The 85,617-nt window shown below is 64.6% G+C and carries 79 protein-coding genes, 3 tRNA genes, 1 pseudogene and 1 riboswitch (1 of these 84 cut by a window edge); of the genes and pseudogenes, 27 read left to right on the top strand and 56 right to left on the bottom strand.

Annotated features, from left to right (window positions below; all coding sequences use genetic code 11):
- Window positions 1-69: 69 nt before the first annotated feature.
- Window positions 70-162, bottom strand: a pseudogene (locus J8G26_RS19350) (Arm DNA-binding domain-containing protein); the annotation flags it as partial.
- A 7-nt stretch (window positions 163-169) separates the two neighbouring features.
- Between J8G26_RS19350 and J8G26_RS09650 the strand changes: the two are divergent.
- Entirely contained in the window at window positions 170-2,221 is a 2,052-nt protein-coding gene (locus J8G26_RS09650; RefSeq protein WP_210568775.1) for a type I restriction-modification enzyme R subunit C-terminal domain-containing protein, read from the top strand.
- A 976-nt stretch (window positions 2,222-3,197) separates the two neighbouring features.
- On the opposite strand, the gene J8G26_RS09645 is transcribed toward J8G26_RS09650, so the two are convergent.
- The 10 genes from J8G26_RS09645 to J8G26_RS09600 all read right to left on the bottom strand — a co-directional run bounded on the left by J8G26_RS09645 (window position 3,198) and on the right by J8G26_RS09600 (window position 13,104).
- A tRNA-His gene (locus J8G26_RS09645) sits at window positions 3,198-3,273 on the bottom strand.
- A 62-nt stretch (window positions 3,274-3,335) separates the two neighbouring features.
- The gene (locus tag J8G26_RS09640; protein ID WP_210568774.1) at window positions 3,336-5,249 is read right to left on the bottom strand and encodes a SurA N-terminal domain-containing protein; all 1,914 of its coding nucleotides are present in this window, start codon (window positions 5,247-5,249) and stop codon (window positions 3,336-3,338) included.
- Window positions 5,250-5,311: 62 nt separating this feature from the next.
- Window positions 5,312-5,387: transfer RNA gene (locus tag J8G26_RS09635), tRNA-Val, on the bottom strand.
- A gap of 15 nt (window positions 5,388-5,402) precedes the next feature.
- Window positions 5,403-5,675 (bottom strand): HU family DNA-binding protein, encoded by a 273-nt coding sequence (locus tag J8G26_RS09630; protein WP_024815362.1) that lies wholly within the window; start codon window positions 5,673-5,675, stop codon window positions 5,403-5,405.
- Window positions 5,676-5,978: 303 nt separating this feature from the next.
- Window positions 5,979-7,064 (bottom strand): tartrate dehydrogenase, encoded by a 1,086-nt coding sequence (locus tag J8G26_RS09625; RefSeq protein WP_210568773.1) that lies wholly within the window; start codon window positions 7,062-7,064, stop codon window positions 5,979-5,981.
- 70 nt (window positions 7,065-7,134) lie between these two features.
- A complete protein-coding gene (gene pgsA / locus J8G26_RS09620; protein WP_087746240.1) occupies window positions 7,135-7,701 on the bottom strand; it encodes a CDP-diacylglycerol--glycerol-3-phosphate 3-phosphatidyltransferase in 567 nt (188 codons plus the stop codon).
- A gap of 33 nt (window positions 7,702-7,734) precedes the next feature.
- Window positions 7,735-9,768 (bottom strand): excinuclease ABC subunit UvrC, encoded by a 2,034-nt coding sequence (gene uvrC, locus J8G26_RS09615; RefSeq protein WP_087746242.1) that lies wholly within the window; start codon window positions 9,766-9,768, stop codon window positions 7,735-7,737.
- 110 nt (window positions 9,769-9,878) lie between these two features.
- Window positions 9,879-10,859, bottom strand: a complete 981-nt coding sequence (locus J8G26_RS09610; protein WP_210568772.1) for a tripartite tricarboxylate transporter substrate binding protein — start codon at window positions 10,857-10,859, stop codon at window positions 9,879-9,881.
- Window positions 10,860-10,906: 47 nt separating this feature from the next.
- Window positions 10,907-11,893, bottom strand: a complete 987-nt coding sequence (locus J8G26_RS09605) for a hydroxymethylglutaryl-CoA lyase (protein WP_210568771.1) — start codon at window positions 11,891-11,893, stop codon at window positions 10,907-10,909.
- Window positions 11,890-13,104: a CoA transferase gene (locus J8G26_RS09600; RefSeq protein WP_210568770.1), complete on the bottom strand. Its 1,215-nt coding sequence runs from the start codon at window positions 13,102-13,104 to the stop codon at window positions 11,890-11,892. Before J8G26_RS09600 ends, J8G26_RS09605 begins: the two co-directional genes overlap by 4 nt.
- Before the next feature lie 133 nt (window positions 13,105-13,237).
- Between J8G26_RS09600 and J8G26_RS09595 the strand changes: the two genes are divergently transcribed.
- From J8G26_RS09595 to efp, 3 genes are all read left to right on the top strand, one after another.
- Entirely contained in the window at window positions 13,238-14,143 is a 906-nt protein-coding gene (locus tag J8G26_RS09595; RefSeq protein WP_210568769.1) for a LysR family transcriptional regulator, read from the top strand.
- The gene (earP, locus tag J8G26_RS09590; RefSeq protein ID WP_210568768.1) at window positions 14,140-15,282 is read left to right on the top strand and encodes an elongation factor P maturation arginine rhamnosyltransferase EarP; all 1,143 of its coding nucleotides are present in this window, start codon (window positions 14,140-14,142) and stop codon (window positions 15,280-15,282) included. Before J8G26_RS09595 ends, earP begins: the two co-directional genes overlap by 4 nt.
- Window positions 15,283-15,431: 149 nt before the next feature.
- A complete protein-coding gene (gene efp, locus J8G26_RS09585) occupies window positions 15,432-15,986 on the top strand; it encodes an elongation factor P (protein WP_087746252.1) in 555 nt (184 codons plus the stop codon).
- 116 nt (window positions 15,987-16,102) lie between these two features.
- On the opposite strand, the gene rimO is transcribed toward efp, so the two are convergent.
- The 6 genes from rimO to J8G26_RS09555 all read right to left on the bottom strand — a co-directional run bounded on the left by rimO (window position 16,103) and on the right by J8G26_RS09555 (window position 22,404).
- Window positions 16,103-17,494, bottom strand: coding sequence for a 30S ribosomal protein S12 methylthiotransferase RimO (gene rimO / locus J8G26_RS09580; protein ID WP_210568767.1), 1,392 nt, complete (start codon window positions 17,492-17,494; stop codon window positions 16,103-16,105).
- A gap of 60 nt (window positions 17,495-17,554) precedes the next feature.
- Window positions 17,555-18,118 (bottom strand): polyhydroxyalkanoate synthesis repressor PhaR, encoded by a 564-nt coding sequence (gene phaR / locus J8G26_RS09575; protein WP_198314703.1) that lies wholly within the window; start codon window positions 18,116-18,118, stop codon window positions 17,555-17,557.
- Between the two features lie 184 nt (window positions 18,119-18,302).
- Window positions 18,303-18,683, bottom strand: coding sequence for a hypothetical protein (locus J8G26_RS09570; protein ID WP_210568766.1), 381 nt, complete (start codon window positions 18,681-18,683; stop codon window positions 18,303-18,305).
- Window positions 18,684-18,983: 300 nt separating this feature from the next.
- Window positions 18,984-19,060: transfer RNA gene (locus tag J8G26_RS09565), tRNA-Val, on the bottom strand.
- 99 nt (window positions 19,061-19,159) lie between these two features.
- On the bottom strand, window positions 19,160-21,373 hold the full coding sequence (locus J8G26_RS09560) for a bifunctional (p)ppGpp synthetase/guanosine-3',5'-bis(diphosphate) 3'-pyrophosphohydrolase (protein ID WP_210568765.1): 2,214 nt from the start codon (window positions 21,371-21,373) through the stop codon (window positions 19,160-19,162).
- Window positions 21,370-22,404: an alpha/beta hydrolase gene (locus tag J8G26_RS09555; RefSeq protein ID WP_210568764.1), complete on the bottom strand. Its 1,035-nt coding sequence runs from the start codon at window positions 22,402-22,404 to the stop codon at window positions 21,370-21,372. Before J8G26_RS09555 ends, J8G26_RS09560 begins: the two co-directional genes overlap by 4 nt.
- Window positions 22,405-22,473: 69 nt before the next feature.
- On the opposite strand from J8G26_RS09555, the gene J8G26_RS09550 reads away from it, so the two are divergent.
- Window positions 22,474-23,256, top strand: a complete 783-nt coding sequence (locus J8G26_RS09550; protein WP_210568763.1) for a 3-hydroxybutyrate dehydrogenase — start codon at window positions 22,474-22,476, stop codon at window positions 23,254-23,256.
- Window positions 23,257-23,415: 159 nt separating this feature from the next.
- On the opposite strand, the gene J8G26_RS09545 is transcribed toward J8G26_RS09550, so the two are convergent.
- Entirely contained in the window at window positions 23,416-24,129 is a 714-nt protein-coding gene (locus J8G26_RS09545) for an SIMPL domain-containing protein (RefSeq protein WP_210568762.1), read from the bottom strand.
- Between the two features lie 217 nt (window positions 24,130-24,346).
- Between J8G26_RS09545 and ompR the strand changes: the two genes are divergently transcribed.
- Together ompR and J8G26_RS09535 are read left to right on the top strand one after the other, a co-directional pair.
- Window positions 24,347-25,078 carry a two-component system response regulator OmpR gene (gene ompR / locus J8G26_RS09540; protein WP_087746405.1) on the top strand — a complete coding sequence of 244 codons (732 nt, stop codon included), beginning with the start codon at window positions 24,347-24,349 and terminating at the stop codon, window positions 25,076-25,078.
- A 7-nt stretch (window positions 25,079-25,085) separates the two neighbouring features.
- On the top strand, window positions 25,086-26,615 hold the full coding sequence (locus J8G26_RS09535; RefSeq protein WP_210568761.1) for an ATP-binding protein: 1,530 nt from the start codon (window positions 25,086-25,088) through the stop codon (window positions 26,613-26,615).
- Window positions 26,616-26,673: 58 nt separating this feature from the next.
- On the opposite strand, the gene ispF is transcribed toward J8G26_RS09535, so the two are convergent.
- Window positions 26,674-27,153, bottom strand: coding sequence for a 2-C-methyl-D-erythritol 2,4-cyclodiphosphate synthase (gene ispF, locus J8G26_RS09530; protein ID WP_087746414.1), 480 nt, complete (start codon window positions 27,151-27,153; stop codon window positions 26,674-26,676).
- Between the two features lie 38 nt (window positions 27,154-27,191).
- The gene (locus J8G26_RS09525; protein WP_087746419.1) at window positions 27,192-28,037 is read right to left on the bottom strand and encodes a 2-C-methyl-D-erythritol 4-phosphate cytidylyltransferase; all 846 of its coding nucleotides are present in this window, start codon (window positions 28,035-28,037) and stop codon (window positions 27,192-27,194) included.
- A gap of 96 nt (window positions 28,038-28,133) precedes the next feature.
- Between J8G26_RS09525 and mfd the strand changes: the two genes are divergently transcribed.
- The 7 genes from mfd (at window position 28,134) to serB (ending at window position 39,006) form a co-directional block, all read left to right on the top strand.
- Window positions 28,134-31,598, top strand: a complete 3,465-nt coding sequence (mfd, locus tag J8G26_RS09520) for a transcription-repair coupling factor (RefSeq protein ID WP_210568760.1) — start codon at window positions 28,134-28,136, stop codon at window positions 31,596-31,598.
- Between the two features lie 80 nt (window positions 31,599-31,678).
- Window positions 31,679-32,335, top strand: a complete 657-nt coding sequence (locus J8G26_RS09515) for a hypothetical protein (protein ID WP_210568759.1) — start codon at window positions 31,679-31,681, stop codon at window positions 32,333-32,335.
- A gap of 188 nt (window positions 32,336-32,523) precedes the next feature.
- Entirely contained in the window at window positions 32,524-32,778 is a 255-nt protein-coding gene (locus tag J8G26_RS09510) for a hypothetical protein (RefSeq protein ID WP_210568758.1), read from the top strand.
- 8 nt (window positions 32,779-32,786) lie between these two features.
- A complete protein-coding gene (locus J8G26_RS09505) occupies window positions 32,787-33,200 on the top strand; it encodes a type II toxin-antitoxin system VapC family toxin (protein ID WP_210568757.1) in 414 nt (137 codons plus the stop codon).
- A 149-nt stretch (window positions 33,201-33,349) separates the two neighbouring features.
- Complete coding sequence (locus J8G26_RS09500) at window positions 33,350-35,254, top strand: site-specific DNA-methyltransferase (protein ID WP_210568756.1); 1,905 nt, start codon at window positions 33,350-33,352, stop codon at window positions 35,252-35,254.
- Window positions 35,255-35,259: 5 nt separating this feature from the next.
- Window positions 35,260-38,232, top strand: coding sequence for a DEAD/DEAH box helicase family protein (locus J8G26_RS09495; RefSeq protein ID WP_210568755.1), 2,973 nt, complete (start codon window positions 35,260-35,262; stop codon window positions 38,230-38,232).
- A gap of 60 nt (window positions 38,233-38,292) precedes the next feature.
- Window positions 38,293-39,006 (top strand): phosphoserine phosphatase SerB, encoded by a 714-nt coding sequence (gene serB, locus J8G26_RS09490; RefSeq protein ID WP_210568754.1) that lies wholly within the window; start codon window positions 38,293-38,295, stop codon window positions 39,004-39,006.
- 71 nt (window positions 39,007-39,077) lie between these two features.
- Here serB and J8G26_RS09485 read toward each other — a convergent pair whose 3' ends face one another.
- Window positions 39,078-39,566 (bottom strand): Rrf2 family transcriptional regulator, encoded by a 489-nt coding sequence (locus tag J8G26_RS09485; RefSeq protein ID WP_087746428.1) that lies wholly within the window; start codon window positions 39,564-39,566, stop codon window positions 39,078-39,080.
- Between the two features lie 91 nt (window positions 39,567-39,657).
- On the opposite strand from J8G26_RS09485, the gene ytfE reads away from it, so the two are divergent.
- Window positions 39,658-40,395, top strand: coding sequence for an iron-sulfur cluster repair protein YtfE (ytfE, locus tag J8G26_RS09480; protein ID WP_087746430.1), 738 nt, complete (start codon window positions 39,658-39,660; stop codon window positions 40,393-40,395).
- A 200-nt stretch (window positions 40,396-40,595) separates the two neighbouring features.
- Here the strand turns inward: ytfE and J8G26_RS09475 are convergent, their stop codons facing one another.
- Together J8G26_RS09475 and J8G26_RS09470 are read right to left on the bottom strand one after the other, a co-directional pair.
- Entirely contained in the window at window positions 40,596-41,225 is a 630-nt protein-coding gene (locus tag J8G26_RS09475; protein ID WP_210568753.1) for a DUF1566 domain-containing protein, read from the bottom strand.
- A 161-nt stretch (window positions 41,226-41,386) separates the two neighbouring features.
- On the bottom strand, window positions 41,387-42,022 hold the full coding sequence (locus tag J8G26_RS09470) for a LysE family transporter (protein ID WP_210568752.1): 636 nt from the start codon (window positions 42,020-42,022) through the stop codon (window positions 41,387-41,389).
- Between the two features lie 70 nt (window positions 42,023-42,092).
- Between J8G26_RS09470 and J8G26_RS09465 the strand changes: the two genes are divergently transcribed.
- A complete protein-coding gene (locus J8G26_RS09465) occupies window positions 42,093-43,004 on the top strand; it encodes an HTH-type transcriptional regulator ArgP (protein WP_210568751.1) in 912 nt (303 codons plus the stop codon).
- 130 nt (window positions 43,005-43,134) lie between these two features.
- Here the strand turns inward: J8G26_RS09465 and J8G26_RS09460 are convergent, their stop codons facing one another.
- Genes J8G26_RS09460 through J8G26_RS09450 form a run of 3 tightly spaced genes read right to left on the bottom strand, consistent with a single transcriptional unit; the run spans window position 43,135 to window position 44,262 of the window.
- Window positions 43,135-43,377, bottom strand: a complete 243-nt coding sequence (locus J8G26_RS09460) for a DUF3820 family protein (protein WP_210568750.1) — start codon at window positions 43,375-43,377, stop codon at window positions 43,135-43,137.
- A 2-nt stretch (window positions 43,378-43,379) separates the two neighbouring features.
- On the bottom strand, window positions 43,380-43,748 hold the full coding sequence (locus J8G26_RS09455; protein ID WP_210568749.1) for a translation initiation factor Sui1: 369 nt from the start codon (window positions 43,746-43,748) through the stop codon (window positions 43,380-43,382).
- A 10-nt stretch (window positions 43,749-43,758) separates the two neighbouring features.
- Window positions 43,759-44,262, bottom strand: coding sequence for a DUF2721 domain-containing protein (locus tag J8G26_RS09450; RefSeq protein WP_210568748.1), 504 nt, complete (start codon window positions 44,260-44,262; stop codon window positions 43,759-43,761).
- A 272-nt stretch (window positions 44,263-44,534) separates the two neighbouring features.
- On the opposite strand from J8G26_RS09450, the gene J8G26_RS09445 reads away from it, so the two are divergent.
- A complete protein-coding gene (locus J8G26_RS09445; protein WP_210568747.1) occupies window positions 44,535-45,782 on the top strand; it encodes a DEAD/DEAH box helicase in 1,248 nt (415 codons plus the stop codon).
- 10 nt (window positions 45,783-45,792) lie between these two features.
- Here the strand turns inward: J8G26_RS09445 and J8G26_RS09440 are convergent, their stop codons facing one another.
- The 4 genes from J8G26_RS09440 to J8G26_RS09425 form a co-directional block, all read right to left on the bottom strand.
- Window positions 45,793-46,155, bottom strand: coding sequence for a DUF6172 family protein (locus J8G26_RS09440; RefSeq protein WP_210568746.1), 363 nt, complete (start codon window positions 46,153-46,155; stop codon window positions 45,793-45,795).
- Between the two features lie 172 nt (window positions 46,156-46,327).
- Entirely contained in the window at window positions 46,328-47,323 is a 996-nt protein-coding gene (locus J8G26_RS09435) for an aldo/keto reductase (protein WP_210568745.1), read from the bottom strand.
- Window positions 47,324-47,338: 15 nt separating this feature from the next.
- The gene (locus tag J8G26_RS09430) at window positions 47,339-47,572 is read right to left on the bottom strand and encodes a SlyX family protein (RefSeq protein ID WP_087746446.1); all 234 of its coding nucleotides are present in this window, start codon (window positions 47,570-47,572) and stop codon (window positions 47,339-47,341) included.
- A 7-nt stretch (window positions 47,573-47,579) separates the two neighbouring features.
- Complete coding sequence (locus J8G26_RS09425; RefSeq protein WP_210568744.1) at window positions 47,580-48,770, bottom strand: PLP-dependent aminotransferase family protein; 1,191 nt, start codon at window positions 48,768-48,770, stop codon at window positions 47,580-47,582.
- Between the two features lie 101 nt (window positions 48,771-48,871).
- Here J8G26_RS09425 and nth point away from each other — a divergent pair, with 101 nt between their 5' ends.
- Window positions 48,872-49,510 carry an endonuclease III gene (nth, locus tag J8G26_RS09420; RefSeq protein WP_210568743.1) on the top strand — a complete coding sequence of 213 codons (639 nt, stop codon included), beginning with the start codon at window positions 48,872-48,874 and terminating at the stop codon, window positions 49,508-49,510.
- 129 nt (window positions 49,511-49,639) lie between these two features.
- Here nth and cynR read toward each other — a convergent pair whose 3' ends face one another.
- Entirely contained in the window at window positions 49,640-50,539 is a 900-nt protein-coding gene (cynR, locus tag J8G26_RS09415) for a transcriptional regulator CynR (RefSeq protein WP_210568742.1), read from the bottom strand.
- Between the two features lie 143 nt (window positions 50,540-50,682).
- Between cynR and J8G26_RS09410 the strand changes: the two genes are divergently transcribed.
- The 5 genes from J8G26_RS09410 (at window position 50,683) to J8G26_RS09390 (ending at window position 55,467) form a co-directional block, all read left to right on the top strand.
- Window positions 50,683-51,867 (top strand): muconate cycloisomerase family protein, encoded by a 1,185-nt coding sequence (locus J8G26_RS09410; protein WP_087746454.1) that lies wholly within the window; start codon window positions 50,683-50,685, stop codon window positions 51,865-51,867.
- An 11-nt stretch (window positions 51,868-51,878) separates the two neighbouring features.
- Window positions 51,879-52,154: a muconolactone Delta-isomerase gene (catC, locus tag J8G26_RS09405; protein WP_005799879.1), complete on the top strand. Its 276-nt coding sequence runs from the start codon at window positions 51,879-51,881 to the stop codon at window positions 52,152-52,154.
- A gap of 34 nt (window positions 52,155-52,188) precedes the next feature.
- Window positions 52,189-53,169 (top strand): tripartite tricarboxylate transporter substrate binding protein, encoded by a 981-nt coding sequence (locus J8G26_RS09400; protein ID WP_087746456.1) that lies wholly within the window; start codon window positions 52,189-52,191, stop codon window positions 53,167-53,169.
- A 44-nt stretch (window positions 53,170-53,213) separates the two neighbouring features.
- Window positions 53,214-54,134, top strand: a complete 921-nt coding sequence (locus tag J8G26_RS09395; RefSeq protein WP_210568741.1) for a dioxygenase — start codon at window positions 53,214-53,216, stop codon at window positions 54,132-54,134.
- A 202-nt stretch (window positions 54,135-54,336) separates the two neighbouring features.
- A complete protein-coding gene (locus J8G26_RS09390) occupies window positions 54,337-55,467 on the top strand; it encodes a GGDEF domain-containing protein (RefSeq protein ID WP_210568740.1) in 1,131 nt (376 codons plus the stop codon).
- Window positions 55,468-55,617: 150 nt separating this feature from the next.
- On the opposite strand, the gene J8G26_RS09385 is transcribed toward J8G26_RS09390, so the two are convergent.
- The 17 genes from J8G26_RS09385 to J8G26_RS09305 form a co-directional block, all read right to left on the bottom strand.
- Window positions 55,618-56,016 (bottom strand): type II toxin-antitoxin system death-on-curing family toxin, encoded by a 399-nt coding sequence (locus tag J8G26_RS09385; protein ID WP_087746462.1) that lies wholly within the window; start codon window positions 56,014-56,016, stop codon window positions 55,618-55,620.
- Entirely contained in the window at window positions 56,013-56,237 is a 225-nt protein-coding gene (locus J8G26_RS09380) for an AbrB/MazE/SpoVT family DNA-binding domain-containing protein (protein ID WP_210568739.1), read from the bottom strand. The genes J8G26_RS09385 and J8G26_RS09380 overlap by 4 nt, the downstream gene beginning before the upstream one ends.
- A gap of 98 nt (window positions 56,238-56,335) precedes the next feature.
- Window positions 56,336-57,412 carry a nicotinate-nucleotide--dimethylbenzimidazole phosphoribosyltransferase gene (gene cobT / locus J8G26_RS09375; protein WP_087746466.1) on the bottom strand — a complete coding sequence of 359 codons (1,077 nt, stop codon included), beginning with the start codon at window positions 57,410-57,412 and terminating at the stop codon, window positions 56,336-56,338.
- Between the two features lie 11 nt (window positions 57,413-57,423).
- Window positions 57,424-58,884, bottom strand: coding sequence for a cobyric acid synthase (locus tag J8G26_RS09370; RefSeq protein ID WP_210568782.1), 1,461 nt, complete (start codon window positions 58,882-58,884; stop codon window positions 57,424-57,426).
- Between the two features lie 38 nt (window positions 58,885-58,922).
- Window positions 58,923-59,987, bottom strand: coding sequence for an aminotransferase class I/II-fold pyridoxal phosphate-dependent enzyme (locus tag J8G26_RS09365; RefSeq protein ID WP_246881320.1), 1,065 nt, complete (start codon window positions 59,985-59,987; stop codon window positions 58,923-58,925).
- On the bottom strand, window positions 59,984-60,973 hold the full coding sequence (gene cbiB, locus J8G26_RS09360; RefSeq protein WP_210568738.1) for an adenosylcobinamide-phosphate synthase CbiB: 990 nt from the start codon (window positions 60,971-60,973) through the stop codon (window positions 59,984-59,986). The genes J8G26_RS09365 and cbiB overlap by 4 nt, the downstream gene beginning before the upstream one ends.
- The gene (gene bluB / locus J8G26_RS09355) at window positions 60,970-61,683 is read right to left on the bottom strand and encodes a 5,6-dimethylbenzimidazole synthase (protein ID WP_210568737.1); all 714 of its coding nucleotides are present in this window, start codon (window positions 61,681-61,683) and stop codon (window positions 60,970-60,972) included. The genes cbiB and bluB overlap by 4 nt, the downstream gene beginning before the upstream one ends.
- Entirely contained in the window at window positions 61,683-62,252 is a 570-nt protein-coding gene (gene cobO, locus J8G26_RS09350; RefSeq protein WP_210568736.1) for a cob(I)yrinic acid a,c-diamide adenosyltransferase, read from the bottom strand. The genes bluB and cobO overlap by 1 nt, the downstream gene beginning before the upstream one ends.
- A gap of 29 nt (window positions 62,253-62,281) precedes the next feature.
- Window positions 62,282-66,448: a cobaltochelatase subunit CobN gene (gene cobN / locus J8G26_RS09345; RefSeq protein ID WP_210568735.1), complete on the bottom strand. Its 4,167-nt coding sequence runs from the start codon at window positions 66,446-66,448 to the stop codon at window positions 62,282-62,284.
- A complete protein-coding gene (locus J8G26_RS09340) occupies window positions 66,445-66,807 on the bottom strand; it encodes a DUF2149 domain-containing protein (RefSeq protein WP_210568734.1) in 363 nt (120 codons plus the stop codon). Before J8G26_RS09340 ends, cobN begins: the two co-directional genes overlap by 4 nt.
- Window positions 66,804-67,271: a hypothetical protein gene (locus tag J8G26_RS09335; protein WP_210568733.1), complete on the bottom strand. Its 468-nt coding sequence runs from the start codon at window positions 67,269-67,271 to the stop codon at window positions 66,804-66,806. The genes J8G26_RS09340 and J8G26_RS09335 overlap by 4 nt, the downstream gene beginning before the upstream one ends.
- A complete protein-coding gene (locus J8G26_RS09330; protein ID WP_210568732.1) occupies window positions 67,268-68,086 on the bottom strand; it encodes an ABC transporter ATP-binding protein in 819 nt (272 codons plus the stop codon). Before J8G26_RS09330 ends, J8G26_RS09335 begins: the two co-directional genes overlap by 4 nt.
- Entirely contained in the window at window positions 68,083-69,111 is a 1,029-nt protein-coding gene (locus J8G26_RS09325) for an iron ABC transporter permease (protein ID WP_210568731.1), read from the bottom strand. The genes J8G26_RS09330 and J8G26_RS09325 overlap by 4 nt, the downstream gene beginning before the upstream one ends.
- On the bottom strand, window positions 69,108-70,145 hold the full coding sequence (locus J8G26_RS09320) for an ABC transporter substrate-binding protein (protein WP_246881319.1): 1,038 nt from the start codon (window positions 70,143-70,145) through the stop codon (window positions 69,108-69,110). The genes J8G26_RS09325 and J8G26_RS09320 overlap by 4 nt, the downstream gene beginning before the upstream one ends.
- The gene (locus J8G26_RS09315; protein ID WP_246881318.1) at window positions 70,142-70,747 is read right to left on the bottom strand and encodes a bifunctional adenosylcobinamide kinase/adenosylcobinamide-phosphate guanylyltransferase; all 606 of its coding nucleotides are present in this window, start codon (window positions 70,745-70,747) and stop codon (window positions 70,142-70,144) included. Before J8G26_RS09315 ends, J8G26_RS09320 begins: the two co-directional genes overlap by 4 nt.
- The gene (locus J8G26_RS09310; RefSeq protein ID WP_349238313.1) at window positions 70,744-72,135 is read right to left on the bottom strand and encodes a cobyrinate a,c-diamide synthase; all 1,392 of its coding nucleotides are present in this window, start codon (window positions 72,133-72,135) and stop codon (window positions 70,744-70,746) included. The genes J8G26_RS09315 and J8G26_RS09310 overlap by 4 nt, the downstream gene beginning before the upstream one ends.
- Window positions 72,132-74,039, bottom strand: coding sequence for a TonB-dependent receptor (locus tag J8G26_RS09305; RefSeq protein WP_210568729.1), 1,908 nt, complete (start codon window positions 74,037-74,039; stop codon window positions 72,132-72,134). The genes J8G26_RS09310 and J8G26_RS09305 overlap by 4 nt, the downstream gene beginning before the upstream one ends.
- Window positions 74,040-74,119: 80 nt before the next feature.
- A riboswitch (cobalamin riboswitch) is annotated at window positions 74,120-74,357 on the bottom strand.
- 36 nt (window positions 74,358-74,393) lie between these two features.
- Here J8G26_RS09305 and J8G26_RS09300 point away from each other — a divergent pair.
- The 3 genes from J8G26_RS09300 (at window position 74,394) to J8G26_RS09290 (ending at window position 76,124) form a co-directional block, all read left to right on the top strand.
- Window positions 74,394-74,615, top strand: a complete 222-nt coding sequence (locus tag J8G26_RS09300; RefSeq protein ID WP_087746481.1) for a DUF904 domain-containing protein — start codon at window positions 74,394-74,396, stop codon at window positions 74,613-74,615.
- Window positions 74,612-74,971, top strand: coding sequence for a cell division protein ZapA (locus J8G26_RS09295; protein WP_086912035.1), 360 nt, complete (start codon window positions 74,612-74,614; stop codon window positions 74,969-74,971). The genes J8G26_RS09300 and J8G26_RS09295 overlap by 4 nt, the downstream gene beginning before the upstream one ends.
- A gap of 337 nt (window positions 74,972-75,308) precedes the next feature.
- Window positions 75,309-76,124, top strand: a complete 816-nt coding sequence (locus J8G26_RS09290) for a sulfite exporter TauE/SafE family protein (protein WP_210568728.1) — start codon at window positions 75,309-75,311, stop codon at window positions 76,122-76,124.
- A 79-nt stretch (window positions 76,125-76,203) separates the two neighbouring features.
- Here J8G26_RS09290 and J8G26_RS09285 read toward each other — a convergent pair whose 3' ends face one another.
- The 4 genes from J8G26_RS09285 to hemN all read right to left on the bottom strand — a co-directional run bounded on the left by J8G26_RS09285 (window position 76,204) and on the right by hemN (window position 82,273).
- Window positions 76,204-78,645, bottom strand: a complete 2,442-nt coding sequence (locus J8G26_RS09285; protein ID WP_210568727.1) for a bifunctional diguanylate cyclase/phosphodiesterase — start codon at window positions 78,643-78,645, stop codon at window positions 76,204-76,206.
- On the bottom strand, window positions 78,642-79,922 hold the full coding sequence (locus J8G26_RS09280; protein ID WP_210568726.1) for an HD-GYP domain-containing protein: 1,281 nt from the start codon (window positions 79,920-79,922) through the stop codon (window positions 78,642-78,644). Before J8G26_RS09280 ends, J8G26_RS09285 begins: the two co-directional genes overlap by 4 nt.
- A gap of 190 nt (window positions 79,923-80,112) precedes the next feature.
- Window positions 80,113-80,859, bottom strand: a complete 747-nt coding sequence (locus J8G26_RS09275) for a sulfite exporter TauE/SafE family protein (protein WP_210568725.1) — start codon at window positions 80,857-80,859, stop codon at window positions 80,113-80,115.
- Window positions 80,860-80,890: 31 nt separating this feature from the next.
- A complete protein-coding gene (hemN, locus tag J8G26_RS09270; RefSeq protein WP_210568724.1) occupies window positions 80,891-82,273 on the bottom strand; it encodes an oxygen-independent coproporphyrinogen III oxidase in 1,383 nt (460 codons plus the stop codon).
- Window positions 82,274-82,462: 189 nt separating this feature from the next.
- Here hemN and fnr point away from each other — a divergent pair, with 189 nt between their 5' ends.
- Window positions 82,463-83,185 (top strand): fumarate/nitrate reduction transcriptional regulator Fnr, encoded by a 723-nt coding sequence (gene fnr / locus J8G26_RS09265; protein WP_210568779.1) that lies wholly within the window; start codon window positions 82,463-82,465, stop codon window positions 83,183-83,185.
- 21 nt (window positions 83,186-83,206) lie between these two features.
- Here fnr and J8G26_RS09260 read toward each other — a convergent pair whose 3' ends face one another.
- From J8G26_RS09260 to ccoP, 4 genes are all read right to left on the bottom strand, one after another.
- A complete protein-coding gene (locus tag J8G26_RS09260) occupies window positions 83,207-83,500 on the bottom strand; it encodes a hypothetical protein (RefSeq protein WP_210568723.1) in 294 nt (97 codons plus the stop codon).
- Window positions 83,501-83,559: 59 nt separating this feature from the next.
- Window positions 83,560-83,832 (bottom strand): FixH family protein, encoded by a 273-nt coding sequence (locus J8G26_RS09255; RefSeq protein ID WP_087746491.1) that lies wholly within the window; start codon window positions 83,830-83,832, stop codon window positions 83,560-83,562.
- Window positions 83,833-83,907: 75 nt separating this feature from the next.
- The gene (gene ccoG / locus J8G26_RS09250) at window positions 83,908-85,353 is read right to left on the bottom strand and encodes a cytochrome c oxidase accessory protein CcoG (protein ID WP_210568722.1); all 1,446 of its coding nucleotides are present in this window, start codon (window positions 85,351-85,353) and stop codon (window positions 83,908-83,910) included.
- 65 nt (window positions 85,354-85,418) lie between these two features.
- A protein-coding gene (gene ccoP / locus J8G26_RS09245) for a cytochrome-c oxidase, cbb3-type subunit III (protein WP_087746494.1) crosses the window boundary here: on the bottom strand, window positions 85,419-85,617 show its 3' portion. 716 nt of this gene lie beyond the right edge of the window; the window shows 199 of its 915 coding nt (coding positions 717-915); its start codon lies beyond the right edge, outside the window; it ends in the stop codon at window positions 85,419-85,421.

The raw sequence follows: 85,617 nt of genomic DNA, 5'->3' as shown, positions 1-85,617 counted from the left end.
CTTGCGGCATAAAACCAGTCCAAGTTTTTATCCGCATCCCCGGTGGGTCAATATTCAAGCGGCGCCGACAGGATAGCTGCCCAGCGCCATGCGGCCCTCTTTTCCATCGGCATAGGTTTTCCAGAACCAGCGCTTCGACTCGGCCGGGCTCACCTCCAGGTACCCGACGATGATGGGGCTGATTGACGATGCCTTTGACGGACAGCGTCGGTTTGGGGTCGGTCATTTTGACCTCATCATCGACGAGGCGCACCGCTCGGTGTATCAGAAGTACCGGGCCATCTTCGAGTATTTCGATGCGCTGCTGGTGGGCCTGACCGCGACGTCCAAAGATGAGATTGACCACAACACCTACGGCCTGTTCGACCTGGAGAGCGGCGTGCCGACCGACGCCTACGGGCTGGACGAGGCGGTTTCTGACGGGTATCTGGTGCCGCCGAAGGCCGTTTCTGTGCCCCTGAAATTCCAGCGGGAGGGCATCAAGTACGACGACCTCTCCGAGGCAGAGCAGGAGCAGTGGGATGCGCTGGAGTGGAACGAGGACGGCACCACGCCCGATGCGGTAGACGCTGCCGCCCTGAACAAGTGGCTGTTCAACACCGACACCGTGGACAAAGTGCTGGCTCACCTGATGACCAAGGGCCAGAAGGTGGCCGGCGGCGACCGCCTGGGCAAGACCATCGTGTTTGCCAAGAACAATGACCATGCGGAGTTCATTGCCGACCGCTTTAACGTCAATTACCCGCACTACAAGGGCCATTTCGCGAGGGTGGTGACGTACAAGACAGAGTACGCCCAGAGCCTGATTGACGACTTTTCCGCGAAGGAGAAGATGCCGCACATTGCGCTGTCGGTGGACATGCTGGACACCGGCATTGACGTGCCGGAGGTGGTGAACCTGGTGTTCTTCAAGGTAGTGCGCTCCAAGACCAAGTTCTGGCAGATGCTGGGACGCGGGACCCGATTGTGCCGGGACCTGTTCGCGCCGGGCGAGGACAAGCAGTTTTTCTATCTCTTCGACTACTGCCAGAACCTGGAGTTTTTCAGCCAGAACCCGGACCACGTTGATGGCGCGGCCGGCGAGGCGCTGGGCACGCGGCTGTTCAAGGCGCGGTTGCAGCTGGTTGCCGAACTGAACAACCGAATCGCTGCCGGCACTGTACTGGCGGAACCGCGACCGCCCTTTGGCGAACCGTATGACGAGACCCAGTTGCGCACGGACGTGGCCGGCTTTCTGCATCAGCAGGTGGCAGCCATGAACATGGACAACTTCGTGGTGCGGCCGCAGCGCCGACTGGTCGAGAAATACGCGAAGCCACAGGCGTGGCAGGCGCTTGGACCGGATGATTTCAACGACCTTGCGAAGGGCGTGGCCGACCTGCCGACCGAATTCGTCGATGACGACGAGGAAGCCAAGCGGTTCGACCTGCTGGTGCTGCGCACGCAACTGGCTATCCTGCAGGCCCTGCCTGGGTTCGCTGGCCTGAAAGAGAAGATTCAAAACATCGCCAGCGCGCTGGAAGAGCAAGACGCCATTCCCGCCATCAAGGCGCAGATGGTGCTGATTCAGTCCCTGGTCGGTGAAGAATGGTGGGAAGGCGTGACCGTGGCCATGCTGGAAACGGCGCGCAAGCGGCTCATGGCGCTGGTCAAGTTGATTGAGAAAGGCAAGAGGACGGTTGTCTATACCGAATTCGTGGATGAACTGGGCGATGGCGCCGATATTGACCTGCCCCAGGTCGGCACGGGCATGAACCTGGCGAAGTTCAAGGACAAGGCGCGGCTGTTTCTCAAGGCCCATGAAAGCCATGTATCGCTGCAACGCTTGCGCCGCAATCAGCCGCTGACGCCAACGGACCTGACTGAACTGGAGCGGATGCTGGAGCAGGCCGGAGGCTCACCAGAGGTCATCGAGCAGACCAAGGAACAAAGCCAAGGCCTGGGCATCTTCATCCGGTCGCTGGTGGGACTGGACAGCGAAACTGCCCGGCAGGCGTTCAGCCAGTTCGTTTCCGGCACCACCGCAACGGCCAGTCAGATTGAATTCATCGACCTCGTCGTGCAGTACCTTACGGAAAACGGCCTGATGGAGCCTGCGCGGCTTTATGAGTCACCGTTCACAGACATCAATGACAAGGGGCCAGAGGCGATATTCCTGCCAGCTAAGGTGACAGAGATGGTGCGCGTACTGGATGAGATTCGGGAGCGGGCTGTGGCTTGATGAGCACGCACAGCATTGCGTGACTCTGCGCATAAAGACCATGTGCGTCTGACCTGAGCTGAGTGAACCTGAGCTGCCGACTAGCCTTCACGGCGTTGCACCCGTGGCTGTGTATTCCACCGGTCTTTAGGCCGGTCAGCGCGCTGGGTTTTGCTGTGCAGCAGGACGTGGTGCATGTGCACGGCGAGGACCGGGGTCCCTGGTGCGGACATACAGCACACGGGGACGGAGAGGCGCCGCAATCGGCAGTTTTTCAGCATCGCCCAACTTGTTGGCGACCGCGGACAGCAAGGTATCCATGCTGGTATCCACGCAATCGGGCATTTGCTGGATGTTTACCAGCGCATGGTTAACAAGCAGGTAAACGTGAAAGCGCAATTTTTCTGAAGAGCGCGTAACAGGCGCGGTAACAGCGGACAGCGCATTTCTGGAGCCTGAGAAAACCTCAATTTCCAGCCGCAGGTTTCCAAGGTGTTTCCACGAAAACCAATGTTTTCAGCATGTACGCATCATCTGGTGCGCAGGCCGGTACGCAAGGAATCCGGGGGTTGTGCTGGGCCGGTTAGCGCCGTGGTTAGCGCGCTTTCAGGGGCTGGACCGCGCCGCCTGAACTACGAAATTTTCGTAGTACCCCGAAAACGGCTATTTGACGCCCACCAAAGACGCGAGTGAGAGTCCAGCCCGCGCGCTCGGGCAGAACCACAGCGCTGCCAATCTCTTGTCCACTTTTGGCGCCAGGCCCGCGCAGCCGACCAGCACCAGCGTGCTGACCGCATGCCGCGCCGCCGCCTACCGGGTTTTCTGCCGCTGGCACCGTCCCAACCAGACCGAAGCCCCCGCTGCGGGATTTTTCTTTGCCTGGTGCTGGGTGGCTACATGCTGGCTACACGGTGCAAAACCCTGTACCGCTGGCTACATGGCCAGGAAAACAAAAAACCCCGCTATCTTTTGAATAGCAGGGTTTCTTTACTGTACTTGGGGTGGCTGATGGGGCTCGAACCCACGACAACAGGAATCACAATCCTGGACTCTACCAACTGAGCTACAGCCACCGTAGCTTTGAATTATAGCCCGAGAAAACCGGGATTCACGCCAATATTTGTCAAATTTCCGATCAGCCCGGTGTGGACTGGGGGCGCGAAGCCTTGATCTGCACCTTGAAACGATCTTTCAGCAGTTCATAATAGGCCAACCCCTCGGCATTGCTCAACCACTGAAGGTATTGCTGACGTTCTTGGCGGGCGGTTTGTTCGTTGGGTGCCTCGCGTGGAACCAGTCGATTGATCTTGGCTACCGAATATCCCTGCGCTCCCAGGTCCACACCAACCCAGGCTGGCAAGGTGGCCGCACTGGCGCCCAACACAGCGTCCACCACAGGCCGCGGCTGATTCTGGGGTTGGTCACGCGAGATAACCATGGCCGGCTGGAGGTCAGCAACATTGTTCGGCGCAGCTTTCCATGCCGCCAGCTTGGTCTCGCCCTCCTTGCGCGCCAGTTCGGCCGATTTCTCGGCGACGTAAAGACTACGTACACGTGGTCGCACCTCATCCAGCGGCAGGGTGCGTGCAGCGGTGTAGGTGCTTATGCGGGCGGCTGCCATCTGGCTGGGTCCGATCTCTACTGCTTCGGTATTGCGCTTGTTCGCGATGGAGTCCGACGAAAACAGCGCTTCCAGCAGCTTGCCATTTGCCAAGGGGCCTGTGGCTCCCGGAGCCGGCGTACGGGCGACACCCGATGCCGTGAGTACCTTGAGCTTGAGCTTTTCGGCCACGGGCTTGAGGCTGTCCGACTGTTCATAGACCCCATTGGCAAACGATTCCGCCACTTCGGCAAACTTGCGCTGCGCTTGCTGCTGCTTAAGCTCGGCTTCCATGGATGGGCGCAGCTCTTCAAAGCTCGGCTGAGGCGGTATCTTGATATCCGTCAGCAAGATGATGTGGTAGCCAAAATCGGTTTCCACCACATCGCTGATATCCCCTTTTTTCATCGCGAAAGCCGCTTCTTCGAACGGCTTGACCATGGCCCCCAGCCCAAAGAAATTCAGATCTCCGCCGGCACCAGCAGACCCAGCATCTTCGGAAGACTTCCGGGCAACTTCCGCAAAAGTGGCTGGCGCCTTGCGCACCTGATCCAGCAATTGCGTTGCACGGGCCTTGGCTTTATCGCGGTCTGCTGCCGGAGCATCCTTGGGCGCATTGATCAGGATATGGCTGGCGCGGCGTTCTTCCTTGCCGGCAAGACGGGCCAGGTTTTCCTTGTAATAGGTGCGCAGGTCGTCTTCGTTCAAGGTGATGCCCGCACGCACGCTGTCAAGATCCAGCACCACATATTCCACGGCAGCCTGTTCGGCCTGCTGGAAATCGGACGTATGGGATTTGTAATAGTCCTCCAGATCAGCGTCGGTTGGCGTCACTTTGCCGGAAAACTCCGCAGGGTTGAAGCGTGCAATCTGCACCTCACGGCGTTGATACAAGGCATCCAGCGACAGCTTGACCTGTGCATCGGTGCTGAAGGCGGAGCCCATGACCCCGCCGACGACCTGGTTCACTGAAATTTCCCGGCGCACGTTGGCTTCGAAGCCTTCCGGCGTCAGTCCTTGGGCGCCAACCAGGGCGCGGTAGGCCTCGGCATCGAGCGATCCATCGGGGCGCTTGAGGGCGGCAATGGCCGGTATTTCCTGCAGACTGCGGGCCAGGCGACTGTCACTGGTGACGAGGTGCATTTTCTGTGCTGCTGCCAGAAATACCCGGTCTCGCACCATACGCTCCAAGGTTGCATAACGTGCCTCGGGAGAGTCGAGCAGTTGGGCATCCACCGTGGGCGACTGGGCCCGGATTCTGTCGGTCTCCACCCTGTGGGCATTGTCCCAGTCGGTCTGCTTAATGTCGTGGCCATCAACGCGCGCAACAACAGCGCTCTTTTCGGAGAAATAGTTGCTGTCGATGCCCACCAGCACAAACGATGGAATGATCAACAAGAACAACAAGAGCATCACGATCTTGGAGTGCTTGCGGATGGATTCAAACATGGTCGATCTTTCAGAGACAAAAAACAAAAGGCGAACTCTCGTTCGCCTTTGTTCGGTGGTTGTGGTGGGTCCTGACGGTCTCGAACCGCCGACCTACTCCGTGTAAAGGAGCCGCTCTACCAACTGAGCTAAGGACCCCAACCTAACTGGACATCAATTCAAGGCGTCTTTCAAAGCCTTGCCTGGACGAAACTTTGGAACTTTAGCAGCTTTAATTTTAATCGCAGCGCCAGTACGGGGATTGCGGCCCGTGCGCGCAGCACGCTTGCCAACGGCGAAGGTGCCAAAACCGACGAGCGAAACGGTGCCGCCCTTTTTCAGGGTCTTCTTGACGGCCTCAATCGTGGATTCCAGGGCGCGCGCTGCAGCGGCCTTGGAGATGTCGGCGTTGGTAGCGATGTGCTCAATCAGTTCGGTTTTGTTCACAAGAAGCCTCTCGGAAAAGAGTAGATGGATAGTCTCGCGGATATCTGGTCTTCACACGTCCGAAAGCACAACCCTTTGGGCTGGTGGGCATCAGACGGGGGAATGACTGGCATATGCAGCAGGCGCTGCTGCATCAGATTAAAGCCATCGAGTTTCCGGGTGTCAATACAACACGCTGGTTCGAAGCAGCGTTGACTGGAATTCTAGTCGCATTTCAAGGCGTGACGGGGCTTGCAAGGCGTTTTTGTCTCAAAGCCGCCGCATGGGCAACATTCCTGATTGACACCGCACGGGTGTTGCTGGCTACAGCGCTGCAGCGATGGCGCGCCCCACGTCCTGCGTGCAGGCTTTTCCACCGAGATCAGGCGTGCGCGGGCCGCCGCCCTGGGGATCGAGCACAGCCTCGATGGCAGCCAGCACGGCATCGTGCGCAGCGCGGTAGCCGAGAAAGTCGAGCATCATCGCGCCGCACCAGATCTGGCCGATGGGGTTGGCAATGCCCTGCCCTGCAATGTCGGGCGCCGAGCCATGCACGGGCTCGAACAGCGAAGGCATGGCGCGCGTGGGGTTGAGGTTGGCGCTGGGCGCGATGCCGATGGTGCCGGTGCAGGCCGGCCCTAGGTCGCTCAGAATGTCGCCAAACAAGTTGCTGGCCACTACCACGTCAAAAAAATCTGGGCGCTGCACAAAGTGCGCGGTAAGGATGTCGATGTGGAACTTGTCCACCTTCACATCGGGGTAGGACTTGGCCATCTCGGCCACGCGCTCGTCCCAATAGGGCATGGTGATGGCGATGCCGTTGGACTTGGTGGCGCTGGTCAGGTGCTTTTTAGGGCGCGACTGGGCCAGCTCGAACGCGAATTTCAGTACGCGGTCCACGCCGTGGCGGGACATCACCGTCTCCTGCATCACGATCTCGCGCGGCGTGCCTTCGTACATGCGCCCGCCGATGCTGGAGTATTCACCCTCGGTGTTCTCGCGCACGATGAGCATGTCGATCTCACCGGGCAGGCGCGGGCTGCCATCGCGCCGCACCACGGGGGCGATCACGCCGGGCATGAGGCGTGCGGGCCGCAGGTTGATGTACTGGTCGAACTCGCGACGGAACAGCAGCAGCGAGCCCCACAGCGACACATGGTCGGCAATTTTCTCGGGCCAGCCCACGGCGCCAAAATAGATGGCTTCGTGGCCGCCGATCTGGTCCTTCCAGTTGTCGGGCAGCATCTTGCCGTGCTTCTCGTAGTAGTCCCAGCTCGAAAAGTCGAAATGGTCGAATTGCAGGTCGATGCCGAATTGGCGGGCCGCCGCGTCCATCACGCGCAGGCCTTCGGGCATGACCTCTTTGCCAATGCCGTCACCGGCCACCACTGCGATGCGATGCTTCGCCATTCACTCGCTCCTGAAAATATAGCTATCAGCGCTTACCCATCAAGCGCTAGCGGCCAAAAATACTTAAAAACTACTTCACTCGGGCCCGAATCTCAGGCAGTGCCTTTTGCAGGTAATACACCATGGACCACACCGTGAGCACGGCCGATACCCAGATGAGCCAGGTGCCCCACACCCCGGTATCGATCACGCCAAACAGGTGCCCGTCGTACAGCAGGAACGGGATAGCCGTCATCTGCACCGCGGTCTTGACCTTGCCGATCATGTGCACGGCCACGCTCTTGCTGGCACCGATCTGCGCCATCCATTCGCGCAGGGCCGAGATCGCGATCTCGCGGCCAATGATGATGAGCGCCACAAACACATCGGCGCGCTGCAGATACACCAGCACCAGGAGCGATGCGCAGACCAAAAACTTGTCGGCCACCGGGTCGAGAAAAGCGCCGAACGAAGACGTCTGGTTGAGCTTGCGCGCCAGAAAGCCATCGAGCCAGTCGGTGGCGGCAAACACCACGAACATCACGGTGGCGATGAGATTGCGCGTGGCCGGGTCGAGCGGCGCGTAGAACACCCCCACGATCAAAGGTATCGCGACGATGCGCGTCCAGGTCATGATGGTGGGAATGGTGAAAAACATGGGCGTGATTGTGTCACGCTGGCCCGGCCGATTTCAGCGCAGTGCGCGATAGATTTCTTCGGCCAGCTCGCGCGAAATGCCGTCCACCGTCACCAGGTCTTCCACACTGGCCGCCGCCACGCCGCGCACACCGCCAAAGCGCTGCAGCAGCCGGGCGCGCTTCTTGGGGCCCACACCGGCAATTTCTTCGAGCTGCCCGCCGCCCACGCGCACCTTGGCGCGCGCGGCGCGCATGCCGGTGATGGCAAAGCGGTGGGCCTCGTCGCGGATCTGGGCGACCAGCATCAGCGCGGCCGAATCCTTGCCCAGATAGACCTTTTCGCGCCCGTCGGCAAACACCAGTTCTTCCAGCCCGACCTTGCGGCCCTCGCCTTTTTCCACACCCACGATGCGCGTGAGGTCCAGCCCGAGCGCCGTGAACACCTCGCGCGCCACGCCCACCTGGCCCTTGCCGCCGTCGATCAGCACCAGGTCAGGCAGGCGCGCCACGCCCTTGGGCCTGGCGGCCTCCTCGACCCCAGGCGCAGGGTTGGCCGCAAAGTCGATGCCCCCGGCCTCGCGCGCGGCCTCGGCCACCTTGCTGTAGCGGCGTGTGAGCACCTGGCGCATGGCGGCGTAGTCGTCGCCGCCCGTGATGCCTTCGATCTTGTAGCGGCGGTATTCGCTGCTCTGCATCTTGTGGTGGTGGAACACCACGCACGAGGCCTGGGTGGATTCGCCCGCCGTGTGCGAGATGTCAAAGCACTCGATGGTGAGCTGGTCCAGGTCTTCGGGTGGCAAGTCCAGTGCCTCGGCCAGCGCGCGGGTGCGCGCCTGCTGCGATCCTTCTTCGGCCAGCAGCCGGGCCAGTTGCAGGTCAGCGTTCTTTTGCGCCATGTCCAGCCAGGCGCGGCGCTGCTCGCGCGGCTGGTGGATGGCATGCACGCGCACACCGCTTTGCTCGGTCAGCGCCGCCAGCAGGGCCTTGTCCACCGGCACGCTGGTCACCAGCAAAGGCGGCACGGGCACACCGATGTAGTGCTGGGCGATGAAGGCTTCCAGCACCAGCGCCTCCACCGGGCGCGCAGCGGCGGCCGAGACAAGGGCCGCGCCCTCGTCACACCCCGAACCATCAGCCGCTGGCCCTGCATCCTCGGGGCTTTCCGCGTTGTAGACGGCGGCAGCATCCTCCACATGCACCGGAAAGTAAGGCCTATCGCCCAGGTGCCGCCCGCCGCGCACCATGGCCAGGTTCACGCAGGCGCGGCCGCCCTGCACGCGCACGGCCAGAATGTCCACATCCTTGTCGTCGATGGTCTCGATGGATTGCTGGTGCAGCACGCGCGACAGCGCCTGGATCTGGTTGCGCACCTCCGCGGCCTGTTCAAACTCCAGCTTGTCCGAGTGCGCCATCATCCGCGCTTCCAGTGCCTGCAGCAGCTCCTGGGTTTCGCCGCGCAGCAGGGCCTCGGCGTTCTGCACGTCGGCGGCATAGGCCTCGGGCGAGATCAGGTTGACGCAGGGTCCCGTGCAGCGCTTGATCTGGTAGAGCAGGCAGGGCCGCGTGCGGTTGGCAAACACCGTGTCTTCGCAGGTGCGCAGCCGGAACACCTTTTGCAGCAGCTGGATGGTTTCCTTCACCGCCCAGGCGCTGGGGTAGGGGCCGAAATAGCGGTGCTTTTTATCGACCGCGCCGCGGTAATAGGCCATGCGCGGAAACACCTGGCCTGGCGCATCGCCCGTGCCATTGGCGGTGCCCGTGATCTTGAGGTAGGGATAACTCTTGTCGTCGCGGAACAGGATGTTGAACTTGGGGTTCAGCGACTTGATGAGGTTGTTTTCCAGCAGCAGCGCCTCGGCCTCCGAGCGCACCACCGTGGTCTCCATGCGCACGATCTTGCCGACCATGTGGCCGATGCGCGTGCCGCCATGGTTCTTTTGAAAATAGCTCGAGACGCGGCGCTTGAGGTTGAGCGCCTTGCCCACATAAAGCAGCGCACCTTGCGCATCAAAATAGCGGTAAACACCGGGCAGCGCGGGCAGCGCAGCCACCTGCGCCAGCAGTTCTTCGGAATGCACATCAGACATGGCACGTATTGTGGCCGCACGCTGGGCAGCGCCCAGCGGCCACCCCAAAACGCTACACAATCAATAGCTGTTAGCGCTTATCTATCAAGCGCTAGCGGCCCATTTGACCATTATTCTGCTTCGATCTTCGAGCTTTTCACCACCGAGGCCCAGTTGGCCAGATCGGCCTTCACCTTATCCCCCAGCTGCGCGGGTGCCTGGTAATCGGCCGTGGCGCCCTGCTCCTGCGCCTTTTGCTGGAAGGCGGCGTTCTGCACCACAGTGCGGATGTCAGCCGTCAGCTTGTCCACCACCGCCTTGGGCACGGCGGCCGGGGCAAACACGGCAAACCACGAGGTGGCGTCGACCTTGGGATAGCCCGCCTCGGCGGTGGTGGGCACATCGGGCAGGCTGGGCAGGCGCTGCTTGCCGGTCACGGCCAGCACGCGCAGCTTGCCTGCGGCGATGTGCGGCATGAAGGGCGGCGCGGTGCCAAAGGTCAGGTCCACCTGGCCACCCAGCAAATCCTGCAGCGCAGGGCCCGTGCCCTTATAAGGCACATGCACCATCCTGATGCCGCCCTGCTGCTCCAGCATGGCACCGGTCACATGCTGCAGCGAGCCGTTGCCCGACGAGGCATAGTTCAGCTTGCCGGGGTTGGCCTTGGCGTAGGCGATGAGATCGGGCAGCGTCTTCACCGGCAGGTCGGCCCGCACCACGATGATCTGCGGCGCCGATATCACATTGGCCACCGGTTGAAAGTCGCTTTGCGCCCACTGCGCCACCTTGGTGAGGTGGGGCGAGATGACGTGGTAGCCCGAATACTGCATGAGCAACGTGTAGCCATCGGCCTCGGCGCGCTTGACGATGCTGGCGGCAATGTTGCCGTTGCCACCGCCCTTGTTGTCCACCACCACCGACTGGCCCAGCACCGGCGCCAGCGCCTGGGCCAGCATGCGGGCCGACAGGTCGGTGGTACCGCCCGCTGCAGTGGGCACCACCATGGTCACGGTTTTGGTGGGGTAGGCGCCTTGCGCCCCCGCGCTGCCGATCGTGCCCAGAGCCAGGGCCGCGAGGGCCAGGGTGGTGAATTGTTTGCGATTGAGGTTCATGTTTCTGTCTCCTTGTTGTTTCTGAAATAGAAATCGTCCAGCGCGCGTCAAGACCGCGACAACGCCCGTTCGCGGATCGCCTCGAAGTCCGCAGGCACCGGGTGCAGCGCCAGGCGCGGCCCCGCCTTGGCGATCTGGCTCGGGATGTCATGGCCGATGAGGGCCGGCAGGCGCTGCGCAGCGGCAACCAGCGCGCCCAGGTCCACCCCCGTGTCGTAGCCCATGGGCTGCAGCGCGTGCACGATTTCCTCGCTGCACACATTGCCGCTGGCGCCCGGTGCATACGGGCAGCCGCCCAAACCGCCCAGCGAGGCATCGAACCGGTCTGCACCCGCATCAATGGCCGCCAGCACGTTGGCCAGGCCCATGCCGCGTGTGTTGTGAAAGTGCAGGGTGAACTCCACACCCGGCCAGCGCGCGCGGGCCGACGCCGTGATCTGGTGCACCTGCGTGGGGTAGGCCATGCCCGTGGTGTCGCACAGCGTGATGCCGCGCACGCCCAGGTCCACAAAGCGCTGCACCCAGCCGAACACATCGGCCTGGGGCACGTCACCTTCCATGGGGCAGCCAAATACGCAGGAGAGTGACACGTTGACGGCCACCTGAGCCGCCTGCGCCAGGACCACCACCTGCGCCAGCGCCGCGAACGACTGTTCCTGCGCCATGCGCAGGTTGGCCAGGTTGTGGGTGGCGCTGACCGACATGACGAGGTTCAGCTCGTCCGTGCACGACTCGATGGCGCGCTCGGCGCCGCGCAGGTTGGGCACCAGCGCGGTGTAAACAGTGCCAGGGCGGCGCGTGATCTCGCGCATCACGATCTCGGCGTCTTTCAGCGCCGGGATGGCCGTGGGCGAGGTGAACGAGGTCACCTCGATCTTGGACAGGCCCGCCGCCGACAGCGCATTGCACAGCGCGATCTTGTCCTCGGTGGGCACAAAGGCCTGCTCCATCTGCAGGCCGTCGCGCAGGCCGACTTCCTGCAGGTGGATGCAGCGGCCCGCGCCTTGCCATACGGTGTTGCGCTGCTCGCTCATTGAATGACTCCTTTGCTGCGCAGCAGCGCAATCTGTTCCGCCGTCAGCCCCGCCTCGGCCAGCACGGCATCCGTGTCATCGCCCAGGTGCGGCGCACTGCTGCGAATGGTGCCGGGCGTGGCCGAGAGCTTGGGCACGATGCCGGGCACCTGCACCGTGTAGCCGTCGCGCGTGGTCTGCGAGAGCAGCATGTCGCGGGCGCGGTAGTGCGGGTCTTCGGCGATGTCCTTGGCGGTGTAGACCTTGCCGGCGGGCACGCGCGCAGCGGCAAGCGCATCCAGCACCTGCTGCACGCTGCGTTGCGCGCTCCAGGCGCCAATGGCGGCGTCGAGTTCCTGCACCCGCGCCACGCGGCCCGCGTTGTCGGCCAGATCCGGCGCAGCGCCCAGGTCGGGGCGGCCAATGGTGTCCATCAGCCGCTTGAAGATGCTGTCGCCATTGCCGGCAATCAGCACCCAGCCGTCCTGGCAGGGGTAGGCGTTGGACGGCGCAATGCCCGGCAGCGCGCTGCCGGCGGCCTCGCGCACCACGCCAAACGCGCTGTATTCGGGAATCAGGCTTTCCATCACGTTGAACACCGCCTCGTGCAGCGCCACGTCGATCACCTGGCCTTGGCCGCCGTTGACCTTGCGGTGGTACAGCGCCGTGAGCACGCCGATGGTGCCGTGCAGCGCGGCCAGCGTGTCGCCAATCGACACGCCCACGCGCACCGGCACGCGGCCGGGCTCGCCCGTCAGGTGGCGCAGGCCGCCCATGGCCTCGCCAATCGCGCCAAAGCCCGGCAGGTCGCGGTACGGCCCCGTCTGGCCATAGCCCGAAATGCGCAGCATCACGAGGCCGGGGTTGAGCGCGTGCAGTTCTTCGGGCGACATGCCCCAGGCTTCGAGCGTGCCGGGGCGGAAGTTCTCGACCAGCACATCGGCCTCGGCAATCAGCTGGCGGGCGATGGCCTGGCCCTCTTTTTGGCGCAGGTCCAGCGCCACCGAGCGCTTGTTGCGCGACTGCACCTGCCACCACACCGAGGTGCCTTCCTTGATCAGGCGCCAGTTGCGCAGCGGGTCGCCCGTCTGCGGTGCCTCGATCTTGATGACGTCAGCACCAAACTCGCCCAGCGTCTTGCCGCAAAACGGGCCGGCAATGAGCTGGCCCATTTCGACCACGCGCACGCCAGCGAGCGCGGCGGGGGAAGGAAGTGATTGCGAGGAATCCATGCAGTGCTGTCTCCGCAGGCGTGCCGCCTGAGTTGTTTCGGCCCGCATCATGCGCATGCCCGCCCCGGCCGTAAAACGCTGATGCGCGAAGCTGCCATCGCAAAGCGGCATGGCGGGGTACGATCACCTCCCCATGAAGCTCGACCCCGTCTCCCTGCGCCTGTTTGTTGCCGTGATGGAAGAAAGCACCATCACCGCCGCCGCCGCGCGCGAACACCTGGCCGCATCGGCCGTGAGCCGCCGCCTGGCCGACCTGGAGGCCGCGCTGCAGGTGGCGCTGTTCACCCGCAACAACCGGGGCACCGAGCCCACCGCGGCAGCGTTTGCACTGCTGAACCTGGCGCGCGGCGTACTCAACGACCTCGACGGCATTGCCAGCCAGATGCGCGAATACGGCACCGGCGTGCGCGGCCATGTGCGCGTGGTGGCCAACATTTCGGCCATCACGCAGTTTTTGCCTGGCGAGCTGCAAAGCTTTCTGGCGCTGCACCCGCAGGTCGATGTGCGCCTGCAGGAACAGATCAGCACATCAATAGCCCAGTCGGTGGCCGAAAACGCGGCCGATGTGGGCATCCTCAACAACGGCAACTATGGCGACCGCATCACGCTGCTGCCTTACCGCAGCGACGAACTGGTGCTGATCGTGCCCACCGGCCATGCGCTGGCCCGGCGTAAGGCGGTGCGCCTGGCCGAAGCCCTGGCCTTTGACTTTGTCGGCATGCACCCGGGCAGCGCCGTCAACAACCAGCTCATGCGCGCCGCCGCCGAGGCGGATTTGCCGCTCAAGCTACGCATCCAGGTCACGAGCTACGACGCCCTGTGCCTGATGGTGGCCGCCGGCCTGGGCATTGGCGTGATGCCGCGCGGCAGCGCCGCGCTCTACCGCGGCACGCTGGCCATCCGGGCCATCACGCTGAACGAGCCCTGGGCGCAGCGGCGGCTGGTGCTGTGCGTGCGCACCGACGAATCCCTGTCCAGCGTCGCGCGGCTGCTGGTGGACCACCTGCGCAACCCGCCAAGCACTACCGCCACCCCATGACCCAGCCCTTCGCCGCCCTGCAATGGGATGTTTTCTGCCGCGTGATCGACAACTTTGGCGACATCGGCGTGTGCTGGCGCCTGGCCACGCAACTGGCCGCTCAAGGCCAGCAGGTGCGCCTGTGGACGGACGACGCCTCGGCCCTGCAGTGGATGGCGCCGCAGGGCTGCCCGGGTGTGGAGCTGCGCGCCTGGGGCGCGCCACCGCCCGGCCCCGAGGAACCTGCACCCGACGTGATGCTGGAGGCGTTCGGTTGTGATATCGCTCCTGAATTCATAGCTTATAGCGCTTACCAGTCAATCGTTAGAGGCCAAAATCACCCAAAACCCATCTGGATCAACCTGGAATACCTGTCGGCTGAAAGCTATGTGGAGCGCAACCACCGGCTGCCGTCGCCCATCCTGTCCGGCCCCGCTGCAGGCTGGACGCGCTGGTTCTTCTACCCGGGCTTCACCCCCGCCACCGGCGGGCTGCTGCGCGAGAACGAACTGATGGCGCGCCGCGAAGCGTTTGACCGCACCGCCTGGCGGGCCGCACACGCGGCGGCTTTCGGCCTGGGCGATGGTGCCCCAGGGCAGCGCTGGGTGTCGCTGTTCTGCTACGAGCCCACCGCCCTGCCCCAGCTCCTGCAGCGAATGCAGGAGCAACCCACGCACTTGCTGGTCACCCCCGGCCGCCCGATGGCGGCGGTGTTGGCGGCCTTGGCAGAAGATATTGGTCCAATCACCCCCAAGCGCTTATCCGATCAGCGCGAGCAGCTATCCATTTCATACCTCCCCCACCGCCCGCAGCCTGCGTTTGACGAAATGCTGTGGGCCTGCGACTTCAACGCCGTGCGCGGCGAAGACTCGCTGGTGCGGGCGCTGTGGGCCGGGCAGGCGCTGGTCTGGCAGATCTATCCGCAGCACGACAACGCGCACCACGACAAGCTCTGGGCCTTTCTGGACTGGCTGCAGGCCCCGGCTTCGCTGCGACGGTTTCACGCCACCTGGAACGGGCTGGACACCGCGCCGCTGCAATGGCCCGACGACGACACCCTGGCCGAATGGACTGCGTGCGTTGAAGCCGCGCGTGCACGCCTGCTGGCGCAAGACAACCTCGTCGCACAACTTTTGGGCTTTGTCGCCGAAAAACGGTAAAATCTCAGGCTTTGCGCAAAACAGGTGCGGCGCGTCAGTGCCCCCACCCCGCGCATTCCCGCCGCGGAACATGCATCGGCACGGCGCGCCTTCTGCCCCTGAAGGCCACCAGCCCCTGCGTTGAGCGGCCCCAACCCAAGCAACCTGCTATGAAAATCGCTCAAGAAATCCGCGCCGGCAACGTCATCATGCACGGCAAGGACCCCATGGTCGTCCTCAAGACCGAATACGCCCGCGGCGGCCGCGGCGCTGCCACCGTGCGCATGAAGCTCAAGAGCCTGATCGGCAACTTCGGCACCGAAAACGTGTTCAAGGCCGACGACAAGATCGACAACGTGATCCTGGACAAGAAGGAGTGCACCTACTCCTACTTCGCCGACCCCATGTATGTCTGCATGGACACCGAATTCAACCAGTACGAAGTCGAAGCCGAAAACATGGGCGACGCACTGAACTACCTGGAAGACGGCATGACCGTGGAAGTGGTGTTCTACGACGGCAAGGCCATCTCGGTCGAGCTGCCCACCAGCGTCGAGCGCGAAATCACCTGGACGGAACCCGCCGTCAAGGGCGATACCTCCGGCAAGGTGCTCAAGCCCGCCAAGATCGCCACCGGCTTTGAAGTGCCCGTGCCGCTGTTCGTCAGCCAGGGCGACAAGATCGAAATCGACACCCGCACCGGCGAATACCGCAAGCGCGTGTAATCGTGCCGCGCACAGCAAAAAGGCTTCCCTCGGGAAGCCTTTTTTGTGTCTTTTTAGCCTATAGCGTCCGTCCAGAAAGCGTCTTCAGCTATTTATTCAATAGCAATCTCAGTCCATCAGATCGGCTGCGCCACCAGATCGTGCCCGCGCACGCCCACAATGCGCGCCTTGGTGAATTCGCCCACCTTCATGGTCTTGCTGATCTTCTCGGGCGGCAGCAGCTGCACGGTGCCGTCGATCTCGGGTGCGTCGGCATAGGTGCGGCCCACACCACCTTTGCGGCCCAGGCCGGGGGCTGAATCGACCAGCACCTGCATGGTGGCGCCCACGCGGCGCTGCAGCTTGGCGATCGACACTTCTTCGGCCACGGCCATGAAGCGGGCGCGGCGCTCTTCGCGCACTTCCAGGGGCAGCATGCCGGGCAGCTCGTTGGCCACCGCGCCGGTCACGTCGCTGTAGGCAAAGCAGCCGGCACGGTCAATCTGCGCCTCGCGCACAAAGTCGAGCAGGTGCTGGAATTCTTCTTCCGTCTCGCCGGGAAAACCGGCGATGAAGGTGCTGCGAATCACGATCTCGGGGCAGGCCTCGCGCCAGCGCTGGATGCGCTCCAGGTTGCGCTCGCCGCTGGCGGGGCGCTTCATGCGCTTGAGCACATCGGGGTGGCTGTGCTGGAAGGGCACGTCCAGGTAGGGCAGCACGCGGCCCGTGGCCATGAGCGGGATCACATCGTCCACGCTCGGGTACGGGTACACATAGTGCAAGCGCACCCAGGCGCCGTAAGGCTCGGCAATCTCACCCAGCGTCTGCACCAGTTCCAGCATGCGGGTCTTGACGGGCTTGCCATCCCAGAAACCGGTGCGGTATTTCACATCCACGCCATAGGCCGAGGTGTCCTGGCTGATCACCAGCAGCTCTTTCACGCCGCCTTCAAACAAAGCCTTGGCTTCGCTGAGCACATCGCCAATGGGGCGCGACACCAGGTCCCCGCGCATCGACGGGATGATGCAGAAGGTGCAGCGGTGGTTGCAGCCTTCGCTGATCTTGAGGTAGGCATAGTGCTTGGGCGTGAGCTTGATGCCCGCCACGCCAAAGCTGCCCGGCACCAGGTCGAGAAACGGATCGTGCGGCTTGGGCAGGTTCAGGTGCACGGCGTCCATCACCTCTTGCGTGGCATGCGGGCCGGTCACAGCCAGCACGCTGGGGTGCATCTGCCGCACCATATTGCCGCCGCCCTCGCCCGCGCGCGCGCCCAGACAGCCGGTGACGATGACCTTGCCGTTCTCGGCCAGCGCCTCGCCAATGGTGTCCAGGCTTTCCTTGACAGCGTCGTCAATGAAGCCGCAGGTGTTGACGATGACCAGGTCCGCGCCCTCAAAGGTCTTGGAGGTCTCGTAGCCCTCGGCGCTCAGTTGCGTGAGGATGAGTTCAGAGTCCGTCAGGGCCTTGGGGCAACCGAGGCTGACGAATCCGACTTTGGGTGTTTTGGTGGGGGAGAGTGCTTCGCTCATATCCCCGTATTGTCCCAGTTCCGGCGCCCAAGGGGGTTGGGCGGCCGGATTTGGCCCTGTTCAGCGCTTCACCCCAAAGGCGCTCAGCATCTGCTCGGTCTGCTTTTGCATCTGCTCCTGCATCTGGTTGAGCATCGACTGCGACTGCTCCACGTAGCTGCCCATCATGCCCTTGAGCATGGGCGACTGCAGGCTCATGAACTGGGCCCACATTTCCGGCGTGACGTTTTGCGACTGCTCGACCAGCTTCGCCTGCACATCGGTGAAGACCTGCACGTTCTTCTCCAGATATGCACCCATGAAACCCTGCATGGCGTGACCGTAAAAGCGGATGATGTTCGCCAGCACCGCCTCGGTGAACATGGGTGCGCCGCCGGCCTCTTCTTCCAGAATGATCTGCAGCAGAATGCTGCGCGTGAGATCCTCTCCCGTCTTGGCATCGCGCACCACCACGTTCTGGTGGGCCATGACGAGCTGGCGCACTTCGGCCAGGGTGATGTAGGTGGAGGTATCCGTGTCGTACAGACGGCGATTCGGGTATTTCTTGATCACGCGCTGCGCTGTCTTGGCGGCGGTGGCGCTGTTCTGGTCGGGCAAGACGGACTCCTCGGGCTCGACGCCCATTTATTGCAGTGCAGCAGATTCTAGAGAGTGAGAGCCCCCTGCCCGGCAAAGGATTACCCTGATGACCACCAGAGAGCGATTCCCGCAGCCCTGGCCTCATGGCAGCAGCGATGCGCGAATCGCGCCAACCGGCATGGCCTGCTGCCCAGCCTGCGGCTTCCATCGGACTGGCTTACCAGGCGCCTCAGCGCGGCGGCCTGCGGTCTTGGGTGTCATCGGTATCTTTGCGGACATCGTCTGCATTGTCCGCGCCCTCTGGATTGGCCAGCTCGCCAGCCGCGCCGCCGCCGAGCGCTCCGACCACAGCGCCCAGCGTGCCGCCGACCAAGATGCCGACCGGACCCGCCACCGCGGCGCCAACAGCGGCACCCGCAGCCGAACCCGCCACGACACCGCCCCCAATGAGGGTGGACTTTGACTCCCGCTCAGCTTCCTCGGGATTGAGGGCCACCTGGGCTGCGGGGGTTGGATCCTGGGATGGCACACCATGCCCCGGAACGGCCTGCTCGGCAAGGTCTGGGTCAACCGGCTTGACGCCGGTCGGCTGAATAGTGGATGAGTTCATGTGCGCTCCTTGGGAAGTTGACGCGCAGGCAAGCGAAATGCTCGCTGCACCACCGTTGTAAATCCCACGCCACGCCGTTCGCGTGGGCCAGGAGACTGTGGCGCCGTCAGACAACATCCCGCCACTGCCACGCCAACCTGGACACAGGCCACTGCGTGCTCGCCAGAGCGGGTGCCAGCCGGTTTTCAGCCGGCGCCCCACAGCGCAAGAACGTGTTCACGATCCAAGGCCTGGCAATTGCGATACCAATAAAAAAGCCTTCCAAATCATAGACTTGGAAGGCTTTTACCAATGGTTAGTTGGTAGGCGCGATTGGACTCGAACCAACGACCCCCACCATGTCAAGGTGGTGCTCTAACCAGCTGAGCTACGCGCCTGTTTGTATTCGAGAAAGCGATTGTAGCAGCAAAAAAACCGGGTTTTGGACACCTGCGAAAAATTGGTGAAACCTTCAGCCTGAGTGGCAGCACAGTCGGTCAGCGTCGCCGCGCCGAGCGCACGCCCGCCACGCTGGCGACAATCGCGAGCACCTTGTTGAGGCGGCCGGAGTCGGCGACTTCCACAGTGAAGGTCATCCATGCCGTGCCCTTGACCGACTGGGTCTGCACGCCGATGACGTTGGTTTTCTCCCGCGCAAACACTTCCGAGATATCGCGCAACAAGCCCTGACGGTCGGCGGCCTCCACCGCCACGTCCACGGGATACACGGCTGCACCCGCCGCGGATTTGGGCGTGCCCCATTCCACTTCGATCACCCGTTCGCTGCTGCGTGCCGCCATCTCCCGGAAGTTGCTGCAGTCTGCGCGGTGCACGCTCACGCCCTTGCCCCGGGTGACAAAGCCACGGATATTGTCGGGCGGCGCCGGTTTGCAGCACTTGGCCAGTTGCGTCATGAGCGAGTCGATCCCCACCACCAGCACGCCGCCCTTGGGGGCAGATTCGTTGGTGCGGGTCTTTTTCAGCAGCAGGTAATCGTCGGGTTGCAGCACCGGCTCGGGTGGGCGCAGAAGGGTTTCGATGCTGCGCAGTGAAAACTCGTCCTTGCCCACCACCTCGAACAGCGCGTCGGCCGACTTGAACCCCAGCTGCACCGCCAGGTCGTCCAGCTTCATGGCCGTCTTGCCTTCGCGCTGCAGCAGTTTTTCAACCGCCTCGCGACCCCGGGCCACCGTTTCGTGGGTGACCTGGGCGTTGAACCAGGCGCGCACCTTGGCCTTGGCCCGGTTGCTGATGAGGTAGCCCAATTCGGCATTGAGCCAGTCGCGCGAGGGGCGGCCTTCTTTGACGGTGACAATCTCCACGGTCTGGCCGTTCTGCAGCGGTGTGTTGAGCGGCACCATCACGCCGTCGACCTTTGCGCCGCGGCAGCGGTGGCCCAGGCTGGTGTGCACGCTGTAGGCAAAGTCCACGGGGGTGGCGCCCTGGGGCAGGTCCACCACGGCGGCCTCAGGGGTCAGCACGTAGATGCGATCTTCGAACAGGCCGCGGTTCTGCACGGTGCCGGCCAGATCGCGCTCCCACGCCAGCAACTGGCGCAGCACCGCGATCTTGGCGTCGTATTCGCCGCTGGCCGACACGCCCGCATAGCCCTTGCTGCCCGCCTCTTTGTAGGCCCAATGCGCCGCCACACCGTGCTCGGCATGGTCGTGCATGGCCTGGGTGCGGATCTGGATTTCGATAGGTTTGCCGGCGGCGTCGCGCACGATGGTGTGCAGCGACTGGTAGCCATTGGGCTTGGGGCGCGCGATGTAGTCATCGAACTCCTCCACGATGGGCGTGAACTGCTCGTGCACCCAGCTCAGGGCGGCATAGCAGTCCTTGACCGACGGCACCACCACGCGCAAGGCCCGGATATCCAGCACCTGATCGAAGTTGAGCGACTTGCCGCGCATCTTCTTGACGATGCTGTAGATGTGCTTGGGCCGCCCCTGCACACTGGCGCTGATGCTGCGCGCGCGCAGGTCGGACTCCAGCCGCGCGCGCAGCTGCTCCATATAGACCTCGCGCTCGCCGCGCTTTTCGTCAAGCAGGCGGGCAACCTCCTTGTAGGTCTCGGGCTCCAGAAATCGGAACGACAGGTCCTCCAGCTCCCATTTCACCTGCCAGATGCCCAGCCGGTTGGCCAGCGGGGCAAACACCTGCAGCGATTCGCGCGCCAGGCTGGGCGACACCGGGGTTTTGCTGGCCGCATGAAAGCGCAGCGTCTGCAGACGCGACGCCAGGCGCAACATCACCACCCGCAGGTCGCGCGAAAAGGCCAGCAGCATTTTGCGCACGTTCTCGGTCTGCACCGCCGGGTCGTCCACCTGCTGGGCGCCACGCGCCTGCCGCTGCACGCGCATCAGGTTGGTGGTCTCCACCGCCAGGGCCGCAAAGTTGTCGCCAAAGGCCTTGGCGATCACCTCGTGGGGCTTGGTCAGGTGCCCGCAGGCATACACCAGGTAGCTGGCTGCCTGCATGGCCTCTGACCCCCCAATGGCTTTGAGGATAGCGGCCACGGCGTCGGCATGGGCCAGGGTGTTCTCGCCGGAATCGAGCGCCTCGCCCGCCATGAGGGGCTCGGCAAAGGCGCGCGCCCGCGCCAGGGCATTGACCTGCTCGGGCAATGTGTGGGCCGTTGCGGCAATAAGTTGCGGCAATGTATCAGCCATAGGCGCATGCACCGCCGCCGACGGAGAGTGCGTTTTCATGCAGACACCGTTTCGTCGGGGGCCAGCAGAAAGTCCATCACGGCCGTCACCTGGTCTTGCGCCATCAAGGTGGGCGCATGCCCCACGCCCTCGAACTCCACGAGGTTTGCCCTCGGCCCACGGAGCGTCATGGCCTGGGCGGTTTCTGGCGCCAGCAAGTCGGACTGCGTGCCGCGCAGCAGCAGCGTGCGCGCCTGGATGCGGTCATAGAGCTGCCACAGCTGCTGCGCACCTGCAGCAGAGGCCTCGGGTGTCATGGCCCCAAAAGCCTGCGCGATGGCGGGGTCGTAATGCAGCGCCAGGCCGCCACCCGGCAAGGCCCGCACCATGGACCGCGACAGTTCCAGCCATTGCTCAGGGGTGTGCGGGCCAAAGCTCGACGAAATGGCCCACATGGCATCGGCCGCCTGCTGCAGCGAATCAAAGCGCACCGGCGCGCCCAGATACTGGCCGATGCGCTGCAGGGCCAGCCATTCGATGGCGGGCCCCACATCATTGAGCACCAGCCGGCGCACCGGCACGGCCAGCGGCCACAGGCTGCCCACGGCAGCGGCAGACGTTGCAGCGGATGGGCGAGGTTCTTGGGGTTCATCGGGCACGCCCAGCCCCGGCTGGCCACACAGGGCCATGCCGATCAGCCCGCCCATGCTAGTGCCCACCCAGTCCAGCGTCTGCACCGGGGCCTGCTGCTGCAGTTGGCCCAGCAAGGCCAGCATGTCGGCCGCGTATTGGGGAATCTGGTAGCCGGCGGGGTCGGCCAGCCAGTCGCTCTGGCCGCGGCCCACCACATCGGGGCAGATGACGCGGGCGTGGCGACCCAGCGTGCGCGCCAGGGTGTCGAAATCACGCCCCTGGCGCGAGAGGCCGTGCACGCACACCACCACATGCGGATGGGCCGGATTGCCGGTGCCGTTCCACTCCCAGTACGCCATGCGGTGCTGCGCTGGCGGGCTGGCCAGCGCCCCACCGAAGGGGCCCGCCGCAGAGGCGGCGCCAGGGCACAGTACGTAGTTCAGCGTAGGTTCAATCATGGGTGTGGAATCTGGCGACAGCGTTCGATAATGGCTCCATTGCATCGTAATTCATTCGGAGAAACTCGCATGCTCAACGGCAAAACCGCACTCGTAACCGGCTCCACCAGTGGCATTGGTCTGGGCATCGCCAAGGCCCTGGCCCGCCAGGGCGCCAACATCGTGCTCAATGGTTTTGGCGACGCGGACGGCCCGCGCGCCGAGGTGCTGGCTGCCGGCCAGGCAGCAGGCGCCCAGGTGGCCTACCACGGCGCCGACATGAGCCGCGCGGCCGATATCGAGGACATGATGAAATACAGCGCCGCGCAGTTCGGGCGCGTGGACATCCTCGTGAACAACGCCGGCATCCAGCATGTGGCAAACATTGAAGACTTTCCCGCAGAGCGCTGGGACGCCATCATCGCCATCAACCTGACCAGCGCCTTTCACACTTCGCGCCTGGCCCTGCCCGCCATGCAGGCGGCCAACTGGGGTCGCATCATCAACGTGGCCTCGGTGCACGGACTGGTCGGCTCCGCGCAAAAATCGGCCTACGTGGCGGCCAAGCACGGCATCGTGGGCCTGACCAAGGTGACGGCGCTCGAAAATGCGGCGTCTGGCGTCACCTGCAACGCCATGTGCCCCGGCTGGGTGCTGACGCCGCTGGTGCAAAAGCAGGTGGACGCCAAGGCCGTAGAACACGGCATCTCGAACGAAGAAGCCACGCGGCAGCTGCTGGGCGAAAAAGAACCTTCCATGCAATTCACCACGCCCGACGAACTGGGCGAGCTGGCCGTGTTCTTCTGCTCCCCCGCAGCCAACAACGTGCGCGGCGTAGCCTGGAACATGGACGGCGGCTGGGTGGCCCAGTAACCGGCATCAAGCCAGCGGCGCGAGAGCCAATGGCAAGGCTGCTCAAGCCTTTGGCGCCGCCCGAATTGCTCCCGTTTCAATAGCTAATAGCGCTTTCCACATAAGCGCTAGAGGCCATTTTCATGCAAAAAATAAGGTCGCCGCATCGTTCCAACAGATTCAGCGCATCTGCACCGAGCCCGACACATTGACGACCACCTGCGCCTTGCCCGCTTCCACCGGCACCGGTGCATCGGCAAACGCTGCCGATTTGGCCTCCATGGCCATGGCGCGCGGGCGCGGACCGGGAGACATCTCGTTGCTGTTCACGGACACCTCGCGCAGGCTGTAGTTGGCAAAGCCAAACCCGCGGCTCAACTCAGCGGCGCGCGTCTTGAACTGCTCGATAGCCAGTGTCTGGGCCTCGCCCTCCACCTTGGCGCGGGCCTCGCGCGACAAGGCAAAGCCCACCTGGCTGATGGCCATGGTCTGGATTTTTCCGGCCGTGGCGGTGATGCGGGCAAAGTCACGGCCCTCCAGCACCAGTTCGGCCCGGCCCTGCCAGCCGTTGATCTTGCCGTCCTTGCCGTAGCGCGGATACAGCCCGAAGGGGCCGGTGCGCACATCCATCTGCCCGGGTTGCGCATTGCGCTTGGCCTCGGCCAGTGCCGCATCCAACGCTGCCTTAAGCTGCACCTGCGTGGTGGCCGCGTCCGCGCCCTCCTTGCTGGTGGACAGCGCCAGCACCAGCAAATCCTGCTGCACCTCCACCGTGCCAGACGCCGCCAGCTGCACCACGTTGTGCGGCTCCACGGCCTGGGAATTTTGAGAAAAAACGGCTCCAGCGCTCACCATTAAAGCGCTAGCAGCTATCAAACGAATAGCATTTTTCATACCGGCAAATATCCTTGCGATCAGCGCACAACCCCACACCGGGCCGCACAGGCCACTACAGTAACCGCTGCAGAGATCGCCAGCGTAAACCGGGCGTGAGCGGCCTGCTCGCCGGGGCAAAACTTGTAACACTTGGTCAAACACAGGGCAAAAAACCGAACTTCGCGGCTGAAGCTGGTCAGAATCGGCTCTGTTACAAATTGGACCCGCACTCACCATGGCTACATCAACCAACCGTACCGACAAGATTCTGGTGGTGGACGACGATGCACGCATCCGCGATCTGCTGCGCCGCTACCTGACCCAAGAAGGCTTTGAAGTCATGGTCGCCGAAGACGGCAAGGCCCTGAACCGCCTGCTGCTGCGCGAGACGGTCGACCTCATCGTGCTCGACCTGATGATGCCCGGCGAAGACGGCCTGTCCATTTGCCGGCGCCTGCGTGCCGCCAATGACCGCACGCCCATCATCATGCTCACCGCCAAGGGCGAGGACGTGGACCGCATCGTGGGCCTGGAAGTGGGCGCCGACGACTATCTGGGCAAGCCCTTCAACCCCCGCGAGTTGCTGGCGCGTGTGCATGCCGTGCTGCGCCGCCGCCCCGCGCAAGAGGCGCCCGGCGCACCCTCGGGCGACAACGAAGTGGTCACCTTCGGCCCCTTCACCTTCGACCTGGGCACCCGCGCACTGCAGCGCAATGGCGAAGAGCTGCCGCTGACCACCGGCGAATTCGCCATGCTCAAGGCCCTGGTGCGCCACCCGCGCCAGCCCCTGTCGCGCGAAAAACTGGCGCTGCTGGCACGCGGCCGCGAGTTCGAGCCCTTCGACCGCAGCCTGGACGTGCAGGTTTCGCGCCTGCGCAAGCTGGTGGAGGTGGACGCCGCAGCGCCGCGCTACATCCAGACGGTGTGGGGCGTGGGCTATGTTTTCGTACCGGACGGAACGAACTGATCTGTCCATGCGCAAACCCGAAGGCCCGTCGGTGGCAGCGCTCCAGGAGCCGGTGACCGTTCCCTCCGACGCCACCAGCCCCGCGCCGCTGGAATCCTTGCGCCGTGCGCGCGAGCAACGCGCGCGTGTGGGGCTGAACCTTTTCTGGCGCACCTTCTTTCTGCTGGCGCTGCTGCTGGTGGGCAGCATTCTGGCCTGGCTGCAAACGCTACGGGCGCTGGAATTCGAGCCGCGCACGCTGCACACGGCGCAGCAGATTGCCTCGCTGGTCAACCTCAGCCGCGCGGCCCTGGTGCACGCCGACGCCATCGCACGCGTGTCGCTCATCAAGACCATGGCCGACCAGGAGGGGGTGCGCATCCTGCCGCGCGAGCCGGGCGACAAATTCACGCTGCTCGACAGCACCGCGCTGGGCAACCGCCTCACCGACGAACTGACCCAGCGCCTGGGCCCGGACACCGTCGTGGCCCAGAACGTCAACGGCGAAAACGGCCTGTGGGTCGGCTTCAACATCAACGGCGACCCCAACTGGCTGCTGATGGACCGCTCACGCTTCAGCCCTGCCGGTGGCCGCACCTGGCTGATCTGGCTGATCACGGCAGGCGCCCTGTCCCTGGCCGGCGCTGCCGCCATTGCGCGGCTGATCAACCAGCCGCTCAAGCAGCTTTCCTATGCCGCCAACCGCGTGCGCGATGGCGACTTTGCCGCCAGCCGCCTGGACGAAGAAGCGGTGACCAGCGAAATCCGAGAGGTGAACATCGGCTTCAACCGCATGGCACAAAAGCTTGCCAAGCTGGAGCAGGACCGCGCCGTCATGCTGGCCGGCATTTCGCATGATCTGCGCACACCCCTGGCGCGGCTGCGGCTCGAAACCGAAATGAGCGTGGTGGACGAAATAGCGCGCGAACACATGGTGGCCGACATCGTGCAGCTCGATGCCACCATCGACAAGTTTCTGGACTACGCCCGCCCCGACCACGTCACGCTCACCCCCGTCAACCTGCACGGCGTGGTGTCGTCCTGCGTCTATGCGGTGCAGGACCATCGCGAGCTGCAGATCACGATGGACGTCCCCGAAGACCTGAACGTGCTGGCCGACGAAGTGGAGCTGGCGCGCGTGATCTCCAACCTGCTGGAGAACGCGCGCCGTTACGGCAAGACGGTGGACACGACCGTCACCCATGTGGACATTGCCGCCAAGGGCCGCGAAAACTGGGTGCTGATCAAGGTGCGCGACCACGGCCCTGGCGTGCCACCCGAGCAGCTGTCCAATCTGACCAAGCCGTTCTTTCGCGGTGATTCGGCGCGCACTGCCGCCGCGGGTGCCGGGCTTGGCCTGTCGATCGTGGACAAGACGGTGCAACGCATGGGCGGCATCTTTGCGCTGGCCAACTCCAGCACCGGTGGTCTGGTGGCCCATATCCAGTTGCAGCGGGCCATCAACATGCCCGAAGGCGAAGACCCCAAGCAACGCCTGCAGCGCCCCTCCGTCAAGCGGCAGCTTCCCCGCCGCCGGGCCGAGGACCACATGGACTGAGAGGCTGAGAGTCTTTCATCCATGCCCGCTTTGCACGCCAAAACACGCCGGTGCCCGGTCAGGCCCTGACCAGCAACGCCACCGCCCGTGCCTCCATGGCCAGCCCCTGGCCCACCGGGCCCAGGCGTTCGGCGGTCTTGGCCTTGACGTTGACCTGCGCTTCATCCACCCCCACTGCGGCCGCGATGCACCGGCGCATGGCGGGAATATGCGCGGCCAGGCGCGGCGACTGCGCCACCACCGTGCTGTCGATGTTGCCGATGTCGTAGCCCGCGGCCCGCACCCGGCGCGCCACCTCTGCCAGCAGCACGCCCGAGTCCGCGCCGCGAAATGCCGCGTCGGTGTCCGGAAAATGGCTGCCGATATCACCCAGGGCCGCCGCCCCCAGCAGGGCATCGGTGATGGCATGCAGCAGCACATCGGCATCCGAATGGCCCAGCAGGCCCATGCTGTGGGCGATCTCCACCCCGCCAATCACCAGCCGGCGCCCGGGCACCAGCGCATGCACATCCCAGCCTTCACCAATCCTGAAATTCATCGAATCACTTTCGCCCGTGAAGGGTCGTTAAAAGGGCCTCAAAACATGTTCTTCTTGTCAAAGGGCGCAGCCGCCTGCCCGCGCGCGCCACCAAAACGATCCAATGTGGCGCCGTGCGCCCGCTGTGCCAGCACGGCGGCCGCCAGGGCAAAGTCGTCCGGATAAGTCACCTTGAAATTCTGCGCCCCCCCTGGCACCAGCCGCGGGTGCAGGCCCATCGCCTCCATGGCGCTGGCTTCGTCGGTGGCGCCCGAGCCCACATGTTCGATGGCCGCCTGGAGCGCTCCCATGCGGAACATCTGCGGCGTCTGCGCCAGCCACTTGTCGCTGCGGTCCACGGTGGAGGCCACGCGCACGCCGCCGGGTCCGTCAATCGATGTCTTGAGCGTGTCGGCCAGCTTGTGCGCCAGCAAACCACCCACGCCGTCGTGCTGGCAGGTGTCGATCAGAGTGTCGATCTGCTGGGATGTCACCAGGCAGCGTGCCGCGTCATGCACCAGCACCCAGTCGTCGGGCTGTGCACCACGCTCCGCCAGGGCCCGCAAGCCGCCCAGCACGGTATCCGCACGCGTGGGCCCGCCGCATTCCACGGTGAAGAACGCGGGGTGGGCGTAGGCATCCAGAAAATGGTCCCCCGGCGCCACCGCCACCAGCGTGCCCAGCAAGCGGTTCACCCCCGCAAAAGCCGCCAGGGTGTGCATGACCATGGGGTGCCCTGCCACCAGGTGGTATTGCTTGGGCAAGGCCGGGGCAACCAATGCCGCGCCGGGCGTGGCGGCAGGTGGCACGGCCCGCAGGCCCATGCCCGCACAAGGCACCAGCGCCCAAAAGCGCCCGTGGGCGGACAAGGGGGCGAGCGGTGGGTGTGGGAGCGGAGCAGTCATGTGTCGCGCATTCTAAAATCTCCTGTTGCCCACCCATCCAGCCCGCGCGCGTTTCGCGCCCCAGGGGATGCGGCGGGCCCAGACGATACCGTCCGCATGGAACTGCCCAAACTCTCCCCCGGAAAACGTTTCACCCTGCCCCGCCCCGTGGGCAGCGCCGATGCCCTGCTGCTGGCCCGCCTGGCCGAGCGCGACAAGGCCGCAGGCCGCACCACAGCCATCGTCACGGCCGACGCCACCGACGCGCAACGCCTCATCGAAGAAATGGCGTTCTTCGCGCCCGGCCTGCGCTGCGCGCTGTTCCCCGACTGGGAGACGCTGCCCTATGACACCTTCTCGCCGCACCAGGATTTGATCAGCGAGCGGCTGGCCACGCTGTGGCGCATCTCGCAAGGTGAGGCCGATGTAGTGCTGGTGCCCGCCACCACCGCGTTGTACCGGCTGGCACCGCCGTCGTTCCTGGCGGGCTACACCTTCCACTTCCAGGTCAAGCAAAAGCTCGACGAGGCCAAGTTCAAGGCCCAGCTCACGCTGGCGGGTTACAGCCATGTCTCGCAGGTGGTGAGCCCCGGCGAATACGCGGTGCGCGGCGGGCTGATCGACCTGTTCCCCATGGGCTCGCTGGTGCCTTACCGCGTGGACCTGTTCGACAACGAGATCGACTCCATTCGCACCTTCGACCCCGACAGCCAGCGCAGCCTGTACCCCGTGCCCGAGGTGCGCCTGCTGCCCGGCCGCGAGTTCCCGATGGACGACGAGGCGCGCGCCAAATTCCGCAGCCGCTGGCGCGAGATGCTGGAGGGCGACCCGACCAAGAGCCGCATCTACAAGGACATGGGCGCGGGCGTGGCCACGGCGGGCATCGAGTACTACCTGCCGCTGTTCTTCGACGACACCGCCACCGTGTTCGACTACCTGGGTGGCGAGGCCACGGTGGTGCTGCACGGCGACCTGGAGCCGGCCTTCCAGCGCTTCTGGCAAGACACCAAAGACCGCTTTCGCCTGATCCAGGGCGACCCGGAGCGGCCGGCGCTGCCGCCCGAGTCGCTGTTCCTGTCCATCGACCAGTTCTACACGCGCGCCAACCTGCATGCGCAGCTGTCCATCCGCCCTGCGCTGGAGGACGTTGCCGACAACCCGCATTTCCAGAAGCTGGGCGATTTGTCGGTGGTGCGTGGCGCCGACGACCCGCTGGCCCGCCTGCACGCGCACCTGCGCAACACCCAGCACCGCGTGCTGCTGCTGGCCGAGAGCGACGGCCGACGCGAGAGCCTGCTCGACTTCTTCCGCGCCAGCAGCGTGAACCCGCCCGCGTTTGATTCGCTGGCCGCGTTCCAGGCCGACAGCGCCGAAAAGATCGGCATCGCCAAGGCCGGCCTCACCGTGGGCTTCAGCTGGATAGCGGACGGCATCGACTTCGTCACCGAGACCGAGCTCTTTGCCGCCGGCCCCACCACGCGCCGGCGCAAGAAGCAAGAGCAGGTGAGCGATGTCGAGGCGCTGATCAAGGACCTGTCAGAGCTGAACGTGGGCGACCCCGTGGTGCACAGCCAGCATGGCATCGGCCGCTACCGGGGCCTGGTCAACATGGACGTGGGCAACAAAAACCCCGACGGCACGCCCGCCATGCAGGAGTTCTTGCACCTCGAATACGCCGACAAGGCCGTGCTGTATGTGCCCGTGAGCCAGCTGCAGCTCATCAGCCGCTACACCGGCGTGAGCGCCGACGAGGCGCCGCTGCACAAGCTGGGCAGCGGCCAGTGGGAAAAGGCCAAGCGCAAGGCCGCCGAGCAGGTGCGCGACAGCGCGGCCGAGCTGCTCAACATCTACGCCCGCCGCGCCGCGCGCGAAGGCCATGCCTTCCGCTACTCGCCGCAAGATTACGAAACCTTTGCCAACGACTTCGGCTTTGAAGAAACGGCCGACCAGAACGCCGCCATCCACGCGGTCATCCAGGACATGATTTCGCCCCGCCCCATGGACCGCCTGGTCTGCGGCGATGTTGGCTTTGGCAAGACCGAGGTGGCGCTGCGTGCGGCCTTCGTGGCCGTCACCGGCGGCAAGCAGGTGGCGTTTCTTGCGCCCACCACGCTGCTGGCCGAGCAGCATTACCAAACGCTGGTGGACCGTTTTTCCAAGTGGCCGGTGAAGGTGGCGGAGGTGTCGCGCTTCCGTTCAGGCAAGGAGATCACCGCCGCCATCAAGGGCATTGGCGATGGCACGGTGGACATCGTGGTGGGCACGCACAAGCTGCTGTCTGAGTCCACCAAATTCCACAACCTGGGCCTCTTGATCATTGACGAGGAGCACCGCTTTGGCGTGCGCCACAAGGAGCAGATGAAGGCCCTGCGCGCCGAGGTGGATGTGCTGACGCTGACGGCCACGCCCATCCCCCGCACGCTGGGCATGGCGCTGGAAGGCCTGCGCGACCTGTCGGTCATCGCCACCGCGCCGCAGCGGCGCCTGGCGATCAAGACCTTTGTGCGCAACGAGGGCACGGGCGTGATCCGCGAAGCGGTGCTACGCGAACTCAAGCGCGGCGGGCAGTGCTACTTTTTGCACAACGAGGTGGAGACCATCGAGAACCGCCGCCAGAAGCTCGAAGAAATCTTGCCCGAGGCCCGCATCGCCGTGGCCCACGGCCAGATGCCCGAGCGCGATCTGGAGCGCGTGATGCGCGACTTTGTGGCCCAGCGCTACAACATCCTGCTGTGCTCGACCATCATCGAGACCGGCATCGACGTGCCCACGGCCAACACCATCATCATGAGCCGCGCCGACAAGTTCGGCCTGGCGCAGCTGCACCAGCTGCGCGGGCGCGTGGGCCGCAGCCACCACCAGGCGTATGCGTACCTGATGGTGCCCGACACCGAGGGCCTGACCAAGCAGGCACAGCAGCGGCTCGATGCGATCCAGGCCATGGAGGAACTTGGCAGCGGCTTTTACCTGGCCATGCACGACCTGGAGATCCGCGGCGCGGGCGAGGTGCTGGGCGAGAACCAGAGCGGCAACATGCTGGAGGTGGGCTTTCAGCTGTACAACGAGATGCTCAATGAAGCCGTCAAGGCGCTCAAGGCAGGCAAAGAACCCGACCTGCTCTCGCCCCTGTCGGTCACCACCGACATCAACCTGCACGCCCCCGCCCTGCTGCCCGACGACTACTGCGGCGACGTGCACCTGCGCCTGTCGTTCTACAAGAAGCTGGCCACGGCCAAGACGCCCGACCAGATCGACGGCCTGCTCGAAGAGATCGTGGACCGCTTTGGCAAGCTGCCGCCGCAGGCCCAGACCCTCATCGACGTGCACCGCCTGCGCGTGCTGAGCCAGCCCTACGGCGTGGTGAAGGTGGATGCGGCGCCGGGCGTCATCACCATCACCTTCAAGCCCCAGCCGCCGATTGACCCGATGCGCATCATCGAGCTGATCCAGAAGAACAAACACATCAAACTGGCGGGCAACGAGAAGCTGCGCATCGAGCGCGAGCTGAAAGACCCGAAAGACCGGGCGCAGATGGTGCGCGACATTTTGCGCAGCCTGGGGCAGCCGCTGGTGGCTGCATGATGGAATTTTTTGAATGAAATTGGGCTCTAGCGCTTATCTATCAAGCACCAGCAGCTATCAATAGAATAGTAAGCAGAACCATGTGGCTGGAAACCGCTCTGGTCCTCATCGCGCTGGTTGCGGCCATGGCAGCGCAGCCTTGGCGCATGCTGGCAAACGGCAAGCCACTCGCGCACGAGACGCATGGCGCGCCGTCCGCACTGTGGACGCCCCTGCTCGCCACCCTGCTGTTCCTGCCCTGGCTGTGGGCCCTGCCCACGCTGCATGCCATGCCGCTGCAGCTGCAGTGGTCGGGCGCCTGCCTGGTGGTGCTGATGCTGGGCTGGCCGCTGGCCATGCCGGTGCTGGTGCTGGTGGGTGGCGTCGCCTGGCTGATCTCGCCCATGGGCTGGGAGCAGGCCCTGGCTACCGTCGTGTGGCAGGGCGTGGTGCCCGGCACGCTGGCGCTGCTGCTGGGAGCGCTTGTACGGCGCCTGACGGGCGAGCACCTGTTCATCTACGTCCTCGGGCGCGCCTTCATCGGTACCGCCGTCTGCGTGTTTGCTGCGGGCGTGCTGGCACAGTGGTCCAGCCAGCCGCTGCCCGGTGTGGGCACAGAGCTGTCACTGGTGGCGCGCTGGCTCATGGCCTGGGGCGACGGCATCGTCACCGGCATGCTGTGCGCCGTGTTCGTGGCCTTCCAACCCGAATGGCTGGCCACCTGGTCGGACAAGTTGTACCTGCATAAACCGCCCTGAATGCCTGGCGCCGCACCCAGCGTATTTTTTTAGTCCAATCGACCTGTTAGCGCTTATTCATAAAGCGCCAATAGCTATCCAATACACAGTTGATTATTCCCAAGGCATCTACAGCAACGCGGCGAAGACATCGCCCATAATTGAGATGCACTTATATAATTTTCACTGTAGTTATATGGAGTTTCACCATGTCCCAAGTCACGATTTACATGGACGACGACGCCATGGCGCGGGCCAAGGCGGCAGCGGCGGCGGCGCGCTTGTCACTGAGCGCCTGGATCACCAAGCTGGTCAAAGAACAAGCCGCGCCCACCGATGCCAACGGCTACCCCCTGGGGTTTTTTGCATCCATTGCTGAAAACGCCCCGCTGTGGCACGACTTTCCGCTGTCCGAAGAACTGCGCGCCCACGAGGTGCCCGACCTGCCCCGCGAAACCTGGTGACACCACCGATGTACTTGCTCGACACCAACACGCTGATTTATTTGTTCAAAAACGAAGGGCATGTCGCCCAGCGCATGCAAAGCGTGGCGGCGCATCTCATCCAGATTCCTGCGGTGGTCTGGTTCGAGCTGGAATACGGCGTGCTGCGCTCCAGCCGGCCTGTGCCCCAAAGGCAGAGCATGAACATGGTGGCGCAAACCTACCGAACGCTGCCCTTTGACCTGGCCTGCGCCCAGTCCGCCGCGCAGATCAAGCACCAGCTCAGCACCGCCGGAACGCCCATTGGGCACTATGACTTGCTCATTGCCGGCGTCGCCCACGCCCATGGCCTGACGCTGGTGACCCGCAACACCCGTGAATTCGAACGCATTCCCGGCCTACCCGTGCAAAACTGGTACGACGCCAGCGACAAACAAGCATAAGAATCGCCTCCAGCCCTTGCCACACAAGCGCAAGCCGCTATCAAAATATAAGTCCCCCATTCGCCATGCCCCACCCCATCCTTGACGCCCCCACCCCCGACCAGCACAAGCTCGACCTGCTGCGCCAGCACTTTCCGCAAGCGGTGGAGGTGGACGCGCAAGGCCACATCCGCATCAACGCCGCCGCACTGCAACTGGCCATTGACCCCAGCAACCCGGCCGGACTGCAGGTCGAAGAAGACGGCTACGAGCTGCGCTGGGTGGGCAAGCGCGAGGCTTATCACAGTGCTTTTGTGCCGGTGCAAAAAATCATTGCCCCGCTGCCTGATGACAGCAAAAACTGGGACAGCACCGGCAACCTGCTGATCAAGGGCGACAACCTCGACGCCCTGCGCCTGCTGCGCCACAGCTACTTTGGCAAGGTCAAGCTCATTTATATCGACCCGCCCTACAACACCCAAAGCGACGCCTTTGTTTACCGCGACGACTTTTCAGCCAAGCAAAGCGAAGTGCTGGCGCAACTGGGTTATGCGGCAGAGAACATCGACTACATCAAGAACATTTACGGGGCGCGCACGCACAGCGGGTGGCTGAGTTTTATGTACCCGCGCCTGTTGCTGGCCAGGGATTTGCTGCGCGACGATGGCGTGATTTTTATTTCGATTGATGACAACGAGCAGGCGCAGCTTAAATTGCTTTGTGATGAGGTGTTTGGGCAGGAGAATTTTGTTAACACCATAGTCTGGGAAAAGCGTTATAGCCCACAAAATGCAGTGAAATGGTTTTCAGAATCACATGATTTTTTATTGGCAATTGCAAAGAACAAATCAAATTGGACTCCAAACCTGTTAAAGCGATCAAACGAAATGAATGATCGCTACAAGAACCCTGATAACGATCCGCGCGGGGTGTGGAAACCAGTAGATTCAACCGCACAAGGCGGTCACGGAACAAAAAGTCAGTTCTATGAGCTTATTGCCCCCAACGGCAAACGGCACAAATTGCCGAACGGCCGCTGCTGGTTGTATACCGAGCCAGTACTGAAAACAATGATTGATGACAACCGGATTTGGTTTGGCGCAGATGGCAACAATGTCCCTGCCGTAAAGCGCTTTCTAACGGAAGTTAAGCAAGGAACTGCTTGCCAAACGATTTGGAAGCATGCGGAAGTAGGACATAGTCAAGACGCGAAGAAGGAGGTTAACGATCTCTTTCCGGAAGGCGCCGTATTTGACACACCAAAGCCCACTCATTTGATCAAAAGAATTCTTCAAATTGCAACCGACAAAAACGATATCACTTTAGATTTTTTCGCTGGCAGCGGCACCACCGGAGAAGCCGTGATGCGCCTGAACGCCGAAGACGGAGGCAACCGCCAATTCATCCTGGTACAAATCCCGCAACCCATCGATCCCAAAAAGCAAAAAGAGCCCTATGCCTTTGTGAAAGAAACCCTGGGCAAGCCCGAAGCGACGATTTTCGAAATCACCGCCGAGCGCCTGCGCCGCGCCGGGGCCAGGATTGAGGCCGAACTGGCCGCCAAAGCGCAAGCCGTCGCCGTGCAGCCCGCCCAGCTTGAAGGTTTTGCGCCAGAGGCTTCGACGGGCTCAGCCCGAACGGCTGCGGTGGACACCGGTTTTCGCGTCTTCGACCTGGTGGACGACCCCGACGCGCTCATCCTGCAAAAACCCTTGCAACAAGCCACGCAGGCCGATGTGCTGGCCCTGCAGGCCAGCATTGCCACGCCCCAGCCCAGCCAGCTGCCGCGTGTTTTGTACAACCTGCTGCTGGCCGAGGGTTTGCCTTTGACCACGCCGCTGCGCACGGTGATCGACCAGCACCTGTACCTGGCTGCCGATGTGGCTTTTGTGGTGCAGGCGCTGGCGCTCGACACGCTGACCGACTCCCTGCGCGCCCTGCAGGCCGAGGGCACGCCAGCGGTGTACCTGACGGTGTATGCGCCCTGGATTGCCGACGACAACTTCATGCTGGGCATCAAGACGGTGGCCGAGACGCTGGGCTATTCCGAAGACAAGCTGCGGCTGCGGGGCTGAACGCGATGAACGCTCAGTTTCAATACACCACGCTGGCGCACCAGACGCAGGCGGTTCAATCCATCGCCGAGGTGTTTTCCGATGTGCGCTTTGTGGCGCCCGGCAACGTGCATGCCAACCCGACCATGGTGCCGGGCGAGGCGGCGGCCACGCTGCGCAGCAACATCACCGCCATCCGGGCGCGCAACCTGGTGCATGCGGGCGAGGTGCAGGTGCCCGTGACCACCACGCCAGCGCTGGCGCTGGACGTGCTGATGGAAACCGGCACGGGCAAGACCTTTACCTTCATCGAAACCATTCACCGGCTGCACAAGGACAAAAAACTCTCCAAGTTCATCGTGCTGGTGCCAAGCAACGCGATTCGCCAGGGCACGCTGAAAAGCCTGCAGTCCACTGCCACGCACTTTGGCAAGCAGTACGACCAAAAAATCAGCGTCTATAACTATTCGGCCAAAACCGTGCAGGGGTTTATTCACGCGGCCAATGCCGGCATTTCGGTGCTGGTGGCCACCTACCAGTCGTTTGCGGGCGACAGCAAGGTCATCAACAAACGCGGCGTGGAGGCGAACCTGTTTGGCCATGCCAAGAGCTTCATGGAAGCGCTGGCGGTGATTCGCCCGGTGCTCATCATTGACGAGCCGCACCGGTTTGAGGGCAAGCAGACGCAGGAGTATTTGGCCAAGTTCAACCCGTTGCTGACCATCCGCTTTGGCGCAACGTTCAAAAAGGACGAATACAAAAACCTGATCTACACGCTGGACAGCCTGGAAGCGTTTCGCCAGCGCCTGGTCAAGGGCATTACCGTGGACACGGTGGGCGCGGGGGCCGACATGACGCAGGTGCTGTGCTTCAACGCCGTCAGCGGCACGGCCAAGGAGCGATGCGCGCATGTGAGCTACCAGACGATGGCCGGCAAGACCGCCACGGTTGCGCTGCAGGCCAAGGACAGTTTGGGCGAAAAAACGGGCATTGGCTTTTTAGACGGGCATGTGATTGAAAGCGTGACCGCCAAAGAGGTTCGGTTTACCAACGACTTTTCGCTGTCGCTGGGCGAGCCCGCGTCTTACGGCATGCTGGCCGAGCAAATGCAGGCGCTGATCATTGAGCGCAGCATTGCCAACCACTTTGAGCGCGAGGAAGCGCTGTTCAAACGCGGCATCAAGGCGCTGAGCCTGTTCTTCATTGACTCGGTGGCCAAGTACCTGCCCGAAGGCAGCAAGCCAGCGGTAATCCGCGTGGCCTTTGAGCGCCATTACCGCGCCCAACTGGCGCAAATGCTGGAAAAGCCCGACCTGGACCCTGGCTACCGCGCCTATCTGGAACGCAGCGCGGCGGACATTGGCCGGGTGCACAAAGGTTACTTTGCCCGCTCGCACAGCGAAAAAGGCGAGGAAGAGGCGATCCAGCTGATCTTGCAGGAAAAGGAAAAGCTGCTGTCGTTTGGCACGGATTTGCGTTTTATCTTCTCGATGTGGGCGCTGCAGGAAGGCTGGGACAACCCCAACATCTTCACCCTGTGCAAGCTGGCGCCCAGCAACTCCAAAATCACCAAGCTGCAGCAAATTGGACGCGGCCTGCGCCTGGCGGTAAACCAGCAGCTGGAGCGGGTGCAATCAGACGACCCGGCGTTTGACGAGGTGAATGAACTGGTGGTGGTGGTGCCCGCCAGCGAGGGCAATTTTGTCGAGGCGATTCAAAGCGAGATTTCCGCGCACAGCGTGCAGCGCGTATCCAGGGTGTTTGACGATGCGGTGCTGGCCGAATTTGGCGTGGCGCCCAGCACCCGCGTGGCCAACCGGGTGCTAGACGCGCTGGCGGCACTGGGCGTGATTGCGCTGGACGATCTGTCTGGCCAGGCCACTTTGCTGCTGGAGCGCACGGCCTACCTGGCGCGGCGCGATGAAATTTTGGCAAAGCTCAAAGCCATCCATGGCATTGAAGACACCAACGCGGTCGCCATGCAGGCGTACCTGGATGCCTATTACGAAGGCTATGGGCAAGTAAAGCGCAAGGAAGACAAAGTCAGACCGACGATTCGCATCAACCCTGGCAACTACCAGAAGTTCAGGGAACTCTGGGAAAACCTGAACCGCGATGCAGTGCTGCACTACGAGCTGGATGCGGACACATTGACCGAGAAGATATTGGCAAGCATTGCCTCTGATTTTCAGGTGCGGCCGCTGACGATCAGCGTGACACGCACGGAAGGTGTGGAAAGCCTGCACCAGGCCAAAAGCGCGCAAAGCAGCTACGACGTTCTGCCACAGTCGGTTTACACACTGTCTGAGTTTGTGCGCGAACTGGCCAACCTGACCAAGCTCAGTTACCACACGGTGGGCAATATTTTGAGCCGCATGCCGGCTGACAAGTTTGCGCAAATTCGGCACAACGAAAACCGCGCACTGACCGCGCTGCGCGACCTGGTGCTGGGTTGCATTTACGAATTGCTGGTCAACAAGGTGACTTACGGGTTGCGCGAAATTCGGGCGAAAACGTCCTTGACCGACAAAGAGGGCAACCTGTACGGCACGATTGCGGTCTCGCTGTGCGGGGTGGAAACGCACGCCATTCACAATTCAGAGATTCAGGCCCGCTCGCTGTATGCGGATGCTGCCATGCCGGTGGACAGCAAAATTGAACGCGACACCGTGGACGAGTCCAACCAGGCGCGGATCACGGTGTTTGCCAAGCTGCCCAAAATCAACATCCCCACTCCGGCGGGCAATTACAACCCCGACTTTGGCTATGCCATCACACAAGATGGCAGCGCACAAGCGCTGTACCTGGTGGTGGAGACCAAGGGTTACGACAACCGCAGCGATATTCCAACGAAGGAAAAGTGGAAGATTGACAGCGCCAAACAGTTCTTCAAGGCGCTGCAGGATTTGCCCGTGCTGAAGGAAAAAGGCGTGCAAATCCATTACCAGACCAAGATCAATGGCGAATCGCTGGCTCAGCTGATTTCAAGTATCAAATAAGTCTGTAGCCATTGCTCTTTAATCGCAATGAGCTATCAAAACAATAGTATTTACATTCCCATGCAACCCACCGAAATCTCCCCCGGCCTCGTGATCCAGGGCTTCACGCCCCCGCTGAATCTGCGGGACTTCAAGCTCATCGCCTTCGACATGGACTCCACCCTCATCAACATCGAGTGCGTGGACGAAATTGCCGATGCCGCCGGCCGCAAGGCCGAAGTAGCGGCCATCACCGAGGCCGCCATGCAGGGCCTGATCACCGACTACAAGGAAAGCCTGCGCCAGCGCGTGGCCCTGCTCAAGGGGGTGACCGTAGGCCACATGGAGCAGGTGTTCTCGGAACGCCTGCGCTTTAACCCCGGCGCCAAGGAACTGATCACCGCCGCCAAGGCTGCAGGCCTGACCACATTGCTGGTGTCGGGCGGCTTTACCTTTTTCGCCGACCGCGTGCGGGCGGGCCTGGGCATCGACTTTGCCCGATCCAACATGCTCGAAGTGGAAAACGGCCTGCTCACGGGCCGCATGGTGGACCAGTCGTGGGGCGACATCTGTGACGGGGCCGAAAAGCGCCGCACCCTGCTGGAGGTGGCCTCGCTCATGGGCATCTCGCCCGCGCAAACGATTGCCGTCGGCGACGGCGCCAATGATCTGCCCATGATGGGCGCCGCGGGCCTGTCGGTGGCCTACCACGCCAAGCCCGCCGTGCGCGCGCAGGCCAGGATTGCCATCAACCAGGGTGGGCTGGACCGCGTTCTGGAAGTGGTACGCCCCTGAAAGGCGCAAAGATGGACGGGGACTGGCACACCCGGCCACATCCCCTGCCAGCAGCGCGTTGCAGCCGCAAGCTACGCGGCCGCATCTGGCAACCCCGGCACCATCCGCACCGCAGCCAGCCGACGCGACTGGGGCATCGCCACCACGCTGTGGGGCTCGGTGAGCAGGTCGGCCAGCGTCACCTTGTCCAGCACGGCGATGAAGGCCTGCATGGCCTGCCCAAGCACCCCCTTGAGGTGACAGTGGCTGTTCAGCCGGCACTGGTTGTGCGCTGGGTCAAAACATTCAACCAGATTGAAATCGGTTTCGGTGGCGCGCACCACGGCACCGATGTTGATGTCGCCCGCGGGCTTCATCAGGCGCATGCCGCCCCCGCGCCCGCGCGTGGTCTCCAGCAGACCCTGGGCGGACAGCTCCTGGACAATCTTGGTCAGGTGGCTGCGTGAAATGCCATGGCTCTCCGCCACCTCGGTGATGGTGACGGGCTGTACACGCCCTTCGCTGGCCGCGCAATACATCAGCACGCGCAGCGTGTAGTCGGTCCATTGGGTCAGACGCATTCGATTGCCGTAGATCAATTAAAAGAGATAGTTCGCATGAATTTTATGCCATAAAATATTCACACCAAATGAACCTTTAAAGGACCACACCATGAACGCCCGTCTGGAAACCACCGCGCCCGCCACAGTTGCCCTGAGTGCCGATCAGCAAATCGGCCAGATTGCGGTGCAGCTGCCCGGCGCCACCGCCGTCTTTCGCCGCCTCAAGCTGGATTTTTGCTGTGGCGGCCAGGTGCCCCTGGCAACGGCCGCTGCCGATAAAGGACTGGACGTGAACGCCGTGCTGTCCGAGCTGGCCGCCCTGCAACGCCCCAGCGCCGTTCCCGAAATGCGTGAACCGGGCGCACTGGTGGACCACATCCTCACGCGCTACCATGACGTACACCGCGTGCAGTTGCCCGAGCTGATTCGCATGGCCCGCCGGGTGGAAGCCGTGCACCGCGACAACGCCGATGTGCCCGCCGGGCTGGCCGATCTGCTGGAAGAAATAGAGCAAGAGCTGCTCTCGCACATGCAAAAGGAAGAAGCCATTCTGTTTCCCATGCTCAAGTCGGGCGGCAACCCGTTCGTGGGCCAGCCCATCGGCATGATGCGGGCCGAGCATGTGGACCATGGCACGGCCCTCGACCAGTTGAACGCACTGACCCATGACGCCACGCCCCCCGCAGGCGCGTGCAACACCTGGCGCGCCCTGTACGCGGGCATTGCGCAATTTGGCGATGACCTGATCAACCACATCCACCTGGAAAACAACGTGCTGTTTCCCCAGTTCGAGGCAGCACCGGCTGCCGCTGGTGGCTGTGGTTCAACCGGCTGTGCATGCAGTTGAGTCCCTCTGCGCCGCGCCAGACGCCCAGCGTGGAGAGCCTCACAGCCCTTGTGCACGGGCGTCATCAGCCGACCACTTAACTCCTGTTTTCATAGCACAAGGCGCTTACTCCTATTGCGCTGCGGGCAAATTTTGCAAACATTCCAAAATGCGCCCCTGACCAGCGCTGCCCAGGCCCGTCCTGCCACCGCAAACCACCATCACCGTGCACCTTCGGCAGGCGCCGGGACTGGTTCGTGGGGCCGCACCAGCCGCACCAGCAGCCGGGAGCCCTTGCCCACGTCTGCGCGGCTTTCCCCGGTTTCCATGTTCACCGCCCAGCCCTGGCGAAAAGCCATGCCGCCAGCGCCCCCTGCGGCGCGGCTTTCCATGACGTTGCCATAGTTGTACGGATTGCCCGAGCCCGCCTGCACATTGGCAGTACCCGACCAATGCCAGTCGGGCGGGGTGGCCGGAAAAAGCACCGGGTTGAGCCCTGGCGGGCGGGCGGTCTTGTCCACCAGCCGCTTGAGCTCGTTGACGCGCGGCAGCCGCCAGCGCACGCCGTCGGCCTTCCAGCGGGCATGGGCCAAGGCTGTGGCCTGCGCATAGTCCAGCCGCTGCGGGGTGCCGGTGCAGGTCTTGCCGTTCCACTGCATCCCCTCCACGCAGCGCGGCCAGACCAGCCGGGCCCGCAGATCGATGACGGTGGCCCCATCCTCCGAGGGCACCAGCGTGGGCGCAGCGGCCGGATCTGCCGCTTGGGCGCAGGCGGCAACCACCAGGCCACCCACCACGACAAACCAGGAGTGGCGGGCGAGAAAATACTGTTTCACGGTGCGTGGTTCCATGGCAAGGGTAATGGTAGCGGGCCGTGTGGCGCCGCTCCCGCAGGAGCAAATCATCAAAAAACGGGCCTTCCAGTATCTTCGACCACCGCGCCACTGGTGACTGGCCGGTGGCGCAAGACGCACGTTGCGATACGCCGCTGCGGCCGGCTTTGGCGGCCCTTTCAGTCGGCAACCCCTTGCCACACCCACCACGCCAGCGCCAGCATCATGCAGCCGGTCAGCGCGTCCAGTGCCCGCCAGGCGCGGGGGTTGGCAAACAGCCCCTGCAACCGCCGCCCGGCCAGTGCCAGGGCAGCGAACCACACCAGACTGGCCGAGGCAGCCCCCATCACAAAGATCCACTTGAGCCCGCCATCCTGGCGCGCACCGATCGATCCCACCAGCACCACGGTGTCCAGATAGACATGGGGGTTGAGCAGCGTGATCACCGCCAGGGTGCCAAGCACGCTGAGCAGGCCACGCGGCGCCATGCCGTGGGCCGTGCCGAGACTGGCGTCGGGCGCAGTCAGCACGCGCCACCAGGCGAACAGGCCATAGGCCAGCAAAAAGGCCGCGCCGCCCACGCTCAGGTAATAAGCCAGCGCAGGCGAGCGCCCCAGTAACTGCGCCATGCCGGCCACGCCCACGCCAATCAGCAGCGCATCGCTGGCCACGCACCAGGCCACGCAGGCGCGCACATGCTGGCCGCTCACGGCCTGGCGCAGCACATACAGGTTCTGGGCACCGATCGACACGATGAGCGACAGGCAGACGGTGAAACCGGCGAGCCACGAAGAAGAAACATTGGCAGTCCACATGCCGCCAATTCTGGGCGGCGGTCTTCATTAAGTAAAATTAATTCACCTGAATCAAAGTTAGCAACTCTTCATGCTCGACTACACCGGACTCCAGGCCCTTGCCGCCGTGGTGCGCGAAGGCAGCTTCGAACGCGCCGCGCGCCGGCTGCACGTCACGCCTTCGGCGGTGTCGCAGCGCATCAAGCAGCTGGAAGAACGCACGGGCCAGGTGCTGGTGTTGCGCGGCACGCCCTGCACCGGCACCGATGCCGGGCGGCGGCTGTGCCTGCATGTGGAGCAGGTGGCGCTGCTCGAAAACGAACTGCGCCGCACCAACCCGACCCTGATGCCCGACGGCCAGGCCGCGCCCCCCACGCTGAAGCTGGCGGTGAATGCCGATTCGCTTTCCACCTGGTTCATGGATGCCATGGCCGCCTTCACGGCCGGCGGCAACGAGCTGCTGGACATCCGCATCGATGACCAGGACCACACGGCCCAGCGACTGAAGGAAGGCGATGTGCTGGCCGCCGTGACGGCCAGCGCGGGCACCATCGCGGGCTGCAACACCTGGCCCCTGGGATCGGTGCGCTACGTGGCGGCGTCCAGCCCGGCGTTTGTGGCGCAGCATTTTGCGGGCGGGGTCAGCGCCGAGGCCATCGCCCGTGCACCCATGATCACCTTCGACCGCAAGGACCGCCTGCAGGAGCAGTGGCTGCAGCAACGGGGCCTGGCCTCGCGTCGCAACCCGCCCAAGCATTTTTTGCCGTCCAACGACGGCTTCGTGCGAGGTTGCGAAGCGGGCATGGGCTGGGGCATGCACCCGATGTCGCTGATCCAGCGCCAGCTCGACGCCGGCACTCTGGTGGAGTTGCTGCCCGGCACCGGCATGGACATGCCGCTGTACTGGGTGCACGCCCGCTCTGCCCAGGCGGGCCTGGAGCGGCTGACCCACTGCGTGATGGCGGCCGCGCGCCATTGGCTGGCGCCCGCCGAGAGGGCATAACCCACCAAACACATCAAAATAGATAGCTGCTAGCGCTTATGGATATTGGGCTAGAGCCTTATTTCATTTAAAACCATGTTATCAAGGCCCTTCAACATAGGTTTGCAGCCGCACCGGCGCAGAACGGGCCTCAGCCGTATTGCGCGCGCTGCTGCAAGCCGGCTGAGGCGCGCAACGGTTCGAGCAGCGGCGACAGGCCGTTGTGGTCGATCTCGTGCATGAGCGCCAGCAAGCGCCCCAGGTCGCTGCGCGGAAAGCCCTCGCGGGCGAACCAATGAAGGTAGTTGCCTGGCAAGTCAGCCAGCAGGCGGCCCTTGTATTTGCCATAGGGCATGGTCACGGTGACCAGGCGCTGCAGTTGGGTGGGGTCCATCATCAACCGCCCGCGCGCTTGACCGGGTGGCCGCGCTTTTTCAGCGCCTCCATCACGCGTTCCACATGGTCGCCCTGCACCTCGATCACGCCGTCCTTGACGGTGCCGCCGCTGCCGCACGCGGCCTTGAGCTCTTTGCCCAGCGCTGCCAGCGCATCGGCATTGAGCGCCACGCCCTTGACCAGCGTGACCGCCTTGCCCCCGCGCCCCTTGGTTTCGCGCGAGACGCGCACGATGCCGTCGCCTGCAGGCACTGGCGCCGCCTTGCACACGCACTGCGCCTGCGGCTGGCGACAGTCGGGGCACATGCGGCCATGGTCGGTGGAATAGACCAGGCCGCCCAGGCCTGCCAGATCACGCAAGGATTTCATGGTGCGGGCCTCAAGGCTGCCGGGTGGCGGGTGTGGACGCTGGCGTTGTAGCAGGTGCAGGCCCCTGGGCGCGCAGCATGTGGAAATTGAGGATGCGCGTGGCCATCACCGTTTCCACAAAAAACAGCACTAGGGCCAGCAGAAACGAGAGCACGCCGCTCAAAAAACTACCCAGCGCCAAGGTGTGGCCCCGAAAGTCCGTGGTTTCGCCCAGAAACAGCAAGATGATGGTCACGCCGATCAGAAAACCGCACAGGGTGAGCAGGCCGATACAGCCATTGGCCATGCGCCCGCGGGTGCGCAGGTAACTGAGCTCCAGCAGCGCGCGCGCCAAAAATTCGGCGTCATCGCTGTGGCGGGCACTGTTTTCGAGCACGCGGGCGCGGTCGATGATGCGCGCCAGGCGCCCGGCCACCGCACCAATCATGCCCGCCACGGCGGTCAGTAGAAACACCGGGGCCACGGACAGCTGGATGCTGTGGGTGATGGTGGACGAATCAAATGCGAGGTTCATGGCATCAAAAAGACTGTGCAGCGCGGGGCGCGGACGGGCTGCGATTATCGCCACCCGCGCGGGTGGCGCACAATGCACGCCCGCAGGCTGCGTGGCGCCTGGCACTGCGCCCGCGGCGCTGCCGGCACCACCACAGCCCCGGCGGCAGGCGTTTTCATGGATGGCACGGCGTTGGCGTGTGCGCACCGGCTGCCGCGCAGTTATCTCTTTGCTGGCCCTGACCTGCTGCGCTGTGGCGCCGGGTTGCTGGCCTGAATTTTTTGTCTCACACCATGCCATTTGCTGCCCTCGGTCTCTCTCCCGCCCTCGTTCAGGCTGCCACCGCGATGGGCTTTGCCGCGCCCACGCCCATCCAGGAGGCAGCCATTCCGGCCATCCTGCGCGGCGCCGATGTCGTGGGCTCGGCCCAGACGGGATCGGGCAAAACAGCGGCATTCGCCTTGCCACTGCTGCAACGGCTGCAAACCGGTGCGCCCCACACACCACGGCGGGTGCGCGCGCTGGTTCTGGTGCCCACGCGCGAGCTGGCTGCCCAGGTCGGCGAGGTGGTGCGCAGCCTGGCCCAGCACCTGCCCCAGCCGCTGAAAGTGGCCGTGGTCTTTGGCGGCGTTTCCATCAACCCCCAGATGATGGGCCTGCGCGGTGGCGCCGATGTGGTGGTCGCCACGCCGGGCCGCCTGCTCGATCTGGTGGAGCACAACGCATTGCAGCTGGGCAACGTGGACCTGCTGGTGCTGGACGAAGCCGACCGCCTGCTGGACCTGGGCTTTGCCGAGGAACTGCAGCGCACCCTGGCGCTGCTGCCACAGCAGCGCCAGAACCTGTTCTTTTCGGCCACGTTCCCCGCAGCCGTGCAGACGCTGGCCAACGGGCTGCTGAACAACCCCGTGCGCGTGGCCGTGGCCGACACGCCTGCCAGCGCGCCGTCCATCGCACAGCGTGCCATTGCGGTGGACGCCAGCCGCCGCACGCAGTTGCTGCGCCACCTGGTGCAGGAGAACGCATGGAGCCGCGTGCTGGTGTTCGTGGCCACGCAATATGCCGCCGAGCATGTCGCCGAGAAGCTCTACAAGGCCGGCATCTTTGCAACCCCCTTCCACGGCGGCCTGAGCCAGGGCGCGCGCAAGCAGGTGCTGCAGGAGTTCAAGGACGAACGCTGGCAGGTGGTGGTGACCACCGACCTGGCGGCGCGCGGCATCGACATCGCCCAGCTGCCTGCGGTGGTGAACTACGACCTGCCCCGCTCAGCGGTGGACTACGTGCACCGCATCGGCCGCACGGGCCGCGCGGGCGAAAGCGGGGTGGCGGTGAGCTTTGTGACGGCCGATGCCGAAGCGCATTTCCGCCTGATCGAGAAACGCCAGCACCTTGTCCTGCCGCGCGAACAGGTCCCCGGCTTTGAGCCCACCGAAGTACCGACCGAGGCCACGGCAGCCAGCACCGGCGGCATCAAGGGCAAGCGGCCCAGCAAGAAAGACAAATTACGCGCTGCAGCGCAGGCGGCAACAGGGCAGGAATAAGGCCGGGCGATCAGTCGCCGTCGCCGCCGCCCTCGCCGTCGTTGCCGTCGCTGATGGCGCCGCCCCCGCCCTCTTCGACAGCCTGGCCGGAACGTGCCTGGCGATGCCCACCCTTGGCCAGAATTTCGACATAAAACTGCGCACCACCTTCGCGGGCCACGCCATCAATCAGGCCGATCAGGGCAGCCAGGTGGGCAACTTCGGCGGTTTCGGCGCTGCGGCCAAACTTGCAATCGAAGTCCCAGAAATCCGCGCCGGCGGGCACGGGACGGCCGCGTTCGCGCTTGATGTACTTGCGGATTTCATGCTTGACGGCATCCAGAACGCGGTCGCTGTTCTTGCCTTCGATGTGGAGCTGGAAAGTTTTTTTCATGGGCGATCGTACCGCCTGCGGCATCGCCACCACCCAGGCCAGGGGCAAAGCGGGTGTCGTGCGGCTGGGTATCAGCACCTGCAGGTCACCCGCGACACCGGGCCACCGCTCGGCCAAGAAACACACCAACGGGTCGTCAACGCGCCCGCTCACGGCGTGGTTTCAAAACGACTTACCGCCCATTCAGCGGGTAGGCCGGATCGGTGTATCCCGGCGTGGACGGATGGCCCGGTGCCACCAGCGAATCCACCAACGCCTCGTCTTCTTCAGTCATGGCGCAGTCGAGCGCTGGCGCATAGTCCTGCCACTGCGCCAGCGTTCGCGGCCCGGCAATCACCGAACTCACCGACCGGTGGGCCAGCACCCAGGCCGTGGCAAATTGGGCCAGCGTCACCCCTCGCTGCTGCGCATGCCGCTGCAATGTCTGGGCGATCTGCAACGATTCTTCGCGCCACTCGGTCTGGGTGATGCGCTTGTCGCCCCGGGCGGCCCGCGAGCCTTCGACGGGCGGCTGGCCCGGCAGGTATTTGCCCGTGAGCACGCCGCGCGCCACTGGGCTGTAGGGTGTGACCCCCAGGCCATGGTGGGCGCAGGCCGGCAATATCTCAACCTCAGGCATGCGGTTGAGCAGGTTGTAGTAAGGCTGGCACACCACGGGACCAGGCATGCCCATCTGCCGGGCCAGGTGCACCAGCTCGGTAATACGCCAGCCCCGGAAATTGGAAACACCCCAGTAGCGGATCTTGCCCGCGCGCAACATGGCATCGAGCGCCTGCAGGGGCTCCTCCAGGTTCATGCCGTTGTAGTCGCGGTGCAGATACAGAATGTCCACATGATCGGTCTGCAGCCGCCCCAGGCTGGCTTCGACCTCGCGCAGCATCCAGCTGCGCGAGTAGTGCGCCTCGTTCACGCGGTCCGACATCTTGTTGCCCAGCTTGGTGGCCAGCACCCAATCATGGCGCTGGCCGCGCAGCAGCTCGCCCACCATGGATTCGGAAGCGCCCTTGGTGTACACATCGGCCGTGTCGATGTAGTTCACCCCCTGTGCGTGGGCATCGGCCACGATGGCGGCAGCTTCGTCACGCGGGGTCTGGTCGCCAAACATCATGGTGCCCAGGCACAGACGGGAGACCTGGAGATTGCTTTTGCCAAGGTTGCGGTATTGCATGGTTTGAAAACGGAATCAGTAATGCGGCGGCAATTCGTCGCGCAGGTTGCGCGGGCCGTTCGAGCCGCCTTCGGGCGCCTGCTGGCGCAGCTGGATGACCTCGTGCGTGAGCCGGTCGATCAGCTCTTGCTGGCGGTAGATGGTGAGGTTGAGCTGGTCCAGCAGGTCTTCCATGAAACTGGCCTTGATCTCCAGGCCCTCCAGCCGCTGCAGGATGTCGTGCGCGTCATTGGTGTTGGGGTCTTGCATGGCGTTGTCAGAGAGCCTGCGCCAGGCGCGCCACGCCCTCGCGGATCTTGTCGACGTCGGCCGTGGCAAACGACAGGCGCAGCGTGGCGTGGTCGGGGTTCTGGGCAAAAAACGGCGTGCCGGGCACAAAGGCCACGCCTTTTTCGATAGCAGCCCTGGCCAGCACGTTGGCATCGGCCAGCTTGCCGCCCGCGCCCGTCAGGCGCAGCCACACGAACAGGCCGCCTTTGGGTTGCACAAACTCCACGGCGTCACCCAGTTCCTTGTGCAAGGCGTCGCACAGCGCCTGGGCGCGCTCGGCATAGACCTTGCGCACATTCGCCAGCGTGGCGGGCATGCGGCCGGCCTTGAGGTATTGCGCGGCCGTGGCCTGGGCAAACGTGCTGGTGTGCGCGTCGCTGAACTGCTTGCACATCACCGCCTTGGCCAGCAGCTCGGGCGGGGCGATCAGCCAGCCAATGCGCAGGCCGGGGCTGAGCACCTTGCTCAAAGAGCCGCAGTGCGCCAGCCAATCGCGGCTGCCGGGCACCTGGCTGGACAGCGCCAGCAGACTGGGCGGTGGCGCCTCGCCAAAATACAGGTCGCCATAGGGATCGTCTTCCACCACCAGGGTCTGGTACTTCACGGCCAGCTCCAGCACCTTTTTGCGGCGCGCCAGGCTCAGCGTGGCACCACTGGGGTTGCCAAAGGTGGGGATCAGGTACACCAGCTTGGGGCGGTGCTCGGCAATGAGCTGCTCCAGCGCGTCCACCTGCACGCCATCTCCATCGATGGGCGCGCTAATGACCTCGGCGCCATACAGGCGAAAGCACTGGATGGTGGCCAGAAAAGTGGGGCCCTCCACAATCACCTTGTCGCCGGGGCCGATCATGGTCTTGCCCAGCAGGTCCAGCGCCTGCTGGCTGCCGGTGGTGACGATGAGCTGGTCGGGCGCCACATCCCGGGCGCCCTTGCTCGCCATGAAGGCGGCCAGTTGCTCGCGCAGTGGCTGGTAGCCCTCGGTGGCGCCGTATTGCAGGGCGGCGCCCGGCTCCTCGGCCAGAGCGGCATTGCTGGCGGCGCGGATGCCGTCCACGTCGAACATGGCGCTGTCAGGGAACCCGCCCGCAAAGCTGATGATGCCGGGCTTGCCCAGCAGCTTGAAGAGTTCGCGGATGGCGGAGGTTTCTACGTTGTTCAGACGATCGGCAAATTGCATGAGCGGTGCTTTCAGTGGACGGGGAATACCGCATTGTCGCCAATTGGCATGCTGCACGGCAGCGTACAGCGTGGAGGCGGCAACCCCCTACACTGCCCGCAATGAAAACCGCGCACATCGAACCTTTTTTCGCCACCCTGAAGGCCGCCAACCCGCTGCCCAACACCGAACTCGAATACACCACCGTGTTCGAGCTGCTGGCGGCCGTGCTGCTGTCGGCCCAGGCCACCGATGTGGGCGTGAACAAGGCCACGCGCAAGCTGTTTCTGGTTGCGGGCACACCGCAGGCCATTCTGGATCTGGGGCTCGATGGGCTGGAGGGCTACATCAAGACCATCGGCCTTTACAAGAGCAAGGCGCGCCACCTGCTGCAAACCTGCCGCATCCTGGTGGAGCAGCACGGCGGCCAGGTGCCGCGCACGCGCGAGGCGCTCGAAGCCCTGCCCGGCGTGGGCCGCAAAACAGCCAACGTGGTGCTGAACGTGGCGTTCGGCCAGCCCACCATGGCGGTGGACACGCACATCTTTCGCGTCAGCAACCGCACGGGTCTCGCCCCCGGCAAGAACCCGCTGGCGGTGGAGAAGCAGCTGATGAAGCGCGTGCCCCCCGCCTACGCCGTCGATTCGCACCACTGGCTGATCCTGCTGGGCCGCTATGTGTGCCAGGCGCGTAAGCCGCGCTGCTGGGAATGCCTGGTGGCGCCGTATTGCGACTTTCAGCCCAAGACGAGCGCGCCCTAGCCCTGCGGACGCTGCAGCCGAAAGCGGATCCATCGCGCGGCTTCCACAGCAGATGCTTTTGGCATCTTTAATGCTATTATTAATATAGCTATCAGCGCTTTACCCATAAGCGCGAATGGCTTTTTTCTTTCAAATGTTTGAACGTCCGCCGGAAAGCCGATGCTCAGGCCTGAGCAAGGCCGCAAACTCCACGGCAGCCCGGCTGCGGGATGCACCACGCCGCCACAGAATGCCGGCGTGGCGCACCATCTGCGGCGAATGCAACTGGATGGCCTGCATGTCCGGCGCCTGGCGCGCGGCGCGTTCGGGCACGATGCACGCCAGCTCGCCCCAGCGACACACGTCAATCAGGCCCTCCACCGACTCCATCTCTACCCGCACCCAGGGCTGCACACCCGCGCCGCGCAGGCTGTCGTCAATCAGCTGGCGCGTGGCGAAAGCGCGCGGCAGCATGGCCAGCGGCACCTGGGCCAGGGCCTTGACGGCCAGCGTGCGGCGGCGCGCCAGCGGGTGGGCGCGGTTCACCACCAGCTGCATCCGCTCCTCGAACAAGGGCTCGGTCTCGATCTCGTCGCGCTGCGTGGGGTGAAAGGCGATGCCCACATCGAGCAGGCCTTCCACCAGCTGCTCCTCGATGGGCCCGGCGCGCAGGTCGCGCACCACGATGTTCACCTTGGGATAGGCCATGCTGAAGGCCGCCACCGTGGCCGGCACCAGGGTGTGCAAAAAGGTGGGGATGACGCCCACCGTGAGCACGCCCGACTGCAACCCCGTCATGTCGGCCAGCGCCATGCGCCCGGCCTCGATCTCCTGCAGCGCGCGAGCGGCATGCACACGAAAGGCCGCCCCGGCCTGCGACAGCCGCAAGCCCCGGCCCAGCCGGTCAAAAAGCTGGATATCCAGCTCCTGCTCCAGCTGGCGCAGGCCGTGCGACAGCGTGGACTGCGTGACAAACAGGTTTTGCGCCGACTGCGTCAGGTGCTCGGTCTGGGCGATGTCGAGAAAGTAGCGCAACTGCCGGATTTCCATCGCTGACACTCCGATTTATTCGTTCGATTCAATCGAATGATAAGTTGCAAATAAATCATTGGAACGTCATACGGATTAAATCTAACCTTGCTTTTTTTCTGCCCCGCGGTTGGGCCAACACCACTAAAAAAAGGTACACAGCGATGCACAGCCGCTTCACCATCGACCGCCTGCAGGCGCGGATTCTGGACATCCCGACGATCCGCCCGCACAAGCTCTCGTTTGGCTCCATCAGCCGCCAAAGCCCGGTCATCGTGCAGGTGTGGCTGAAGAACGGCGCCACGGGCTTCGGCGAGGCCGCCACCATTGGCGGCCCGTCGTGGAACGAAGAGTCGCCCGAAAGCATCCTGCACGCTATTCAAAACTACCTGGCGCCCGCCCTCACCGGCCAGGATGCCGGTGGTTTTGAAGCCGCCCTGGCGCGCATGGACAAGGCCTGCAAGGGCAATGCGTTTGCCAAGAGCGCGGTGGAGATGGCGCTGATCGACGCCGTGGCCCGCACGCAGGGCCTGCCCGCCTGGCAACTGCTGGGCGGCAAGGTGCACCAGAGCCTGCCCTTGGCCTGGACGCTGGCCAGCGGCGATGTGGAGCGCGACCTGCAGGAAGCGCACCTGCGCCTCACGCAAAAACGCCACCGCATCTTCAAGATGAAGATCGGCGCCCGCGCGCCTGAGGCCGACGTGGCCCATGTGGCGCAGATCGCGCGCGGCCTGCAGGGCAAGGCCACGCTCACGGTGGACGTGAACCAGGCCTGGGACGGCAACACCGCGCGCCGCTACCTGCCACAACTGGTCGAGGCCGGCGTGACGCTGATCGAGCAGCCCGTGGCGCAATGGAATGTGCAGGCGCTCAAAGACCTCACGGCCACGCTCGATGGCGCGCTCATCATGGCCGACGAAACCGTGTGCACGCCGCAAGACGCCATGATGCTGGCACGCGAAAAAGCCAGCCATGTGTTCTCGCTCAAGGTGGCCAAGCATGGCGGACTGATCCGCACCCGCAAGGTGGCCGCCGTGGCCGAGGCAGCCGACATCGGCTGGTACGGCGGCACCATGCTCGAAACATCTTTGGGCAGCGCCGCATCGGCCCATGTGTTTTCCACCCTGGGCGGCCAGCACCATGGCTGCGAGCTGTTTGGCCCGCAACTGCTGGTGGACGACATCGTCGAGCAGCAAATGCCCATCGTCGATTTCGAACTGCAACTGCCCGACGGCCCGGGCTTTGGCGTCGACATTTCGCTGGCTCAGCTGGAGCGCTTCGATCGCGCCCGCCAGGGCCTCACCGCCGTGCATGTGGACATGGCCGCACACACCACCACCCCCGTTTAAGGAGAAAACCGATGCTGTTTCTGGTTCGTATGGATGTGAACATCCCGCGCGACTTGCCCGTGGAGCAAGCCAACGAGATCAAGGCCCGCGAAAAGGCCTATTCGCAAGACCTGCAGCGCGACGGCCGCTGGAAGAGCATCTGGCGCGTGGTGGGCGAATACGCCAACTACAGCATCTTTGATGTGGCGTCCAACGACGAACTGCACCAGCTGCTGCAAGGCCTGCCGCTGTTCCCGTTCATGAAGATTTCCGTCACCCCTCTGGCGCAGCACCCTTCGGCCATCTGAAACCCCTCCATCTAAAACACCCGAGACAAACACGATGCACACCAAACGCCACCTCCTGGCCCTGCTGGCCCTGGCCGGCCTGGGACTGACTGCCCACGCCCAACCCGCGGCATCTGACTGGCCCAACAAGCCGATCCGCTGGGTGGTTCCCTTCCCGCCGGGTGGCGCGATGGACGCCATTGCCCGCACGCTGGGCGAAAAGGCCGCCAAGTCACTGGGCCAGCCCTTCGTCATCGAGAACAAGCCGGGCGCGGGCGGCAACATTGGTGCCGACTACGTGGCCAAACAGCCGGGTGATGGCTACACGATGATGATCACCTCGATCGGCATGGCCACCAACAAACCGCTGTACGGCAAGCTCAGCTACGACCCCATCAAGGACTTCGCGCCGGTGAGCCTGCTGGCCGTGGTGCCCAATGTGCTGGTCACCAACGCCACCCAGCCCGATGTGAAGACCGCCCGGGACGTGATCGCCGCCGCCCGCAGCGCACCCGGCAAGCTCACCTATGCGTCGGCCGGCAATGGCACTTCCATCCACCTGGCGGGCGAAGTGTTTACCTCGCTGGCCAAAGTGGAGATGCTGCACATCCCCTACAAGGGCAGCGGCCCGGCCGTGTCCGACCTGCTCGGCGGCCAGGTCAACTACATGTTTGACAGCATCACGTCGGCGCGCCCACATATCCAGTCGGGCAAGCTGCGCGCCCTGGGCGTGACCACGGCCAAGCGCTCCAGCACCCTGCCCGACGTGCCCACGCTGGCCGAGGCCGGCGTGCCCGGCTACGAAGTGTCGCCCTGGTTTGCCGTGTTCATGCCGGCGTCCACGCCCAAGGCCATCATCGGCAAGCTCAACAAGGCCCTGCTGGACGCCATGAAAGACCCCGACGTGGTCAAGCGCTTTGAATCCATCGGCGCCGAGCCCGTGGGCTCGACCCCCGACGAGCTGGCCAAACACCTGGCCCGCGAGTCCACGCGCTGGACCCAGCTGATCACCGAGCGCGGCATCAAGCTCGACTGAAAACCCCCTTCATTCATTCCACCCATCCCACAGAGGAGACATCCATGTCCGAACTCACCCAAGCCCAGTTGCTGGAACTGGTCAACACCAAGAAGATCGCCCCCGGCAACGCACGCGTGCGCCAGCTCACCGAGCGCATCGTCACCGACCTGTTCAAGACCATCGACGAACTGGATGTGAGCCCCGACGAATTCTGGGCCGCCGCCAGCTGGCTCACGCGCCTGGGCGCCGCGGGCCAGACGGGCCTGATCACCGCAGGCCTGGGTTTTGACCGCCTGCTCGACATCCGCGCCGACGAGGCCGACGCCAAGGCCGGCCGCGCAAGCGGCACGCCACGCGCCATCGAGGGCCCGCTGTTCGTGGCGGGTGCCCCCACGTCCCAGGTCGAAGTGCGCCTGGACGAGGGCGAGCCCAAGGGCGAGGTGTTCGTGATGGAAGGCCAGGTGCTGGACCTGAACGGCCAGCCCGTGCCCCACGCATCGGTGGACGTGTGGCACGCCAATGAGCTGGGCGGCTATTCGCACTTCTTCCCCGGCATGAAGCCGTACGAGCTGCGCCGCCGCATCGAGACCGATGCCAAGGGCCAGTACCGCTTTCGCTCGTTCCTGCCACCTGGCTACGCGATTCCCCCGAACAGCCCCACGTCCGAGCTGTTCGAGGCCCTGGGCCGCCACGGCAACCGCCCCGCGCACATCCACTTTCTGGTGGCGGCACCCGGCATGCGCACGCTGACCACACAGGTCAACATCCCCGGCGACACTTACATCGACGACGACTTTGCCTTCGCCACGCGCGATGGCCTGATCGTGGCCCTGGAGAAAAACGTGGCGCCTGCAGGCTACGAATCGCTGGGCATCAGCGCGCCCTTCACGCGCACGAAGTTCAACTTCGTGATGCAGAACGCCGCCAGTGCCGACGAAGCCCTGCCACTGACGCGCATGGAGCGTGTATCCACCCCCGCCTGAACAGCCCTGCGCTCACAGCCCGAAAGCCGCCACCGCAAGGGGGCGGCTTTTTTTGACCGTGCGTTCTCGAGATTGGCAGCCAACCAAGCACTCCCGCCGCACGCAGGCAGCCACCCCCCAAATTTGTTCGCCCAAAAAGGGCTGTCTGGCTATACTGAATCGAACATTTTTTACACCGCCGCCCCATCGCCCCTGCCGGAAGATGCAACTCGATCCGCGCTCCCTCATTGCCATGGCGGGCTTCATGTCCGCCATGATGGCGGTGGTGTTGTTGTTCATGCGGCGCAATTACCCGCCCAGTATCCGTGGGCTGGACTACTGGGCTGCTGCTCCGGTGCTGTGGTTGGTCTCCGCAGTGCTCTTCAGCGGCCGGGGTGAACTCTCCCAATTTCTCACCGTCGTTCTGGCCAACCAGGCGTTGCTGCTGGGCGCAACGGTTTACTACATCGGCAGCCGCCGATTCCTGGGGCATGCCGGGGGATGGGCGCTGTGGGGCACCGTTGCGGTTGCATCCACACTGATGCACATCTGGCTGACCTACGTTGCGCCCAGTTATGCAGTGCGCATCGCCATCTTCGCGCTGCTGATGGCGGTGCTGTATGGCGTGCATCTGCGCTTTTTGTTGCGGCATGGTGGCAAGGGTTTTCCCATCAGGCTGGTGCAGGTCGTGCTGGCGCTGCACATCCTCGTGCTGCTGACGCGCTTCACCTCGGTCCTCATGGGCCAGGCCGGCACCGACATCATGGAGCCTTCACCTTTCCAGACGGCATACATGGGCACCTACGTGATCACGGTGCTGATGCTCTCGATTGGCGCCATCTTGCTGACAACCGACCGGGTGCGCACCGAGCTGGAACACCTGGCCACACACGACTCGCTCACGCAGACACTGAACCGCCGCGCCGTGATGCAGCTGTGCCAGGAAGAGATGGACCGCGCCCGCCGCTATGGCCGCGGGCCGTCGATCATGATGCTCGACCTGGACAACTTCAAGGCGGTGAACGACACCCACGGCCACCAGCATGGCGATGCGGTGCTGGTCCATTTCGCGGCGTGCACCAAATCTGCATTGCGCAGTGAAGACCGCCTGGGCCGCTACGGTGGCGAAGAGTTTCTGGTTCTGCTTCCCGACACCGGTGCGCCGGCAGCCCACCATGTGGCGCAGCGCATTCACGCCCTGCTGCAGGTGGGTCACCCGCTCGACTGCCAGCTCAGCATCGGAGTGACCACCTGGCAAGGCCCGACGGACACGCTCGATGCCATGCTGTCACGCGCCGACGCCTCGCTCTACCAGGCCAAGAAGCGCGGACGCAACCAGACCTGCGTGGGGTGACTGGCCGCCTTCCAGGCGCCTCGCCCACACCGCCGTGCATGCGCCGGCATCGCGGTATGCCTGCACTTGATTGCTAGATTTTTAATAGCTTCATGCGCTTGCTACACAAGCGCCAGAGGCCTAAATGGCTTGATATTTATAAAAACGAGCTCATGCCCGTGCCGCGCTGTTCTCGCGCAGCCACGCCGCAAAGCTTTCTTCCGACATGTCGCCAGCGGCAACGGCGAGCATGGTGAGCACACACGACGCATCGTCGGCACTCAGCACCTGCCCATTAAGGCGTAGAAAAAGTTCGGCAGCCACAAAACCGGTGCGCTTGTTGCCATCGATGAACGGATGGTTGCGCGAGATACCGTAGCCATAGGACGCCGCCAGCGCAGCCGCGTCAGGCGGCGGCTCGCCGTAGGCCTGAAGGTGCAGGGGCTTGCCCAAGGCCGAGTCGAGCAACCCGGCATCGCGCACGCCTGCGCCCCCACCGTGCTCGGCCAGTTGCATCTCGTGAATGGCGACGACGACGGCGCGGTCCAGCCAGACCCATTCGCGCGTCATTTGGCCAGCTCGCGCAAGACGGCGCGGCGCTCTTTCATGATCTCGCGTGCCACGCGCATCTGTGCTTCGAATTCCGGGTTATGGAGGGTGATGCGCAGGCCGTCGGGCGCTTCTGTCAGATACAACTCGTCACCCTTTTCGAGTTGCAGGCGTGCGAGCAACTCTTTGGGAAAGATGGCACCGACAGAGTTGCCGACCTGGGTGAGTTTGAGCATGTGCATGAAAGACCTCCAAGTAATTACATGCGTAATACTAAAACTTTCTCAACACCTCGGCAACAGGGTCATTTCCGATGGAGCCACCTTCCCCAACACACTCTTCACGCCACCTGCGTCGCCACCCCCGCCGCCTCAAAGCTCGCCATCTCGCGCAGCACGGCGCAGGCCGATTGCAGCAGCGGCCAGGCCAGCGCCGCGCCCGAGCCTTCACCCAGGCGCAGGCCCAGGTCGAGCAGCGGCTGGGCCTGCTGACCCGGCAGCAGTTGCGCCAGCAGGTGCGCATGGCCGGGCTCGGCGGAACCGTGGGCGAAAACGCAGCGCTGCAGCACATGGGGTTGCAGGCGCGCGGCCACCAGCACGGCAGCGCTGGTGATGAAGCCATCGACCACGATCACCCGGCGCTCTGACGCGGCTTGCAGCACGGCGCCCACCAGCGTGGCCACCTCGAAACCGCCCAGCGCAGCCAGGGCGTCGAGGGGTTCGACCGCGGCCCCATTGGCCTGCAAGGCCTGCGCCAGCACGGCGCGCTTGCGGGCAACGCCGGCCGCGTCCAGGCCGGTGCCGACGCCGGTGCAATCCTGAAGGGCAACGCCGCACAGGCGCGACAGCAACAGCGACGCCACCGAGGTGTTGCCAATGCCCATTTCACCCAGCAGCAATGCATTGCCGGGCAGGTTGCGCACCACCTCCATGCCGTTGGCCAGCGCCTGGGCGCATTGCGCTGCCGTCATGGCGGGGCCGGTGGATGCGTCTTGCGTGCCCGCCGCCACCTTGCGCACCAGCAGTTGCGGCTGGCCGGGCGCGGCAGAGCGCGGGGCCAAGTCGCGCGCCACGCCGCAGTCCACCACCGTGAGGGCCAGGCCGTGCTGGCGCGCCAGCACATTCACGGCGGCGCCGCCGGCCAGAAAGTTCTCGACCATCTGCCAGGTGACGTCGCTCGGGTAGGCCGACACGCCGCGCGCGGCCAGGCCATGGTCTGCCGCGCAAACCAGCATTTGCGGGTGTTCGAGCTGCGGTGCCTCACTGCCCAGGATCTGGCCGATGCGCAAGGCCAGCAGCTCCAGCCGGCCCAGCGCACCCAGGGGCTTGGTCTTGTGGTCAATGCGGTGCTGCAGGCGCGCCGTCAGCGCGGCGTCGTGCAGGTCGGAAATGGCAGGAATCGTGCAGGTGAAGGTCATGAAAAAAATGCTCAGGGATGGATCAGGGATTGCAAAACGCCCGGCGCAAAGTGCGCCTGCAGCGCATCGGCCAGGCCGTCGAACACGGCATCGAGCGTGCGCACGGGTGCGTCGCCAGGCGTGCCAAACAGCGCCTGCAGGGCCGCCGCGTCTTCGAACAGGCCGTGCAGATACAGGCCCAGCACATTGCCGGCGCGGTTTTGCCAGGCCAGGCCGGGAATGACCGCGCGCGCCACGTCGCCCTGGGCCGCCATGGCCGGGTGTTGCGCCGTCTGGCCGTGGTGAATTTCGTAGCCCGCCACCGGCACGCCCGCAAGCTGCGCCCACGGCCCGGCCGACAGCTGGCCAAAGCGCGCCTCGGTGTGGCGCACCGTTTTGGCGGGCTCGAACAGCGTGACCAGCGGCAACAGGCCCAGGCCGGGGCCGTTGCCGTCGATGCCTTCGGGGTCGATCAGCGCCTCGCCCAGCATCTGCAGGCCGCCGCAAATGCCCAGCACCGCGCCGCCGCGCGCGGCGTGCGCGGCAATGGCGCTGTCGAGCCCCTGCGCGCGCAGCCAGGCCAGGTCGGCCGCCGTGGCCTTGGAGCCGGGCAAAACGATCCAGTCAGCGCCCGCGACATCGGCCGGGCTGCGCGCCCAGCGCAGGCGCACGCCCTGCATGTTCTTGAGCGGCTGGAACTCGTCAAGGTTGCTGATGCGCGGGTAGGCGATGACGGCAATGGTGGTATGCACCGCGCCAGCGGCCTGCGTGCGGTCATCAAACACACCATCCTCTTCCGGCAGACCATGGCGCCATTGCATGGGGATGGTGGCCACGGTGGGCACGCCGGTCAGCTGTTGCAGCATTTGCGGCGCGGGCGCCAGCAAACTGGCATCGCCGCGAAACTTGTTGAGCACAAAGCCGTGGATGAGTGCACGCTCATCCTCGGGCAGCAGCGCCCAGGTGCCATACAGGTGCGCAAACGCGCCGCCCCGGTCGATGTCGGTCACCAGCAGGCAGCGCGCCTGCGCATGGCGGGCCACGCGCATGTTGACGATGTCGCTGGCGTGCAGGTTGATCTCGGCGGGCGAGCCCGCGCCCTCGATCACCACCACGTCGTTGTCGGCGCGCAAGGCATCGAGCGCGGCGGCAATCTGCGGCCAGACCTTTTCGCTGCGGCCGCGCCAGGGCATGGCCGTGAGCTCGGCGCTCACCTGCCCCATCAGCACCACCTGGCTGTGCGTGTCGGCCTCGGGCTTGAGCAAGAGCGGGTTCATGCGCACCTCGGGCCGGGCGCGCGCGGCCAGGGCCTGAAAATATTGGGCGCTGCCGATTTCGCCCCAGGCGCCGTCGATGCCCTCGACCACGCGCGCGTTGTTGCTCATGTTCTGCGCCTTGAACGGCGCCACCTGGAGGCCCTGGCGGGCGTAGTAACGGCACAGCGCCGTGGTCAGCCAGCTTTTGCCGGCGCCGCTGGTGGTGCCCAGCACCATCACGCAGCGGGCCAGGGGGCGGCCCGAAACAGTCGTTGTCATGCCATGTCTTTCTGGTGGGGAAGGGGTGCCACCATGGCGCGCCACGCGGCGGCCAGGGCATCCTGCGAGGCGGGTGGCAGCACCCCCAGCCGCACTTGCCCCGGCAAGCCGAAGGAAGCGCAGTCGCGCAGCTTGATGCCCGCATTGCGCAGCCCGTCGAGCATGTGCGCGAAGGCCTGCGGCGGATGGGAGCCATTGGGCAGGGCGCAGAAATAGTTGGCCAGGCTGCCGGGCTGCACCTGCCAGCCCAACTCCGCACACAACCCCTGCTGGCGCGCTTTCCAGTCGCGCAGGCTACCCAGGCTGTGCACCAGCCACTGCTGCACCGTGGGCTGAACCCACGCCTGCAGCAAGGCCACGCCATGCGCTCCCACGGGCCACGAGGGGGCCAGGGCGTTCAGATGGCCCACCACTTCATCAGCGTGAGCAGGCGCCACGGCGTAGGCCGCGCGCACGCCCGTCAGCCCCAGGGCCTTGTTGGGCGTCCACAGCTGCCAGCAGGCCGGAGGCAGCTGCTGCGCGGGCGCGCCCGTCCAAGCGCCCTCCCCGTCCAGCCGCAGCGGTGCATAAGCGCAGTCGAGCACGCGCAGCGCCGGTGCGGTGGCGCCCTGCCGCCATGTGCGCGCGACGGGGTCGGCGTGGCCCAGCGGGCTGGAGGGCTCGCAGGCCCATTGCAAACCCGCAGCGGCGGCGGCGCCACCCCGCACCCATGCCAGGCCACGCGCCTGTGCCGCCTGGGCATAGTCGCCAAAGCTGTGCGCGGGCACGGCCACCTGCACCGCACCCTGATGCGCCGCCAGCGCGGTAATGCGGTGAATGAATTCACTGGCGCTGGCCGCCAGCACGATGCGCGCCGGGGGCACGCCATGAAAAGCACCCAGACCCTCGCGCAGCGCGGCGTAGGCCGGGTCGGGGTAGCGCGTGGCGTCGACCGCCTGCACGGCGTGCAGCGCCTCGGGGCACGGGCCACAGGCGTTGCTGTTGGTCGAAAAATCGTGCAGCGGCACGCCCGCCGCATCGGGGCCACCATGCATGGGCAACACCGCCACCACGTTGGTCATGCGCCGGTCGCCACCACGACCAGGCAGCGAACCACCGCCGCCAGCGGCACCAGCGCCATCACCACCGTGGACACCAGCTTTTCCGCGCGCCGCGTGTCAAGCGGTCCGGCTTTGCGGCCCTTGCTGTTGAGCACATAAACGCCCGGCTTGGCCAGCCGCACCCCCAGTGCCATGGACATCGCCGCCATGGGCCAGCCGCTGTTGGGCGAGGGGGTTTTGCGCGCCTGGCGCGCCAGGGTGCGCAGCGGCAGGCCCCGTGCGGACAGCGCCAGCAGCAGCGCCGTGATGCGCGCGGGCAGCCACGACAGCACATCGTCCGCGCGGGCGGCCCACTTGCCCGCCCATTGCCAGTAACGGCCGCCGCGCATGCCCGGATAGCCCCACATGGCATCGGCCGTGTTGGCAAAGCGGTACAGCGCGGCGCCGGGCAGGCCCAGCAACGCAAACCAGAACAGCGGCGCCACCACCGAGTCGTTGAGGTTTTCGGCCAGCGATTCAATGGCCGATTCGCGCACCTGCAATGCATCGAGCTGCGCCACATCGCGGCTCACCAGGCGCGACAGGCGCTCGCGCCCCTCGGGCAGCGAGCGGGCCAGAGCATCTTCCACCGCCAGCACTTCGTCGCACAGCATGCGCCAGGCAAACAAGGGCTTGAGCAGCAGCGCCATCAGCGCCGCCGCCAGCACCCAGTGCAGTTGCAGCGCGGCCCATTGCAGACCCCAGAAGATTACAAAAACCATAGCTGCCAGCGCACACCAGACAAGCGCTGCAGCCCAAAAACACTTCCAATCGGCCGACCTGGGCGCCAGCGGCGCAAGCCGCTCGCCCCACCAGCGCAGCACCTGCCCCATCCACACCACGGGGTGCGCGCGCGCGGGCGGCTCGCCCACCAGGCGGTCCAGCCACACCGCCAGCAGCAGCGCCACCGCGCCCAGCAGCGCCGCCCCCATGGAATGGGGCAACATCCCTACCGCTTCGAGATTCATGGCGTTGGTCCTTCCGGGAACAGGCTGCTGGCCTGGCCCCAGGCATTGTCGAACACCAGCGCCTGCAGCGGCTGGCGCTGGGCCCAGCGGGCCTGGGCCAGCATGGGCTCGGCATAAAACGCCTGCACCGGCCCCAGGCACAGCAAGGCGATCGGCTCGGCACCCTCGGGCAACTGCAGCACGCGGGCCACGGCGGTGGGGTCGAACAGCGACACCCAGCCCATGCCCAGACCCTCGACGCGCGCCGCCAGCCACAGGTTCTGGATGGCACAGGCGGCCGAGGCAAGGTCCATCTGCGGCAGCGTGCGGCGGCCAAAGATGTGCTTTTCGCGGCCATCGGCCAGCGAAACCGCCAGCACCTCGGCGGCATCCAGCAGGCCCTGCACCTTCAGGCGCATGAATTCGTCCTCGCGCTCGCCCAAGGCGCGGGCCGTAAGCACGCGTTCCTGCTCCACCAGATCGTGCAACTGATGGCGCAATGCGGCGTTGGTCACGCGCACGAAGCGCCACGGCTGCATGAAGCCCACGCTGGGCGCATGGTGGGCGGCCTGCAGCAGGCGGCGCAGGGTTTCGTCCGCCACCTGGCCACCGGCAAAGTGGCGCATGTCGCGCCGTTCAAAGATCGCCCGGTACACGGCCCGGGCATCGCCGGGCGCAAAGGCCAGGGAGGAATGGTTGGCGCTGCCTGCGCCCTCCACCGCCGTCACCATCAGTCCTCGATGCCGCGCTGCGCGGGCACGCCCGCCTTGAAAGCGTGCTTGACCAGCTGCATCTCGGTCACGGTGTCGGCCAGCTCGATGATCTCGGGCGGGCAGCGGCGGCCGGTCAGGCACACATGCACATCTTTAGGCCGGTCGCGCAGCGTTTGCAGCACGCCCTCAAGCGGCAGCCAGCCATAGATGAGTGGGTAGGTGATCTCGTCGAGCACCACCAGAAAATAATCACCCGACAGAATCGCAGCACGCGCCTTCTCCCAGCCGTCACGCGCCAGCTGCGCGGAGTGCTCCAGATCCTGGCTCTTCCAGCTGAAGCCGTCGCCCAGGCCCTCGATGGGAATGCCGATCTGCTCGAACATGCGGTGCTCGCCAAACCGCGCCGTGGGCACCTTCATGAACTGGAAGATCTTCACGGACTTGCCGCGGCCATGGGCACGCAGCGCCAGACCGAAAGCTGCAGTGCTCTTGCCCTTGCCATCGCCGGTGTTGACGATCACCAGGCCACGGCGCTCGCCCTCGGGTTTTTCATAGCGCTTCTCGGTGGGAGGTGTTTCAATTTGCATGGCGTTCATTCTTTCAGAGTGGTCGGGCGTCACATCGCGGCCCGTTGCGGCTTTGGGGACAGGGAAGATGGGCGGCGGGCCTGCCAGGCAGCGCCAGCGAGCACCACAAGGGCCATGACCAGCAGCGCCACGATGCCAGCCATGCGCTCCAACAACGTGATTTCGGTCACTGTGGCTTCGCGCTCGGGCTGGCGCTCCAGCAGCACGCCCATGGCGGGCAGATCGGGCGCGACCGGATGGAGGTTGGCCTGGGGCGGTGGTGCAGGCAGATCGGCGGACAGTGGCGCGGGCTGCGCCAACGCAGCCGCAGGCAACCGCGGCGTGGCCACGGCCACGCCGACGGGTGCAGGGGCGGCGCCCTGCACGGCCTGCTCCACCCAGCGGCGCACGCTGGGCAGCTCGGCCGCCAGCGGCGCCGTGCGCGTCAGTTCCTGGTACATCTGCGCGAGCTGTTTCTGCGTCTCGGCATCGGCCTGCCAATAGCCCTGGCGCTGCGCCTGCACCAGGCGCTCCAGCGACTGGGCGTAGGCCTGCGGATGCTCTTTGAGCCACTCGGGCAGGCCCAGCTGGTGCTTGTCGCGCACCAACACGTCGTAGAAGCTTTGCCAATGGTCGCTGCGCACGGTGTCGGGCGCCACGGCCTGCCAGCCCCAGGCGAACTGCACGGCCTTGAGCACCTGCAGCGTGCCCGCATAGCCCTCGGCCTTTTGCGCCTGGAGCCAGCCGGGGTGCAGGTAGCGCGACTGCATCTCCAGTGCAATGGCGCGCTGCGCGGTCTCGGTGGTGGGCTCGCCGGCATCCTGCAGCTGGGCCACATGCAACTCCAGCCCCTGCGCTCGCCCGGCCACGCGGGCTGCGGCCGACAGGCCACCCAGGTACTGAAAAGGGTCGTCCGAGCTGACCATGGCGTACAGGTGCGAGCTGCGCGAGAGGATGGCGGCGTCGGTGCGGCGCAAATGCGCGCCCAGCGCCTTTGCAGCCGTGCCGCCCGCAATCCCCGTCACGGGCTCGCCATCCAGATAAGGCTGGCTCATGCGTTCGAGGAACATCTGGCCCAGGCGCGCATCGTTGGTCTGCAGGCCATCGCTCTGCACCGCGTCCGACAGGCCGGTGCCATAGTCGCCCGCCGCATTGCCGAACGCGCGCACACGCGCCAGTTGCTCGGCCTGCGCGCGGGGCACGCCTTGTTGGCGCAGCTCCTGGCCGATCTGCTCGGTGTTGCGCGCAATCACATTGCCGGGCTCGGCCGTGGCGGCCTGTGCCACGGCGCGGTCGAGCAGCGCCATGAGCGCAGGGAACTGGTCGCGGTACGAGCCGGTGATGCTCATGAGCACATCGACGCGCGGGCGTTTCAGCTCGTCGGCGGCGATGGTCTCCACGCGCACCGGGCGGCCCGCGTCGTCCCACACCGGGCGCATGCCCAGCGCCACCAGCGCCTGGGCTTCCATGATGCCCTGGTGGCGCAGCGTTTCGCCCGCCCACAGCGACAGCGCCATGCGCTGCGGCGACTGGCCGCCATGGCGCGCCTGGTAGTCCTTGAACCAGTCGTTGAACAGCGTCTGCGCCACGGCATAGGCCTGGCGTGTGGGCAAGCGGCTCGGGTCCAGCCCCGTGAGGTTGCGGCCCGTGGGCAGGCTGTCGGGGTTGCGGATGGGGTCGCCCCCGTAGGCGGCGGGCAGGTAGCGGCCCTCCAGCGCGGCCAGCAGGCCCGGCATCTCGCCCTCGGTGGCCAGCAGGCGCTCCAGCTCTTGCGCGCGCTGGGCCAGTTGCAGCAGCGCGGGCGTGTCGATGGGCTTGCGGGCAGCGCGGTTGGGCACGTAGTCTGCGGCGCGCACCAAGCCGTCCTGCGCGGGCTGCGTGTCGGGCAGCGCGGGGCGCAGGTCCAGCACGCTGGCGGCCTCGGCGTCCTTCAAAGCCACTTCCAGCCAGCGCGCGGGGCGTGCGGCCAGCACGGCATCGTGCTTGATCAAAAAGGCCTCGTCGATGTCTTCGCCCAGTGCCTCGATCAGCGGCTTGCGCAGCGCCTGCAGGATGGTCTCGCGCCGCTGCTCTGGCGCGTGCACGCGGCCGAACACAGCCAGGCCCTTGGGCTGCGCGCTCTGCGCCAGCTGGTCCAGGTAGGGGTGCAGGATTTCCAGGAAACCACTGAAGTCGGCCGCGATGCGGTCAGCGCTCCAGCCCAGGTCGCGGTGCAGCTGGTGCTCCACAAACTGCGCCACCAGCTGCTTTTCCAGCGCGCGGCGCGTGGGGCCTTCGTCCACAGTCTCCCATTCGTGCATCACCTCGTGCATGTGGGCCATGCGCGCCTCGAAGCCTGCCGGGGCGAACACGGGCGTGCGGTGGCTTACCAGCACGGCGCGGCCGCGGCGCTTGGCCGTGAGGGCCTCACCCAGGTTGTCCACGATGTACGGGTAGACCACGGGCAGGTCGCCCAGGGGCAGCAGCGCATCGTCGTGGACATCCAGCGCACGCGCCTTGCCACCCGCCCATTCCTGCGTGCCGTGGGTGCCAAAGTGGATCAGCGCATCGGCCTCCAACTGAGCCCACAGGTACACGGCCAGGTAATGGTGCGACAGCGGCGCCTTGGACTTGTGCATGAAAGGGTTCTGGCCCAGGCGCAGGGTTTCCTCGCGCGGGGGCTGGGGCAGCACGGCCAGCTGGCCCACCTGCAGGCGCGGGATGGCGAATACCTTTTCGCCCTGCCACTCGACCACGTAGCGGCTCTTTTCGGGTGCGCCCCAGTGCGCGTTCATGCGCTCGCGCACGGCCTTCGGCAGCGTGGCCAGGTGCCGCTCATAACGCGCCAGCGGCAGCGCGGCGGCCTGTCCGTTTTGCAGCAGCGCGCGTACATCGGCGCCGGGGTAGTAGGCGGCGAGCAGCGGCTTCAGGCCATCGATCCAGCCCTGCTCGGGCACACGCTCGGTGCGATAGCCTGCCTGGGCCAGGCCGCCAGAGACCTGCTCCAGGCTGCGCGGCACGTTGAGGAACGAGGCACCAAAGTTGGTGCCGCCCGGGGGGTAGTTGTAGACCATAGCCACCAGGCGCTTGTCGGCGGCGGGTTGGGTCTGCAACGCGATCAAGCGCCGCGCCTTGGCCGCCACGGCCTGGGCCTGGCGTTCGATGAGGCGAAAGTCACGGCCCTCGGCGCCGTGGGCCGTGACCAAGACCGGATCGATGGCACCGGCAGCCTCAGGCTGCGCCAGATAGAACGGCACGTCGGACAGCGACAACCCCGTTGCGCTTGCCTCCCAGGCAGCGGCATCGCCCGCGCGGTAAGGCTGCGTGCCCAGCAGGGGCGCGCCCCAGCGGGCCAGCAGCGGCTGCAGCGCAGCGGCCTGGGGCACCAGCTGGTGCAGTACCAGGGCCGAGGCGTGCAGGCGGCCGGGGCCGGTGCCGCTTTCGGGGGGCAGCTCCAGCACCTCGGCCAGCGTGTGCGCCGTGATCTGCTGGCCAAAGGCCGCATAGGCAAACAGGCCCTGCGCGCGGAAGGTGCGCAGCCAGGCATCGAGCCATTCCGTGCTGCCATCGACAAAATGGTGGCGGTGCACCAGCACGGCCACGGCGGGCAGGCTGCGCAGCGCGGGGTGGCCCTGGCGCCAGGCCTCCAGCGCGGCGGCGTTGGGCAGCAGGCGGGGCGCGTCGGGGTGGTAGATGCCACGGGCGGGCAGGATGTCGGGCGCGGGCAAGGCTGGCATGGCAGCACCCGCGACGGTGGCGCGCGCCAGGGCGATGGCGCTGTGCAGGTTGCGCGGGCCGCCCGCCTGCAGGTAGGCCACCATGCGGGCGGGGGCATCCAGCGCAGACAGGTCAACAGCGGGCGTGCCCGCAGGCACCCAGACGACGCGGCCTGGCGAGCGGGCAGCACGGGCGTCCAATGCCGGTCCCGCCATGCGGCGCAGGCGTGCCTCCACGCTGGCATGGGGCGCATCCACCCACACCAGCGCAGCGCCCGCCAATGCACGCTCCAGCTTCTGGGCCTGTGCCACGTCGAGCACCGCCGGGCCACCCAGCGGGTAGTCGATGTGAGCAAAGCCCAGGCCCGCCTCGGTGGCCAGGCGCTGCACCATGGCCGTGCGCGGGGCGGTGGTGATGTCGGACGTCAGCCACAGCAACACCGGCGCAGCCTGCGCAGCTTGCACACAGGGCGTCATCAGCAGCAGGCACCACAGTGCCGCGCGCAGGGTCCATGCCCTCATGGCCTGGCGGGCTTGGCCGTGCCCGCGTCTTGAGGCCCCGCACCGGTTTCGGGGATGTAGACGATGTTGCCGTCTTCGAGCTGGTAGGCCACGCCCGCGCGCACGCCCTGCCCTTGCGCTGCGCTGCCAGCGCCCTTGAAGCGCACTTCCTTGCCCTGCTCGCGCACCACCACCTCCATGTCAGGCTGGCCGGGGTTGCGGATGATGGTGACGCTCTCGTTGGCGCTGGTCTGGGTCTGCACGGCCACGGCCGTGAGCAGCGCCACCACGAGCACCAGGAACACGTCCACCAGGTTCACGGCGGACAGCATCGGGTCGTCGTCGTCCTCGGCCAGCACATTCAGGTGCTTCAAAGTCATTGCGCCACCCCGCGTTCCTTGCGCACCACCAGCAGCTCGGCCAGCAGCCAGCGGCGGCGCACCGAGTACACCACCAGGCCCACCGACGCGGCGGCCAGCGCCAGCACCACGCCTGCAAACGCGCCGCTGAACACGGCCAGCGCCTGCTGGCCGTTGCCCGCCGCCACGCTCTGCAGCGCAGGGCCGAGCGGGATCATGGTGGCGATCAGCCCCAGCATGGGCGACAGGCGGCTGAGCAGGCGCACGGGCTCCACCTGGCGCACCAGTTGCAGCTCCAGCTCTTCCATCGACGAACCAGGCGCCACGCGCAGCGAGCGGTATTGCGGCTGGCGCCAGCGTTGCCAGGCCTCCATGAGCGTGGCGCCCCCCATCCACAGCGCGTAGACAAACGCCAGCCCCACCAGCACCAGCACGGGCCACAGCAATGACTGCGCGACCTGCGAAAAACCCGCTTCGATGTTCATCCGTTCACTCCCTGAGATTCTTGGTTGTTGTTCTTGCGTTGCAGCGATGGCAACGCCATCCACATGCCCTCCATGTGCCGCACCTGGATTCGGTGGTCAAACACCTGCTCCAGCGCTGCGTGGGTGGATGGCGCATTGCAGGCGCCGTGGTGCAGCACGCGGCCCGCCGCCATTACCACCATGTCATCGGCCTGCAGCGCCAGCGACACCTCGTGCAGCACGCTGACCACCGTGCCGCCAGCCAGGACCAGCGCGCGCATGGTGTGCAGCCAGTCGGTCTGGTGCGGCGGATCGAGGTTGGCCAGGGGCTCGTCCATCAGCAGCACCTGCGCCTGCACGGCCAGGGCGCGGGCCAGCAGCACGCGCTGGCGCTCGCCGCCCGACAGCTGCGACAGCGGGCGGTGGCGCCAGTCCCAGGCCTGCGTGGTGCGCAGCGCTTGTTCCACGGCGGCATGGTCGGCCGCGCTGGGCGGGGCCAGCCAGGGCTGGTGCGGCAGGCGGCCCAGCATGGCCACGTCGTAGCTCGTGAGGTCGTCGGCCGAGCCTTCGTTCTGGCCCAACCAGGCGAGTTGCCGGGCACGTTCGCGCGCAGGGATTTGCGCCAGCGGGCGGCCCAGCAGCTGCACTTCGCCCTGCACCGCAGCACGCGGCAGCAGGCCCGCCAGCACCTTGAGCAAGGTGGACTTGCCCGCGCCATTGGGGCCGACGATGCTGGTCCAGCGCCCGGCGGGCAGTTGCAGGTCAATGCCCTGCAATATCAAGCGATTTCCGATGCTGGCGCTTATCTGGCAAGCGCTGATAGCTATTGAACTCATAGCAAACTGCCTTGCGACGACGTACGTCGGTGCATGAGCCACAGCAGGTAGGTGCCGCCCAGCGCCGCCGTGAGCACGCCCACCGGCAACTCCTGCGGCGCCAGCAGCCAGCGCGCCAGGATGTCGGCCGCGAGCAGCAGCACGGCGCCCATCAGGCTTGCGAGCACGATGTGCCGCTCGTGCGTTACGCGCACGATGGAGCGCACCAGGTGCGGCGCGGCCAGCCCGACAAAGGCAATGAGCCCCGTCTGCGCCACCGCCGTGCCCGTGGCCAGCGCCATGGCGGCCACCAGCCCCACGCGCATGGGCATGAGCGGCAGGCCCAGGCTGGCGGCCGTGGCCTCGCCCAGCGTGAGGCCGTCGAGTGCGCGCGCCAGCATCCAGGCGACCACCGAGCACAACCCCCAGGCCACGGCCATGAGCAGGCAGGCCATCCAGCCCACAAAGGCGGTGCTGCCCAGAATGAAGGCCTGCATGGCCTGCAGGATGTCGGGCGAGGCCAGCTCCACCAGGTCGCGCAGCGCGCCCAGCACCACGCCCACGATCACCCCCGCCAGCAGCAGCCGCAGTGTGTGCTGCACGCCCTGCGCCAAGATCAGCGTCAGCACCACCGCCCCCGCCGCGCCCAGAAAAGCCATGCCCGTGATGCCAATGCGCGCCAGCCACTGCGCCGCCACCGGTGACACGCCAAACAGCGCCATGGCCACCGCCCCGCCCAGTGCCGCGCCCGAGGCACTGCCCAGCAGGTACGGGTCGGCCAGCGGGTTGCGAAACAACCCCTGCGCCACCGCGCCCGACAGGCCCAGCAGCGCGCCCGCCAGCCACGCACCCAGCGTGCGCGGCAGGCGGATGTCCCACACGATCTGCCAGGCCACGGGGTCGCCATGCATGCGCAGCACGCTGTCAAAACCCGTACTGCCCACGCTGGCGCCACACAGGGCCAGCACGGCGCTGGCGAGCAACAGCCAAGCGGCACACCATGCGGCACGGCGGCTTTGCCCGACGTAATTGGTGGACGAATTCACTTGTCGCTATTTCCAATGTTGGCAGCGGCTGCGACAGGCACGGCCGAGGCCAGTGCACCCGTGGAACTGGCTTTGCCAGGCCACTGGGTGCGTCCCCCTGAGGGGGAAGGCGCCGCAGGCGACTCAGGGGGAGCTTTCTCCACCAGGCAGCGCGCCATGATGCGGGCCGCCTCGGCCATGCGCGGGCCGGGGCGCACCACCACGTCGGAGTCGCCGGGGCCGAACACGCACAGCCGGTTGCCCTGGATCGCACGCATGCTGGCCCAGCCGGGGTACGGCACCATGGCCTGCATGCTGCGGTTGCCGATCATGATGATGTCGGGGTTGGCGCGCACCACGAACTCGGGGTTCAGACGGGGAAAAGGCCCGAGCGATGCGGGCACCACATTGCGCACCCCCAGCCGGGTGAGCGATTCGCCGATGAAAGATGCCTCGCCCGCCGCATAAGGCCCGCGGCTCACCTCGAAGTACACGCGCGCATTTTTGGCCCTGGGTGGCAGCGACTGCGCCGCCGCCTGCACACCCGCATCGATCACGCGCCAGAGGCGGTCGGAGCCTTGGGCGCGGGGCACGCCGAGCAGGTCGCTGACGGTGCCGAGCACGCGGCGCACATCGGCATGCGTCTTGGGCTCCAGCGCCACGACGGTGAGCCCCAGCGCCTCCAGCCGGTCGCTGGCGCGCGAGCTGACGGACATGAGCACCAGGTCAGGCTTGAGCGCCACGACAGCCTCGATGCTCGGGTCCAGCCCGCCGCCCACTTTAGGCAGCTTGCCCACCACAGCGTCGGGCCAGTTGGAATAGCGGTCGACCCCAACGAGGCGGTGGCACTGCTCCAATTCGCACACGCTTTCGGTCAGCGAGGGCAGCAGGCTCACGATGCGCTGGGGCGAACGCGGCAGCGCCACCGCGCGGCCCCGGTCATCGGTGATGTGCACCGGCTGCGCCTGCGCCTGCGCCAGCCCGGCCATGAGCAAGCCCAGCGCAATAAGAATCGCAATCACCCACAGGATGCGGCGCACGGGAGTCGGTTTCATGAACGGGGTTCTTTCAAAGTCAATGGCAGCCCGGCGGCCATGAGGGTGACGCGCGGGCACAACTGCGCCACTTGCTGGTTGAGTGTGCCCAGGGCATCGACAAAGGCACGCACTTCGCGTCCCATCGGGATGACGCCCAGACCGATTTCGTTGCCCACCAGAACCACGGGCCCGGGGGACTGCCTGATCGCTTCCAAAAACATAGCTGCTTGCGCTTGCCATATATGGGCTAGAGCCTGTTTTTGCTCAATATTCATAGTTTCCACACCGAAAGGCATTGTCCAGTGGGTGAGCCACAGCGTGAGGCAGTCCACCACCACCAGCGTGTGGGCAGCGCTGTGCCGCGCAACGGCGGCGGCCAGATCTCGTGGCTCTTCGATGGTGCGCAGGCCAGGCACGCGCAGGGCGCGGTCGCGCCGGTGGCGCGCGATGCGCTCGCGCATCTCGTCATCCCAGGCCTGGCCCGTGGCGATGAGCACAGCGCGGTGTTCATCCGATTGCGCGAGCCAGTCGCGCGCCACCAGCTCGGCGCGGCGCGACTTGCCGCTTTTTTGCCCGCCCAGGATGAGTTCGGTGGTGATGGGTACGTGCGGCATGGTCATACGGGCACTGCGCCGAGCAGATGGGCCACAGCCTCGGGGCTGGACGGAAACCACGCATGAAAGTAGCTGGCGTGGATGCTGCCCTGCTGGTACAGCACCTCGCCAAAATCCGGCGCGGGCGCTTCATCCGGCCGGGTCGTGCGGGCCACCACGGTGGCGCTGCTGTCGCTGGTCGAATAGTGAAACGTGTGGCCGCGCAGGGTGTGCCCCGCCACGTCCAGCTGCTGCGGCCCCAGCGCCGCCAGCCGCTTTTGCATGGTCACGCGGCCGGGCAGCAACCCCCACAGCGGGGCCATGCTGCCGTCGGCCAGCGTGATGGATTCGAACAGCGCCATCATGCCGCCGCACTCGGCCCAGAGCGGCTTGCCTGCAGCCACATGCGCACGCAGGCTGGCCTGCATGCCGGTGTTGGCCGCGATTGGCGCGGTGTGCAGCTCGGGGTAGCCACCGGGCAGCCACACGGCGTCGCATTCGGGCAGCGCCGCGTCGTGCAGGGGCGAAAAAAATACCACGCGCGCGCGCATCTGCTGCAGGCACTGCAAATTGGCGGCGTAGATGAAACAGAACGCGGCATCGCGCGCCACGGCCACCCTGCGGCCCGCCAGCAAGGCGGGCACAGCAGCCGTGTGCGCGGGCGCGGGGAAATCCACCGCCCAGCGTTGCAGGTCCTGGGCCGTCATCTGCCCCAGCGGCGTGGCCGCCAGCGCATCGGCAGCGGCATCCAGGCGCTGCTGGCTGTCCAGCAGCTCGTGCGCCGCCACCAGGCCCAGGTGCCGCTCGGGCAGCAAGGCCCCGGCAGCCCGGGCAGCGCCCACGTCAACGCCCACATCAGCTTTCAAGGTCACCCGCATCAGGGCACCCAGCCATTCCTGGGGCTCGCGCAAGCCTGCCTGCAGCATGTCGGCATGGCGTGCGCTGCCCACGCGGTTGGCCAGCACGCCCGCCCACGGCAAGCCCGGGCGGTAGTGCCGCAGGCCAAACGCCAGCGCGCCAAAGGTGCCAGCCATGGCCGACGCATCCACCACCGCCAGCACCGGCACACCGAAGCGCTGGGCCAGGTCGGCCGCACTCGGATCGCCATCGAACAGGCCCATGACGCCCTCAATGAGAATGAGGTCGGCCTCATGCGCCGCCGCATGCAGGCGCTGGGCGCAATCGGCCTCGCCCGTCATCCACAGGTCGAGCTGGTGCACCGGGGCACCGCTGGCAAGCTGGTGCCAGTGCGGGTCCAGAAAGTCGGGTCCGCACTTGAACACCCGCACCTGAAGGCCCCTGCGCGCATACAGCCGCGCAAGGGCCGCCGTGACGGTGGTCTTGCCCTGGCCGGACGCGGGTGCGGCGATCAGGAGCGCCGGGCAGCGGGCAGCGGCGGAGGTACGCAGGGTCACAGGGGAGCCCACTTCAGGCCCACATACAGCGTGCGGCCGGGTGTGGCGTAGGTGCGGGCCAGCTGGTAGTCCTTGTCGGCCACATTGTCGATACGGGCCAGCAGCGTGTAATCGCGGGCAATGCGGGTGCTGGCGGAGAGGTTGACCAGCGCATAGCCACCTAGCACATTGGTGTTGGCCACGGTGTCGAAACGGCGCCCCGAGGCCTGCACCTCGGCGCCCAGAGTCCAGTCGGCAATGCGCGTGTCGGCACCCAGGGTGGCATGGCGCTTGGCCCGCCGGGCCAGTTGCTTGCCCGTGTCCAGGTCGCGCGGATTTTGCAGGTCCAGCGAGCCGTGGAGCTGCACACCCGACAGGTGGTAAGACCCGGCAAACGTCACACCCTCGTACTGCGCGCGGGCCGTGTTGGCATAGCAACCGAACGGGGATGCACAGGCACCTGCACCAGCGAACGAGATCAGGTTGGAAACCCGGTTGCGGTAGGCCACCACCGAGAAGCTGCTGCGGTCTTGCGCATACCGCAGGCCCAGTTCGGCGTTGCGGCTGGTTTCGGGCTGCAGGGTGGCCACGCCGTATTCGCTGAAGCGGTGGTACAGCGTGGGCGCCCGGAATGCCGTGCCCACCGAGGCCGTAGCGCGCCAGTGCGGCGCAAATGCGTAGCCATAGGACGCGCTGCCTGTGTCCTTGCCACCGAACTCGCTGTCGGAGTCATGGCGAGCATTGAGTTGCACGGCATGGCGCCCGGCGTTAAAGCCATAGCCCAGCGCAAGCGCATTTTGTGACCGGCTGCGGTCGATAGGATCGTTCTGCAACTCGTCTTCACGACGCTCCAGTGCCGCACTGAAGCGATGGGCGCCCCAGCGCAAATCGTTTTGCCAGAGGTAGCCACGCAGCTTGGTCTCGGTGAGGTAAGGCGATGGCGTGGTTTCGTAGCGGTTGACCGAATCGGTGACCGACACACGCGTACTGTAGGCATCCGACCATTGCGCTGCCCAGGCGAGGCCTGCCGTGCGCAGGCGGTTCAGGCTACGGTCATCTACGGGCCTGGCCGCGCTGAAGGAGGTATTGTCATAGCCCGCGTTCATGCGGCTGGCCAGCAGCGTCGCATCCAGGCGATGCTGGGCATTGATGCGCAAGCCCAACCGGGCATTGCCAGAGGTGCTGCGATAGCCATCGCGGTCGGGGTTATGGGCACCGCTGACCTTGACGTCAAAACCATCGCTGATTTCGCGCGCAATGCCCAGCGAATAATCGAACGCACCGTCCTGCCCGGCCGAGCCGCTGACACCGGCCTCGATCTTGCGGGTGCCCTGATTGCCAATGCCCACGCCCACATAGGGCTTGGCGGGGCCTTCGCCCCGGCGGGTGAAAAGCTGGATCACGCCGCCAATCGCGTCCGATCCATAGACCGCAGCGGCCGGGCCACGCAGCACTTCGATGCGGTCGATCTGCGACAGCGGGATCTGCTCCCACTGCGCGCCGCCGGTGGACTGGGAGTCAATGCGCACGCCGTCGATATACACCGCCGTGAAGCGCGATTCGGCGCCCCGCAAAAAAACGCTGCTGGCATTGCCCACGCCACCGTTGCGCGAAATCTCGATGCCCGGCAGGCGTGCCAGCACGTCGGCCAGGCCCGTGGCACCGCTGCCTTCGATGGTTTCGCGGTCCACGATGGACACATCGGCCACCAGATCGGCCAGGGGTTGCTCGGTGCGCGTGGCGGTCACCACGGTGTCTTGCAGCGACGGCATGCGTGCGTTTTGCGCCAGCAGCACGGGTGCAGCGAGCGACTGCGCTTGCACCGCATGGGCGGACACCAAAGACAGGACAGCCAGCACGCAGGGGCGCAGGCACAGCGGCGCAACAGAGCGCACACGGCGCGCACGAGGGGTACGGTTTTTCATAGAAATCATCATCAACAAACAACCCGAGCCGGCTTCCCCGCCAGCATGTGGGAGACAAGGTTGCGTTTGCCTCAAAAGGCGCACGAAACCACCGTGTTGGCCGGTATCCGGGCTGGCGGAACGCCCTCCAATGCCTTCCCAGGCGCTTGTTCAAGGCGCCCAGTGGCTTGTGAATGGAGAGGGAATCGGATGATTCGTCCGCTGACCGTTGCGGGGGCAGCGCAGGCTGGGCGCACCATGTTTGGTGAAACCTCCCTGCTTCCCGTTGAACTGCGGTATGTGAACCACACCGCGAGCACCAACGGCGTGATTTTAAGGGCATTCCGGGTGCGCCCCTCTACAATCGCGGGCTGTATGGACGCTCCCTCCACCACCGACCAGATCGCCGAGCGCGTTGAGCGGCTGCTCTTGCGCCACGCTGAACTCCAACGCACCAACGCCCTGCTGGCAAGCCAGGTGGCGGACCTCACACAGGAGCGCGACTCCCTCAAATCGCGCCTGAGCGCCGCCCGCGCCCGGGTTGACGCATTGCTGGAACGCCTGCCGCCAGCCCCACCTCCCAAGGACGCCGAATGAAGCAAATCGAGGTGCAGATCCTGCAGCAAAGCTATCTGCTGTCCTGCCCCGAAGGGCACGAGTCGCGATTGCTGGAAGCGGTGGAGCGTGTGGACACCGCCATGACGCGCATCCGCGATGCCGGCAAGGTGCGGTCGCGCGAACGCATTGCGGTGCTGGCAGCACTGAACCTTGCGTTTGACATCGCCGACCGCGAAGCCACTGATCTGGCGGCTGCGCCCGCCCCTCAAGCCACGCAAACCCAGACCAGCGGGCCGGCCAGCCTGCCGCTTGACGCCAGCACGGATTCCCAGCGGCTGCAGTCGCTCGTGCAGCGACTGGATGAGGCCCTGGGCGATGACGGACGACTGCTCTGAGGCAAGCCCCTGCGGCGCATCGTCGGTTGCCATCTTTACATCGCGCAGTGCCTGCAGTTCGCGCGGCCAACGCCTACAATAGTGGCGTCTGCGGTGCTGCCGGGCTTTATATTTCCTTGAACCAATGCTCACTGAGCACGGGCTTGGTACATCGCCCGGTGAGCGTGATCATCTCGCGTCAGATGAACCCAACGCCAGGCTGCCCTCGCCCACCTGAACCCCCGGTTCAGGATGCCGGTCCGGTGGCACTTGCAGACACCCTCTTTTTCTCCCCCGTCAGTGCACCCACACACTGCACAGACGCGGCGCACTCAGCCTTTCCGCATTCCTTTGCCCCATGCTTGAACCCCTTCTGATGGTTGAACTCGGAATCCTCGGTCTGGGCACCGGCTTTCTGGCGGGGCTGCTCGGTATTGGCGGTGGCATGTTGCTGGTGCCTTTTCTGACCTACATCCTGGGTCACCAGCAAGTGGCGCCCGATCTCGCCGTCAAGATGGCCATTGCCACCTCCATGGCCACGATCATGTTCACCTCGGTTTCCAGCGTTCGCGCACACCACCAGCGCGGTGCCGTGCGTTGGGACATCGTGCGTCGGCTGGCGCCCGGTATCGTGTTGGGCGGGCTGGTAGCAAGCCTGGGCGTTTTCGCGCTGCTCAAGGGCGCATTTCTCGCGATCTTCTTTGGGCTTTTCGTGAGCTTCTCGGCCTTTCAAATGTTTCTGGACAAGAAGCCAGCGCCGTCCCGGCAGATGCCGGGAACCGGCGGGCAACTGACGGCGGGCGGGCTGATTGGTTTCCTGTCCGGCCTGGTGGGCGCGGGCGGGGGATTTGTCAGCGTGCCCTTCATGACGTGGTGCAACGTGGCCATTCACAATGCTGTGGCCACCAGTGCGGCCCTGGGCTTTCCCATTGCCCTGGCGAATGTGGTGGGCTATGCGGTGGGCGGCCAATCCGTGGCGGGCCTGCCACCTGCCTCGCTGGGTTATATCTGGTTGCCTGCTCTGGCAGTCATTGCCACCTGCAGCGTGCTGACCGCGCCGTTGGGCGCCCGGGCTGCGCACCAGCTGCCGGTCAAACAACTCAAACGCGTGTTTGCCAGCCTGCTGCTCATGCTCGCAGCCTACATGCTCTGGAAAGGCTTGTCGGCCTTCTGAACCAACACTCCGCATTGCGGGGGTCGACGCATCATGCGGCGGCCCGGTCCATGCGCCGGCCAAAGAGCATGTTCACGACCTAAACGGTCGGCGCCTCTGGCGCAAGCTGCGCCAGCCCGTGGGTGGATTTGCCCAGCAACTGGCGGAACTCGGCCACGGGCAGGCCAGGTGAGCACAGGAACCCCTGAAAATGTTCGCACTGCATTTGTTGCAGCACGGCACGCTGGGTAGTAGTTTCCACCCCCTCTGCCACCACTTCGATATGCAGCGCACGCCCCATGCTGATGATGGCACTGACAATGGCACGGTCGCCATCATCCTCGGGCAGGCCCCGCACAAACGACTGGTCGATCTTGAGCTTGTGGATGGGCAGCTTCTTCAGGTAGGCCAGACTGGAGTAGCCCGTACCAAAGTCGTCAATCGCCAGGCCTACGCCAAGCTCTGCCAGAGCCCCCAATCGCTGCTCCATTTCCTGCGCGTCCTGCAGCAGGATGGTTTCGGTCAGTTCCAGCTCCAGCAAGGTCGGTGGCAACTGGTGCACGGCCAGCAGGCGGGTCACGCGTTCGACAAAATCAGTCTGGCGAAACTCCAGGGCAGACACATTGACGGACACCACAATGGGCATGCCCTCGTGCCTCCATTGGGCAGCCTCGCGCACCGCCTGCTCCATGACCCACGCCCCCAGCGTCACGATATAGCCCGACTCCTCGGCCAAGGGCACAAACTGCGCGGGGGACACCACACCAAACTCGGGATCCGTCCAGCGGATGAGTGCTTCCGCTCCGACGATCCTGCCGGTAAGAAGATTCACCTGGGGCTGGTAATGCACGGCCAGGCGCTGCTCGCCCAGCGCCTGGCGCATGGCGTGCTCGAGCTTCATGCGCGACAACAGGTTGGCGTTCATCTGCGGCTGGTAGAAGCCATAGCTGCCACGCCCCCGCTCTTTGACACGGTACATGGCCGTATCGGCCTGCTTGATGAGGTCGTCGAGAGTGGCCCCATCTTGCGGATACAACGCCATGCCGATGCTGCACTGGATGGAGAAGCCCATGCCATCGAGCAAATAGGGGCTGAGCATATCGTCCAGTATCCGGCGCGCCACGCTTTCTGCCACAACGGCGTCGGCCCCATGCACGTAAATCACAAACTCATCGCCACCGAGACGGCACAGCATGTCCGTCTGCCGCAGGCAAGCCTGCAGACGCTCGGCGACCAACTGCAATACCCGATCCCCAAACGGATGACCGAGAGAGTCATTGATGATCTTGAACCGGTCCAGGTCCAGGAAAAGAATGGAAAAGCCCGTGTCACTTGCGCGAGCACCCTGGATTGCGGTATCCACCCGCTGAGACAGCAGCAACCGGTTGGGCAGGCCAGTCAGAACATCGCTGTAGGCGAGCTCTTCAATGCGTTTTTGGGCTGCATGCTGTAGCGTGAGGTCTCGCATGAAGCCAATGCTTTGCACCAGCCGGCCTTCGTCATCGTGCAAGGCCACCCACGAAAGATGCACGGCACAGTAGGCGCCATTGTCACGGGGCAGCCAGAGCTCGCCCTCCCAGAAACCGTCGCGGTCCCACCCCGCCAGCACCTGCGCCATGAACGAGGCATCCGACCCATTGCCAAACAGGGACGCCGCCATACACCCCACAAAAGCAGCAGCACCGGCGCCCACCAATCGCTCGCAACCCGGGTTCATGCGCATCAGGTGATGCCGGCTGTCTGCAATGAAAATGGCATCCAGGCTGGAATCGAAAACCCGTGCAGCCAGGCGCAAGCTGGCCTGCACCTCCGCTTGGCGGGTGATATCCCGAAACGAATACACCCGCCCCACGGGGCGTCCCTGGTGAAGCTGGGGCACAACGCGCCGTTCCACCGTCAGGCCACCGTGCAACTGCAGGATGTCGGCGCTCTCCAGCAGGGGCTCGCGCTCAAGGGCAATCAGGCGTTGCTGGTAGTCTTGGCGATCCACCACCCGGGATGCCATATGGTCATGCACCGCAGCGTCGTTGCGCTGCACCAGGAGGTCGCGTGGAATGCTCCAGATTTGCGCCAACCGCTGGTTGAAAGCGCGCACACGCCCATCAAGCCCGCACACAAGCATTCCGTCGGCCGCAGAGTCGAGGGTGGCGCGCAATTCTGAAAGCAGGGTCTCCAACTCCCGCTCTGTGGCCTCATGGGCACTGCGATCGAGCATCGTCAGCATAAAAACCGCACGACCATTGCCTTGTTCCACACAGCTGACACGCCGATCGACCGGCACCAGCAAACCATCTGGCCGCAACACACTGGTATGCGAGCGTATGCCATCCGCAAGGGTGGCAACGGGCTCGGCCCAGAATGCGTGATCCTGGGGCGTTGCCGCCAGGCATGTCACCGGCTTGCCCACCATGTCATTTGCTGGCATGCCTGCCAGTCGCTCGGCCGCCTTGTTCGCCAAAAGGATGCGCAAGCTGTGGCCATCCACGAGCCACACTGCCTCCAGCAGACCGTCCAGCAAAGACAGCAGCGGCAACTGACTCACGCTTGGGCCTCGTCAGGACCCGGGTCGACAGCGCGTTCAAAAAAATAGCAAATCCGCTTGCGTGGCGAAAGGTAGTCGAGGGCATCGCGCGGCAACTGGGCAGGTTTCAAGCTGCGTCGTATGCCCAGTTCGGGCATCGCCTCCAGATCCAGCACCTGTGCCTCATCCTTGGGAACCCGAGGATCGTGAACGATCACTTTGGGCCGCAGCGGTCTGGAGGAGTTGACCGACACCACGATGGCGTAACGGTCATTGACAAGCTGCACCACCGATCCCGGCGGATACACGCCCATCATGCGGATGAAGGCGCCCAGCACCACCGGGTCAAAGCGGGATTTGATCTGGGCAAAAATCACTGACAGGGCTTCATGGGGCGTCAAGGCATCCACACCCGCCGCGGGGTTGCACATCCGGTCGTAGTGGTTGACCAAAGCCAATATCTGGCCCGAACGTTGCATATCCTCGCCCACGAGATGCAGGGGAAATCCGCTCCCATCTGCCATTTCATGGTGCTGCGCGATCGCTGTCAGGACCGAATCAGACAATCCCATCAATTGCGCAAAGGCAACTGACTGCCCTACGTGCGATTCATACCGCTGCCGTTCGACCGGCGTGAAACCGGCAGTCGGCACGTTGAGCTTGCCGAGATCGTGCAGCAACGCAGCGATCCCGAGTTCGTGCAGTTCCGGGCTTTTCATGCCCAGTGCCTTGCCGAGCAAAAGGCTGATGACCATCACGTTGACGGGATGCTGTGCGCTGCTCTCGCCCACGCCTTCTGACAGGAGACGGATCACGGAGTCGCCGTTCTCCAGCAACTCCCTCAGGCAATCCGACACTACCACCTCGCACTGGGTGCGAGCCAAGTCGGGCTGAACAACAACCGTGCGCTCCAGCGCTTGGTACTGCCGCGTTGCGTCCCCGAAGCGCTGATTGCACGCGGCCAGCACCCGACTCTGAAGCTCCAGGTGGGAACAGTTCCGGGCCGCGACGGAATCCGCGTCAGCAGAAACCTGCGCCACTGCGTCTTCGATCGACTCTGCAGCAAGGGTGTCGCGCGCGTTGCCAGAGTTCCTATCCAGCGCATGCACTTCAGGATCACTTTTACTGGGGAAGTAACGAACCTCTACGATGCCCAGCTCCCTGAGCGTGGCGATCTGGTCTGCGGACGCAATGCGAAAGCTGCTCACCGGGAAGGGGTGACGCATCCAGCCCAAATCGAGCTGAACGTACATACCGACACGAAGCTGACTAATATCAATAAGGAGGGAAGAATTCACGACACAGGAGGCGAAACATGGCGATATGAATTCCACCAATAATTACAACAATTATCGCCACTTCACCGGCCACTCCGCCCCTCGCAGCAAAAAAGCAGCAATGTCAAACAACACTGCGCCACAGAACAGTCGAAAGAGCCAGAGACGTTCTGCCCAGGATTATTCCGCTCAAGCCCGGGGAGACTATTGGCTACCGGCACCAGAGAGACGGTTTGTAGACCAGGTCCATCCACAAGGCCCAGCCGGCCACCCCCACAAGCGATGCTCCCGCCAGCCTAGTCCCCCAACTGGCCCGCACGGCATTGAGGTATGAACGCAATTTGCCCCATACCAAGGGGCCGCCCACCAGCCACAGGCCACTGCCCACACCAAACAGCGCCATGGTGGCAGCGCCCTGCACGGCCCCCCCGCTGAGCGCTGCAACCAGTAACGCCGAGTACAGCAATCCGCACGGCATGAGCGCCCAAAGCGCCCCCGCCACCATCAGCCCGCCCGGTGCACGGACAAGGGGTTGCACGCGGCGCCAGGCCGCACGCCCAGCCTGCTCCACCCAGGCAGGCTGGCGCGCCTGCACCATCATCATCAGTCCCCAAACCATGACCGCAACATGCATCAACGTCCATACCTGACTCAAGGCCATGGTTTGCTGCGTCAGCCATGCCAGGCTGTCCATGGCCAGCGCAGCCAGCGCGCCCGCCCCGGCATAGCCCACCAGGCGCCCGAGATGGAACACCAACAAGCGGCGCGGCATTGCGCCTTGGGCAAGCCACTGCACGGGCTGGGAGGCGGTGCCGCCGGTATCGCCGGTATCGCCCGCAGTCGAACACGGCGCGCCCTGGCCCACGAGCACACCGCAAGGTGCGGAGCACATGGCGAGGCAATGGGGCCCACCGGCGAGACCCATGAGCAAGGCAGTTATGGCAAGGGGCGCAAGCATGAAACCTGGTGCACAGTTCGATCTGTCCAACCTAGATGATGCGGGAAAACCGGGCCCGATTGCGATCCGCCTGCAAATAACGGTCAAACACCATCGCGATGCCGCGCACAAAAAACCAGCCCATGGGCGTCACCTTGACGCCTTCGGAATTCAGCGCGACAAGGCCTTGCTCGGCCATGGTCTCCAGTTGCTCCAGCTCCGGCGCGAAATACGTCCGAAAATCAATGAGCCACGCCTGCTCCATGGGCTCGAACTGCACTTCGCCCTGGCACATGAGCGCCATGATGACCGCCCTGCGCACCAGGTCGTCGCGGTTCAGTGCCAATCCTCGCACCACCGGCAAACGTCCCTGGTCCAGATGGTCGTAATACTCCTCCAGCGACTTGGCGTTCTGACTATAGGTGGCCCCCACCCTGCCGATCGCTGACACACCCAGGGCAATGAGATCGCAGTCGGGCTGTGTGCTGTAACCCTGAAAGTTGCGGTGCAATCGCCCCTGCCGCTTGGCAACAGCCAGGGCGTCGGTAGGCAGGGCAAAGTGGTCCATGCCCACGTACACATAACCTGCGTCCATGAAGGCATCGAGCGAGCGCGACAGCATGGTCACCTTGGCGGATGCGGCGGGGAGCTCCGTCGAAATGATGCGTCTCTGGGGCTTGAAGCGGTCGGGCAGATGGGCATAGGCATACAGGGCGATCCGGTCGGGGCGCAATTGCGCCACCTGCGCCAACGTGCGGTCGAACGACTCGGGCGTCTGGCGCGGCAGTCCGTAGATCAGATCCACATTCACCGACTCAAAGCCCAAAGCGCGAGATGCCTCCACCAGCGCAAACACCTGCTCTGCCGGCTGGATGCGGTGCACCGCCTTCTGAACCTCGGCATCGAAATCCTGCACGCCGAAGCTCAGCCGGTTAAATCCCAGCTCCGCCAGCACCGCCAGGCGCTCCGCGGTGACAGTGCGGGGATCGACCTCGATGGAATACTCACCACCCGGCGCGAACGTGAAGCTGCGCCGCAACGTTGCCATGAGTTGCCGCAGTCCGTCATCCGAGAGAAAAGTGGGCGTGCCGCCACCCAGGTGCAGCTGACTGACCACCTGCCCGGTGCCGCAGTGGGCTGTGTGCAGATCGATCTCGCGGCTGAGGTAGCGCAAATACACATCGGCACGGTCATGGTGCTTGGTGATGATCTTGTTGCATGCGCAGTAGTAACACAGCGATTCGCAAAACGGAATGTGGACGTACAGGGACAGTGGCAGTGCCATGGCCGTGGTACCCACCCGGCGCTGCGAGAGCGCCAGCACGTAGTCTTCGTGCCCAAACGCCTCCACAAACCGGTCCGCGGTGGGATAGGAGGTATAACGAGGCCCTGGCACGTCAAAACGGCGCAGAAGTTCTGGTGAAACAGCGGTCATGGGAAAATATCCTTGCGTGCACCAGTACTGTGCCGTACCCTTCAATCGACGTCCTTGACCTTAATCAAGAGCACGAAGGGACGCAGCGGTGACAATTTGATTCATATCAGCCACCGGGTCGCAGCGCGGGACAATTGCGTCCCAACAGACATCAGCCAACTATCCCGGCCCAACCAGGTTCCAGTGTCCATGAATCCGCAAACCATCAAAGTCGCCTGTTCCAACTGCAACCTGCGCGAACTGTGCATGCCCGTAGGTTTGAACGAACAGCAGTTGCAACGCATTGATGACATCGTGGCCGTGCGACGAAAAATCAAACGTGGCGGCACCCTCTTTCGCAATGGAGAGGCATTCACCTCTCTCTATGCCATTCGCACCGGTTTTTTCAAGACCTGCGTCGCCACGGAAGACGGGCGTGACCAGGTCACTGGTTTTCAGATGGCCGGTGAAATCATTGGGCTCGATGGCATCGTCAACGACCACCACACCTGCGACGCCATCGCCCTCGAAGACGCCGAAGTGTGCGTCATGCCCTTCGACCGCATCGAAGAACTGTCGCGCGAAGTCAATGCCCTGCAGCACCATGTTCACAAAATCATGAGCCGCGAAATCGTTCGCGAGCACGGTGTCATGCTTTTGCTGGGCAGCATGCGCGCGGAAGAGCGCCTTGCTGCGTTCCTGCTCAATCTGGTGCAACGCCTGCACGCCCGCGGGTTCTCGCAATCTGAACTGGTGCTGCGGATGACGCGGGAAGAAATCGGCAGTTACCTGGGACTCAAACTGGAAACCGTCAGCCGCACGTTCTCGAAATTTGTAGAAGACGGCACTGTGGAAGTCAAACAGCGCCATGTCCGCATTCTGGACACCGAGGCCCTCAAGCGCATCGTCAACAGCCAGCAGGCCTGCCACTGATCGCCATCGAGGAATCCACCCTTACGGGCATGACGAAGCCTTGTGACAATCGTCCGGCCGAGCCTCTGGGGGCACCGGGCAGCGGTTGAGTTCAAAGGATGACATGGACAGCAGTGTCGTCAGCGCACTGGCAAGCATGGTAACAATCCAGAAGACAAAGAACGCAAGGGTATAAACGCCCTGGCGCGACAGCGTCAATGGCTGGCCAAACCAATGCAGATCCTGCGGATCCACCATGGCAAAAACCAGCATTTCCAGAATGCCCGCCACCAGAAAGGCAGGCCATGCAATCCACATCAAGCGTTGTTTCCACATCGTCTTGTCTCCTAAGATTTTTCTGAAGTGATGTGCATCCACCAGGCTGGCATTGAATCTCAGCGAGGTTGGTCCCCGGCAGGTGTTGCCGCGTGGTTGCGGGCCTTGAGTGCCGGGGCCAGGCTTTTTTCAGGCTGCGCCAGCGTCTGGTTGATCTCCATTCCCTTGCGGTAATAGTCTTCCTCAACGACAGGGTCCGGCCGACTGACGGCGAGCCACAACGTGACGAATCCGGCAATCACCACAATGACCGGCCCGGCAATCACCAGCCAGACATGACCAAACTTCCACCAAGGCTGCGGTTCAGAAGCAACAACGGGGCTGGATGACATAAAACCTCCTCAGCTTGTCAGCAATACAGATCACAAGACACCACGGAACCTGCAGTGACCTGCAGTGACCTGCATTTAACGCGGCACCAGGAAAATGGATTTTTCGGTCACTTTGCCACCGCCTTCCAGTGCCGAAATATCGAAATGAATCGCATGGGAACCAGGAGCCGCCGATCCATAAGGAATCTGGAGTCGCACGGCCACCCAGCGGGATTCTGCGGCGCCAATGTCGACCTCCTGCTCAGAGGCCACTTCAAGGCCCTCCAGCCCGTTCGCTGAAATGCGATAGCGCTGCGCGGCCTCGGTGGCATTCATGATTTGCAGCCGATAGACATTTTCCAGCTTACCCCCGGCAACAATGCGGGACAAGGCGGCACGGTCACGCACGATATCCACTTTCAGGGGGGTGCGCGTTGTCAAGCTGGCCAGCATGCCCACGCACAAGGCCACCAGAACCGCGGTGTAAATGAGCACGCGGGGGCGCAAGACATGCCGCAGGATTTGCGATTGACTCCAGCGATTGAGCACACCATTCTGGGTCGAATACCGTATCAACCCCTTGGGGTAGTTCATCTTGTCCATGACGGTGTTGCACGCATCCACGCACAGGCCGCAGCCGATGCACTCATATTGCAAACCCTTGCGGATGTCGATGCCCACCGGACATACCTGCACACACAGCGTGCAGTCGATGCAGTCGCCCAGGCCCTTGGCCTTGTAATCCACCGTCTTGACCCGGGGACCACGCGGCTCGCCTCGGGCTTCATCGTAGGTCACGATCAGCGTATCGCGATCGAACATTGCGCTCTGGAACCGCGCATAGGGGCACATGTATTTGCACACCTGCTCCCGCAGAAAGCCCGCGTTGCCATAGGTGGCCAAGCCATAGAAAACCACCCAGAAAATCTGCCAGCCGCCGGAAAAAGCCAGCAACTCGGGACCCAGTTCCCGGATCGGCACGAAGTAACCCACAAAGGTGAATCCCGTCCAAACGGACACTGCCACCCACACGGTTTGCTTCAGGAACTTCTTGCGGATCTTCTCGAAAGTCCAGGGACTCGCATCCAGTCGCAGACGCGCACTGCGATCACCCTCGATCTTGTGCTCTATCCACATGAACATCTCGGTGTAGACCGTTTGTGGACACGCAAATCCGCACCACAAGCGACCGGCCACCGCGGTGAACAGAAACAGCGAGAGCGCCGAAATGATCAGCAACCCCGTCAGGTAAATGAAATCCTGCGGGTAAAGGACCAGTCCAAAAATATAAAACCGGCGGGCACCCAGATCAAACAGCACCATCTGGCGCTGGCCCCACTCCAGCCACGGCAACCCATAAAAAACAAGCTGCGTGAGAAACACCATGACCCAGCGCCAGCGCGCAAAGTACCCGCTGATCGATCGCGGGTAAATCTTCTTTTGCGCCTCGTAGAGGGAAACGAATTCACCCTCTGCCGATGGCTCGGGTGTAGCCGCCGCGATGGGGATGACCTTGCGCGGTGGCCTGTCAGGTGATGTCATGGTGCGGGCCGTAAGAGCAGAAAAACATATCGGGTGGCCCCACCAAGGTCGGGGCCGCCCTGATTTCAGCGGGCTGCTACGGGCTTGTTGGACAAGCCCCATACGTACGATGCGAGCACGCCGATCTGCGCATCGGTCAGCTTGTCGGCTTGCGCTGGCATCTGGTTGACCTTGCCGCTATTGATCATGGCTGCAATGGCAGCTTCGCCCCAGCCGTGCAACCAGATGTCGTCCGTGAGGTTGGGGGCGCCCAAGGCCTGGTTG

Origin of the sequence: Acidovorax sp. JG5 (genome assembly GCF_017939685.1) — a bacterium.
Lineage (GTDB): Bacteria > Pseudomonadota > Gammaproteobacteria > Burkholderiales > Burkholderiaceae_C > Acidovorax.
The sequence above is the reverse complement of the archived record's forward strand: the minus strand, read 5'-3'. Positions and strand labels throughout refer to the sequence as shown.

Bases quoted from the DNA above. Each gene is read 5' to 3' on its own strand.
- J8G26_RS09650 (WP_210568775.1), top strand. From the start codon at position 170: ATGATGGGGCTGATTGACGATGCCTTTGACGGACAGCGTCGGTTTGGG.
- J8G26_RS09640 (WP_210568774.1), bottom strand. From the start codon at position 5,249: ATGTTTGAATCCATCCGCAAGCACTCCAAGATCGTGATGCTCTTGTTG.
- J8G26_RS09625 (WP_210568773.1), bottom strand. From the start codon at position 7,064: ATGGCGAAGCATCGCATCGCAGTGGTGGCCGGTGACGGCATTGGCAAA.
- pgsA (WP_087746240.1), bottom strand. From the start codon at position 7,701: ATGTTTTTCACCATTCCCACCATCATGACCTGGACGCGCATCGTCGCG.
- uvrC (WP_087746242.1), bottom strand. From the start codon at position 9,768: ATGTCTGATGTGCATTCCGAAGAACTGCTGGCGCAGGTGGCTGCGCTG.
- J8G26_RS09610 (WP_210568772.1), bottom strand. From the start codon at position 10,859: ATGAACCTCAATCGCAAACAATTCACCACCCTGGCCCTCGCGGCCCTG.
- J8G26_RS09605 (WP_210568771.1), bottom strand. From the start codon at position 11,893: ATGAGCGAGCAGCGCAACACCGTATGGCAAGGCGCGGGCCGCTGCATC.
- J8G26_RS09600 (WP_210568770.1), bottom strand. From the start codon at position 13,104: ATGGATTCCTCGCAATCACTTCCTTCCCCCGCCGCGCTCGCTGGCGTG.
- J8G26_RS09595 (WP_210568769.1), top strand. From the start codon at position 13,238: ATGAAGCTCGACCCCGTCTCCCTGCGCCTGTTTGTTGCCGTGATGGAA.
- earP (WP_210568768.1), top strand. From the start codon at position 14,140: ATGACCCAGCCCTTCGCCGCCCTGCAATGGGATGTTTTCTGCCGCGTG.
- efp (WP_087746252.1), top strand. From the start codon at position 15,432: ATGAAAATCGCTCAAGAAATCCGCGCCGGCAACGTCATCATGCACGGC.
- rimO (WP_210568767.1), bottom strand. From the start codon at position 17,494: ATGAGCGAAGCACTCTCCCCCACCAAAACACCCAAAGTCGGATTCGTC.
- phaR (WP_198314703.1), bottom strand. From the start codon at position 18,118: ATGGGCGTCGAGCCCGAGGAGTCCGTCTTGCCCGACCAGAACAGCGCC.
- J8G26_RS09570 (WP_210568766.1), bottom strand. From the start codon at position 18,683: ATGAACTCATCCACTATTCAGCCGACCGGCGTCAAGCCGGTTGACCCA.
- J8G26_RS09560 (WP_210568765.1), bottom strand. From the start codon at position 21,373: ATGAAAACGCACTCTCCGTCGGCGGCGGTGCATGCGCCTATGGCTGAT.
- J8G26_RS09555 (WP_210568764.1), bottom strand. From the start codon at position 22,404: ATGATTGAACCTACGCTGAACTACGTACTGTGCCCTGGCGCCGCCTCT.
- J8G26_RS09550 (WP_210568763.1), top strand. From the start codon at position 22,474: ATGCTCAACGGCAAAACCGCACTCGTAACCGGCTCCACCAGTGGCATT.
- J8G26_RS09545 (WP_210568762.1), bottom strand. From the start codon at position 24,129: ATGAAAAATGCTATTCGTTTGATAGCTGCTAGCGCTTTAATGGTGAGC.
- ompR (WP_087746405.1), top strand. From the start codon at position 24,347: ATGGCTACATCAACCAACCGTACCGACAAGATTCTGGTGGTGGACGAC.
- J8G26_RS09535 (WP_210568761.1), top strand. From the start codon at position 25,086: ATGCGCAAACCCGAAGGCCCGTCGGTGGCAGCGCTCCAGGAGCCGGTG.
- ispF (WP_087746414.1), bottom strand. From the start codon at position 27,153: ATGAATTTCAGGATTGGTGAAGGCTGGGATGTGCATGCGCTGGTGCCC.
- J8G26_RS09525 (WP_087746419.1), bottom strand. From the start codon at position 28,037: ATGACTGCTCCGCTCCCACACCCACCGCTCGCCCCCTTGTCCGCCCAC.
- mfd (WP_210568760.1), top strand. From the start codon at position 28,134: ATGGAACTGCCCAAACTCTCCCCCGGAAAACGTTTCACCCTGCCCCGC.
- J8G26_RS09515 (WP_210568759.1), top strand. From the start codon at position 31,679: ATGTGGCTGGAAACCGCTCTGGTCCTCATCGCGCTGGTTGCGGCCATG.
- J8G26_RS09510 (WP_210568758.1), top strand. From the start codon at position 32,524: ATGTCCCAAGTCACGATTTACATGGACGACGACGCCATGGCGCGGGCC.
- J8G26_RS09505 (WP_210568757.1), top strand. From the start codon at position 32,787: ATGTACTTGCTCGACACCAACACGCTGATTTATTTGTTCAAAAACGAA.
- J8G26_RS09495 (WP_210568755.1), top strand. From the start codon at position 35,260: ATGAACGCTCAGTTTCAATACACCACGCTGGCGCACCAGACGCAGGCG.
- serB (WP_210568754.1), top strand. From the start codon at position 38,293: ATGCAACCCACCGAAATCTCCCCCGGCCTCGTGATCCAGGGCTTCACG.
- J8G26_RS09485 (WP_087746428.1), bottom strand. From the start codon at position 39,566: ATGCGTCTGACCCAATGGACCGACTACACGCTGCGCGTGCTGATGTAT.
- ytfE (WP_087746430.1), top strand. From the start codon at position 39,658: ATGAACGCCCGTCTGGAAACCACCGCGCCCGCCACAGTTGCCCTGAGT.
- J8G26_RS09475 (WP_210568753.1), bottom strand. From the start codon at position 41,225: ATGGAACCACGCACCGTGAAACAGTATTTTCTCGCCCGCCACTCCTGG.
- J8G26_RS09470 (WP_210568752.1), bottom strand. From the start codon at position 42,022: ATGTGGACTGCCAATGTTTCTTCTTCGTGGCTCGCCGGTTTCACCGTC.
- J8G26_RS09465 (WP_210568751.1), top strand. From the start codon at position 42,093: ATGCTCGACTACACCGGACTCCAGGCCCTTGCCGCCGTGGTGCGCGAA.
- J8G26_RS09460 (WP_210568750.1), bottom strand. From the start codon at position 43,377: ATGGACCCCACCCAACTGCAGCGCCTGGTCACCGTGACCATGCCCTAT.
- J8G26_RS09455 (WP_210568749.1), bottom strand. From the start codon at position 43,748: ATGAAATCCTTGCGTGATCTGGCAGGCCTGGGCGGCCTGGTCTATTCC.
- J8G26_RS09450 (WP_210568748.1), bottom strand. From the start codon at position 44,262: ATGAACCTCGCATTTGATTCGTCCACCATCACCCACAGCATCCAGCTG.
- J8G26_RS09445 (WP_210568747.1), top strand. From the start codon at position 44,535: ATGCCATTTGCTGCCCTCGGTCTCTCTCCCGCCCTCGTTCAGGCTGCC.
- J8G26_RS09440 (WP_210568746.1), bottom strand. From the start codon at position 46,155: ATGAAAAAAACTTTCCAGCTCCACATCGAAGGCAAGAACAGCGACCGC.
- J8G26_RS09435 (WP_210568745.1), bottom strand. From the start codon at position 47,323: ATGCAATACCGCAACCTTGGCAAAAGCAATCTCCAGGTCTCCCGTCTG.
- J8G26_RS09430 (WP_087746446.1), bottom strand. From the start codon at position 47,572: ATGCAAGACCCCAACACCAATGACGCGCACGACATCCTGCAGCGGCTG.
- J8G26_RS09425 (WP_210568744.1), bottom strand. From the start codon at position 48,770: ATGCAATTTGCCGATCGTCTGAACAACGTAGAAACCTCCGCCATCCGC.
- nth (WP_210568743.1), top strand. From the start codon at position 48,872: ATGAAAACCGCGCACATCGAACCTTTTTTCGCCACCCTGAAGGCCGCC.
- cynR (WP_210568742.1), bottom strand. From the start codon at position 50,539: ATGGAAATCCGGCAGTTGCGCTACTTTCTCGACATCGCCCAGACCGAG.
- J8G26_RS09410 (WP_087746454.1), top strand. From the start codon at position 50,683: ATGCACAGCCGCTTCACCATCGACCGCCTGCAGGCGCGGATTCTGGAC.
- catC (WP_005799879.1), top strand. From the start codon at position 51,879: ATGCTGTTTCTGGTTCGTATGGATGTGAACATCCCGCGCGACTTGCCC.
- J8G26_RS09400 (WP_087746456.1), top strand. From the start codon at position 52,189: ATGCACACCAAACGCCACCTCCTGGCCCTGCTGGCCCTGGCCGGCCTG.
- J8G26_RS09395 (WP_210568741.1), top strand. From the start codon at position 53,214: ATGTCCGAACTCACCCAAGCCCAGTTGCTGGAACTGGTCAACACCAAG.
- J8G26_RS09390 (WP_210568740.1), top strand. From the start codon at position 54,337: ATGCAACTCGATCCGCGCTCCCTCATTGCCATGGCGGGCTTCATGTCC.
- J8G26_RS09385 (WP_087746462.1), bottom strand. From the start codon at position 56,016: ATGACGCGCGAATGGGTCTGGCTGGACCGCGCCGTCGTCGTCGCCATT.
- J8G26_RS09380 (WP_210568739.1), bottom strand. From the start codon at position 56,237: ATGCACATGCTCAAACTCACCCAGGTCGGCAACTCTGTCGGTGCCATC.
- cobT (WP_087746466.1), bottom strand. From the start codon at position 57,412: ATGACCTTCACCTGCACGATTCCTGCCATTTCCGACCTGCACGACGCC.
- J8G26_RS09370 (WP_210568782.1), bottom strand. From the start codon at position 58,884: ATGGTGCTGGGCACCACCAGCGGCGCCGGCAAAAGCTGGCTGACCACG.
- J8G26_RS09365 (WP_246881320.1), bottom strand. From the start codon at position 59,987: ATGACCAACGTGGTGGCGGTGTTGCCCATGCATGGTGGCCCCGATGCG.
- cbiB (WP_210568738.1), bottom strand. From the start codon at position 60,973: ATGAATCTCGAAGCGGTAGGGATGTTGCCCCATTCCATGGGGGCGGCG.
- bluB (WP_210568737.1), bottom strand. From the start codon at position 61,683: ATGGTGACGGCGGTGGAGGGCGCAGGCAGCGCCAACCATTCCTCCCTG.
- cobO (WP_210568736.1), bottom strand. From the start codon at position 62,252: ATGCAAATTGAAACACCTCCCACCGAGAAGCGCTATGAAAAACCCGAG.
- cobN (WP_210568735.1), bottom strand. From the start codon at position 66,448: ATGAGGGCATGGACCCTGCGCGCGGCACTGTGGTGCCTGCTGCTGATG.
- J8G26_RS09340 (WP_210568734.1), bottom strand. From the start codon at position 66,807: ATGACTTTGAAGCACCTGAATGTGCTGGCCGAGGACGACGACGACCCG.
- J8G26_RS09335 (WP_210568733.1), bottom strand. From the start codon at position 67,271: ATGAACATCGAAGCGGGTTTTTCGCAGGTCGCGCAGTCATTGCTGTGG.
- J8G26_RS09330 (WP_210568732.1), bottom strand. From the start codon at position 68,086: ATGAGTTCAATAGCTATCAGCGCTTGCCAGATAAGCGCCAGCATCGGA.
- J8G26_RS09320 (WP_246881319.1), bottom strand. From the start codon at position 70,145: ATGAAACCGACTCCCGTGCGCCGCATCCTGTGGGTGATTGCGATTCTT.
- J8G26_RS09315 (WP_246881318.1), bottom strand. From the start codon at position 70,747: ATGACCATGCCGCACGTACCCATCACCACCGAACTCATCCTGGGCGGG.
- J8G26_RS09305 (WP_210568729.1), bottom strand. From the start codon at position 74,039: ATGAAAAACCGTACCCCTCGTGCGCGCCGTGTGCGCTCTGTTGCGCCG.
- J8G26_RS09300 (WP_087746481.1), top strand. From the start codon at position 74,394: ATGGACGCTCCCTCCACCACCGACCAGATCGCCGAGCGCGTTGAGCGG.
- J8G26_RS09295 (WP_086912035.1), top strand. From the start codon at position 74,612: ATGAAGCAAATCGAGGTGCAGATCCTGCAGCAAAGCTATCTGCTGTCC.
- J8G26_RS09290 (WP_210568728.1), top strand. From the start codon at position 75,309: ATGCTTGAACCCCTTCTGATGGTTGAACTCGGAATCCTCGGTCTGGGC.
- J8G26_RS09275 (WP_210568725.1), bottom strand. From the start codon at position 80,859: ATGCTTGCGCCCCTTGCCATAACTGCCTTGCTCATGGGTCTCGCCGGT.
- hemN (WP_210568724.1), bottom strand. From the start codon at position 82,273: ATGACCGCTGTTTCACCAGAACTTCTGCGCCGTTTTGACGTGCCAGGG.
- fnr (WP_210568779.1), top strand. From the start codon at position 82,463: ATGAATCCGCAAACCATCAAAGTCGCCTGTTCCAACTGCAACCTGCGC.
- J8G26_RS09260 (WP_210568723.1), bottom strand. From the start codon at position 83,500: ATGTGGAAACAACGCTTGATGTGGATTGCATGGCCTGCCTTTCTGGTG.
- J8G26_RS09255 (WP_087746491.1), bottom strand. From the start codon at position 83,832: ATGTCATCCAGCCCCGTTGTTGCTTCTGAACCGCAGCCTTGGTGGAAG.
- ccoG (WP_210568722.1), bottom strand. From the start codon at position 85,353: ATGACATCACCTGACAGGCCACCGCGCAAGGTCATCCCCATCGCGGCG.